The organism is Streptomyces sp. NPDC019937 (assembly GCF_040631655.1).
Taxonomy (GTDB): domain Bacteria; phylum Actinomycetota; class Actinomycetes; order Streptomycetales; family Streptomycetaceae; genus Streptomyces.
In genome coordinates this window covers 53,220-168,562 of the sequence record NZ_JBEYAL010000004.1, presented here as the reverse complement: position 1 = coordinate 168,562, position 115,343 = coordinate 53,220, and the positions used below count along the sequence as shown (strand labels likewise).

Annotated in this window: 14 protein-coding genes and 2 pseudogenes (1 of these 16 only partly in view); 4 read left to right on the top strand and 12 right to left on the bottom strand. The window is 73.4% G+C overall.

What is annotated here, in order from left to right; all coding sequences use genetic code 11:
- Positions 1–785: the 5' portion of a serine hydrolase domain-containing protein gene (locus ABZ562_RS05070; protein WP_361474526.1), read on the bottom strand. Its footprint begins 241 nt before the window's first position; the window shows 785 of its 1,026 coding nt (coding positions 1–785); it begins with the start codon at positions 783–785; its stop codon lies off the left edge, out of view.
- 17 nt (positions 786–802) lie between these two features.
- A complete protein-coding gene (locus ABZ562_RS05065) occupies positions 803–2,131 on the bottom strand; it encodes a multidrug effflux MFS transporter (RefSeq protein WP_361474196.1) in 1,329 nt (442 codons plus the stop codon).
- A 95-nt stretch (positions 2,132–2,226) separates the two neighbouring features.
- Here ABZ562_RS05065 and ABZ562_RS05060 point away from each other — a divergent pair, with 95 nt between their 5' ends.
- Entirely contained in the window at positions 2,227–3,249 is a 1,023-nt protein-coding gene (locus tag ABZ562_RS05060) for a Gfo/Idh/MocA family oxidoreductase (protein WP_361474193.1), read from the top strand.
- Between the two features lie 39 nt (positions 3,250–3,288).
- Here the strand turns inward: ABZ562_RS05060 and ABZ562_RS05055 are convergent, their stop codons facing one another.
- Positions 3,289–4,911 (bottom strand): alkaline phosphatase D family protein, encoded by a 1,623-nt coding sequence (locus ABZ562_RS05055; protein ID WP_361474190.1) that lies wholly within the window; start codon positions 4,909–4,911, stop codon positions 3,289–3,291.
- A 173-nt stretch (positions 4,912–5,084) separates the two neighbouring features.
- Between ABZ562_RS05055 and ABZ562_RS05050 the strand changes: the two genes are divergently transcribed.
- From ABZ562_RS05050 to ABZ562_RS05040, 3 genes are all read left to right on the top strand, one after another.
- Positions 5,085–5,861 (top strand): SDR family oxidoreductase, encoded by a 777-nt coding sequence (locus ABZ562_RS05050; RefSeq protein ID WP_361474187.1) that lies wholly within the window; start codon positions 5,085–5,087, stop codon positions 5,859–5,861.
- Between the two features lie 129 nt (positions 5,862–5,990).
- Positions 5,991–6,650: a hypothetical protein gene (locus ABZ562_RS05045; RefSeq protein WP_361474184.1), complete on the top strand. Its 660-nt coding sequence runs from the start codon at positions 5,991–5,993 to the stop codon at positions 6,648–6,650.
- Between the two features lie 100 nt (positions 6,651–6,750).
- Complete coding sequence (locus ABZ562_RS05040; RefSeq protein ID WP_361474181.1) at positions 6,751–7,626, top strand: glycosyltransferase family 2 protein; 876 nt, start codon at positions 6,751–6,753, stop codon at positions 7,624–7,626.
- Between the two features lie 13 nt (positions 7,627–7,639).
- Here ABZ562_RS05040 and ABZ562_RS05035 read toward each other — a convergent pair whose 3' ends face one another.
- The 9 genes and pseudogenes from ABZ562_RS05035 to ABZ562_RS04995 form a co-directional block, all read right to left on the bottom strand.
- On the bottom strand, positions 7,640–9,343 hold the full coding sequence (locus tag ABZ562_RS05035) for an ATP-binding cassette domain-containing protein (RefSeq protein ID WP_361474178.1): 1,704 nt from the start codon (positions 9,341–9,343) through the stop codon (positions 7,640–7,642).
- Positions 9,344–9,664: 321 nt separating this feature from the next.
- On the bottom strand, positions 9,665–10,951 hold the full coding sequence (locus ABZ562_RS05030) for an RICIN domain-containing protein (protein ID WP_361474175.1): 1,287 nt from the start codon (positions 10,949–10,951) through the stop codon (positions 9,665–9,667).
- Positions 10,952–10,984: 33 nt separating this feature from the next.
- The gene (locus tag ABZ562_RS05025; protein WP_361474172.1) at positions 10,985–14,809 is read right to left on the bottom strand and encodes a hypothetical protein; all 3,825 of its coding nucleotides are present in this window, start codon (positions 14,807–14,809) and stop codon (positions 10,985–10,987) included.
- A gap of 623 nt (positions 14,810–15,432) precedes the next feature.
- A pseudogene (locus tag ABZ562_RS05020) lies at positions 15,433–16,098 on the bottom strand (type VII secretion system-associated protein); the annotation flags it as partial.
- A gap of 379 nt (positions 16,099–16,477) precedes the next feature.
- A complete protein-coding gene (locus tag ABZ562_RS05015) occupies positions 16,478–17,227 on the bottom strand; it encodes a type VII secretion system-associated protein (RefSeq protein ID WP_361474169.1) in 750 nt (249 codons plus the stop codon).
- A gap of 101 nt (positions 17,228–17,328) precedes the next feature.
- Positions 17,329–113,007: a lonely Cys domain-containing protein gene (locus ABZ562_RS05010; RefSeq protein ID WP_361474166.1), complete on the bottom strand. Its 95,679-nt coding sequence runs from the start codon at positions 113,005–113,007 to the stop codon at positions 17,329–17,331.
- Positions 113,008–113,382, bottom strand: coding sequence for a hypothetical protein (locus tag ABZ562_RS05005; RefSeq protein ID WP_361474163.1), 375 nt, complete (start codon positions 113,380–113,382; stop codon positions 113,008–113,010).
- A 22-nt stretch (positions 113,383–113,404) separates the two neighbouring features.
- The gene (locus tag ABZ562_RS05000; protein WP_361474161.1) at positions 113,405–113,848 is read right to left on the bottom strand and encodes a YbaB/EbfC family nucleoid-associated protein; all 444 of its coding nucleotides are present in this window, start codon (positions 113,846–113,848) and stop codon (positions 113,405–113,407) included.
- A gap of 72 nt (positions 113,849–113,920) precedes the next feature.
- A pseudogene (locus tag ABZ562_RS04995) lies at positions 113,921–115,343 on the bottom strand (microtubule/TRAF3 and DISC1 binding protein); the annotation flags it as partial.

Here is a 115,343-nt window from a genome sequence, read left to right as displayed (position 1 = left end):
GAGGCGGGTGAGAGCACCGGCCCGCCGCCCGCCAGCAGGGCGCGGCACAGCGCGGACAGGTCGGCCGCCGTGGAGAAGAGCCCGGCGTGGCCCGCGACACCGCCGAGCGCGTACGCGTTCTCGTCGTGCACCACGCCCCGCAGCATGCCCCGGTCGAGCTTGCCCCAGGGGCGCCGCTGGTCCTCGGTCGCGGCGATGCGCGGCAGCCAGTCCGGGGGCGGACGGAAGCGGGTGGACGACATGGCCAGCGGGCCGGTGACGCGGTCGTGGACGAGGTCGGCCGGCGAGCCGCCGGTCACCCGCTCCAGCACGCGCTGCATCAGCAGCAGGTTGAGGTCGGAGTAGCGGCGGGCGGCACCGGGCGCGGTGCCGGGCGGCTCGGCGTACAGCCGCGCCCAGCGTTCCTCATCGCTGTGGTATTCGTACAGCGGCAACTCCGGGACCAGCCCGGAGCGGTGGGTGAGCAGATGGCGCACCGTGATGCCGTGGGCGGCGGCGGCCGTGCACTCGGGGGCGTAACGGGCGACCGGGGCGTCCAGCTCGATCTCGCCGCGCTCCAGCGAGCCCACCGCCACGATCGCGGTGAACAGCTTGGTCAGCGAGGCGAGGTCGAAGACCGTGTCGGCGCGCGCCGGGACCCACTGCCCGCGCGGCAGCTCGCGGTCGTGACGGGCGTACCGCACCGCCCAGCCGAAGGCGCCCTCCGCCAGGGTCCCGGCGCCGGTCCCGGCGGTCACGACGGCGCCCGCGCACCAGGGGCGCTCCCCCTCGGGGAGCGCCTCCACGGTGCGCAGAAGATGGCTCAGGCCACCGTCAGGCTCTGCTTGGCGCGTCGCTGCCACGGGCGGCAGAGTCCCATGAAGCAGCCCATGGCGGCCAGCGCGCACACCAGCTGGACGACGGCCATCGGCACCGCCGTGGTCTCGCCCGCGATCCCCACCAGCGGCGAGGCGGCGGCCCCGAGCAGGAAGGTGGAGGTGCCGAGCAGCGCGGACGCGGAACCGGCGGCGTGCGGGGTGCGCATCAGCGCCGAGGCGTTGGTGTTCGGCATGGCCAGGCCCATCGAGGACATCAGCACGAACAGGCAGGCCGCGACGGGCGCCAGGCCGACGTCGCCGAAGACCCCGGCGGACAGGACCAGCAGCGCGGTCGCCGCGAGGGCGATCAGCGTCAGCGCCACGGCCAGCACCTTGTCCATGCTGACGCGGCCGACGAGGACCCGGCCGTTGAGCTGGCCCATGCCGATGAGGCCGATCGAGTTGAGCCCGAAGAGGAGGCTGAAGGTCTGCGGCGAGGCGCCGTAGATCTCCTGGACGACGAAGGACGAACCGGAGACATACGCGAAGAGGGCCGCGAAGGCGAAGCTGCCCGCGAGCATGTAGCCGGTGAAGGCGCGGTCGGCGAGCAGCCCGCGCATCGTACGGAGGGTTTCGCCGAGCCCGCCGTCGTGGCGGCGCTCCGCGGGCAGGGTCTCGCGCAGGAAGCGCCAGACGACGAGGGTGAGCAGGGCGCCGATCACGGTGAGGACGACGAAGACGCCGCGCCAGTCGGTGAAGCGCAGGATCTGGCCGCCGATGACGGGCGCGGCGATGGGCGCGACGCCGGAGATCAGCATGAGTGTGGAGAAGAAGCGGGCCATCGCGATGCCGTCGTACAGGTCGCGGACGACGGCGCGGGCGATCACGATCCCGGCCGACCCGGCGAGCCCCTGGAGCAGCCGGAAGCCGATGAGCAGCCCGGCGGAGGGCGCGAAGGCGCAGATGGCGGTGGCGATGACGTAGATCACCATGCCGATGAGGAGGGGACGGCGGCGGCCCCACTTGTCGCTCATCGGGCCGACGACGAGCTGGCCGAGCGCCATGCCCATCAGACAGGCGGTCAGGGTGAGCTGGGCGGTGGCGGCGGAGCTGTGGAGCGCGTCGGTGACCTCCGGCAGGGCCGGGAGGTACATGTCCATCGAGAGGGCGGGGAGAGCGGTGAGTCCGCCGAGGACGAAGGTGACGAGGAGGCTCGTACGGCGCTGCGCGGTCAGCGGAGCGGTGACCTGGGGCGCGGCGGCGGAGGAGGGAGAAGAGGGTTCGGGTCTGTGGACCCGGTCGGGAGCGGCGGCCGTTTGGCCGGGCTGCTGCATTGTGGCCTTCCATGAGTCGTTGAATCGTTGTCTATGCTCTCAGCTGAATCGGTGTGCTCACGACCGATTAAGCCGAGGGATCGAGGGTGCAGCGGATGTCCGGAACCAAGGCCGAGCCCGTGCGGTGGGGCATCCTGGCGACCGGCGGGATCGCCGCGTCGTTCACGGCGGATCTGCTGGACCTGGAAGACGCGCAGGTCACGGCGGTGGGCTCGCGCAGTCCGGAGTCGGCGAAACGGTTCGCCGAGCGGTTCGGGATACCCCGCTCGTACGGCGGCTGGGCGGAGCTCGCGGCCGATGACGAGCTGGACGTGATATACGTCGCTACCCCGCACGCGGCCCACCGCGCCGCGGCAGGTCTGTGCCTGGAGGCGGGCCGGGCGGTGCTGTGCGAGAAGGCGTTCACCCTCAACGCGCGCGAGGCGGACGAGCTGATCGGCCTCGCCCGCTCCTGTGACCGCTTCCTGATGGAGGCGATGTGGACGTACTGCGATCCGGTCATCCGCCGCATGAGCGACCTCATCCACGACGGCGCGATCGGCGAGATCCGCGCGGTGCACGCGGACTTCGGCCTCCCCGGCCCCTTCGACCCCGGCCACCGGCTGCGCGACCCGGTCCAGGGCGGGGGCGCGCTGCTCGACCTCGGGGTGTACCCGGTGTCGTTCGCGCACCTGCTGCTGGGCGAGCCCGCCGAGGTACGGGCGCGCGCCGAGCTGTCGCCGGAGGGCGTGGACGTGAACACCGGGCTGCTGCTGGGCTGGGACAGCGGGGCGGTGGCGCTGCTGAGCTGTTCGATCACCGCGGACACGCCGATGACGGCCGCGGTCACGGGCTCGGCGGGCCGCATCGAGTTCCCCCGTGGCTTCTTCAGCCCCGAGCGCTTCGTCCTGCACCGGCCGGGCCGCGATCCGGAGGAGTTCACGGCGCCGGACGGCCTGCGCTCGTACCAGCGGGAGGCGGCGGAGGTGATGCGCTGCCTGCGGGCGGGCGAGCGCGAGTCCCCCCTCGTCCCGCTGGAGGGCAGCCTGGCGGTGATGCGCACCCTGGACGCGGCGCGGGCGGAGATCGGCGTCCGCTATCCGGGCGAGGATCACGGCCGGTCCCCCGCCGGCGGCTGAGCCCGCGGCGCCGGAGGGGGCGCCGCGGGCCCTCATCGGTCAGGCCTGCTGGAGTCCGGGGTTACCGGCTTCGCTGACGAACGACGCCGCCGTGGTGAGCGGCGCGCCCGGGGTGGTGACCGCGGAGACCGTCTTGTAGTCGGCCCGCGCCTGGGCGTTGTCCAGCGTGACCGTCACATAGCCGCGGCGGCCGTTGTAGAACTTCATGTGCGGGTTGGCCGCCATGTAGGTGGACCAGTTGGCCGGTTTGTCGGCGCCGTCCTTGCCGCTGGTGATCGACGTGCCGACGAACTCGACGCCCAGGGTCTTGGACGACGGGTTGTCGAAGTCCTTCTTGATGTCGAAGGCGTAGTGGACGTGGACGTCGCCGGTCAGGACGAGGAAGTTCTCGACGCCCGCCTGCTCGACCCCGGCCAGGACGCGGGAGCGGGAGGCGGGGTAGCCGTCCCAGGAGTCCATGGAGAGCTGGGAGCGGTCGGCGGTGGTGTTCTTCCGCTGCGAGAAGGTGACCTGCTGCGGGAGGACGTTCCAGGTGGCGGTGGAGCGCCGGAAGCCGTCCAGGAGCCAGCGCTCCTGGGTGGCGCCGGTGAGCGTGCGGGAGGGGTCCTCGGACTCGGGGCCGGGGTACTGCCAGCCGTCCCCGTAGGCCTGGTTGGAGCGGTACTGGCGGGTGTCGAGGATGTCGAACTGGGCGAGCCGGCCGTAGTGGAAGCGCCGGTAGAGCCGCATGTCGGGGCCGTCGGGCCGCTGCGGCATGCGCAGCGGCATGTTCTCCCAGTACGCCCGGTAGGCGGCGGCCCGGCGGATCAGGAACTCCGCGGGCGGGTCGCCGTTCTCGTCGATGTCGCCCGCGTAGTTGTTCTCGGTCTCGTGGTCGTCCCAGGTGACGTACCAGGGGAAGGCGGCGTGGGCGGCCTGGAGGTCCGGGTCGGACTTGTAGAGCGCGTACCGCAGCCGGTAGTCCCCGAGCGTCATGGTCTCGGTGTTGAAGTGCGCGGGGAGGGTGCGGTCGGTGTACTTGCGGGCGCCGCCGACCGCGCTGACGGCGTACTCGTACTGGTAGTCGCCGACGTGGAAGACGGCGTCCAGGTCCTCGCCCGCCAGGTGCTTGAAGGCCGTGAAGTAGCCGTCGTGGTACGCCTGGCAGGACACCAGGCCGAACCGGACGTCACGGACCTTGGCGCCGTGGGACGGGGTGGTGCGGGTGCGGCCGACGGGGCTGATCCACTTGCCCGCCCGGAAGCGGTACCAGTAGACGCGGTCGGGTTCGAGACCGCCCGCGTCCACGTGCACGGTGTAGTTGAACTCGGCGTGGGCGGTGGCGGTTCCGCGCCGGGCGACCCGCTTGAAGTGCTCGTCGCGGGCGATCTCCCACTGGACCCGGACGGCGCCCTCCTCGGGCAGGCCGTTGCCCGGCTCGTAGGCGCGGGGCGCGAGTCTGGTCCACAGCACGACGGCGTCGGGCAGTGGATCGCCCGATGCCACGCCGAGCGTGAAGGGGTTTTCGGTGAGCGCGTCCGTACGTACCTGCGCGGCCTGGGCGCTGGGCAGGTTGGTGGAGAAGGCCAGTGCGGCGGCTGCTCCGGTGACGGTGAGGAAGCGGCGGCGGCCCAGATGTGCTGCCGCGGCTCGTATCGCCTGCTGATGTGCGGCGTGTGCCATGTGCTCTCCCCTGGCTCGTGGCGTCAGAGGAATTGGAGTGTCGGGGGGAGGCCGCACGCTTGCCTATACACGACGCACACATGTCGGCTGGGTGAGGTCCGTTTCCGGATAGGACGTTTGCCGCCATATACCTGCGCTACGCAGGCATGTGACGTGGCGTACGCTGCCGCCCCATGAACGCGAGCGAGGGTGTGCCGGTGGTGTCGAAGGTCGCCGTGGTGACGGGCGCGGGCTCCGGGATCGGCCGGGCGGTGGCGCTCGAACTGAGCGAGTCGGGCTGGTCTGTGGTGCTCGCGGGGCGCCGCGAGGAGGCCCTGGCGGAGACGGCGCGGCGGGCGGGCGACGGCCCCTCGGTCCTCGCCGTGCCGACGGATGTGACCAGGCCGGAGCAGGTGGACGCGCTGTTCGCGGCCGTACGGGACCGCTTCGGCCGGCTCGATCTGCTGTTCAACAACGCGGGCAGTTCCGGCCCGCGCGGGGTGCCGGTGGAAGACCTCCGCCACGAGGACTGGCAGGCGGTCGTGGACATCAATCTGACGGGTGCCTTCCTGTGCGCGCAGGGCGCCTTCCGGCTGATGCGTGATCAGGATCCGCAGGGCGGACGGATCATCAATAATGGCTCGATTTCCGCCCACGCTCCCCGGCCGCACAGCGTCGCGTACACGGCGACCAAGCACGCGCTGACCGGGCTGACGAAGTCGCTGTCGCTGGACGGGCGGGCGTACTCCATCGCCTGCGGCCAGATCGACATCGGCAACGCGGAGACGGAGATGACCGGGCAGATGCGGGCCGGTGTACTCCAGGCGAACGGTGAGGTGGTGGCCGAGCCGGTGATGGACGTGGCGGACGTGGCACGTACAGTGCGGCACATGGCCTCGCTGCCCCTGGAGGCGAACGTGCAGTTCGCGACGGTGCTGGCGACGGCGATGCCGTACATCGGTCGCGGCTGACGGGCGGTGGGTCGTCACCGATCGTAGATAACCCCCGGCTCGATCGAATAATGTGACCGAGCGGAAATTCACCCCAAGAGATCAGCCCCGCCCGCAGATCCGACCGCCCCACGATCGAAGAAGACCGCATTGCGTTCTCTCCCGCTCACCCTGGTCGCCCGGCTGCTGCCCGTCGCCGTCCTCGCCGTCGCAGGCGTGGCCATGACCACCTCCGGCTCCGGCGACACGGACGACACCCGCCCCCAGGCGGCCGACGCCTCCCCGACCCCGTCCGCCGCCGCCCCGACCGGGGGCGGGGCGGGGCTCACCCCGGACGGGGGCGGGAGCGGCGACACCAGCGCGCCACCGCGCTACGCCAGGCCGCCGGCCGAGGCGTGCACCGCGCTTCCGGCCGCCAGGGTCAAGGAGCTGGTACCGGGCGCCAAGACCAGCGGCACCGAGATGAAGACCAGCGACCTCACCCGCCGTTCGGGCTGCTCCTGGCATGCCCTGGACGGCTTCGACTACCGCTGGCTGGACATCAGCTTCGACGTCACCGGGCGGGCGCCCGCGGGCTCCGGCGACCCGGTGTCCGGCCTCGGCGACAAGGCGACCGTCAATGACAAGCTCACCAGCGACGACGACCAGCAGGTGCGCGAGGCGGTGGTGACGGTCCGCAAGGACAACGCGACCATCGTGGCCACCTACAACGGCGGCGACTTCGAGAGCCACAAGGCCCCCTCGTCCAAGGAGATACGCGACGGCGCGATCAGCGCCGCGAAGAATGCGCTCTCCGCGCTCGACGAATGACCGCTTTTGCGCATGTCGATGAACATGCGCTGTGTTTCGACAGGCCGCCTGGGCGACTGGTTACGATCACCCCACCGTAACCAACCCCTGGAGTTCCGCCGTGTCCGAACCACGCCTGGGCGTCGCCATCCTGACCATGGGCAACCGGCCCAGAGAGGTGGCCGCCCTGCTGGAGTCGGTCGCGAAACAGGACGTACCGGCCACCCGTGTCGTCGTCGTCGGCAACGGCTCCCCGCTGCCCGAGATGCCGGAGCACGTGACCGCGGTCGAGCTGGAGGAGAACCTCGGCGTCTCCGGCGGCCGCAACGTCGCCTGGCGGCGGCTGCGCGCCTTCGGTGACGTGGATGTCGTCATCGACCTCGACGACGACGGCCTGCTCGTCGACGCCGATGTGTTCCGTACCGTGCGCGACCTGTACGCGGACGATCCGCGGCTGGGCATCGTCAGCTTCCGCATCGCCGACGAGACCGGCGAGACCCAGCGCCGCCACGTCCCCCGGCTCCGGGCGGGCGACCCGATGCGCGGCGGCGAGGTGACCACCTTCCTCGGCGGCGGACACGCCCTGTCCGTGCCGATGCTGGACCGGATCGGCGGCTGGCCGGACGAGTTCTTCTTCACCCACGAGGAGACCGACCTCGCCTGGCGGGCGCTCGACGCGGAATGGAAGGTGCTGTACGTCCCCGAACTGCTCCTCCAGCACCCCCGCACCTCCCCCGCCCGGCACGCGGTCTACCACCGGATGACCGCCCGCAACCGGGTCTGGCTCGCCCGCCGCCACCTCCCGCTGCCCCTGGTCCCCCTCTACCTCGGCACCTGGACCCTCCTCACCCTCGCCCGCACCCGCGCCCTCGACGGGCTGCGGGCCTGGGCGGGCGGCTTCCTGGAGGGCGTCCGCACCCCGTGCGGCACCCGGCGGCCCATGCGGTGGCGCACGGTGTGGCGGATGACCAGGCTGGGCCGCCCGCCGGTGATCTGAGGCGCCCCTCCCCTCAGCGTGTCTCCGGTGCCTCCGCTGCCTCCGGTGCCTCCGCTGCCTCCGGTGCCTCCAGCAGGTCGCGCACCTCCTCGGCGGACGTCTCCCGCAGCTCCTCGCCGACGAGCAGCCAGCGGGTGATGCCGACCGACGCGAGGAACGGCAGGTCGTGGCCGGCGATCAGCAGCGCGCCCCGGTAGGAGGCGAGCGCGCCGGTCAGCTGGCGCACGCTGGCCAGGTCGAGGTTGTTGGTGGGCTCGTCCAGCATCAGCAGCTGCGGGGCCGGGGCGGCGAGCATGGTGGCCGCGAGGGCGGCCCGGAAGCGCTCACCGCCGGAGAGGGTGCCCGCGGGCTGTTCGGCGCGCGCCCCCTTGAACAGGAACCGGGCGAGCTGGGAGCGGATGTGGTTGTCGCCGACGCCGGGCGCCAGGCGGGCCACGTTCGCCGCGACGCTCAGTTCGTCGTCCAGCACGTCCAGGCGCTGCGGCAGGAACCGCAGCGGCACGAAGGCCCTGGCCTCGCCGGACAGCGGGGGCAGCTCCCCGGCCAGGGTGCGCAACAGCGTCGTCTTCCCGGCACCGTTGCGGCCGACGAGGGCGATGCGTTCGGGGCCGTGCACCCGGAGGTCGACGCCGCGCAGCCGGCCGAAACGGGGGCGCAGCGCGCTGAGGCTGAGCACGGTGCGGCCCGCGGGGACGGCGGTGTGGGGCAGGTCCACCCGGATCTCGGCGTCCTCGCGGACCGCGTCCGCGGCCTCCTCGCGCCGCTCGCGCGCCTCCCGCAGCCGGTCCTCGTGCAGCCCGCGGAGCCGGTCCCCCGACTCCTGCGCGGACCGCTTGCGCTCCCCCGCGACGATGCGCGGGGCCCGCCGCTGGACGTCCATCTTCTTGCTGTGCCGCTCCCGGCGGGCCACCTTGACCCGGGTCTCCTCCAGTTCGCGCTTCTGGCGGCGTACGTCCGCCTCGGCGGCCCGCAGCGTCCGCCCGGCCGCCTCCTGCTGGACGGTCAGGGCCTCCTGGTACGCGGACCAGCCGCCCCCGTACCAGCTCACCGACCCGGACCGCAGCTCGGCGATGCGGTCGACCCGCTCCAGCAGGTCCCGGTCGTGGCTGACGACGATCAGCACACCGGAGCGCCAGGAGTCGACGGCCTCGTAGAGCCTGCGGCGCGCGAACAGGTCGAGGTTGTTGGTCGGCTCGTCGAGCAGCAGCACATCGGGGCGCTCCAGCAGCAGCGCGGCCAGCCGCAGCAGTACGGTCTCCCCGCCGGACATCTCGCCGACCGTGCGGTCCAGGCCGAGGCCGTCGAGCCCGAGCGAGCCGAGCGTCGCCAGCGCCCGTTCCTCGACGTCCCAGTCGTCGCCGACCGTCTCGAAGTGTTCCGTGCCGACGTCCCCGGATTCGATGGCGCGCAGCGCGGCCCGCCGCTCGGCGATGCCCAGCGCCTGGTCGACGCGGAGCGTCGTGTCGAGGGTGATGTTCTGCGGCAGATGGGCGAGGCTGCCGGCGACGGTCACCGAGCCGCGCGCGGGCCGCAGTTGACCGGCCAGCAGCCGCAGCAAGGTGGACTTGCCGGTGCCGTTCGTGCCGACGAGCCCGGTGCGGCCCCGGCCGACGGTGAGGGAGAGCCCGTCGAAGAGCGTGGTGCCGTCCGGCCACTGGAAGGAGAGGCCGGAGCAGGTCACGGCGGCGCCGGGCGTGGACGTGGTGGGATGGGCCATGGTGATCTCGCAGTCGTCAGCGCTGGGATGGGGGCTTCGTATGCGAGCACCACGCGGCGGCCGAGCCGGGAGGGGCGAGGGAGTGCGGGGCCTGTCGGGGTGAGGGACGGCTCATGCACCGAGGTCGCATCCACGCGTACGGCAACGCCGTACCGCGCGATGATCGCGAACCTCAGATGCGCAACGTCCACCTCTATCGGAGACAACAGGACACGGGAACCGTACCGCACCCGGCGGCCTGGGAGCATGTGTTTTTCACGCGACCGGGCCCCCTCCGCCGTGCGGCGGAGGGGGCCCGGCGACCCCTGCGGGTGGCCGTCCTCAGAACGTCCACTCGTGGTTGCGGTCGGACCTGCACGGCCCGATGGCCAGCTTGGCGGAGGGGTCAGTGGAGCCCCGGTCCGCCTTGATCGCCAGGCACTGCTGGTTGCTGGCGTAGTTGTGGATCCAGAACTTCTTGTCGCCCCGACTCTCCAGCCACCACAACTGGTTGTCGTTGGTGGTGCCGTCGCAGTGGAACTCCGTGACTTCCTGCCCGTGGTCGGCACCGCCGTAATACGGCAGGTCCATGCAGTAGCCGTCCTTGACGTTGCGGATCTGGAAGAGGTTGGCAGAGCCGGGGCCCTTGCCCTTGTACCGCACCTCGAAGTTCCAGACCTGGTTGTCCGCGCTCGTGCCGTCGCAGTCGTACTGCTGGATCTTACCGTCCACCTCGCCCTTGCCGTAGCCGGGAATGTCGGCGCACTTACCGGTGACCGCGTTCCTGAGCAGGACGTTCTTCTTGTTGGAGAAGTCGACCGGGGCCACGGCCCGCTTCGGCGAGACCTTCTTGCTCTTCTTGGGGGCAGGAGCGGACTTCTTCTCCTCCTTCTGCTTCTCCGCCGCGCTCGGGCTCGGCTTCGCCGGGCTCTTCGGGGCCTTGGACTTGTCCTCGGGCGTGGGCTTGGGCTTGTCGGGCGACTTGGGCGCGTAGGCCCCGGGGGCCTTGTCCTCGTCGTTCGCCGGCATGGTGTGGGCCGACGTCTTCCGGGCCAGCGCCGCCGGTTCGCTGTCGTCCTTGCTGTTGGTGCCGGCGACCAGGAACGGTATGGCGATCAGCAGCGCACCGCCGATCCCCGCCGCGGCCAGCAGCGCCTTGGTCGGACGGCCGGACGGCGGCTTGTCGCCGCCTTCCCCGCCATCGCTCTCGGACGTGCTGCCCGGGGGGTTGCCACCCGCGGCGGCCACCAGGGAGCCGACATCGGCGTCGCCGTGCTCGTCGCTCCGCTTGGCAGCGGACGAGGCCGGCTCGGACGACGTCTTGCCCGAGGAGGACTTCACCGTAGCCGCCACCGTCGCGGCGGAAACCGTTTCGGGCTCGGCGGCCTTCTTCGGTTCGTCGCCCTTCACGGGCTCGGCGGCCGTCTTGGAGCCGGCGGGCCCGGTGGTCTTCGTGCTCTCCTTGGTCCCGTTCGCCTCCTCGGCCTTGTTCACCTCCTTGGTTTCCTTCGCGTCCTTGCGCGCCGCCCGGGGGCGGAGCGCGGAATCCGGATCGGCCACCGTGCCGGGCATGCTGACGGCACGGCGCACCGTGGGGCCTGCGGGCCCCGAGCTGTCCTGATGGGGCATCAAGTCTCCGATTCTGTAGTGCTGGACCGGCGGTCAGGATGCCGCCGACCGGTCTGCGGCGCGCCCCAGCGGACCGTGGCACAACTCCGGCCAGCTGAACGGTCCCGGCGCCGCCCGTTGGGCGCCCAGTGCCTGCTCCAGCCGGCCGAGTGCGGCCCGGTCGTCGGCGTCGAGCCCGGCGCCGTGCGGGGGCTGTGCGTTCGGCGTGGTGAGAGGGACCTCGCGCAGCAGGATCAGTGGTGCTCCGTCCTCCTCGCGGACATCGAGCACCCGCAGCACCGTGCCCGGGGAGAACACCACCTCGTCCCGGGCCGGGCCCGCCCCCGGCCGGTCGGTCAGCTGGCGCACCCGGCGCCCGGTGACCGACCAGATCGCGTACCGCGCGCCGCGCGGGCGCGGTGCGCCGGCCGCGAGTGGCAGCGCGCACACCGGCGCCGGATCCCGCAGCAGGTCCCCGGGCACCGGGGCGTCGTCGAGGTCCTCCGCCTCGGCGCCGCGCAACGCCACACCGCGGTACGAGGGCAGTCGGCGCAGCCCCGAGGCGAGGCAGGCGGCGTACGGCAGCAGCGGCTTGTCGGCGTCGCGGAGCGCACGGGCCAGTTCGGCGTGGCCCAACGGGCCCTCCGTGGTGTGCAGATAAAGGTGCACCGCGATGAGGTCAGCGCGGGCCGCCTCCTGTTCCTGCCCGCGCAGCGCGGGCAGCCTGGTGAGCATACGGCCCACGGCGGTCCCGTGCCGGTCCCACACCGTGTCCGCGAGCGCCCGGAACATGCCGCGTTCGGCCTCGGTACTGACGTGGCCGGGCTGAAAGGGCACCGGTGCCAACGGCGCCGCCAACCGCCGCACCGGTGGCTCCGGTTCGGGCTCCGGCTCCGGTTCCGGTTCCGGTTCCGGTTCGGGCTCCGGTTCCGGCTGGATGGGTTCGGCGGGTTCGGGCTCGGTGGCCCGGGGTTCGGTGGGCGCGGCTTCGGTGGGCTCGGCCCGTTTCTCATCCGGATCGCCGGAGCCCGAGGACACGCTCATCATCGGCGGACGTGACGGAGCGGGCGGCGGCTCGGGTACGTCCCCGGCGGGTTCCGGCTCCGGCTCCGGCTCCGGCCCGGGAGCGGACGTGACGGACGGCGGCGCGCCGGGCGCCGGACGCCCGTCGGACGCCGCGTCCGTGCCCGGCCCCGGGCCCGCACCGGGCTCCGGGGGCGTACCCGAGGCGGTGTCAGCGCCGGAGCCCGCGTCCCCGCCGGGGGACGGGTCGGGGCCGGACTCCGACGGGGTGTCAGGCGTCGGGAACCAACCGGCCGCGGCCCAGGAGTCGGGGCCGAACCGCGGGCCCGGTTCCGGGTTCGCACCGGGAGACGCGGGCCGGCCGGTCGCGGGCCGTTCACCGGTTCCCGAGGCTTCGGGCCCGGGCCCCTTACGGGGCGCCGGGAACGTGCCGGACGCCGGAGCCGGATCCGTCGCGGACCCCGCACCGTCCGTCGGGCGCGTCCCGGCGGCGGGTGGCGCACCGGGGGCCGGCGGTACGCCGCCATGCGGCGGAGTCGTGCCGGGCGCGGACGCCGGAGCGGGCGCGTCCGGTCCGGGCCCCGGATCCAGGTCCGCGCGAGGCGGCGTCGGCGTTCCGGGGGCTGAGGGCGCGCCGGCGGCAGGCCGCGGGCCCGCCGGGTCCGGCCCGGACCCCGCACCGGGCGCCGGGGGTGTGCCGCCGGACGCCGGATTCACGCGAGGGGAGGAGGGCGTGCCCGGCCCCGGGCGGGTGTCCCACCGGTCGGGGGCCGGGGGCATGCCGCCGGGCGGCGGTGCCCCGGGCTCGGAGCGTGCCCCGGGCTCGGGGCGCGGGCCGGGCGCACTCGGGCCGGGGCGCGGCGCCCCAGGCGCGCGCGGCCCCGAGGGCCCGTCGGCCGGCGTGACCGGGCCGGCCTCCGGGCGCCCGCCGGGCGCCGGGGGCGGGCCGGTCACGGGGCGCGGACCAGGCCCCAGCCTCGGCCCCGGACTCAGGCCCGCACCAGGCGGCAGCGGCCCGCCCGGCACCGGGCGGTCGCCGGGCGCCGGAGGCACGCTGCCGGGCGGGCGGGGCCCGGGGGCCGACGAGCCGTCATCAGCCGCGCGCGGGACCGGAGGAGGAGGCGTACCGCCCGCCGGGCGGGGGCCGGGGCCGAAGTGCGGTCCACGTCGCGGGCCGGTGTCGGGCGCCGGGCGGCTGCCGGGCTGCAGGGGTGCGCCGGGGCTCGGGCGCCTACCGGGTACCGAGCCCGTGGCGGTGGCCTGGCCCGCGGCCGCGGCGGCCGAACCGGTTACGGGGGCCGCGGCGGCCGGGCCGGGGCCGGGAAGTGAGGGCGCGCCGGCGGCCGGGGTGGGGTGGGTGCCCGTCGTGGGGCGGGCGACCGGGGGCGGGGTGGTGCCGGGCGCCGGGCGGGGGGCTGGGGCGGGGCGGGGGGTGAAGCGGAGGGTCCGGACGCCGTGCCGCGCCGCGATCGCGCGCAGTTCGCGGCCGCCGTCCGCGGCCGTGCCGTGTACGTACAGCCGCGCCCGGCTGCGTACATCGGCCCCCAGCCGCTCGAAGAGCCTGGTGAGTTCGGGCCACAGCGACGGGTCCAGTTCCTCGCCGGGGCGGCCGACCTCGATGGCCGGGCCCTCGGCGTCGACCGCACGGGTCGAGGTGGACGGCGCCTGGCCGTCGCGTTCGGTGATCCACAGGCCCGCCCGGGTCACCATCGCCTGCCAGCGGTCGGAGAGCCGTACGATGCCGTGCTCGACGTTGCCGGGGCCCGGCAGCGGCGGGCTCCAGCGCAGCAGGCGCGGGGCCGGGGTGGCCTGGCCCTCGGGGGTCGGGGCGCACACCACGGCGTCCACGAAGGGCCGCCACCGCGGGTTGCCGTCGGCGCCGACGAGCATCGCCCGTGCGGTGCCACGGTCCGCGGGGCCGCTGGGCGCCAGGAGCGGCAGACCCGTGTAGACCACGATCTCGGTGTCGAGCATCTCGGCGGCCAGCTGCCCCGTGCGCAGGATGTCCCGGGGGCTCCCGGGGGCGAGGCGGACCCGGGACCACAGGGACGCGGGCAGGGACGACAGCACCTCGCCGATGTCGGACGCCGAGACGTCCCCGCCCTCGGGGACACCGACCAGAACGGTGGGCCCCCGGGGGTCGGCCGGCACCGAGTAGCACAGGTCGCCGCGCTGCGGCGCGGTGGCGTGGGGTGAACGGGCCAGCAGACCCGCCGGGATCTGCTCGACGACACATCCGCTGTCGGTCCGCGGGGGCACCTGCTCGACGCCGGGCTGCCACGCGGGGGCGGGCTGACGCGTGCCCAGGGCCACCGGCTGGACGCCCGGCGAGAAGCTCCACCAGCCCCTGCGCCGCGGCGGGTCGGGCTGGACGAACAGCGAACCGCCGGGGACGATCTGGACCTCGCCGTCCGGGGCGATCACCTCCAGCTCCCACCCGTCGGCGACCCTGCGGGCCACGGACGGCCGGTCCGGCCGGTCCTCCCCCGCGCCGGACATGACGAGCCGTACGGTGCCGGTGCCCGCCTCGCGCAGCGAGTCGAACACCTCGCCCAGGCGCTCCCAGAACTCTTCCGCCGACGCGCCGTCCCCGCCCGCCGCGCCGGTCACGACGGTGGCGATGCCCGCTTCGGCCCCCATCGTGTCGACGAGTTCGTCCACGGTCGTCTGACTGATCGTGGTGTCCCGGGCCGAGCGGAGCAGGATGAGCGCGCCGTACTCCTCGGCGAGCAGCAGCTCGTCCGGCTCGGCTTCGGTGGCCTCGCCGCCGAAGCCACCGGTCGGGGCGGGGGCGGCGGCGCGCTGTGCCTTGCCGCGACCGCCGAACCACCGCGACCGGCCACCGGAACGGGTCACGTCGTCTCTCCTTCGCACCTGGGTGTGTCACTCAAGCCGTTGTCACCTGGTGGCCGATGGGCTGAAGTGGCCCGCCATACCAGGGGGCTTGGAGTGTACGCAGTGAATATGGCAAACAGGTGATTCTGTCCAGCCACGGGCCGCAGAACTAGGCTTTCCACTCGTGGTCGGCCACGGCACGGCCGGTGCCGGTGCCGGTGCCGGGAGGACGGTGCCGACCGCCGCCGCCCTGCCGGCGAGGCTTGTTCTTCGACGCGGTCGGCGTCACCGTCCCGTCGGCGGACGACACCGCCACCATGCGCCGGCGGCGTCGTCCGCCTCGGTCACCCGCTCTCGCCCTCGCTCTCGCCCTCGCCGGAGTCAGGAAGGTCCACGTCGGTGACGCGCTTGCGGCGGGCCGCCGTCTTACGGGCCGCCGTCTTGCGGGGCGCCGCCGTACCGTTCGCCGCCGCGGTGTCCGTCGCCGCCTCGCCTGCCGTCGTCCCGTCCTCCGCCGGGCCGTCCTCCGCCGTGGCCGGTTCGCCGGCCCCCGGTGCGGTGCCCTCGCGGGGCACCACCGACGGCCACTCGACCCCGGACGGCTCGTCCCCGGGCTCCCCGTCGGGCGCCTCGGCCGCGGCGGCCATGATGTCCGCCAGTCCGTCCGTGGTCATCACCATGCTGACCGGGGCGGAACTGTTGATGCACAGGCTGTGCCCCTCCGGAAGCCGCTCCAGGAACGCGGGCACCCGCACCCGCTCGAACCCCAGGCGTCCGGCCGCGTGCAGATAGCGGGGCGAGGTGTAGATGGGCACGACCGCCGTGCCGTCCGGCGCCGACGCGCTCACCGGTTCGCCGTTCGCCGTGACCAGCACCGCGACCTCCGCCTTGGCCAGCGCGGCGGTGACGTCCTCCGCCGGGCCGTAGCCGGTGGTGGCGAGCTGGATGGCGGCGTCCACGTCGTCCTCGGGCTCGGGCCAGCCGAGCGCTTCCGGGGAGGGCTGGTAGTTCTCGTTGTCCTGCCACTCCACGATCTCGCCGTCGTCATCGGAGCGCCACTGGCCCACCACGGCCCAGTCCGGCGGCGGGCCTTCGCCCTGCCAGGCGGGGTCGGTCAGGTAGAGCCAGTGGTTCGGCGCCAGCTTGGCGGCCTTGACGAACTCATCCGGCGGTTCCGGCACTTCGGTCTCGTCGGACGCCCCGGGGGCGGGTGCCGGGGTCTCGGCGGTCGGCTCGAAGTCCGCGAAACCGGTTGACGGCTCGCCCGATTCGGATGGGGTGACCGCGGCGGAAGCGCCGTTGTCGCTCATGCTGTCCTCGCTTACTGGGCCGACTGGCTCACTGCTGGTAATGCTCGGCATGGTCGGTGATGCGGGCGCACCCGTGCGGGGTTGCCCGGTGTGCTCCCGCTCCGTCCCCCGAGGCGCCTCGCGCCCCTCCCCAGCCCGGCTCACCCGCAACTCGCTCACCGGCACGAGTCGGGCCACCGGGGCGGAGGAGCTGAGGAACACCAGTTCCCGATCCTCGGACAAGCGATCGAGGAGATCGGGTACCCGCATCATCACATGAGCGGGCGGCCCCTCGTCCACCACCTGAGGTGTTCTTGAGATTACGGCCGCCGCCGGATGGCCCCGATCGCGCGGGCCCGGGAGCGGAGGAGGACGGGCACGGACGCGTTCCCCCGCCCCGTCACCACCCCGTCGCCGCAGGCCCTCCGTCCGCGGCCGCCGCCTCGTACCGGTCCACCTCGGCCTTGCCCTCCCGCAGGGCGCTCGCCGTGACGAGCTGCCCCACCGGGGCCGAGGAGCTGAGGAACAGGATCTCCTTCCCCTCGGGCAGCCGGTCCAGCAGATCGGGTACGGACATCACCTCGTGCGCGGGCAGCTTGTCGTCCTCCAGCTCCGGCGAGGGGGAGAAGACGGGCACCGCGGGAGTCCCGTCGGGGGCCTCGGTGACCGCCAGTTCGCCCCCCTCGTCGACACACACGGCCACTTCGGCGTCCGCGAGCACCAGGGCGAACAGCTCCTGTGAGCCGTAGCCGGTGGCGACGAGCTGTACGGCGGCGTCCGCGGGGCTGACCGGGCGGGCCCAGCCGTGCGCGTCGGGTGAGGGCCGGTACTCGGTGTTCTCCTCCCACTCGACGATCTCGCCCCGCTCATCACTGCGCCAGCGCCCGAGGATCGCCCAGGACGGCGGAGGCTCGTCCTCGTCGCCGTCCCAGTGCCGGTCGATGATGGACAGCCAGTGGTCGGGGGCCGTCTTGGCGGCCTTGACGTAGTCCCCGGGCGGCTCCCGGAAGCCGGCTTCGCCCTTGAGTACCGCGTTCGGGCCGCCCTGCTTCCCGGCGGCGCTCGAACTCCCGCCACCGGATTCGCCCGTGGCCGGTGGCTCCGGAGTGGTGTCGTGCCCGTCGTCCGGAGTGCCGGAAGGACTCGTCATGAGGGGAACTCCATCGGTGTGCGTGGTGCGGAAATCTGGATCAGTTGTCGGTCGTCCGGGCGGAGAGGGCCCGGAGGGCTTGACTTCACGGCTCCGTCTGGTCACATCCCTCCCAGCCGGTTCCCGTCCTCCCAGAGTGCCGCCTCGAACTCCGCCATCGCCGCTTCCAGCTCCGGGAAGGCCGCGGACACGTCGCCGACCCCCGACCAGGCCCGCCGCAGCAGCGACAGGCTCTCGGACACGGCGCGCAGGCGGGCCACGGACTCCGGCAGGTGGGAGTTGTCGCTCGTGAGGAGGTCGTCGATCTCCCTTTGCAGGCTGTCGAGAGCGCGCGCCAGCGTGCGCCTGGCGCCGGGGGTGGACGCTGTGGCGGCCCGCTTGACGGCCGGGACCAACGAGTTCAGCGACGTCCAGCGCGCTTCGAGCCTGCCGGCCTCCTCGACCGCCTCCGCCCGGGGCCCGGTGCCGGCGGGTTCCTGCGACAGCGGCACCGTGGCGCCGAGTTCCAGCTCGATGCCGAACTCCGCCCGCGTGGAGAGTGAGTGGCGCGGTGGCTCCGGCCGCGCGGCGACATCGCCCGGGGCCTCGACCGTGGGAGCGCCGGCCGGCGCGGAGGAGGTCCGGCCGGTCGCCGGCGCGTCCTGCTGTCCGGCCGCTTTGTCCTGCTTCTTCCAGCGGGTCTGGACCCACTTGCCCCGTTTCCCGTCGCCGTCCCTCCGGTGCGCCGCGATGCGCAAGCGTTCCGACGTATCGGTCCCGACCACGTCGAGGGGCGCCGTATAGCTGTAGGCGAACCGCCCGGTGCGGTGGGAGTACGCCTGGGACACCGGGCGCTGCCGCCCCCCTCCGGGACCGGTGGTGAGGAAGACGGCCGGGGTCTTCACGGGGATCGCGTGGAACCTCGTCATGAGGTCCGTCAGGGCGAGGAACTCCCCCTCGGACACCGGTACGGGGCCGAGTCCGGGCAGGTGCAGCACCATGCCCCCGGCCTGGTCCGTATCGGTGACCAGCAGGATGGGCATGTCCGTCTGCTGCGCCCGCCACATGGGCTGGTACGGCCTGGTCGTTCCGCCGGACTCGGCGGCGACCTCGTCCACGCTCTCCCAGGTGATGCCGTTCGGTGCCGGCCTGCCACTCCAGTTGACGCCCCGCAGGGTCTCGCCGCCCGCGTCGGGCGCCGTGTTCTTCAGCAGGATGGAGTCGTCGAACGCGCCGTTCTCCTCCAGGTGGTACGCGGCCAGCACATCGGCGTCCGACACCCGCGCGCCGCGGGCGGCGGCCCTGGCCGTCACCCGCCACAGCTCCTGGACGTTCGGCGCCTCCCACGGGGTGCCGGGCGCCAGGTGGAGCACCTTGCGGCCCAGCTCCTCCGCCTTCGGCGGCGGCAGGGCGAGGCGCTGGGACGCGGCGACGCCCGCCCACAGGGCCCGCGCGACCTGCCGGGGACCCACCGGCGTGGAGTCGTCCAGTTTCAGCACGGCCCGTACGTGCGCGTCACCATCCTTCGCCATCCGGTCGAGGGAGTACACCAGGGCGGGGTCGGGGTCCGGGGTGAGCCGGGCGTCCGGCCGGTCGGCCAGCCGGGCGCGGGCGTCGTCGAGCACGGCCAGATAGTCGGCCCGGCTCGGGGCGAACCCGCCGGCCCGGCGGGCGAGGAACGTCCACAGGCCCAGGCGGAAGGGCGTCAGCCCGCTCAGCTCGGGGTCGTTCGCGCGCATCCGCTCCAGCGCGCCGATCCCCTGCAACGCCGTGAGGTACTTCGCCCGGTCGTCCTCGATGCCCTTGCCGAGCATCTTCCGCAGTGCCCGCACCAGCCGCAGCGTGGTCGCGCGGGTCTCCGGTGACACGGGCCCCGGGCCGGTGTGCAACTCCGCGTCCCGCGCCAGAGCGTCCAGTTCGTGGACCAACGGCTCCGGCCGGTGGGTCACCCTCCTGGCGACCTCGCCACCGGGGCTGTCGAACACCACCCTGCCATCGGCGTCCGCACCGGTCTGCCGGGTGTAGGTGCTCGCATCGTGCCGGCTCTCGTTGGCGACGTGCTGGCCGAGCGGCACGTCCTCCAGCGGGTCCTCGACGAAGGGGGCCGGCGCGGTCGAGGGGTGGGGGCGTGAGGGGTCCCCTTCGGACTCTCCCCAGCACACCACGACGTCCAGCACGTGGCCCGGGGGCAGTTCGGCCACCTCTTGCAGCCCGCCGAAGTAGCGACCCGCGTCGCGCGTGCTCAACCAGACCGTGCGGCCGCGCACGCTGAGCCCCACCCGGCCCGGTTTGCCGTGGGCGACGATCGTGTGGACCGCCGCGTTCGGGGGCAGCTCCTCCGACCCGGTCTCGGCGAAGCCATCGGCCAGCGGCACGAGGTGCTTGAGCCGGCGGGCGGAGCGGAACAACCGGTACCGCTGCTCGGCGGTGCGCCGCCCGGGCTCGTCGTCCCGGTGCGACTCCAGACCGAAGCGCTCGTGGTTCTCGTCCACCATCGGCATGGTGTCCACGTCGCTGTCGCGGAACCTGGTACCGTCCAGCGCCGTCCACACGCGGTCGGTGTACGGGACGTTCTCCCTCGGCGGATCGAACGGCGCCCAGGCACCCAGCGGCCGGTCGGGGCCGGGATCGGTCAGGGCGAGAACGTGCGCGTCCAGCCGGTCGTCGTACCGCAGGCGTCCGTCGCCGCTGGGCGCCCACACCCGCCGCCCCAGATGGGTGGCCACCGCGCGCTGCAACGCCATGTACCTGCGGCGGGCCGCGTACGGAATCGCCAGCACCACCGGTGTGTTCCTGGGCAGCTTCGCCAGCTCCGGGTCGCTTCCCAGTTCCTCCGCGAACTCCTCGTAGCTCAGCTCCCGCCCGTCACGCGTCCGCACACCGTCCGCGGTCGGCTCACCCCCCACCACGTACGCTTCGCCGCCCCAGGGCGCGGGATCGTCCGACACCCGCTCATCCGGCTGTCCCGCCCTGACCCGGTACGACACCATCCGGTCGACCCGCACCCGGTCGACGCGCTCACCGGTCAGGTTGCGCCCGCGCACCGCTCCGGAGGCGTCGCGCAGCAGGGTGGCCGGTGACAGCAGGGGGTCGGGCGCCGTGTGGTCCGTCGTGGGCGGGGCGGCGGTGTCCGACGGCTGCGCCGGGGCTGTGGCCGCGAAGGTGACCGTGGAGCCCGGGGGCGCGGTGGACTGCCCGGCCTGGGCACTCGCCGGCGGGCCGGCGAAGGTCCATGCGGCCGGGGCCTGGGTGGCGGGGTCCGGCAGGGCGATGATGCTGAGCGGGGCGGTCGGGGCCGGTGCGGCCAGTCTCATGGGCGCGCCGTAGCTGAAGGCGGGCCGTCCGGTGCGGTCGTAGAACCGCCGTGCCAGGCCTCCCGGGCTGCCGGGGCCGGTGGTCAGGAACAGGGCGGGGGTGGTCAGCGGGATGCCGTACCACCTCGGGTCGAGGGCCAGCAGCTCCAGGAGTTCCGCCTCGGGTACGAGGACGGGGGCGCGACCGGGCACGCGCACGCCCATCCTCCCCGCGTGATCCGCGTGGATCACGTACAGCAGTGGCGTGGGCTTCCCCTTGCCGGCCCAGGTGGGGTTCACCGGATGGGCGTTGGGCCCGTTCGGGCCCATGACGAGGTGGCGGACGTCCCCGCTGTTGACGCCCATGGGCGCCGCCAGCCCGGCGAGGTTGAGGCCTTGGACGTGCTGCCCCTGCTTCAGCAGCGTGGCCGGGCCGAAGGCCCCGGCCTCCACGAGGTCGTAGGCGGCCAGCAGATCGTGGTTGCGGACGTTCATGCCCCGGGCGATGCCCTTGGCCATGAGCGCCCACAGGAATTCCTGCCACGACGCGTCCCAGGTGTCCATGGGGGTCAGATGGAGCACTCTGCGGCCCAGTGCTTCGCGGTCCGTCGCGGATGTCTCGTCCAGCAGCATGGTGCCGGCAGCGGCCACCGCCCACAGGGCGGACGCGCGCTGCTTGGAGGTCACCGGTGCGTTGGGGGCGAGACCCCGGATGTGGCGCACCAGGCTGTCCCCTCGGGGCGCGAGTCTTTCGAGGGCGAGCCGGAGGACGGGCGCGGGCACCTCGGTGGTGAGCCGGGCGCCGGCATCGGCCGCGATCCGGCCCCGGGCGAAGTCGAGCAGCGCCAGATATCCGGCCTCGTCCGGAGCCCTGCCGCTGTGGTGCCTGGTGAGGAAGTCCAGCATGTCCAACCGGACCGGCGTGAGCTGGTTGATCTCCGGGTCGTTCGCGCGCATCCGCTCCAGCGCGCCGATCCCCCGCCACACCCTGAGGTACTGGGCCCGGTCGTCCTCGATGCCGTTGCCGAACACCTTCCGCAGCGCCCGCACCAACCGCAGTGTGGTCGCGCGGGTCTCCGGTGACACGGGCCCCGGGCCGGTGTGCAACTCCGCGTCCCGCGCCAGAGCGTCCAGTTCGTGGACCAACGGCTCGGGGCGGGCGGTGACCCGGCGGGTGACGGTACCGCCGGGTGCCTCGGACAGGACACGGTTCCGGGGGTTCAGGCCAGTGGGCCTGGTGGGCGCATCCGTGTCACGCCGGCTTTCGTTGGCGGCGTACTGGAAGAGCGGCACGTCCTCCAGCGGATCGTCGACGTGCGGAGCCGGCTGGAGCACGGAGACAGGCTGCTTCGGGTCGCCGTCCGTCCCGCTCCAGCAGACCTCCAGGCCTATACGGTGCCCCTTGGGCAGCCGGCGCACCTCCGGCAGCCCGCCGATGTAACGACCGGCGTCCTGCTTGCCCAGCCATACCGTCCGGCCATTGCGGAGGACCAGTTCGAGCCCGCCCGGCGTCCCGTGGCCCGCGTAGACGTAACACGCCGGGTCCGGAGTGATCTCTTCGGTACTGACCGTCCGTTCGACGCCACCGGCCGGTGCGACGTGCGCCATCCGCCGCATCCGGCGGTACGTCCGGAACAGGCGCTCACGTCGCCGCAGGTCTTCCGGCACGGAGATCCGGCCGAAGTGCACGTGATCATCGGAGAGCAGCGGCCGGGTGTACACATCGCTGACCCGGAACGTCGTCCCGTCCAGCGCCGTCCACTCACGATCCTCGTACGGCCCCCGTACGGCGGGCGCGTCGAACGGCACCCAGCCGCCGTGCGGCAGATCCGGGTCGCGGTCGACGATGACGGGGCGGTGCCCGCCCGCCGCCGCGTCGGGCTCCAGCCGGGCCGCACCGCTGGGTCCCCACACCTTCCGCCGCAGCCGGTCCTCCACCTCCTCCAGCATCTCCAGGTACTGGTCCCCCGCCTCCGACAGGACCAGCACCACCGGCACGTCCGCGGGCAGCGCCGCCAGCTCCGGATCGGCCGCCAGCACATCGGCCAGCCCCCGCTTGTCCAGCACCCGGCCGTCGGGAAGATACATCCGCCCGTTCTCGCCCTCGGCCCAGATGACATACGCCGAATCCGGCCACGGCGCGTCCTCCTCCGACACCACCACCGGGGAGGCGCCGGGCCGGGTCTCGATCAACCGCACCTTCCCGGGCAGCAGCCGGCTCACGGGCTTCCCCGTGAAGTTGCGACCCTGCGGCGTGCCGGACGGGCCCGTCAGCACCGTCCGCGACGACAGAAGGGGGTCGTTCGGACCGGTGAAGCTCCCCGACACGGGCGGAGGCGGAGGCGCCTTCACCGTGAGCGGTGGCGCGGAGGGCCCCTGCGGCGGCGGGAAGAGGGCCGTCTCCTCCGGCTGCGCCGAGTAGCCGCCGCCCGGGGCCCAGGCGCGCGGGGCGTGGTGGCGGGGGGTCAGGGGGAACCGGGACAACTCCAGATCCATCCCGACCGAGCCCGCCGCCGAGACCAGCAGGAACGGCAGGGCCATGGGCAGCGGAGGCTCGGGCCGGGCGTTGGCGGTGAAGTACGAGCTGATCGAGGATCGCAGATCGCTCCAGGTCAGCGGGGGCCCGCCCGCCCTGGTCAGCTCCAGGGCCCAGAACCCCCTGAGCAGCGCCCCGAACGCCGCCAGGTCGTTCTCCAGCATCGGCCCGTAGACCAGCCGGATCGCCCGCACCCACCGCAGCACATCCGGGGCGCGGCCCCGGTCGCCGGTCAGCTCCTCGGCCATCCGGCCCAGTTCGGCCGTACTCGGCTCGGGCCGGAAACCCACCCACCAGTCCCCCTCGGCGAGCTGGAACCGCGACGGCACATCCCCGGCAGCCGGAACCAGAACCGGCTCCCGCCCGCTCGCGGTCGTCCACACCCACCGGTCCAGACCGTCACCGCCTGCGAGTACCTGACCGGCGAGGGGACGCTCCAACGGGTCATGCGACGGCGGGCCCGCCAGGTCCGCCCCGGCCACCAGCACCGGCGACTGCGGAGGCAGCGCCGTCAGATCGCCGTCCACGGCGAACAGGAAGTCCACGATCCGTTCGTAGTCGAAGACCGCGCCACCACCATCGGACAACGCCAGGGAGGCAGCCCGGCCGTCCCCGCGCAGACCCACCAGATACGCCGCGTTGAACGGCAACGGCAGCGGCGCGCTCTCGGCCGTCACCGGCCCCGGCCGCACCCAGGTGAACTGCCCCGTACCGGACACCAGACCATAGGTGTTCTGCCGCCCGTCCCAGTCCCCGGCCGGACGCGAGGAGACACCCACCGGCTTGCCGTCCGGACCCCGGTGCTTGACCACCGATATCCGGTCCAGCTGGACACGGGTCCCGTCCAGCGCCACCAGCTCCGACGCCCAGTGCATGATCGGCGGCGTCCGCGCGGGGTCGTGCAGGACGCCGAGGGCGTTACGCGCCGCCTCGAAGATGGTCCGGGCCCGCTGCTGCCCGCCCGGGGGCACCTGGGGCAGCAGGTCGAACGCCTCCGCGACGGCGTCCCGCAGACGCCGCAGCGCGGGGTGGTCCCAGGGCAACGGGGTCCCCAGGGCGTAATCGCCCAGCGCGAGCGCGATGTCCGTGCTGTCCGACACGGTCATCAGCGTCCTGGTGGAGGCGCCGACCTGCAGTATGCCCGTCATCGCGGCCACCACGAGGAACCCCGCGACATCCCGCACCACCGGGTTGTTCACGATGCGCAGAACGGACTCGCGCAGGACGTCCTCGGGCAGTGGCGCCCGGAACCTCACCGCCCGCTCGTAGGCGGCCCGGCTGCGCGCCGACAGTTCCTCGACGGCCCGCGACATCTCCTCGGGGGTCATGTACTGGCCCGTGTAACCGAAGTGCCGCAGCTCCTCCAGGGCCACCGCGACCGCCAGCCGGCCGTCGTCGGTGTCCAGGGTCGGATAGTCGGCGTCGCTCATGCGGGTCGCGTCCCACTGGCTGACGGTGGTGCCCCGGGACGTGCGCCCGGTGAGGATGGCCGTCCACACCTCGCGAGGCGTCGGCACACCGCCGATGGCGGAGATGTCGAAGAACCTCGGGGTCACGCGCTCGCCCGGGGTGATGCGCCGCAGATAGCGCTCCATCACCATGAGAAGTTGCCGGGCGACATCATCCGACAGTTCGTCATGGCGCTTTTCGAGGAACGTCCGCGTGCGCGGCCGCAGCGCCCGCCGAACGCGGTCCGGAGCGTGCCGCGAGGCCGTCGGCAGGAAATTCTTGGGGATGAACGGGTCATCGCCCTCGCGCCTGGCCTTGTTGAAGACGGCGAAGAGCGGCCAGGCCGCGACGCTCTGGAAGCCCTGCCATCCGTAGCCCCAGACCTCGTCGATGTCCGGAATGGCCGCGAGGAACGGAACGAAGTGGTCTTCCACCACGCCGTGGCCGAGGACCCGGTTCACAAACGCGGTGGTGGCCGTCTGCCCGAAGACGCGCCCTGCGGCCGTCAGGCGGGCGACCGACGGATCGCTCAGCCACTCGAAGGCGAGGTCCTGGAGATCCCTGAGGCCGAGGACGGGGTATCCCACGGTGAGCTGGGTGTAGGAGGCCCAGTCGAAGCCCTCGGGAGCCGGGTTGACCAGCGCCTCCTTGCCCACGTCGGTGAGCGTCCAGCCGCCGAGGGGCAGCAGCACCTCGGAGAGCGGGACCGGGACCTGCCGGTCGTCCGCGATCCGCGCGGCGGCACGCGCCCGCCCCAGCTGGGCCATCGCCTGCTGCCGGGACTGCCGGCGCTCTCCCGGGAGGGCGGCCATCGGCTCGACGACGAACTCCCCGATGACGTACCTCTTCCGGACGGGTTGCTCCGCCCCCGGTGCCACCTGCGGCCGCCGGATGTGGAGCAGCCCGTCGGCCGTCTCCCAGAAGATGTGGGCCTCCGTGACGAGCTTGAGCCCGGGGCCGTGGGCCAGCACATGCGCCCCCCTGCGGGCCACCCCACTGACGAAGATGTCCCGGCGTTCCTCGGCCTCCAGGCCGACGGCACCGTAACGGTCCTCGATCGCCGCGTCGGGTGCCGCGTGCGCCGTGGAGGACGAGTGCGCGAACGGCGGCAGCGCGCGCTCCGCGACCCGCCCGGCGGGGTCGATCACCACCGCGCGGGCGTCGGACGGCGCGACCCGCGGCGGGCGAGCCGACACCCGACGGCCCTCACCGGCCAGCACGTCCACCCACACCACACCGTCGTCGCCGCCGAGGTGGTACGCCGCCCACGCATGGCCCAGCGCACCGCCCTGACGCCTCGCCAGCACGAACGCCACGGACCCCGGCCCGGTCGCGGCCACCGCGTCCGCCACCACATCCCACGAGCGCACCCCACGCCACCCGGGCCCGGCCGCGAGCGAGGACGCCGCCGACCTGACGCCCACCGCCGAGTCGTCCAGCGCCACCGCGGGGGCCACCCTCTGCGGATACAGCTCGTCCCGCAGCGTGTGCAGCAGCTCAAGGCACCGCTCCACCGTCGCCTCCTCGGACGGCGCCCGCTCCGCCACACCATCCACCAGCAGCCGTAACTTCTCGCGGCTCAGCACCGGCAGGGGCCCGCGGGCCGACACCGGGCCGGGCACCGTCGACGGCGACGTGGTGTCCGTACGGGAGTCCACGCCCCGCCCACCGGGCGTCTCGGTGGCCGGCGATGCCGGAGGAGCCGGAGAACCGGGCGGGAACGGAGGACCGGGAGGGGACGGAGGGGTCTCGGGACCGGGAGGGGTCTCGGGACCGGGAGGCGGCGGAGGGGACGGGCGGAGGAGGGGGCCCAGCGTGGGGTCGTCCTCCAGACCGTCGGCCAGCTTGCCGGTGTTCTTGTCCACCGGCAGCCCGCCGTAGAGACCGCCCGGCACCTTGATCCGTACGGTGCCGTGCGGCCCGTCGACGACCGCGGTCACATCGAAGCGGTAGGCCCGGTAGGGCCGCTTGCCTTCCGCGTTGCGTTCGTCGGTATCGCCCAGCGCGGCGCTTCGGCTCTCGCTGTCCTCCCAGTTCATGATGTCGATCGGCAGGCGTTCCAGCATTTTCTGATCGTCCAGCGGACCGCCGGCCTCGGGACCGGCCGCGATCCGCCAGCCGCTGTCACGGTGTGCCTCGTAGCTGGGTTCCTCGTCGGCCTGGTGGTACCGGCGCTGCTTGAGCAGTACGCCCTCCGGGGGGCCGAGGATCTCGGCGCCGTCCAGTTCCAGGCCCACGAGGGCGGACCGGCCGCCGAGCGGGACCCCGTAGGCGTGCCTCAGCAGCTGCTGGACGCGGGGGCGCATCACGTTGCCGCTGGTGCGGTGGTGGTAGCGCACGCCCGCGGTGGTGGTGCGGTCCAGGCCGGAGATCTGCGGCGGCTCGCCCACCTCGGGGGCGGGGGCGGTGCGGTGGCGTACGGCGGTCAGCTTGGCCCAGCGCCCGATCGACGCGGCGGCGGGCACCGTCCACGGGTGGAGGTTGCCGAGGAACGCGTCGGGCAGCGCGGGCGGGGCCGGTGAGGGGTCCGAGTGCCAGGTGACCTGCGTCTCGCGTGGTGCGGTGAGGTCGAGGGGCCACTGCTGCGGCCGGTCGGCCGGGGCGGTGAGGTGGCGGGGGACGAGCAGCCGCACGTCGCCGGCCACGAGCTGGTCCGGACCGTCGCCGGGGTCGTGCCAGGTGAAGAGGGACGGGCTGCCCTGGGGACCGTCGGCCCGGGAGACCAGGCGCGCCAGGGACAGCGCACCACGGGCGGGGGTGGTGAGGACTTCCGGCAGTTCGGTGGTCGTCCCCATCTCGACGCGGAAGGTGACGCCGTGTTCGAACTCCTCGGAGGGGTCCTGGGTGTTGGCCCGGTAGATTCCGACCTTCTTCTCGGCGTCCTCCTTCTTCGTGCCCCGGGAGGCGGAGTACTCGGCTTCGGCCTCGACGCCGCCGTGCCCCTTCTCGTTTCCGGCACGGGCGCGGACATCGACACCGGCGTCGAACTCCCAGCCGGAGTCGCTGCTCTCGGACTCCTCCTCAACCGCCTCGCCCCGCAGCGTGAGCTTGATCTCGTCGCGCGGACGCTGCTGATGGGGGCGGTCGAGCTCGGTGGCCGTGACGTTCACCCACAGGTAGCGGGTGGTCCCCCACGGACCGGGCACCGGGAACCAGCGCAGCACGCCCTCGTTGGTCAGGGCGTACCACTCGCTCTGCAAGGCCTCCGAGGCGAAGGCCGCCTTCAGGGACCGCTGGAGGAGGTTGGGGCGGGGTGCCGTGGCCTCGTCGCTCTCGGTGCGGATGATCCCCTTGGCGCGCAGCCGGTCGTTGATGGTCTTCAGGACGTCGACGCGCAGGAGCTCGGGGTGCGCCGTTCCGGAGAGCAGGCCGCTGTCGAGATAGGTCCGGGTCGTCTCGGTGGCCGTATCGGCAGCCGTCTCGCCGGTCGTCTCGGCGGCTGTATCCGTGGCCGTCTCGGTCGCGGGGGGAAGGATGTCGGACATCCGCCGCTCGGGGACGAGCAGATCGAGGGCCTCGGTGGCGCGCAGATACCGGGTCGTCTCGGTGAGCTCGTCACCGTGCCAGCGGACGTAGGTCAGTTCGAAGACCGGGTCGGTGCGCAGCGTGTGCACGGATCCGCCGTAGGTGGCCCGGGTGATGTCGATCCGGCCGGCGCTCTCGGACGTCCCCTTGCCCCGGTTCCTGGTGGCCGAGGCGCTGCCGATGACGGCCAGCCTGCCGCCGGGGCCGGAGGAGTGGTCACCGCTGCTCGCGTCGGAGCCGAACCGCAGCTGAGGGCCGACGGTGCCGGTCACGCCCAGGCCCCATTCACCCTCCTGCTCGGATTCGTACACGGCGTTGCCCTTGAGGTAGTGCTCGACCTCCGTGTCCGGGCGGGCCCCGAGGTCGTTCACGTTGTCCACGAGAATCCGCAGGCGCAGCGCCTGCTTGTACTTGCCGTCCTTCGCCAGTTCCTTCTCGTATCCGCCCTGGCCGACCTCCTCGCCGAAGTGGGAGGCGAGAGCCGTGGGGTGGGCCAGGTCGCGGATCTCCTGCGGCCACTCGGCGGGGTCGCCGAGCCAGGCGTCGATCAGCCTCTGCCGCGTGTCCTGGTTCCGTTCCCCGGCGTACAGCCGCTCGGCGTACATCCGGGCGCCGAGCCCGGCCAGCTCGGGCATGAGGTGGAAGACGGGGTAGACCCCCTGGGCTCCGCCGGAGAAGTCCAGCCGCCGGCCGGTCTCGGTCGGCGCCGTCCCCACGACGGTGTGACCGGCCGCCCGTGCCTGCTCCGGTGTGACCGGGGTGGCGGGGGCGTGCTCCTGGGGGACGACCACGCGGGCGACGAAGGGGTTGCGCCCGTTCATGAACCGGCGCCTGCTCAGCCAGCCCGGCTTCCACCGGCTCTTCTTCGCCTCGGGTGTGACCGTCCAGTACAGGGACATCTGGTAGCGGTGCTCGTCGACACGCTGAGCGGTCTCGGTCCGGCGGTAGCCGCCCGCGGCGCCGCCGTACTTGTCGCTCTTCTTCCTGGACCTGCTGATGACCCCTCGCACGGCACCGAACTGCATGCGTACGGGCGGAGTGGTGAAGTGGAGTTTGCCGAGCGAGAACTCGTACTCGGGGATGGCCAGACGGGCGCCGCCGCCGGCGGTGAAACTCACCCTCCAGCCCGTGCCGCGGACGCCGGCTGTCGTGGCCCCGGTGGCGGCCCGGGTGTTGACCTTCATGGCGAAGTCACCCTCCGGGCCGCCCTCGGTGACCGGATCGGCCAGCGGGCTGGGTCCGTCGATCCGGTGGCCCCACCTCGCCTTCGCGGAGACCTTGTAGCGGCGTCCGCCGACCTGGATGGTGCGGTGGATGCCGAGGAGCGCCGAGGCCGGGTCCCCTTCGAGGGCCGGCCGCCCGTAGAAGGCCGCCAGGTCCCGGTCGGCCTGGGCCCAGTCGCTCTTCTTCGCCGCCTTGGCACCGACGTCCAGGACGTGCAGCCGCTCGATGGCGTCCCGCAGGTCCGGCTGGAGGGTTTCCGCGCCCGGCAGGGCGATCGGCACGCCGAAGCCGAGGCCCCGGCGGGAGGCCAGTGCGAGCGGTTCCCGCGGGTGGGGGGTGAGCAGCCCCGCGACCCGCTCCACGGCCATCCGGAACCGGAACCGCGGCCCGGTCTCCGGCAGCCTCAGCCCCCTCCTCGGCGGAGAAAGGGAGACCACACGGTGCCGCGGGGCGTCCGGGCCGTCGGCCGCCGGCCGCAGGTCGGCGGTCCACCCCGCGCCGACGGTGCGCCGCACGAAGTGCTGGGCCTCACGCCGCGGGACGCTGAGTTCGCCTTCGGTGGTGACCTGCACCGGGGCGATCTTGTGCGTACTGGATTCCATGGTCACTTCGAGGCGCAGCCCGGCGCGGTAGCGGGACTGCTCGGCGAAGTCGTTGAGGACCGTGTGGCTCGTGCGCGAGGAGTCCAGGGAATAGCCGGTTCCGCGGCTCGCGCCGGATTTCACGCCGAAGGCCGGCAGGAGGCCCGACAGCTCGATGGACGGCTCGTCCTCGGAGTGGGAGGAGGCGTCCTCGTTCACCTCGGCCGAGGAGTCCCTGCCCGCGCCGACTCCGGCGGTGTTGTACCCGAAGCCGAACGCCGTGTCCGAACCCCCCTGGCTGTCGGCACTGGTGCTGTCGCCCGTGCCGATGTCGTCGCGGGTGGCGATCTTGCTGTCCCCGAGGTACTGGAGGCTGTCGATCTCCCGGCGGATCCGCAGATGCCCCCGGAACGTGCCGAACAGGGACCCGGAGACCTCGACTCCGTTGGAGGAGTCCCCGCCGGCCCACCAGAGGTAGCGGCTGCGGGCGGTCGGTTCGGTCAGGAAACCCTGGGCCCGGTCCATCGTGACCTGCCGCAGGATCTTCCTCACGGCCGGGGCGGGCAGCCCGGCGGCGCGCAGGTTCCGGTGCAGCCCGGCGATGGCGGGCGTGAGGTCGACCGCCTGGAGCAGTTCCCGGGCCTGGGAGGGGCGTGTGGCGCGGTGGTGCCGGGAGCGCTCGGCCTCGGGGGCGCCGTAGTCGGGGCGGAGCCCGTCCTCGCCCACGTAGGGGCTGGGAATGCCGACGTGGATCCGGTCGGCCACCGTGACCTGGTGGAAGACGGTCGGAGTGGCGTCCTCGCCGTCGACGAACACCTTCATCCGCAGACCGGCGCTGAAGGGGACGAGCTCGTTGATGAAGGGCTTGCGCCCGGACACGACGGTCCGCGACCAGCCGCTGTCCCTGGACTTGGAAGAGCCCACGTGGAGCTGGGGGGCGGGCACGGCGGCCGCGGACGCGATGATGTTCGTTCCCAGGCTGACGAGGCTGAGCAGGGTCGACTCCACTCCCTGGGCGGTCTCGTGCCCGCTCCGGCCGCCGGTCGTGGTGGAACCGAAGCCGACGGGGTATTCGTTGACGTCCCCCTTGATCCGGGGCAGGGGCTCCAGGTCGCGCAGCACGGGCCGCAGCCACACCAGCCGGCCGTCCACGACCACCGTGCGGCCGGCCGCGAGGATGTCGTCCCAGTCCTTCGGCTTGGAGGTGAGCAGCAGATCGCTGATCGCTGACCTGATGCCCGAACGCAGCGTGGTGTGCGGTCCGGGCCCCTGGAGGTCCAGGCGTGCACTGATCTGCTCCGCCCAGAAATCCGCCTCCTCCCGCCGGAAGTCGATGGTCTGCACCGACTTGGCGACGATGGCCTGGCCCATCGCCCCGTGGGCGAGGTACCACGGAGCGGGATCACGCGTCCCGGCAGCCGGTGCCGGGGCCGCCGTTCCGGTGGGCTCCGCGCCGGGGTCGCGGTCCGCGGTGGGCTCCTCCCCCTCGGGGGGCGTCACCACGATCGCCGGCACCCCGCCGGGCCGCGGCGACGTGCCCTGGGGGGCCGGGGCCGCGGGCGCGGGGGCGTGCGGCAGGGGGCGGTGCACGCCCTCCTCCTGATCCCAGAGCGCGCGGAAGGCCGCCCAGGTCTCGGCGTCCTCCCTGGGGTTGGCGGTGGTCCTCGCGGGGTTTCCGTACAGTCGCCGCAGCAGCGGGAACAGTGTCTTCTCGTGCTGCCGCACCCACGCCGCCCCGTTGTTGCGGGGCAGACCGGTGTACTCGTCCACGCCCCCGTTCGTCCCGAAGTAGACGTTGGTGAGCTGGGCGAAGTACTCGTACTCGTCCCGCGAGGAGTAGTTGGGCCCCCTGCCGTCGCTTCCGTACAGATCGCCGTCCGGCCACGCGGCCGCGCTCCCCCGCCGCTTCTTCGCGTGGTACGCGTCCCGGATGAGCTGTTGGTCTTCAGGGCTCAGATTCTGATGGATGGCATGCGCGTACTCGTGCCTGCCCGAGGAATAACCGTGCGCGTAGGTCGCGCCGAGCGGGCTGTCCTCGCCGAGGAGGTTCTCCTCCGTGACCGCCGTCCGGCCCCGCTCACCGTGGTGGACCCCGCGCGTCTCGTCGTACGGACGGCCGTCCCGCGCGTGCTTTCCCCGGAGGTCGTCGAACTCCTCCAGCGAGGTCATGGCCATGTCCTTGGGCACGACGACGACCCGTTCGCGGGCGAGCATCCTCGCCGCCACCGCGGGGTCCTGGAGCATCTGCGCCACCTGCGCCTCGGCCTCCAGACCCGCCGACACGTTCAGGTTCACGCCCGGCGGCACATGCACCGTCAGCTGGGCGACGACGCGGGCGAACTCGGGCGCGGGCAGAGCGCGGCGCAGGAAGTCCATCAGGGTCGCGTCCGACGCCAGCGCCTCACGGTCCGCCGCCGACAGCGGCGCCAGCGCCGCCCAGCGCCGCTCCGCCGGAATCCCCGGCAGACGCACCGCCAGGTCCGCCACCGCGGCGGACGGCCGCTCGGTCCGCCGCCGCGGCCCGGGGCCCGGCGCCGGCACGGTGGTGCCGGAGCCGGCCGACGGCCGCGGTGCTTCCGCCGGAGGGGGCGGCAGGAGAGGCAGCCGTCCGAACCGGCCGGGCCGCAGCGGCCGGGCCGGCGCCGCGGACAGGGAGCCGAGCAGGGACGGGCCCTCGCCCGTGCCCTCCGCGCGGCGGCCCGCGTCCAGCGCGGCGACGAGACCCGGCAGCCCGTTCCACGCGTCCGTATGGCGCCGCACCACGGCCGCCAGCCGCCGCTGGATATCGCCCAGCTGCCGCTCGATGGCATCGAGCTCGCCCCGGATCGCGTCATGGACGTTGGTCCTGCGGGTCAGCTCCTCGGCCGCCGCCTCACGAGCCTCCCGGGCCTGGATCGCGGCGCCCTTGGCACGTTCGAATTCCGCGTCGAGGGTCTGTTCCCGCTCCCGTGCCGCGTCGAGGCCGGTGCGGATCTCCTCGGCCTTCCTCCGCGCCTCGTTACCGGCCGTGAGGTGCTGCTGACGCTGCCGCCCGATGTCGGCCAAGTCCTGGTGCGCGGTGTAGGCGAGCTCCCTGGCCTCGGCCAGTTCCTCGTGATGGCGGGAGGCGGCGGCGGTGGCGGCGGTGTCGGCCGCCGGGGACGCGGCGATGAGCGCCTCCAGCCGTTCGACCTCGGCCTGCGCCGCCTGCCACCGCCCGGTCGCCTGCCGCTCCGGCGCCGCGGCGGCGTCGTAGCCGCGCTGCGCGTCACGCGCGGCCGCCTCCACCCGCTCCCGTTCCCGCTCCGCCTCCCGGATCCCGGACCGGACCCCGGTGAGCGCGGCCTGGACCGCCTTCCCGTGCCGGATGGCGTCGTCCTGGGCCCGCTCGGCCGCCTGGTGGGCGGTGGTGGCGGTGTCCAGTGCGGCCGAGGCCGTCTCCAGGGCCCGCCTGGCGCCGGGCTGCCGCCGCAGCAGCCGGGCCTCCAGGTGGCGCCCCGTGGCCTCGGACGCGACCGAACGCCCATGCGTGTCGATCGCCTCCCGCACCTGCCGCCAGACGTCGCCGGTGGCCGGTGTGACATCGGCGAGGGTGCCGTCCGCGGTGAACGGCCAGTTGCGCAGGCCCTCATCGGTGCGCACCACCAGTTCGACCGGCTTACCGGAGAGAGCGGCGGTCCGGGAGGCCGTGTACAGGGCGCGGGCGAGCCGCGTGCCGTCCGGGTCGTCGCCCAGCGCCAGCCAGAGCTGCGCCGCGTCGTCCTGCTCGTCGATCCCGTCGGCGAGCACCTCGGGCAGCTCGGTGAGGGGGTGCCGGGCCCAGTCGCGCAGGTCGTCGGCGTCCCTGTCGGCGAGCATGGCGGGCAGGTCGTAGATCCGCGGGCCGGAACGCGCGGGCGTGACACCGAACCCGAGCACATCGCGTTCCCACAGCCGCACGGTGGCGCTTCCGGTGACGTACCGGGTGCCCTCGGGGCCGTTCACCGTGATGACCGTGTCGACCAGGGCCTCGTAACTGCGCATGCCGCGCCGGTCTTCGGGCTCGGTCGTGTTGCCGATCCTGAGGCGGCCGAAGTCGAAGGCGGAGGCGTTGCCCCCCGAGGAGTGGGTGTGGGGCTGTTGCGCCGCCAGGGGCACTTGCAGGGCCAGCAGTTGGACGTTGCCGCTCACGAGGCTGTAGGTGCCGAGCTGGTTCAGGGCGAAGGAGCTGCCGGCCGACGACGTCGTCGAGGAGGCACGGCTCTGCTTGCGTACCCGGTCCACGGCGACGTCACCCGCGTCCGTGAGGGGCCGCGGGTTGTGCAGCGTGATGCCGAGGGACGGGGCGGCACCGGGCTGTGCCAGGGGCCAGCTGCCGGGCATCCGCGAGGTGAGGCCCGCCGCCGCGCGCGGCGCGTCGACCTTGATCTCGCCGGACTGGACCAGTTCGCCCAGACGGGTGGCCGCCGCGCTCGAGGAGGGGTTCGCGGGAAGCCCCCAGGACGCGGCCAGATCCGGTGCGACGGCCCGCAGCGCCTGCGTCAACCGGGGGAAGGCGTTGTAGTCGTAGACCGGGGTCGGCGCGGTCGGCAGCAGGTGGGCGCCGTGCGGGAACGGCTGTGTGCCGAGGGCCCGCGCCTGCTGCGGCGACAGGTGCAGCGGGTCCTGGGTGAGCAGGGCCGGCAGGTGGGGGGCGGCGTGCTGCCGCGGCGGCGCGGCCTCGGAGCCGGTGAACCGCAACGTGGTCGCGACCGGCACCGTGGCCGAGTTCACCGGCCTGCCGCGCAGCGTGCGCCGCACCCACTGGCGCAGTCTGTCGCCCAGGTCGCCGTCGAGGTCGGACAGGTTCAGCAGCGCCGCCTGGAGGACCCCGCCGGGGATGTTCGCCGGCAGCCCCCACACCAGCTGGGAACGGACCGACACGGTGTAGTCGTAGTCGATATCGTCGAACTCGGCGGCACTGTCCGAACGCAGCCAGTCGCGGTCCTCCCCGGTGGCGTCGGTCCGTGTCGTGCGGGAACGGGTGTTGGTCAGGGCGAGGGACGGGCCCTCGCGGTCCGTACGCCCGGTGACACCGGGGCGCGGGTAGCGGAAGATGGGGTTGACCGCGGCCTGGTGCGTCGTGCTGACCGTGGAGGAGTCCGCCTTCGCCTGCGGGACGTGGGTGTGGACCTGCTCCAGGCCGGGCCCCTCACCGGCCGGGCGGCCGAGTACCCCGCGCAGGGCCGGGGTCTGCATCGCGGGCTGCGCCGAGAAGGTCACCTCGACCAGTCGCGCTCCGCCGTAGGCGACGTGCAGGAAGTGGAGCCGCACGAAACCGTCCGGGCCGCGTCCTGGCAGGGCGCGGAGCGCCGAGGGTTCGGTGAGGTCGGCGATCCTGGCCGGCACCCAGGCCAGATGGGCGGCGTGACCGGGCTGGGTGACGCCCGGCGCCTCGTTCTCCACCAGGGCGATGGCCTCCTGGCGGAGCCGGTCCCTGCGTTCCCTGCGGTTGGTCCTGTCGTCCAGCTGGGTGACCGACAGGACGGTCGCGAAGCCGAGTTCGCGGGTCCTCACGAACCGGGCGGGCAGCGGCACGCTCGGCGCGGGCAGCGTCATGTTCGTGAGGCCGGACACGCCCTGGAACCACATCGCGTAGCGGGCCAGCATGCGGGGAGAGGCCAGGAACCCCACCCCGCGCGGCACGTCGACGGCGACCGTCACCGGCGCGTGGCGGCCCAGGCCGACCGCGTTCCCGAAGGCGTTGCGCACGCCCCGCTGGAACGTCAGCAGCAACGTCACGTCGTTGTCGATCCACTCGTAGTCGCCCACCTCGTTGGGGACCCTGGTGATCGCCGTGGTGGCGCTCAGCGCGCTGGTGTCGTCGGTGCGGCGGGAGTAGGTGTAGCGGCCGCTCGGGTTCCCCTGCAAGGCGAGCACTCGGGGCGGGGTCGCGGCCGTCTGAAGGGCGGTGAGCTGGAAGGTGCCCTGGCGCGCGCGGCCGACGCCGCGCCGCTGCCCCGACGTCTCCGACATGACGACGCCCTGCTCGGAGTACATCATTCGCACGGAGCCGCGGTGGCGGGGGTTCGACAGATAGCCCTCGACCTCCACCATCATGACCTCGTCCGCCGCCATGCCGGGCAGCGTCAGAGCCCCCAGGCGGTAGCGGCCTTCCAGGATCTGCGGTGCCCGGGAGATGAGCTGGGCCGGCCGGATCCCGTCATACCGGGCCTCGGCGGCGAGCGTGCCCTGGTCGTTCAGTGCCGCGCCCGCGACGGCCACCGACGTCCACTTGTACGTCGCCGCCGCTCCGGTGGCGGTCGCCGTGGCCGCCCAGGTCACCGGCGTGGCCGCCCAGGTGACGCCCGCCCCGATCCGGTTGGCTACACCGGTCGCGCTCGCGGGCAGCGCCCGCTTCAGCACGTCGCTGCCCCGCCTGGCGGTGGTGGCCAGGCCGGTCACCGTCTCCGAGGCGCGCCGCACGGCCCGGCCGACCGGTCCCGGTTCCGGGTGGCCCGGATAGGTTCCCGCCACGATCTGCCGAAGCGCCTCCATCACCGCGGCGGTGCCACGGAAGGAGTCCACGAGCGCGCCCGGCGGAATCCGGGTGATGCCGGGCAGCGGACGGCCCTGCGCGTCCACCATGGCCAGCCGCCGGTAGTCGTCGCTCGGCCCGCCGTCGGTGACGGGCTGCCGGATGACATGTCCCCGGGACGCGGTGAGCGCCGAATCGCCGCCCGGTGCGCGGGTGCGGTAGCGGGGGACGAGGAACCGGACGGCGCCGGGCACGGTGTGCGGGGTGACGGCGGGGAGCTGGATCAGCGCGGTGCCGCCGGCGTCGTCGGTGTTGTCGTCGGCGTCGTTGGCGTTGTCGCCGGCGTTGTCGCCGGCGGGGAGGTGGTCGGCGAAGCGGACGCGCGGCTGGTCGTCGGTGCCTTCGTAGAGGTCGAGGGCGAGCCTGGCGGGCACGCTGAAGATCTCGCTGCCGTCCTCCGTGGTCATGGCGAACTGTTCGAAGCCGACGGCCTCGCCGGTGGTGGCGGTGTCGGAGAGCTGCCCGGTGCCGGTGTAGTCGGGGCCGGTGTTGAGGGTCCAGTCGCCGTCGGCGAGCGGGATGTTGAATCCGCCGCCGCCCCCGAGGGAGCCGCCGAGCGCCGTGCCCCGCTGCCGCCCGCCACTGGATTCGTGGGCGCTGAATCCCATCTGGTGGACCTTGGGAAGCCTGCGGGTGTGCCGCGAGGGCCGTCGGGCGTCGCGGGTGAGGGAGAAGCGCAGCTGCACCCGGCGGGTGCCGGCGACGGTGCCGGGCAGCTCGAACCAGACGGGGTGACCGCCGTCGACGGCGTCCGGGACCGACGTGGCGAGACCGAACCGGGTGCGCATCTGGCCCAGCCGCCGCAGGTTCTCCAACTGCGCCAGGACGCGCGGCTCGTCCAGGATCCTTCCCCTCTGGTGCGTGGCGGGCGGCAGGAAGCCCTCCTGCCGCAGCCAGGCTTCGGCCCGCTGGAAGAGCGGGTCCGCGCCGTCGACCCTCAAGGGCGTCTCGGAGAAGCCGACGCTGTCCAGGTTCTCCAGGTGCTCGGGCAGGTCCCGCACTTCGTGCGGAAGAGGCTCGTGGCCCTCCATCGTCTCCCGCGTCGCGGACCGCAGCCGCAGGCCGTCGTCCCAGGGCCCGAACGAGCCCTTGACCTCACCGCCCCGGGCGCGGAACAGCGTCACCTCATACGTCACCCGGTTGGAGCCGGCCACATGGCTGCTGCCCGTGTAGACCCCGTGCATCAGCGTCGCGCTGCTGGCGGCGCTCTGTGCCTCGTTCTGCTGCCAGCTGACGCCCGCCTTGCCCACGAGGTTGCCGCCGAACGACGCCGCTCCCCGGGGGTGTTCCGGCGCGTGGTCGGTGGTGAACGTCGGCCCGCCGGCGCCCTCGATCCCGATTCCGCTGGTCAGCCTCGCCGACCGGTCCACGCTGGAGGAGTGCGAGAGCCACGTCTCCAGGAACACCTCGTCCTCGGGGCTCTTCACCGTCGGCCGGCCCGGCTCGATCCGCACGGTGAGGCCGAGCACACCGACCGCGTTGCCGTCCGCGTCCAGCAGCGTCGGTGAGAACACCCCACCGCTGCTCTGGAGCTGCGCGCCGCCCCGCAGCATCCGCTCGGACACGAAGTCCCTGAGCGCCCTGTCCGAGCCGGCTCCCAGATGGTTCAACGCGGCGAAGCGAGGATCCGCGCGGAGTTCGGCCAGCAGCCGGCCCGGCTCCCCGACGCTCTCCGCGCTCCACAGCGGGAGGTCGTCCACGTCACCGGGTTCCGGCAGGTCCGTGGCATCGGTGCCGTCGTCGAACACCACGTGCTCGGGGAACCACGCCGTGACCGTGCCGTGCGACTGTTCCGGCGACCAGGGGGCGGTGAGGCTGCCCTCCGGGGCGTCCACCCGGACCTGCCACTGCCCGGCGAAGTCCATCGGGTGCGCCAGTTCCGTGGACTTCTGCTTGCTCGTGACCAGGAAGGTCTCACCGACCGTGAGGGACTCGGCCAGCTGGTTGTGCGTGATGGACAGCGAGATCGTGCCGTCCCACCAGCGCACCGCCCCGGGACCGTCGGACGGGTAGATCGCGGTCCACGGCAACGAGCCGCTGCGCACCGTCCCCGAGCTCTCCGCGTCCGAGGACGACTGTGCGCCCTCGGCACGGCGCTCCACCTGCATATCGGGGACCGTCGGGGGATTGTCATCGGCATACCGGCCGTACTTCGCCGACCGGTCGGCGTCCGTGTAGGCCAGCCGTACGTCGACGCTCCGTTCGCGGTCTCCGTGGCGGACGGTGATCCGATGGCCCCGGCTGCTGCGCAGGGCCGGCCGGTTCAGCTCGATCTCCTCCGCGCTCAGCACATCGCCCAGCTGCGCGCGTACGGCCTCGCCCCCGGCGGTGTCCGGGTCGACCCCGAGGGCCCCCATGATCTGCCGGTACAGCCCCTCCAGAACGCGGTCGGGGGTCGGCTCGTGCAGGAGCAGCCCGACGTGCCCGTCGTGCCGCGAGCCATAGGCCCGGATGTACTCCGACAGCTCACCGGGGCGGCCCGGCGACAGCGCGGCCACCGGCCCGGACAGCGTCCGGGTGCCGCTCGGGCCCGCGGTCTCCTCGTCCGGGTCCAGGTGCGCCGGCGGCGCCCCCGGCGGCGGCGGCGCGGGGGCGTCCATCACGGCGCCGACCGGCTGTACGGGGGACGGAGGCGGCGGGACGACGGCGTGGGGCTGCGGCACGTGGATGCCCTCGGCCCGGTCCCACAGCGCCCGGAACGCCTCGTACGTCTCGTTCTCCGCCTGGGTGGCCTTGAGCGGGTTGGCCGTGGCCACGTCGGTGGCCGGGTCCCCGTCCGTCGCCGCGTCCGTGGTCTGCGGAGCAGGCCCGTACAGCCGCTCCATGAGCGGGAACAGCGTCGGCTCGTTCCTGCGGACCCAGTCCGCGCCGTTGTACCGCGGGTGCCGGGTGTACGGGTCCCTCCCCTTGTTCGTCCCCAAGTAGGCGTTGGTGAGCTGGGCGAAGAACTCCTCCTCGTTGAGGGACGAGTAGTTGGGCGCCGTACGGTTGCCTTCGGCGTCGTAGCCGTGCAACGGGCCGTCGGGCCATATGCCGAAACTCCCTGCTGCCCGGTTCTCGTCATACGCCCTCGTGATCAGCTCCCGGTCCGCCTCGCTCAGTCCGTGCCGGTGGATCGTGTGCGCGAACTCGTGCGTGGTCGTGGAGTACCCGTCGGCATAGGCCGGGGTGTCGCTCGGCACGCTGGTGTACTCGCCGAGGAGGTTCTCCTCCGTCACCGCCGGCGTCCGGCCGCCCGAGCCCCGGACCTGGTCCCACAGCCGGTCGCCCAGCCCGGTCCGCTTCCTTTCCCAATGGCGGAAGGCGTCCAGGGAGGTCATCGCCTCGCTCTTGGGCACGACCACCAGCCGCGATCCGCCCTTGAGGAGCGTCGCCGCCACGTCGGGGTCGCGCAGCATCCGCGCCGTCCACGCCAGCGCCTCGGTCCGGGACGACACCGGCTGGTCCACCCCGGCCGGCATCTGCAGCATCAGCCGCGCCGCCGTCTCGGCGAACTCCGTGGCGGGCAGCGCCTCGTCCCGCACCTTCTTGTGCAACACGTCGGCCAGGGCACGGTTGGACGCCAGCCGCTCGCGTTCGGCGGGTGACAGCCCGGCCAGTTCCCGCGCCCGGTCGGCGGGTGCCATCTCGGGCAGCCGGGACGCCAGGTCCCTGAGGGGATCGGAGGAGAGCGGTTCCGCCGCGCGCAACGCGTCGTCCAGCTGGGTGAGGGCCTGGCCCAGCCAGGCGATGTCGAGCTGCTCGGCGCCGAATTGGTCCACCCACGTTTCCTCGTGCGCCTTCAGGAGGCCGGGGTCCCGCTTCAGCTCGCCCACCACCTGGTGGAGCCGGGCGGCAAGCCCTCCCCCGGCCCCGGGCGAAGCCGCCTGCCGGTACGCCGCACCGCGCAGCAACTCCAGCTCATCGACCGGCAGCTCATGGGTGTCCGGCGTCTCCGACAGCCCCCAGAGCAGGTCGAACAGGTCCTCTCCGCGCCGCTCCTCGTCGGTGCGCAGCGCCAGCGAGTAGGCGGTGTCCGCCAGCGACTCGGTGAGGGCCGGGAGCGTGAAGCCGTCGATCTCGACGGTGGCGGTGGAGACGGGGGGCGCGGTGCCGACGCTGATCTCCACGCCCTGGACCGTCCCGGACAGCGTACGTCCGTCCGCGCTCGCGCTCAGGCTCTCCTGCAACGGTCCGGGGAACCACTGCGCGAGGGCCCGGTTGATGACGTCGGCGAGCTGTCCGGCGTTCGCGGGGAGGTGGAACTCCAGGATCTCGAAGGGGCGCGGATTGTCGAACTGCACGGTGCCCCGCGCCCCGCCGGCGAGGACCACGGGGTGGCCGATCTCCCGCATGAGGGCGCTGAACCGGCGGCCGACTCCCAGTTTCACGTCGTCGAGAGACGGTACGGCGGACGACGCCGCGGGGGCAGCGGCGGGACCGGGGCCGGTGGCGGGTCCGGAGGTGGCGGCCGGCGCGTACGAGGCCTCCGGCGCCTGCGGGGCGTACGGCGCTGCCGCGTGGACGGGGGTGGCCTGGGTGGCCGGCGCCGACGCGGCGGACGAAGGCGCCGCGGACGGTGCGGCGGTCAGGCGTGATCCGCGGACGTCGCTCGGTCGCACGAGGCGGAGGTCGGTCGCCGGGCGCGGCCGGCCGGAGGCGTCCGGTTCCAGGGCCACCGTGGTCTTCCCCGTCGCCGGGTCGGTGTAGAGGACCGGCTTGCCGTACGCGGCGAACGCCTGCCGGCCCGACAGCAGGGCGATCTGACCCGGCAGGCTGTTCACAACCGGCTCGCCGGGGCGGGGGCGGGCACCGTCGACGAGCAGGACGACCGGGGCCTCCAGCCGGATCCGGCCCAGCACCGGGTCGCGGTAGAACATCTCGCCGATCTCGTCGTGGGGCACCGGGCCGCCGATGGAGACCGTGCCGCCCTTCCGGTCGGCCCGGTACAGCCAGGGCCCCGGAAGACCCGGGTGGTGCCAGGGCGCCGGGACCGTGGAGTCCGCCCGGAGCGTCCCGTCGGGCTCGCGGCGCAGGAGGGTGAGCGTGGTCCGGTCGAAGTCGATGGAGCCGATCGGGGTGCCGGTGTGGTCGCGGCCGATGCCCTTGCGGTCCGGTCCGGTGATGAGCGTGTCCTTGGAGTGCGCGCCGCGGGCCTCCAGCGCGTACTCGCCGATCTCCCGGGGCACGCCGAGGTTGCGGCCGCCGTGGGCCACGGCCTTCCTCATCAGCTGGATCATCTCCGCGCGCCGCGCGGGATCCGAGGTCTCCAGGTGCAGGACGCGGGCGGCCAGGTCGTCCTGGGCCTGCTCGCCGCCGTTCCGCTGCACGACCAGCAGATGCCGCTGGACCTGATTCTCGGCCCACAGCATGCGTGACCGCTCAGCGTCGCCCACCCGGCCCGGGCCCGGCAGCTCCAGGGTGGTCGCGGTGACGGCGTCGTAGCCGGGGCTGGTGACCAGGGTCGTGGCGTGTTCGACCAGTGGCAGCCGGACGAAGGCGGAGAGCGCGAGCCCCGGGGTCTGGGCCAGCCGCTCGCCCATGCGCGTCAGCACGTGCCTGTAGGCGTCCCGGCCGGTGGGCTTGGGCGAACCGGCCGGCTGCTGTGCCATGTACGTCAGCACCACCTCGCTGAGCAGCCTCGTGGTGACCACCGGGACCCGGCCCAGCGAGGGATCGTCGCGCAGCATCACGTCCAGCGCGCCCGCGCCCCGCAGCAGGGGCGGGTACTGCGATGTCCCGTCGATCCGGGCGCCGAACGCCGTGCGCAGCATCCGGACCAGCCGCAGCGTCCGCTCCAGGGTCTCCGGCGGCACCGGGCCCGGCCCCTGGTGCAGGCCGGCGTCCCGCGCCCGCGCCTCCAGCTCGGCCCCCTTCGGCTCCGGCACGTGCAGCACCGGGGGGTACACCGCGCCCCGGGCGTCGGTGTCGATGCCCCAGTGATCGACGCCCCCCGTGGCCCTGAACCACGAGTACGCCAGGCGCCGGACGGCGTACACCTCACGGTCCTCGTCGGTGGCCACCCGCTGCGCCTCGGAGACCACCGCCAGCGGGTCGGGGACGAACGCCGGCGCGCCGTACGGGCCGGCCCCACCGATGCCCGGGGTCACCGCGTTGAAGCACACGATCCTCACGATGGGGTGGTCGAGCGGCAGCCGCTCCAGGCTCGGGCGCCGCTTCAGCGCACCGGATGTCCGCGGCCCGCTGGTCTCCACCTCGCTCCCGTCGTTCAGGGCCCAGATGCTCGTGCCCGGCACCCCGTGTTTGGCGTCGAAGTACGGAGCGGGCTTGCCGTCCGCCACCCACGGCAGCACCTGCGGCCGGCTGAAGGTGTTGGTCGCCCGGTCCCAGTAGACGAAGTGGGTCTCCGTAGGCAGCCGCCGGTACGGGTGAGTCCTCCTCCACAGGCTTTCGGGAGTTGCGTCGAAGGAGAGGGACGCGTGCCCGGTCGACAGGTGGTCCGGGCCGATGATGGGCATGGAGCGCACGCGCCGCTCCCACTCCTCGCCCTCGTCGTCGTGGGACGGCATGCCCGGCGGAGTGAGCAGCCAGTCGCCCACGAGGCCCTGGTTCTCGGAGATGTCGAGGCCGAGCACCTCCTGGTCGGGGTCGTCCGGCAACTGGTCGATGACCACAACGCCGCTGGGCGCCCACACCTCACGGCCGAGCAGATCGGCGCCGTCCCGCAGCTCCCTGACGCTGAGGGCGGACGCGAAGGAGACCGCCATCAGCACGGAGACGTCCCCGGGCAGGCCGCTCAGCACCTCGTCGAGGTCCAGCAGCTCCATCACGACGTCCTTCGGGACGTCCTCCACGAAGTCGTTCCGGCCCCGCACCTCGATGGTCAGCCCGTCCCCGCCGGACACCACCGCGTACACCCCGGTGCCCCATGGGGCGGGCTTCGGCTTCCCCACGGGGGCGTGGGTGTGGTCATCCTGCAAGGCGAACTCGTAGACGTGGGCCAGGTCGATGGTGTCGCTCACGGGGAGCCCGGACCAGTTCACGCCCCGCACACCGTCCGCCGTGACGAAGCGGAACTCGGGGGTGAGCGCGCCCCGCACCTTCAGATGGAAGGCGGAGAGCCGGGCCAGAGTGCGGGCGTTCTCCATGGCCGGGTCCGTCGCCACCCGCCACAGGTCACCGCGCTCCTCCCAGGTCACGGGCGCGTCCTTGTCCAGCATGAGCACATGCCGCGTGAGCGCGTCGATGTCCAGCGGCCCCCCGCGCAGCGCGGGAACCTTCGCCCGCAGCGCGTTCAGCCGCCGCAGCGCCTCCCGCGCCCACGGGGGCACCGGCTGCTGCCCGAACAGATCCCGCAGGATCTCGTCGTAGTGCGCCTCAGCGTCGTACGAGTCGATGGACATCGCGTCCGGATCGCCGTGCGGCGCCGGGGAGGAGGAAGCGGCGGGGGCGTAGGACGCCGGCTCGGAGCTGAGCCAGCCGTGCACCGGACGGCCGTCGGAGCCCCGGGCGGACAGCGCGACGCCCTGGGCGGGGCCGGCCGTCGCGCCGGTGGTGGAAGCCGGGGCCCCGGACGAGGCGGTCACCGGCTCCCAGGCGCGCACGGCCGCGTACTGCTGGGGCAGATCGAACCCGGACAGCTCCAGGATCTCCCCGAGCGATCCGGCCGCCGAGACCATGGCGAACGGCAGCGCCTGGTGCAACGGCGGCACCCCGGCGCCGAGCCCGGCGAGGTGCGCGCCGACCGTCTGCCGCAGGGTCCCCCACGTCAGCGGGGAACGATCGCCACGCGCGGCCCGCGCATCGTCCAGCGCCCGGAAGCCGTGCAGCAGCGCCTCGAACGCCGCCGTGTCGTCCTCCAGCACCGGCCCGTAGACCAGCCGGATCGCCCGCACCCACCGCAGCACATCCCCGGCACGGCTCCGGTCACCCGTCACCCACTCCGCCAGCCGGGCCAGCTCCGCGGACGACGGCTCCGGCCGGAAACCCGCCCACCAGTCATTCTCGGCGAGCTGGAACCGCGGCTCGGATTGCCAGCCGGGGACGATGACCGGTTCCTGCCCACCGCCCGTGGTCCACACCCACCGGCCCCAGCTGTTGGAGAGGAACTGACCCGCGATCGGGTGCTCCAGCGGATCGCGCGCCGGCGGTCCCGCCACATCCGCGCCCGCCACGACGACGGCCGTACCGGAATCCGCGGCGGTCAGATCGGGAGCGGCCGAGTGGAGGAAGTCCACGACCCGGGCGTACTCGAACATCTTGCCGGAACCGTCCCGCATCCCGAGTTCGGCCAGCACGCCGTTGCCGCCGATGGCCACGAGATACGCCGTGCCGAAGGGCAGCGGGAACGGGTCGCTGTCCACGACCACCACGCCCTCCGGTCCCTCGCCGAGCTGCGACGCGAGCGGGAGCGTGAACTGACGCACCTGCGGTAGCAGTCCGTAGGAGTCCTCCCGGCCGTCCCGGTCGCGGGCCGGACGCGAGGAGACGCCCACCGGCTTCCCCTGGGCATCCCGGCTCTTCACACTCAGCACCTGGTCCACCGGCACCCGGGTCCCGTCCGCCGCGACGATCTCCGGGGCCGGGATCACCACCGGCGGCGTCCTGGAGGGATCGGCGACGATGTCCAGCGCCTGCCACGCCTCCTCGATGATCTGCCGGACCCGCGGCCGCGCCCCCGGGGGCATGTGGTCGAGGAGACCGGCCGCCACGCGGACCGCCTCCCGCAACCGTCCCTGTACGTCGGCCGGCACCGGGGTTCCCAGGGCATAGGAGCCCAATTCCTCCGCGACTGCCTGGACGTCGAACCAGGTCCACAGGCTCTGGATCGAACCATCGGCCTGCGGCATACCCTGCTCCGCCAGCCGCAGGAAGGGTTCGAACGCCCGCACCACGGGATTGTTCCGGACGCTCGTGACGGCCCGGCGCAGCACGTCGTGTGGAAGCGGAGCCGAGAACTTCAGCGCCCGCTCGACCGCCCTTCGGCTCAGCTCCGCCAGTTCGGCGACGGTTCGCCGTATCTCCTCCCCGGTCATCGTGTCGTCGCTGAATCCGAAGTGCCGCAGCTCGGCCAGGAACAGTACGAGCGGCAGCCGGCCGTGGTCCGTGTCCAGCGCCGGGTAGTCGTCCATGCCGACGGTCTCGTACTGGCTGACGGTGTTCCCATAGGACGTGCGCCCGGTCAAGGTGGCGGTCAGATGCTCGCGGGGAGCGGGAACGGACCCGTCCGAGGCGTCGAGGAACCCGTCGGCGACCGCACCTCCGAACTGCTGCCGGAAGGCCTCCAGGAGCGACCCCAGCCGCTCGGCGAAGTTCTCGGTGATGTCGTCGTGGCGCTCGTCGAGGAATGTCCGGGTGCGGGGCCGCGTGGCCCGCAGCGCGCTGTCGAACGGATGCCGGCCCGCCACCGGCACCAGGTTCTTCACCAGCCGGGACGGCCACATCGAGGCGGACGGCCGCGCGGCGACATGGCTGAACGACAGCCATCCGTATCCCCAGACCTCGTCGATGTCCGGGATGACCGAGAGGAACGGAAGGAACGGCACGTAGTCCGACGACGTGCCGCCGCCCATGACGTCACGCAGGAAATCCGCGGCGGTCCGCTGCCCGAACCGCCTCCCCGCGAAGAACAGCTCCTCGTATTCGTCCTTCGACAGCCACTGCGCGGCGAAGTCCTGGAGCATCCGCAGATCGATGGGGAAGCCCACGGTGGGCTGCACGTAGTCGCGATGGGTGTGATCCGGCAGATGAGGGCTGACGCGGGTCCGCCGGCCGATATCGGTGACCTGCCACCCTTCGAGGCCCGCGAGAAGCTCGGCGAGCGGTATGACGGCGCCCCGCTCGTCGGTGATGTCCAGCCTGCCCCGGGCCAGTTCGAGCTGGGCCAGCCCATCCTGCGGGGACTGCCGCCGCTCTCCCGGGAGTGCGGCCATCGGGTCGAGGACGTACTCCACGATGTAGCGCCTCTTGCGGACGGGCTGCGGTGCCCCCGGCCCGACCTCGGGCTTCGACTCCGTGAGGCTGCCGGTGGCGGGGTCGAGCCAGAACGACATGGTGTCGGTGTAGATGCCGACGCCGGGGCCCTGGGCCAGCAGCACCTTGTCCCGTTCCTCCCTGAGGACGAGCAGCCCGGTGTGGTCATGGCCCATGAGGTCGGGTACGACGTTCATCTGCAGACCGGGCTCGGCGACCTCCCAGCCGTCGAGGCCCGCCACCACGTGGGTGAGCGGTATCGCGTCGACGGGGTAGCCCGTGGCCTCGTCGTACCGGGCCGACTGGAGCTGGGCCCACGCCTCCCCCGGTGACAGCCCCGGCGCTCCGGCGGGCAAGGTCGTCGGGTCGGCGACGATCCTCCCGAAGAACTGGTGCACGGGCGGCTGCGCCCCCGGCGGCACCTCGGGCGGCTCCGGGTGGATGCGCCCGGTGGCGGAGTCGAGCCAGAATCCCCCGGGTTCGGTGACGAGCCGGACGCCGGGGCCGGAAGCCAGCGTCTTGGACTCGCGGGCGTTCTGGATGAGGAGGATGTGACGGTCCTCGATCTCCAGGCCGAGGGCGCCGTATTCGTGCCGGGTGGGCTTGTCGACCAGCGCGTGGCCCGGGGAGGACGACTCCATGAACGCGGGCAGCGCCTTCTCCAGGACCCGCCCCCACCGGTCGATCACCACGGCCCACGCCTCGACCGCCGCCATGTCCAGCAGAGCCGACGACACCCGCCGGCCCGCACGGAGCGACGGGTCCACCGCCACCACACCGTCGCGCCCACCCAGGTTGTACGCGCCGCCCCACACATGCCCCAGCGCCTTGCCCTGATGCCGCGCCAGCACGAACGCCACCGCACCCGGCCCCGCATCCGCCACCGCACGCTTCATCACATCCCACGACCGCACCCGACGCCACCCCGGCCCGGCCACCAGACCCGACGCCGCCGAATCCGGACCCGGGATGGTCACCGAGTCGTCCACCGAACCCGCGATGCGTACCCCATCCGGATACAACGCGTTCCGGAGAGCGGCCACCAGCCGCAGACACCGCTGCATCGACATCGGACCCGCCGGAATCGTCCTCGCCAGACGGTCCGCCAGCCCCTCCAACCGGCGGCGGGTCAGCACCGGGCGCGGCACGACGGGGGTGGTCGGCCCGGCGGCGGCCGTACGGTCCGGCGCGACCGGCTGTCCTGCCGGGGGCGGCGGCGCGGGCGTCACCTCTCCGTTGGGGGAGGTACGCGGGGCGAAGGCGGGGTTGGGGATGTAGTTCCCCACGGGCCGTCCGTCGCGCATCGGCTGCACACCACGGATGAAGCGCGTGTGCACCCCGCCGGGGAAGGCGATCTCCTTCTGGTCGGGGAAGGGCGAGGCGAGGCCCAGGGTGGCGTTGACGTCGATTCCGCCGGGGACCTCGATGTCGTAGCGCCAGACGTAACGGCGGGTCAGCTGGGCCTCGCTGAGCGGATCGGCGTCGGCCGAGTCCCGCACGTAGCGCGGATTGGTGGTGGTGCTCACATAGGCGGTGCCCGCGGGGCTGTTGTAGACGTGGTCGATCAGGTGCACCGCGTCGGTGCCCTTCGGCGTGATCCCCCTCCGGAAGATCTCCTCGGGAGAACGCCAGTCGAACTTGTGGAGCAGGCCGTTGCCCGCGCGCCACATCGCGTCCGGCAGCGTGCGGCGGCTGAACAACCCGGGAAGGGCCGCGGTGGTGTCCGGGTCGACCGGCGGGGTGGGGCTCACCGGTCCCGTCGCGGACCATCCGACCGGGACGGGGCTGCCGGCCGGCGACAGGGTCTGGCGCATCCGGGACGAGGCGACGATCCCGCGTCCGGGCAGGTACCAGTCCCAGGCGGGCCCCTCGTCGTACAGCCGCCCCCGGTCGTCCGAGACCCGTCCGGCGCTCGGGCCGTCGGGGTTGTACATCCCCCGCAGGCCGAGCCCTGGTATCTCGGCCACGAAGAAGTGCAGCTCCGGGTCGGTCTGTCCCTGGCCCCACACCGTTGCGCGCGACCCCTGGGTGACGGCCGGGAACTCCTCCAGCCCCTCGCGGAACGTCTGGTCGAAGTCCCCGTCCGGGTCGTAGGACGTGTACGCGTTCCGCAGGTGCCGCCTGCGGTCGAGCGGCCCGCGGCCACCGCCGCCCGTGCTTCCCGGAGCCGAGGTGACGCGCCTGCCGGGGCCCCGCTGGACGGTGAAGCGGGCGGCCTGCCAGGTGCCCTTGGCGGCGGGGTCGGCCGTGTGGCCGATCACGGCGGGGGCCGGGGTGCCGAGGCCGGACCAGTCGACCGCTTCGCCGGTGTACCAGACGGCCCTGCCGAGCCGGGCCTTGAGCTTCTCCGGCAGGCGGGGGTTGTGCCGGCCGAGCTCGGAGATCGCCAGGACCAGGGGAACGTTCAGGTCGTGGCGGTACACCGTACGGTCGCGGGCCAGCAGCTCGACGAGTTCGTCCTCGGTCACCACCCGGCGCGGCGTCGTTGCGTTCGTCAGCGCGAGCCGGCCGTCTCCCGTGGGCTCGGCCGTGACGACCACGGGCACGGGGCCGCCCTCGGTGTGCCAGGGGGCCGTGCGGGTGACCGCCCCCGGCAGGCGGAGCCGGGAGGTGTCCAGTCCGCCGGGCAGGTCCAGGCCCGCCCAGTTGCGGAAGGAGGACCGCTCGTCCTGCCAGGGCAGGAAGCCTTCGCGTTCGAGCTGGAACGCGGCCACCGCGTCCACGTTGTGGACGTCCCGCCCCACGGCCGCCGCGGCGGCGAGCGTGAAGAACAGTTCCCCGCGCCGCCCCCGGTCCGGCTTCTCCAGGTGGAGCACCCGGGCGCCGAACGCGTCGAGGTCGGGCACTGCCGCGAACGCCTCCCGGGCCTTGACCATCGCCCAGAACAGCTTCGTGTACTCGGCCCGGCCCGGCGCAGCCGTATCGGGCAGGCCCAGGACCCGGCGCGCGGTGGCCCGCGGATCCTCCAGCGCGGCGAACTGCTCGGCGACCCTCGCCAGGTGCGCGGGCCTGCTGAACGTGCTGAGGGCCCGTCCGGGCTTCCTGTCCCACGCGCTCGCCGCCTTGGCGAGCACATCGCGGTAGACGTTCGGCGCCATGTCGTCGCCCTCGGCCGTGTCCGACTTCTTGCGGACGACCCGGTCGAACAGGTCCGTCGTGAACATCGGCGCGCCGGAGGACAGCTCGGTGTCGGCCCGCCACATCAGGTCCAGCGCGCCGATGCCCCGCAGCAGGGCCGCGTAGTCGCTCCTGCGCTTCACCCGCCCGCCGAAGACCCGCCGCAGCGCACGCTCCAGGCGCAGCGCGCGGTACCTCACCTCCTCGGAGGCGGGCCCGTCGCCGTCGTACAGGCGCGCGGCCTTGGCGATCGCGTCGAGCCGGGTGCCCTTCGGCTCGGGCCAGAAGTGCCTCCGCCGTCCCAGCCGGCCGCGGACGTCGGTGGCCAGTTCGTACCAGTACCGCGTCTCCCGGCCGTTGGTGCCCTGGGCCATGGAGGTGATGTGGTCGTCGGCGACCACGTGAAGGTCGGTCTCGTTGGACGCGTGCTGGCCGGGAGCCACGTTCTCCAGCGGGTCCGCGACAAACGGCTCGGGAGCCGCCGGCTGGGCGTCCGCGCGGTCGGGCGACCGGTCGGAAGCCGCACCGCCCCAGCACGACGCCAGGCCGATCGTCGCGTCTCGCGGAAGGTTCCGGACGCTCGGGCGCCGTGCGAGGCCACGCCCGAACCGCGGTCCGGTGACGAGCTCGTAGCTGCCGTCGTCCTGGGCCACGTCCAGGAAGCCGGGCCCGCCGTGCCCGGAGTAGGTGTAGTCCGGCGCCGGGCCCTCCACGGGCCGCGGTGTGCCCACCCACGACTGCGTGGTGGGGTTGTAGTGCCCGATGCTCGTCATCTCCGGCAGGTGACGGAGCATGCTCTCCCGGTCCCCCACCAGGTCCTTCGGCTGTAGCGACGACCGCCCGAGCTGCTGGTGGTCCCCGCCGACGATGGTGTGCGTCACCCAGTGGCGTTCCCACTCCGGCACATCCGGCTCCGGGTCGTGCCAGTCCTCCGGCCTGCTCGCGGTCCAGTCGCCGAACGGCCGGCCGGGCAGCTTCACCATCCCGATGGTGTAGCGGTTGCCGCCGATGGAGCTCATCCGCACGAAGCCGCTGAACGACCAGACGACCCTGCCGGTCCTGTACGCCACGTAGCGCGCCAGTTCCAGCCCCATGCCGCCCGAGAACGGGAACGCCAGGACGATGGGCGCGCCCTCGGGGAGGCCGGGCTCGTGGGCGAGCAGTTCGGCGAGTTCCCCGAAGCTCGCCCGGCGCTCGGTCTTGTCCGGCCACCGCACCATCACATGGTCGTGGCCTCCCTTGACTGCACCCACGAGACAGGGCTCGGGGTCGCCCTCCGCATGCCACGGCGCGGGCTCCGGCGTGCCGAAGGGCACGGCGGCGGACACCGTACGGATCTCGCTGGTGTCCACCTCGGCAGCGGGCTGGGGCGTCCAGTTCAGGCTCGGACGCCCCTTGCGGCCGTTGAGGGCGAAACGGGCGAGGACGGCGCTGCCGCCCGCGGACTTCAGGTGGTACGCGCCCAACCCGTCCAGACCGGTCGCCCATCCCGCGGCGAGCGCGTCGCGTACCAGGGCGAACAGTTCGGCGCGCGCGGCCGCCGGGTCCGCGCTCCCGGCCTCCGGTGTCAGATGCAGGATCCGGCGGGCGAGAGCGTCCACGTCCAGCGGGCGGCCGGCCAGGTCGCGGTCCTTCAGCCGCAGCGCGTCCAGCGTCTCCAGGGCCGCCACGTCATCGGCGTCCGGGACGAGGAACTCCACCGTCGCCTGCCGCTCCTCGGCCCCGGTGTCCCGGCCGGTCTCCCGCTCCCGGCTCGTCTCGTGCACCAGCAGAGCGCTCGCGGTCAGACGGCCCTCGGGCGGCAGGTCCGCCTGCAACTGGGCCAGCACCGGCCCCAGTTCGCTCCTGAACATCTCGGCGACCGTGTGCGCGCGCCGCTCGCCCAGCTCCCGGGACCCGTCGCCGTACCCGGTGATCACGCCCGTCGGCGGACGCAGCCCGCCGCGATGGTTCCGCACGGCCACCGTGGCCATCCGGACCATCAGGCGCCGGGCGGCCACCCTCCCGCTCGCGGACAGCTCGCTCGCGCCCTGCTCGAAGGCGATGGGCGTCCGCTGCGGCAGCACCGCGCTGGCCCCGACGACCGGCCCGGGAACGGGCGCGTTCCCGAAGGCGATCAGCGTCGCCGACGGCCACGCGGGACCGGTCCTGAACCCCGGCCGCCGCCCGGCCCCCGGCGCGGTGCCCACCGACGGGTTCGCCGAGCCGGGGACCGGCTCGTCCGGCACGTCGTCGGACAGCTCGCCCGGATCCGAGGCGGGGCTGCTGACCCGCCGTACCGACGGCCACTGCTCGGGGCGTACGGGGTCCTGGTCCCCGGTCGCGGGGTGCTGTGCCGCGGCGAACGGCGCCGCCTCGTCCGCCGCGTCCCCTTCGGCCGCGGGATCCGTGGGGGCGGCCCACACCGACCACGGCCCGCCGGCGGACGGCCCGTCGACGGAGAGTTCCGTGGCGGGACCACGGCCGGACGGGCCGGCGTCGGTGAGAGAGAGACCGGCCGGGGCCCCGAACGGCGCGGTGGACGCCGGAACGCCGGGCGTGGGCGCCGGGGCGACGGGCGTGGGCGCCGGCGGGGTGGGCTGGGGAGCCCCGATCACTCCCCGGACATCGTTCGGGCGCACGAAGGCGAGGTCGGTGACCGGGCGCGGCCGGCCGGCGGCGTCCGGCTCCAGGGCCACCGTGGTCTTCCCCGTCGCCGGATCGGTGTAGAGGGTCGGCTTGCCGTACGCGGCCCAGGTCCACCGGCCCGACAGCAGGGCGGTCTGACCCGGCAGGCTCGCCACCAGCGACTGACCGGGGGCGGGCCGGGCGCCTTCGACGAGCAGGATGACCGGGATCCGCAGGGAGAGATGGGCCAGCTCCGGGTCGCGGTAGTGCAGCTCGCCGACCTCGTCGTGCCGCACCGGGGCGCCGATGACGGCCTGGCCGCCCCGCTGGCCGGCCCGGAACAGCCAGAGCCGCTCCGGTGCCTGTGGGTTGTACCAGGGCGCCGGGGCCGTGGAGTCCGGCCGGAGCGTCCCGTCGGGCTCACGGCGCAGCAAGGTGACCTTGGACGGGTCGAAGTCGACGGGCCCGGCCGGGTTGCCGCTGTGGTCACGTCCGAACGCCACACCGCCGGCAGTGGTGGTCATGAGGGTGCCGCGTGCCAGTGCGCCGCGGGACTCCAGGTGGAACGCGGCCACTTCCCCGATCCGGTAGGGGTTCCGGCCGTGGGCCACCGCCTGGCGGAGCAGCTGCGTCATTTCCGTACGCCGGGCGGGATCGGGTGCGGGCAGGTGGAGGAGGACGGCCGCGGCCCGGTCCAGCTCCTGCTCACCACCGTGCTGCCTGATCCCGTCCAGGTAGTCCTGGACCCTGACCATGGCCCACAGCATTCGCGACCGCTCCGCGTCACCGACCTGATGTGGGTTCAGCCCCAGGATGTGGGCAGTGAGGGCGTCGAAACCGGGTCCCCCCATCGCGGCCGCGGCGGCGGTGACGGCCGGCAGCGGAACGAAACCGGTGAGCGCGAGCCCCGGGGTCTGGGCCAGCCGCTCGCCCGCCCTCGTGAGCATGGCCTCCACGACGGCCCTCCTGGAGGGCTGTGCGAGGCCCGGGTGCTGCGCCAGGAACCCTGCCGACAGACTCGCGGCCAACTCCACGGTGAACAGCGGAACACGGGCCAGCGCGGGATCGTTGCGCAACATCACGTCCAGCGCGCCGGCGCCCCGCCACAGCACCGGATACTCCGGGGCCCAGTCGATCCGCTGGCCGAACTCCCCACGCAGCAGCCGCACCAGGCGCAGCGTCCGCTCCAGGATCTCCGGCGGCACCGGACCCGGCCCCGAGTGCAGACCGGCGTCGCGGGCCCGGGCCTCCAGCTCGGCCCCCTTCGGCTCCGGCATCCGCACTTCCGGGGCGTAGGCGACGCCCCGGGCATTGGCCTCCGCGCCGAGGAACACTCCCATGGGCGTCTGCGCCCTGCTGAACACCCTGCCGACGAAGCCGTAGACCGGCCGGTCGTGGTCGGTGGCGATCTGCTGGGCTTCGGAGACCACCGCCAGCGGATCCGGGACGAACGGCGCCGGGCCGTGGGCGCCGATGAACCCGGCGCCCTCGGGCATGGCGCTGTAGCACACGATCCGCACGATGGGGGACTTGCCGGATCGCCGGTGCAAGCTCCGCCGCCGCTTCAGCGCACCGGACGTCCCCGGTCCGCTGGTCTCCACCCTTCCCCCGTTGTCCAGGGCCCAGGTGCTCAGGCCCGGCTCCCCGTGTTTGGCCTCGAAATACGGGGTGGGCTCCTTCGCCTCCACCCACGGAAACGGTTCCGGCAGGCTGATGTCCCCGGTCGCCGGATCGAAATGGACGAAGTGCGTCGCCTTCGGCACGTCCAGCAGCAGCTGAGACTTTGTCCGCGAGACGCCGCCGGGCCCGGAGAGGGCGACGGACATGTGCCCGGCCGACCGGTGGTCGGGACCGATGAAGGGCAGGGTGAACACCTGGCGCTCCCACGCCGCGCCCTGTTGGCCACCCCCCGGCGTCGGGTTCGGTTCGCTGAGCAGCCAGCCACCCGCGAAGCTCCGGTCCTCGGAGATGTCGTTGCCGATCGGGCCCGTCACCACGGGGTAACCGATCGAGGACCACACGTTCCGGCCCAGCAGATCGGCGCTGTCCTGCGTCAGCGCGGAGTTGCCGACGGCCCCGAGGGGAATGCCCATCAGCACCGGCACGCCGCCCGGCTCCGCGCTCAGCACCTCGTCCAGACCGAGGAGTTCGGCCACGACCGCCTTCGGGGCATCGCGGAAGAAGCCATTCGTGCCGCGCACCCGGACCTTCGCCGGCCCCCCGTCGGCGATCACCGCGTAGGGCGTGCCCCACGGCGCGGGAGTCGCGTTCCGCACGGGCTGGATCCAACCGTTCGGCTGCCGGGCGTACTCGGTGACCCTGGTCACGTCGAGTTGGGGAGCGAGGGGGGCACCGGTCCAGTTCAGGCCCCGCCCACCGTTGGCCGAGGTGATACGGAATTCGTCGTCGAGCGCGCCGTTCAGCTTCAGATAGAAGGCGGAGAGCCGGGCCAGGCTGGGGGCGTCCTCCACGGCCGGATCCACGGCCACCCGCCACAGGTCACCGCGCTCCTCCCAGGTCACGGGCGCGTCCTTGTCCAGCATGAGCACATGCCGCGTGAGCGCGTCGATGTCCAGCGGCCCCCCGCGCAGCGCGGGAACCTTCGCCCGCAGCGCGTTCAGCCGCCGCAGCGCCTCCCGTGCCCACGGGGGCACCGGCTGCTGCCCGAACAGATCCCGCAGGATGTCGTCGTAGTGCGCCTCCGTGGCGTCATACGGAACCGTGGCGGGTGCCGTGGGCGCCACCGACGTGTCGTCCTGCGGCGCGAAGGCGTCGGGCGCGCCGCCGGCGAAGGACGCTGGCTCGGAGCTGAGCCAGCCGCGCACCGGACGGCCGTCGGAGCCCCAGGCGGACAGCGCGACGCCCTGGGCGGGGCCGGCCGTCGCGCCGGTGGTGGAAGCCGGGACCCCGGACCAGCCGGTGACCGGCTCCCAGGCGCGCAGGGCCACGTACCGCTGGGTCAGATCGAACCCGGACAGCTCCAGGATCCTCCCGAGCGATCCGGCCGCCGAGACCATGGCGAACGGCAGCGCCTGGGGCAGCGGCGGCGTCCCGGTCCCGAGCCCGGCGAGGTGCGCGCCGACCGCCTGCCGCAGGGTCCCCCACGTCAGCGGGGAACGATCGCCACGCGCCGCCCGCTCCTCGTCCAGCGCCCGGAAGCCGTGCAGCAGCGCCTCGAACGCCGCGGTATCGTCCTCCAGCACCGGCCCGTAGACCAGCCGGATCGCCCGCACCCACCGCAGCACGTCCCCGGCACGCGTCCGGTCGCCCGTCACCCGCTCCGCCAGCCGGGCCCGTTCCGCCGACGAGGGCTCGGGACGGAACCCGGCCCACCAGTCGTCCTCGGCCAGCTGGAACCGCGGTCCGAGGCGGCCGTCGCCGGGCGCGATGCCCGGCCGTCGTCCGCTGCCCGTGGTCCACACCCAGCCGGCCCAGTTGGCCAGCAGCTGGCCGGCGACCGGCCGCTCCAGCGGATCGTGCGTCGGCGGTCCCGCCACGTCCGCGCCCGTCACCACGACGGCCGTCTCCGCGTCCAGGGCGACCAGATCGGGATCGGCGGCGTAGAGGAAGTCCACGACCCGGGCGTACTCGAACGCCTTGCCCGAACCGTCCTCCATCCCCAGTTCGGCCAGCGCGCCGTCGCCCCCGATGTCCACGAGATACGCCTTGCCGAAAGGCAGCCCCATCGGGTCGCTCTCCGGAACCACCGCCCCGCTCGGCCCCTGGTGCGACCGGGAAGAAAGCAGGAACGTGAACTGACGCACCTGCGGCAGCAGACCGTAGCTGTTCTCCCGGCCGCCGTCCCGGTCCGAGGCGGGACGGGAGGAGAAGGCCACCGGCTCCCCCTGCGGGTCCCGGTGCTTCACCCGCGACAGCTGGTCCAACGGCACCCGGGTGCCGTCCGCAGCGGTGACCTCCGGAGCCATGGACACCACCGGCGGCGTCCGGGAGGGATCGGCGAGGACACCCAGCGCCTGCCACGCGCCCTCGACGATCTGCCGGACCTGCGCCTGCTCCCCCGGGGGCACCTGGCCGAGGAGTCCGGCCGCCGTGCGGACCACGTCCCCCAGCGAGCGGTGTGCTTCGGCGGTCAGCGGGGTCCCCAGGGCGTAGAAGCCCAGCGCCTGAGCGGGCGCCTGGGCCTCGGTCACCGTCAGCAGCTTCCGCGGCGGGCCGCCTGCCTGCGGCACACCCGCCTGGGCCAGTCGCAGGAAGGGAAGGAACGCCTGCACCACGGGGTTGTCCCGGATGCTCGTGACGGCGAGGCGCAGCACCTCGGGCGAAAGCGGAGCCACGTGCCTCAGCGCCCGCTCATATGCCTCCCGGCTCAGCTCCACCAGTTCGGTGACGGCGCGGCGTCCCTCCTCCCTGGTCATGTTCTGGTGGCCGAACCCGTAGTGCCGCAGCTCCTTCAGGGTCAGCGCGACCGGGAGCCGGCCTTCGCCGGTGTCCAGGACGCGGTAGTCCTTCATGCCGACGCTCTGATACTGGCCGACGGTCTTCCCCTCGGAGGTGCGCCCGGTCAAGGCGGCGGTCAAGTGCTCGCGGGGCGCGGGGGCGTCGTCCTCCGGGGTATCGAAGACCCCGTCCTCGACCGGGAGTCCGAACGCCTTCTGGTAGTAGCCCAGAAGCGATGTCAGTGCCTGGTTGAAGACCTGGGTGATCTGGTCGTGGCGTCCGTCGAGGAATTCCCGCGTACCGGGCCGCAGGGCCCGCAGCACGCGGTCGAACGGATGCCGGCCCGCCACCGCCAGCAGGTTCTTGATCAGCGGCTCCGTCCCCGGTGGCCACATCCGGGACGCCGGCCTCGCGGCGACATGGGCGAACGCCTCTCCCCCGTGCCCCCAGATCTCGTCGACCTCCGGGATGACCGAGAGGAACGGAAGGAACGGGAGGTAGTCGGCCGGGACGCCGCCGTCCATGACGTACTGCAGATAACCCGCGGCGATCATCCGCCCGAAGTCTCTTCCCCCACTGATCACCGGGTTGGCCGGACCCATCGACAGCCGCAGTATCGCGAGGTCCTGGAGCCCCCTGAGACCGATGGTCGGGAAACCCACGGTGGGCTGCGTGTACGAGCGATGATCGTGATCCGGCAGGTGGGAAACGAGGAGGGTCCGCCGGCCGGCCCCGGTGACCTCCCAGCCCGCGAGGCCCGCCAGCAGGTCCGCGAGCGGTACGGCGGCCTCGTTCCCGTCCGTGCTGTCCAGCCTGTCCCGGACCAGGTCGAGCGCGGCCATCGCCTCCTCCGGCGAGTGCCTGTCCTCTTCCCCCAGTGCGGCCATCGGATCGAGGACGAACTCCACGATGTGGTACTGCTCCGAGACAGGCCGAGGCGCTCCCGGTGCCGCCAGGGGCTCCGTCTCCAGGAGACGACGGGTGGCGGGGTCGCGCCAGAACGTCATGGTGTCGGTGACGAGTTTGATGCCGGGGCCGGAGGCCAGGAGTCGCGAACCCGGCATTTCCCTCAGCACGAGACGCCCGGGATGGTCAGGAAGGCCGGGGGTGAGCCTCATCGGCCGGCCGGACTCGACGACCTCCCAGCCCTCGAGGCCCGCCAGCAGGTCCGTGAGCCGTATGAGGTCGTTGGACCCCGGTGTTCCCAGGCTCCGCCGGGCGGACTCGAGCAGCGCCAGCGCCTCCTGCGGGGACTGCCCCGGCATCCCGGCGGGTCCGGCCGTCGGATCGGCGACGATCCGCCCGAAGAAGTAGTCCTCCAGGGCGGGTGGCGGCGTCCCCGGTGGCACCTGGGGCCGCTCCATGTGGAATTGCCCGGTCTCGGGGTCGCGCCAGAATCCCTCGGGGTCGGTGACGAACCGGACGCCGGGGCCGGTGGCCACGGTCCTGGACCCTTCCTCTTTCTTGATCAGGACGATGTGACGGTCCTCGACCTCCAGGCCCACGGCGCCGTACTCGCGCTCGACGGGCCGGTCGATCAGCGCGTGGCCCAGGGAGGACGACTCGGTGAACCCGGGCAGCGCGTCCTTGAGGACCCGACCCGCCCGGTCGATCACCACCACCTGAGCCTCGACGGCCGCCAGGTCCGGCGGCGTCGCCGACACCCGGTGGCCCTCCCGGGCCGACGGGTCCACCGCCACCACGCCGCCGCGCCCGCCCAGGTGGTACGCGGCCCATACGTGCCCCAGCTCGCCGCCCTGGCGCCGCGCCAGCACGATCGCCAGCGCGCCCCGCCCGGCGTTCGCCACCGCGCGCGCCACCTCGTCCCAGCTTCGCACCGGCCGCCAGCCCGGCCCGGCCACCAGACCCGCCGCCGCGGCGTCCGGGCCCGCGAGGGTCACCGAGTCGTCCACCGTGCCCGCGATGCGCACCCCGCCCGGGTGCACCGCGTCCCGCAGCGCCTCCACCAGCCGCAGACACCGCTGTACCGGCGTCTCCCCGGCCGGAAGGTTGTCCGCCAGACGGTTCGCCACCCCTTCCAGCTGGCGGCGGGTCAGCACCGGGCGGGGCACGACGGGGGTGGTCAGCCTGGCGGCGGCCGTACGGGCCGGCGCCGGCCCGTCCTGCGGGGGCGTCACCTCGACCGACGGCACCGGCTCGGTCACCTCGACCTGCGGCACCGGCATCTCGGAGGCCCAGCCGTGCAGCGGACCGGGGGTGAAGGGCAGGTGGACCGGGCCGCCGATGGTGCGCAGGACGAGTTCCACGCGCCGCTGCGCGGCGTCGGCGGCGCGGGCCGCCCCCTCCAGGGCGAGCCGGATGTCGGCGGGGAGGGTGACCCCCCGGGTGTTCAGGGCCTCGTCGGATGCCACGCCGTCCAGCAGCGCCCGGCGTACGGCGAGCAGTGTCCGCCGGGTGTCGGCCGTGACCTCGCCCGCGTCCAGCCACACCTGCGGCCGCGTGTCCTGGGCGGCGAAGCCTTCGGCGAGCCGGAAGCCGATCGTCTCGGGGGCCTGCGCCCGCCAGTCGTCGATGCCCCGTTCGGCCAGGGCGGCCGGGACGTCGTAGACCCCCTGCGACGGGCGGGCCGGGGTGATGCCGAGCCCCAGGACGTCCTCCAGGGTGGGGCGCAGCACCACGTTGCCGGTGACCCAGCGGGTGCCCTTCGGGCCGCGGACCTCCAGAACGGTGTGGGCGGTGAGGGTGTAGCCGAGCACACCGCTGTCGTCGGGCTCGCCCTCGGCGTTCTCCGAGACCGCCGAGCCGTACTTGAGGACTTCGCGGCGCAGGCCGGTGCCCCCGGTGGCCTGGCCCAGGGCGGTGTTCTCCCCCGCTACGGGCACGGTCCCGGCGAGGGTGTCGGTGTTGCCGTCGGTCAGACCGCCCTTGACCGGCGCGGTCACCGACGGGCTGAGCTTCCGGCTCGCGCTGGTCGTGTGGGTGGCGGTGGTGGTGCGCAGCCTCTGGGACAGCACGTCGTGGCTGGAGGTCTCCATCTGCGGCCGGTACAGCGCGAGTCCGATCCGGGCGGATCCGCCGGAGGGCTGCTGGCCGGTGTACCGGGACGCCTGGGCGGGCGTCAGCTCGATCTTGCCCCGCCGGATGAGGTCACCGATCCGGCGCATGGTGTTCTCGGCGGAGGTGGAGGTCTTGGGCAGGCCCTCGCCGCGCAGCTCCGGGTCGACCTCGCGCAGCGCGTCGGCGAGTTCGTCCATCGCGTCGAAGTCGTAGACGGTGATCGGCTGCGTCGGCGTCCACCGGTCGGTGCCGGACAGCCGGTCCCGTTCCGGATCGCCCGCCGGGGCGGCGGTGGGCCGGGGGTCGGCCCGGTGGACGTTCGGCGTGATCAGGACCGGGGCCGGGGCGGGCAGCTCCGGGGTGCCGTCCTCGCGCCGCCGCGGGGCCTCGCTGCCGGGGAAGCGGAGCGTCACGGTGGCGGGCGTGCCGGGGGCCGGGGCCGGGACCGGGGCGGGCGCCGGGGGGTTCTGCGCACGGGCGGTCCCGTCGCGGCCGAGGGCCCGGTCCATCCAGCGGGTCAGCCCGGCGGTGTCGGCCGCCGACAGCGCGCCGTCGAGCAGGGCGTCCACCAACTGCGCCAACGAGACGACCCGGTTGGTCAGGAAGCCCAGCGCCGAGTCGTTGAGCCGGGTCGAGGTGACCTCCACCCGGAACTCGTACGGCACCTGGAACTGCGCGGCGGGCCGGAAGGTGCGCGGCCACTCCTGGTGGTTCCTGGTGACGACGCGGGACGGGCCGCGGGTGCCGGCCGAGGTGAAGGTGGCCGTGCCCCCGGCGCTGCCGGTCCGCTCCGTGCCCGGCGTGAGGGTGAAGCCGCCCGTGCCGCCGAGGGTGAGGGTGAACCCGGTGCTGCGGGAGGCGGTGAGGGTGATGGCGCTTGCCGACGCGGAGTTGATGTTCTCCAGGCCCGAGTAGGCCAGCAGCGCGCCGCGCAGCGCCGCCAGGTCGGTGCCCGGTGCCGGGCGGGCGTTGAGCGCCACCTCCACCAGGTGCAGACCGGTGCGCCCCCGGTAGGGGAAGTGGGAGCGCCGCCAGTGGTTGGCGCCCGCGGACGCCAGCGACCGCATGCCGGTCACGGCGCCGGCCTCCGCGATGCGCGCGTCGAGCCCGCGGACGTGGCGGCCGTCCCCCGGCATGAGCGAGCCGGGCGCCTTGTGCTCGACACCGGCGCGGATCGCCTCGGTGAAGTCGTCCAGCGGGCCGGCCGGCAGCGCCTCGGGCACGGTGGCGAAGCCCAGCGACCGGCCGCCGGCGCGGGCGAAGTAGCGCGGCAGCAGGCGGTCCATGGGCAGCTGCGCCGGCTCCAGACCGGCCAGCCGGGCCAGCTGCGGATCCTGCCGGACCAGGGTTTCGGTGGCCCAGAACACCACGCCGCCGGGAACGGTCACGGCGTACGCCACCGAGCTGTGCGGGCCGACGCCGACCGCGTTCGCGACCGCGTTGCGGTGGCCCTTGCGCAGCAGGACGAGGTACGTGGCGTCCACCCGGAAACCGTGGAACCGGTCCTTGGCGTGGGCCTCGGCGGTGACCCGGTCGGTGAACGCGGCGTCGGTGTCCGTCCGGCTCTGGGTCACCGCGGTGTTCCGGCCGCCGCTGCCGGACACGCTGCCGGGGTGTTCACCGGTGTGCGAGCCGGTCAGGCTGGTGGAGACCGCCTCGGAGCGGCCGGAGGTGGTGCCGCGCCAGGCGGAGTCGGTGCTGGTGAGGTCGTTCTCCGCGTAGGTGGCGGCGTCGGGGTTGTCGCCGGGGTGGCCCGTCCCCTCGTAGACGGCATGGTGCAGGTAGCCGCGGATCTCGCCCTGGATCTCGGTGCCCACCAGCGAGCCGGCGGTGTCGGCGTCGACGACGTAGACGCCGCGGAAGATCTGCGGCGAACGGGAGATCAGGCTGGTCGACGACGACGCGGCCCGCAGCACCTGCTGGACCGGGCTCTCGGCGTCCGTCATGGACTTGCCGACGGTCATGTCCTTGAGCCAGTGGGCCGGTTCGGCGAAGGCGGTGATGGCCGAGGGCAGCCTGTCGATGAGGTCGGAGCCCTGGGAGGCGGCCCACCGCAGGATCCGGGCGAGCGCGCCGGGTTCGGCGGCCGTGGTGGCCGCCGGGTCGATCCCCTTGAGCATCTGCCGGAACGCCGACATCAGCGCGCCGCTGCCCAACGCCAGGTTGACATGGGCCTGGCCGGGCAGCAGCACCACGTCCTGCGGGCGGACGCCGCCCGCGTCCGGGGCCATCCGCGCCTTGCGGAAGTCCTCGGCGTTCGCCCGGCGGATGGCGACCGGGCCCAGCGGGGCGGCCGGGGCGTCGAGGGTACGGCTCAGCGGCACGGCGACGGAGACGATGCCGTCCTCCGTGTCGAACGTCGCCAGCGGGGTGTCGCCGTTCTCCGAGAACACCCTCATGGTGAAGGTGCCGGGGATGTCGAAGACCCCGAGCCCGGACTGGGCGTAGGTGAGCAGGTCGAGGCCGTACCCGGCGGCGGACCCCGAGCTGTCGCCGGTGATCTGGCGGGTGGCGGAGACGCTGTACGGGATGCCGCCCGCCACCGTCCAGTGGTGCGGGGCCGGGCCGCTGATCTCGGCGGAGACGTTGCCGAACAGCGACTGGCTGGAGCTGCTGGACTCGCTGCCCGCGACGCCCATGCCGTTGGCGTTCATCAGCGACCAGCCCGGCAGGTTCTTGCGGTGGTGGGGGGACGTACCGTCCGTCGGCTCCACGGACAGGTCGATGGCGAGCCGCCAGACCCCGTACTCCAGGGGCAGCTCGACGTAGAGCGGGTGGCCGCCGTCCATGGTCGCGCCCAGCCCGCCGCGCCGGCCGATCTGGGAGCGGGCGATGCGGAGCTTGCGGGCGTTGGCGAGCCACGCCATCAGGATCGCGCTGTCGTTCAGCCAGTCCAGGCGCTGCGGCGTGGAGGGCGCCAGGAAGCCCATCTTGCGCAGCAGCGTCTCCAGCTTGTCGAAGAGCGGCCCGGTGCCGGTGACCTTCAGTGGGGTGACGTCGACCGGGAGGCCGCGCAGGGACGCCACCTCGGACGGCAGGTGGCGCTCCTGGCCGGGCTCCACCGGAACGCCGGTCACATCGGCCAGCGTCGGCACCCGCATGGACTGCCCCTGGGGGCTGGGCAGCTCGAAGGTCTCGGTCCGGCCGCCCTTGGGGAGCACGAGCGCGGCGTAGTACGTGATGTCGGCGTCCGTCAGCAGGTGCGGGTTCTCGCTGACCAGGCTGTACCAGTCGTACGCCGTGCCACCGGAGTTGAAGACGCGGGACCGCTGGTGCTTGTAGCCGCCGCCGAAGACGAAGTTCCCGTCCGGGCTTTCGGAGCCCTGGAAGGTGGTGGCGACGGTGAACTCGGCCCGCTCCGCGTTGGAGACCGTCAGCGCGGTCTTGGCGCCGACCAGGTGCAGCAGGTCGTTCTCCAGGATCAGCTTGTTGCTGCTCCTGGCCAGCGCGTCGAGGCTGAAGGAGTTGATCCGCGCCCAGACCTCCAGATAGCCCAGCGGCTCACCGCCGCGGTCCAGCAGGATCGGCGAGGGGTACGCCTCGGCCAGCATCAGCGTCAGCCCCGAGCGCCGGTTGTTCTCGTCCAGGAACGACCGCAGCGCGGCGGCGGACTCGTCCGACATGCGACGCAGATGCGGGCGCAGCTGCGGGGCGGCGAGGAACGCGTCGAGCAGTTCGGACGGGTCGTGGATGGTGTCCATCCGGTGCAGCGGCAGCTCGTCGGAGACGGTCCGCGGGTCCGCCGGGACGTCGTGCGGGGAGACCGGGCCGAACGGGCGCGGCGGCATGTGCTGGGTGAGGTAGTGCGGGAACCACGCGGTGAGCCGGGCGGGCGAGGTCTCGGCGTCGTCCCAGTCCTCCTCGGCGTGGGGTGTGGGCTCCGTGGGGCCCGGGGCGAGTACGGCCGTGAACTGCCAGCTCATCCCGTAGTCGTAGGCGTGCGAGGGCTCCGAGGAGAACGCCAGCGCGGACATCGCGGTGTAGTTCTCCGGGACCGTCATGGTGACGGCCTGCTGGTTGTGGGTCAGCGTCAGCTTCGGGGTGAAGGTCTGCGAGGCGACCGCCGGGTTCTTGGAGTCGTGGACCGCCCAGGTGCGGCCGTAGGAGAGCGGCAGGCTCCGGACGTTCCCGGTGCTGCTGGTGTCGCTGGTGTCGACCGCGGTCCGGTTGCGCTCCTCGATGTGCACCCGGCGGCCCTCGGGCGTGTCCTCGGTCATCGTGGGAGCGGGCCGGTGGCCGAACAGCTCCAGCCGCGCCGACACCTGGTACCTGCGGCCCCGGTAGGTCACCGTGCGGGACATTCCCTTGCCGCTCAGCACGTGCGGCAGGGCGTCCAGCACCTCGTCGCCGGAGTACTGGGCGGCGATGTCCCGCTCCAGGGCGGCGATGTCCGCCGGGTCCTGCGCCTCCAGCGCGCCGGGCGGCAGCTGGGTCGCGGCCTCGGCCCGTACGGTCCGGCTCAGGTGCGCGTGCAGCCAGGTGAGGGTTTCCTCCGGGAACGGCATGACGTGCACCGAGCCCTGGAGGCCGCGGTGGCCGCTGCCGAAGCGGGTGACGAGGGCGGAGGGCCCGGGGGTGGCGGGGGTGCCGTCGTCGGAGTCCTCGGAGGAGTCGGAATCCGAGTCGGAATCCGAGTCGGAATCCGGTTCAGGGGCCGGGTTCGGCTCGGGGTCGGAGTCCGAGTCCGAGTCCGAATCCGAGTCGGAATCCGGGTCCGAATCCGGGTCCGAATCCGGGTCAGCGGCCGGGATACCCGCCGGGACGGCGGTCGCGGGCGACAGTGTGTCCAGGCCGACCGAGTCGACACCCTCCACACCGGCCAGGTCCTGTCCGTCCCGTCCGCTGTCCGTCAGGGTCGGACGGGTCGAGCTGGGCACGGGCCGGACCGGGGGCGGGGCGTCCGTGAGGGTCGTGGGGTCGAACGGGTTCTTGAAGCGCCAGTCGTCCGCCGTCGGCTTCGCCACCTGCGGCGAGGGGAACAGGGACAGCACCGGGTACGGCTTTCCGCTGAGGTGGGCGATCCCCGTCGTGGCGTAGGTGGTCGTCACGGAGCGGCCCAGCCGCTTGCTCAACATGAACGGCAGGCGGGGGCCGCCCAGGCCGGGGATGTCCAGCACCACGACGTCGTCGAGACTCCGGTCCACCAGCATGGGGTGATGGGCCATCAGCGCCACGAACTCCATGAACGGCACCCGGAAGACCCGCGTCTGGCTGCCGAAGCGCAGGCGCAGGGCGTCCGGGTCCGACGGATCGTAGGACGCCCGCACCACGAAGGGCACCGGCCGTTTGTCCACATCGGTGATCTTGAGCTCGTCCTCATCGACCCACGGGGCGCGGACGAGGCCGTCGGACGTCAGGATCCTGGAGGTGTCCAGCCTGCTGATCTTCGCACCACCGGTGGACCAGTCGGCCCCGGCCCGCACCCTGCCCAGGAGCGGGTCCCTCATCCGGTCGTCCTCTGTGAAGGCTCCGGCCGTCTCCAGGTGGAACGCCGCCAGCGCGTCGGGATCGGCGGCGTCAATGCCCCACGTGAAGGCCCTGGTGACAAGCCGCCGCAGTTCCGCCCGGACGGCCTCGTCCACCGGGTCGGCCGTCTCCAGGTGGAGAGCCTTCCGGGCGAGGCCGTCGATGTCCATACCGGGCCGGTCCAGCAGTTCATGCTCCCTGACCGAGGCCCAGAACGTCCGCGAACGGTGGCTGGCCCTGATGCCGGCGACGGTGGTCTCCATCGTCGACGCGATGACACGGTCCCACTGATCCCTCGTGAGGCTGTTCTTCCGGAAACTCGCCATGTTCACGGCGGTCGACAGCGTCACGAAGTCGCTCAGGGGCGTGCCGGCGGCCGTGGCCGCCGCTTCCAGGAGCACCGCGCGGTAGTCCGCCCGGCGCGCCTCCGTCCGGCCCGCGGGGAGCTTCGCCGCGACGATCCGGTGGAAGAGGTCCATCGTGAACGGGCCCGCGGCATGGGAGCGGCCGTCGGCGTGCCACATCCGGTCCAGCACGGCGGCCCCGCGCAGCAGCTCGGCGTAGCCGGGGTTGTCCTCGATGCGTACGGCGTCGTCCACCTCGTTGCCCAGCGCCAGCTTCAGCGCCCGCACCAGCCGCAGCGTCCGGTGCCGCTGCGCCGCCGACACCCTGCCGTCCGGGCGGCTGAAACCGATCGCCCGCGCCCGGCGGTTCAGCTCGGCGGTCCTCGGCTCGGGGAAGAACTTCGCACGCCCGGACCGCCGCCCCTGGGGGTCGCCGTATATCAGGCGGTAGTAGACCCGGTTCGGCTCGCCGTCGTCGCTCGTCGCCGTCATCCGGATGGTGCAGCGCACCTTGCGCCGCAGACCGTTCGCGTAGCGCTGTCCGACGGGCACGTCCTCCAGCGGGTCGGCGACGTACGGCCCCGGGAAAGCCTCACCGCCGTGGATGTAGGAGGGCGCCCTCCGGTCCCGCGGCGATCCCGCCCAGCAGATCTCCAGGTCGGCCCAGTATTCCTTGGGGTAGACGGAGAGGCTGTTGCGCCGCGCGCGGGCATACCGCTGCGTCTCGTCACCGTTCAGTATGCGCTGGTCGCCGTCCCGCAGCGGCAGCGAGATACCGCCCGGATGCCCGTGGAGGCTCTGGTAGACCGCCGGGGCCGCCTCGTCCGGGTCCGCCGGGGTGAAGCGCGCGGATTCGGTGCCCGTGGCGGGGTTGTAGTGGGCGAACTCCGTCATCTGGTCGAGGTGGCGAAGCTGTCGCTCACGGCCGGTGATCAGGTCGCCGCGGTCGAAGGCGGACCGTCCGATCTGCTTCTTCGTCAGCTTGCTGACGATGGCCGAGGTCTCGACCTCGTGGTGCCAGTCGGGCACGTCGTCGGGGGAACCGGGGTCCAGGTCCGCGGGGTTGGGAACCCAGTCGCCCTCGGGGCGCCCCGCGTGGTGGACCACCCGGATCCTCGTCGGCTTCCCCGGCCGGACGGTGAGCTCCACATCGCCACTGTGCGCGTACACCGGATGGCCGGTACGGAACGCGAGCCGGCGCGCCAGGTAGAGGAGGCCGGAGCCCGCGTTCGGGACGGCCAGCACGATCGGCACGTCCTTCGGCAGCTTCGACAGCGCCGCGTCGTGCGCCATCAGCTCGGCGAACTCCTCGATGCCCAGGTCCCGGGTGGTCTTGTCCGGCCACGGCACCACGACCTTGTCCCGGTCCCCCGACGCGGCCACGACATAGGCGGGCTCGTTCCCCTCCCACGGCTGGTCGTCCGGCCCCAGGCGCGTGATGGTGCCCTTCTCGTCCTTCTCGGCCAGGTCGACCGTCGTGGTGTCCAGCTCGCGGGCGCCCGAGCCCGTCCAGTTCACCCCCGTGCTTGCGCCCAGGCCCAGGTGGTCGGTGAACCGGTAGCGGTCGTCCAGGACGCCCTGCCGCTGGGCGTGGAAAGCGGCCAGGGCGGCGAGACTGGTCGCCCGTCCCTCCTGGTCCGCCTCCAGCACCAGGCCGTACAGCTCGTCGCTGACGTTCTGGTCCACGGCCGTGCCCGCGGGCAGGTGGAGGATCTCCCGGGCCAGACCGTCCACATCCATCGGCCCGCGGCGCAGCCGCTTCTCCTGGCGGCGCAGCTGGTCCAGGATCTCCACCGCCTCCGCGTGGGGCTCCATGGAGATCTCGATCGAGGTCGGCCTCGGCCACTGCGAGACCAGCCTGTTGGCGGGGACCTCGGGAAGGCCGCTGCCGGTCACGTTGAAGTGCGCCGCCTCCAGGCGCGGCTGACCGGCCGGCCGGTTCCGCTGGAGCACGGCCAGCGCACGGCCCAGTTCCTGCAGCAATGCCACGTGCACGACCTGGGCCCGTCGCGCACCACGGTCCTCGGCCGCCGCCTGCCGGACCGACAGCTCGGCGTTGGACCGGAAGTCGTTGCCGTAGCCGGAGATGCGGACCGTCGGCAGGTCCACCTCGGCCCGCAGGTTCCGCAGCCCGGCCACGGCCAGGCGGCGGGCCAGGTCGCGCACGTGCGCCGCGTCGGCCTCCGACAGCGCGAGCGCCCCCTTCGCGAAGCGCACCTCGGTCTGTGGACTCAGCGCGGTACGGGAGGCGGGCTTCGAGACCGGTGCGTCGTCGTCGGAGCCGGAATCGGAGGACTCCTCGTCCGAGGAGTCGCTGTACTCGGATTCGGACGACGCGGAGTCGTCCGAGAACAGACGGCTCTCGGCATCGGAGGACTCGGACACATCGGAGGACTCGGAAGCCTCCGATGCCTCCGACTCCGAGGCCTCCGACTCCGAGGCCCCCGACTCCGACTCGGACGCGTCAGGGGCGTCCGGCATGTCATCGTCCGAGTCGGTGTCGGTGTCCGACGACGTCCCGGCGTCGGACATGTCGACGTCCGACCCGTTCCAGGCCGGCGGTGCCGAGGACGCCGAAGCCACCGGCCGGGGGCGGGGGGCGGGCGCGGTGGCCCCGGTCCAGCGGGTCCGCAGGCCCAGCTCCCGCCGCAGCGCGTCGGCCAGTTCCACGGCCGACCGGGCGTCCGGCCCGTGGTCGAGCAGATGCTCGGCGACCTCCCGTACGGCCTCGCGGAACGCGTCCCCGGCGTAGCGGGCGTCGGCCCGCGCCGCGTGCGCCGGGACGGGCAGCACCAGGAAGGCGGCGAGCTCCCAGGCCCCGGTGGCGTCCAGTGCCGCGCCGTCCGGGGTACCGGTGACGTCCGGGGTACCGGTGACGTCCTGCGGGGCCGCCTCCTCCCCCGGGGCCGTGCTCCCGCGCGTCGCGGTGGCCGCCTCGAACGCCTCGTACGCCGAGCGCCACAGCCGCCGCGACACCTCGGCCGCGACCACGTCGAGCCCGTCCGGCACCGGGCCGGACCGGTGCAGCAGCAGCCGCACCTGGTCCAGCGGGGACACGCCACCCGCCTGGAGCCGGTCGGCGTTCAGCTTGGCCTCGAACTGCTGGGTCGCGGTCAGTTCGCCACCGGCGGCGCGCAGTTCTGCCGCGGTGACGAACTCGGCCGGGTCCAGCCGCGGCGCGCCCCGGCGCAGATCGTCCTCCGTCACCTGGCCGGCGAGCCACCCCCGCACGTCCTCGCCCGGGGCCGGGGCCGGGATCGCGGCGGTGTCCCCGGGCGTGGCGGCGGCCAGCTCGGCCGGTGGCACGCCGAGGTCGTACAGCAGGGTTACGGCGTCCTCCAACCGCGCCAGGGCGTCCTCCAGCCGCTCCGCGGCGGCGGCGCGCTCCGGGGCGTCCGGGCCGGTGGCCTCGGCCGCCTCGGCGGCTTCCGTGGCCTCGGTGAGGAGTGCCAGCGCCTGGGTGTGCTCGTCCCGGGCGAGCGCGAGGATCCCGGCCTCCTGAACGCTGTCGTCGCGGCTGTCGTCGCGGCTGTCGTCCGGGAGCGGCGTGACGGTGGCGTCGTCGCCCTCGGGAGACGCGGCCGGGGTGCCGGCGGGCTCCACGGCGCCCGGCGTCCCGCTGCCGATTCCGTAGGTGGGCGACGGGCCGCCCCCGGGAGGCGGCGCCCAGGTGGGCCGCGGGGTGGCCGGAGTGAGGTCCCGCGACCTGATGAAGCCCCAGTCGAACGGCAGGGGCCGACGCCCCGACGCGTCCGGCGCCGCGTAGACCGTGAACGTCCGGGACCCCGGCCGGCGGTGGATCCCGGTCCGGCCGTACGTGGCCCAGACCCCGCGGCCCGAGTTCCGGGCGCCCTCCCCCGGGAGGCTCCCGAGGAGAGGCGCGCCGGCCGGGGGCCGGGCGCCGTCCGCCACCAGGAGGATGGCGGCGTTCCGGGGCGCGCGGTGCAGTACGCGGTCGCGGAAGACCAGTTCGCCGAACTCCTGCCGTGGCACCGGCGCGCCCAGGAAGCCGCCGTCGAAGACGTACAGGAACGGGGGCGGAAGGCCCGGCCGGTACCAGGGGGCGGGGACCGTGCCGATCTCGATGAGCGACCCGTCGGGCGCGTAATCCACCAAGGTGACGACACTGGCGTCGAAGTCGCCGTCCAGCACGGCGGAGCCATGGCTCAGGTCACGGCCGTTGGCCGCGCCCGCGGCGTTCTTCCCGAGCGTGAGGTCCGACAGAGCGCCCCGGCTCTCCAGGTCGTCGGCGGCTATCTCGGGAAGGAAGTGGCGGCCCGCGGCAATCGCCCTGCGCACCAGCGCGACCGCGTCGTCGAACCGCGCGGGGTCGGGGCGGTCGAGGTGCAGGATGCCGGCGGCGAACCCCCCGCGGTCGTCGACGGTGTCCAGCAGTTCCAGCAGCTTGACCTCGGTCCACACCAGCCTGGACAGTTCCGCCTCGCCCACCGGCTGCCCGTCCTGGGTCCCCAGGACGTTCCGGGCCATGGCCTCGGCGGCGGGCGTACCCGCCGCGGGCAGCCGGTTCAGCGCGGTGATCAGGTGGGGCAGCGTGACGAAACTGCCGAGCGGACGGCCCGGCATGGCCTGCCACGCGGCGTCGGCCAGGGCCAGCACCTCCTGGACGTGCTCGGGGCCACCGGGGCGCACATCGGGGCGGCCCGGCCGGAACTCGCGCACCACCCGGTACAGCAGGTCCAGGGTGAACTCGCGGTTTCCGTCGCGGTCGAGGACCCGGTCGCGCTCGCGCATGCGCTCCAGCGCGCCGATGCCACTGAGCAGGTCCGGGTACTCCCTCCGCTCGTCCACGTCCGGGTCGTGGAAGGCCTCGCGCAGCGCGCGCACCAGCCGCAGCGCCCGGTGGCGCGTCTCCGGGGACACGGGGCCGGTGCGGAGCCCGGCCATCCGGGCCCGTTCGTCGAGCGCGGCGCCTCGCGGCTCCGGACGGAACTTCACCAGCCAGCCGCCCTCGCCGCGGACGTTGGTCCACACGGAGACGGCCCGGGTGCCGTCCGCCAGCGTCACCATGCCGATGCGATGGCGGGGCCCGTACACCGTCGCCTCGAGATCGTTGGACAGGTCCTGTGCCGCGGCGACCACGGCGAGCGGATCGGGGACGAACGGCAGCGGACCGTCGAACTGTCCGTCCGCGACGACGCCGCCGATGCCCGGCCGCGCCGCGGAGAAGCAGACCAGCAGCGCCCGGGGGCGGTGCGGCGACACCTGCGCCAGGGAGGACCAGCGGACCAGGGCGCGGGCGTGCTCACGGCCGCTCAACTGCCGGAACCCGTCCCTCGTGGCCCAGGAGACGCTGCCCGCGAAGCCGTGCTGGCCGGTGAAGACCGTCCCGTCGGGCGGCCAGGGCACGTTCCGCAGCGCGATGTATTCACCGAGCTGGTCGTTGTGGGTGACGAGCGCGGTCACCGTCGGCAGCCGCGAGGTATCCAGGAGCCGGGCCCGGCCGCCGTCGGGGTCCCCGCCGAGGTCGACCGAGACGAAGCCCGTCACCAAGCCCTCGGCGTCGGGAATGGGGAAGATGTCCGCGTCCCCCACCCAGTCGTCCGTCTCGGAGCCCGGAGGCACCGGCCCGGGCCGGGAGATGAAGAAGTCGCCCCGGGGCCGCCCCTCGTCGTCCAGCAGGCCGAGCACCCGGTGACCGGGCCGGCCCGGAAGGTCCACCACCGCCGGGACGCCGCTGGTGGACACCACGGGGCGGTGGTGCCGGGCGGCGAACCTCCGGGGCCAGGCGGCGGTACGGCCGAAGCCGGGGATCACCAGGGTCGCCGGGACGTCCCCCGGGAGGGCGGTCAGGACCGGGTCGAGGGCCATCAGCTCGTTGAACACCTCGAACGGCACATGGCGCTGGAATCCCGCGCGGCCCCGGACCAGGAACTGGTGCTCACCGGACGTGGCGAGGAGGTAGGGGTCGGGGCGGCCCGGCCCGGAGGCCCAGAGCGCCGGCCGGACGTCGTCGACGGTGTTGCCCTGGTCCCGGCGGACCATCACGGCGGTGGTGCTCAGGTCGAGGTCGGCCGGGATCCGGCTCCCGGTCCAGTTGATGCCCCGCGGGCGGCCCTGGGCATCGATGACGCGGAAGCGGTTGTCGAAAGCGCCCCGGTCCATGAGGTACAGCGCGCTCAGGCCCGCCAGGCTCGTCACGCGCTGGGCTTCGGCCGACGACGCCAGCCGGAACAGCTGGGCGCGCCGCTCACCGGTCACCCGCTCCTCGGGGGTGAGCAGCAGGACGCGGCGGGCGAGCCGGTCCATGTCCAGCGGGCCGCGGCGCAGTTCGGGGTCGGCCGACCGCAGCCTGCTCAGCTCGGTCCGGGCGGCCAGTTCTTCGGGCGTGAGCTGGGCCGTGCGCACGGGCGGTTGGGGCCGGCCGTGGCTGCGCTGCCTGCCGGACCGTCCCCGGGAACCCCACCGTGACCTGGGTCCGTGGGTCTCGGGCCGGTTGCGGTCCGTCCGGCCGCGTCCGGGCCTGTGGGTGCCGCCGGATGCGGGGGGACGCCCGCTGTAGGTGGCGCCGGGGCCCGTCTCCGGCCGGCCGGTGGAGGGGCCTGGCTCCGTGGACGGGCCGGCGGGGGCAGGGCCGGCGGGGGTCGTGGCGGGGGCGAACCGGGGGGCGGCGTCGCTGCCCTCGTAGTGCTCGGTGCCTCCCACGGGGCGTCCGGTCGCGCCGACCTCGTTGCTGTAGAACAGCTCGATCTCCCAGGCGGCGCTCGCGGGCCCGATCCCGCGCCGCATGCCGCGCAGGGTCGTCCGCCCGTCGGCCCGCCGGTTGAACCAGGCGATGTCGACGCGGGTGTCGAAGGCATGGGCCAGCAGGTGGGGGAAGGCGTCGCCGATGTCGGAGTTCCAGCGGTTGTCCCAGTCCAGGACCGCGTCGCGCAGCCCGGCCAGCTCCCGGTCGTCCAGGGGGGTGTGGCGGACGACCAGGTCGCGCAGCTCGCCGAGCAGTTGCGCCGCGATGGGGAACCGGTGCTGGTCCGGCACGGGGACGCCCAGCTCGGTCAGCCGGGTCACCAGCTCGGTCTCGTCCATCCGGTCCACGGCCGCGGCCCATCCGCCGGTCACCGAGTGGCGGTACTGCAGGGCGATCTCGACGGGCAGCCGTTCCCGGTTCGCGGTCAGGTGGTCGGCGACGAACCGCCGCATGGCGGCGAGGACATGGCGGTCCGAGCTGCCGGGTACGCCGCCGCGCGCCAGGTCGGCGCGGACCCGCGCGGGGTCCGACAGCCAGGCGTGGGCGTCCCGGTCGGCGGTGGACCGGGCGTCGGCGGCCAGGCCGGGCAGGCTGTCGCGGACGAGCAGCGGGTCGCTCGCCAGGAAGGCGTGCAGCAGGCAGGAGCCGTCCCTGGCCACCGGCAGCCGCCGCCCGCGGGCCCAGCCCGTGGTGCCGTCCACCGGGGACATCATGATCGGCGTCCGGGGCGGTGGCTGGGGAGTCCGCCCCTCGGACGATGTCCCGGGGGGCGTCCCGTCCGTCAGCCGCGCCGGAGCCGCAGCCGCGGGCAGCGTGGACGGTTCCCCCGTGTGCTGCCGCTTGGCGGTCGCCACCACGGCGAACGGCCGGGACTTCCGCTTGGCCCCGGCCCGCGGACGGGGCCGGGGGCCGCCGGCGCTCCGGCCGGCCGAGACGAAGTCGGCGGCGGTACGCGGCCGGCCGTCCGGGCCGGGGCCCAGGGCGATCGTGGTCCGGCCGTCGGCGTCGGTGAAGAAGTCCACCGTGCCGTACGCGGTGTACGCCTCCGTGCCCGTGCTCCGCGAAACCGCGTCCAGCAGCCGCTCCACGGCCGGCCCCGCCGTGGCGGGGGCGCTGCGCGGCAGCAGGATGACGACCTCGCCGCCCGCCGGGCGCTGGGGGTCGATGGAGAGCAGGTGGGCGAAGTCCTCCACGGGGATGCGGCCGGACAGCAACCCCTCGCCCAGCGGGCCATGGGCCCGGATCACCCAGGGCTCCGGGCCCTCCGGCCGGTCCCAGGGCGCCGCTTCGGTGATGTCGAAGGTGGGCCTCCCGTCGGGCCCGAAAGCGACGAGGGTGACCTCGCTCAGGTCGACGCCGAGGGCGCCGAGGCGCTGGTCCCCGTCGCGGCCCACCGCCGAGCCGTCGGGGCGCCGGATGACCCGCTCCGGGGCCAGCATGCCCCCGACCGCCAGGCGGAACGCGCCCAGCCGCACGCTCTGGTCCAGGTCGACACCGACGCGCGCCGCGCGCTCCAGCAGCCGCACCAGTTCCCGGCGCCGGCCCTGCTCGGGGGCGGCCAGGTGCAGGACGCGGGCGGCGAAGGCGTCCACGTCGTAACCGAAGTCCCGGACGGCGGTCGCCCCGCGCTCCGCCAGACCGAACCCGGCCAGCACCGCGAGGCTGGGCGCGGCGGCCGTCTCCGGGGCCAGGGCGATGCGCAGCAGGTCGTCCCGGTGCGCCCCGGTCACGGGCGTGTCGTCGTCCAGCAGCAGCACATGGCGGGCGAGGGCGTCCATGTCCAGCGGGCCGTCCGCGAGTTCGGGGACGCCCGCCCGCAGCGTGTCCAGCCGGTCCAGGGCGTCCCGCAGGTCACCGGGGCGGACCAGGGACCGCTGCCGGCCGTCGGTGCCGGCCGGCGGGGTGTCCAGGCCGAACGGCAGGCCGTCGTTGACGGGCAGCGGCCGTCCCCGGCCTGCGGGCGGGGGCTTCGGCGCGCCCTTGCCGCCGGGCGGCCCGGCCGGGGGCAGGACGGCCACCGGCGGGACCGGGGCGGGCCGGGTGGGCGGGGTCGGGGCCGGCCGGGTGGTGCGGAAGTTCCAGGGGCCACGCGGGTTGCGGGGGCCGCGGGGCGTCGCCGCGAGGAAGCTGCCGCCGCGCTCGTACAGGACGATGGCGTTGTCCTCGTCGGCGGACGCGGTGCCGAAGGTGTCGATCGTGCCGTTCTCGTGCACGTAGGTGACGTGCAGGTCCAGGTGCTCGGCCACCAGCCGGGCCGCGAGCAGGGCCGTCTCCCGGTTCCAGCGGCGGGAGGTCCGCAGATGCGCGCGGACCAGGCCCTGCCGCACCCAGTCGGGCAGCGGCGGGAAGGACTCGGGCAGCCGGCCGCCGCCGCGTTCGAACTCCCGGCGCAGCTCGGGGGTGAGCGGGCGGAACCCGGCCTCGTACAGCTCGTCCTCGGTGAACGTGGCCCGGGGATCGAGCCGGACGTTCCGCGGCAGCGGCACGGTGTCCATGAGTTCGGTCAGCTCGTCGACCACCTCGTATCCGCGGCCGCCCCCGGGATCCGCGCCCAGCGCGACGGCGACCGCGTTGTAGAACTGGTTTCCGTCGCCGACCCGCGGCTGGACCAGGTCGTAGGCGTAGCCGTCGGGGTCGGTCAGCGTACGGACGTCGGTGGCCGCGTCGTACTTCGGCTGGTCCGCGTAGACCTCGTCCGCCAGGCCCTCCCAGGTCCACGGGCGGGTGGCGTGGGCGGTCAGCAGTGAGTCGTCCACCGGGGGCTCGGGCTTCGGCGGCGGGGGCGGGCCCTCGGCCACGGCGGCCGCCTCCACGGCACGGAAGTGCCGGTCCGCCAGGTACAGCACGACGCGCTCGGCGTCGGCGCGCAGCGGGCGGTCGGGGTTGGGCGAGTAGTCCTGGTACGTGCCGTCGTCGCGGACGACGCGCACGCCCACCCCGTACATCCGGGCCGCGAGCACGGGGAGCACGTCGGCGACGCCGTGGTTCCAGCCGGTGTCGTGCGTGGCGTCGGCGGCGCGCCGGAGCTGGGCGGCGGCGAGCGCGCGGCGCTGCGCGGGGGTCAGCGGCCGGTAGCGGCGGTCGGGGGTGGGCCGGTCGCCCGCCGAGTGCGGGATCACGCCGAGGGCGTCGAACTCGCGGCGCTGCGGGGTGTCGGTGCCCAGGTCCAGGGCGGCGGCGTCCAGTTCGGCGGAGGTGAAGGTGTCCGTCTCGTCCGGGGAGAAGTACGTCAGCAGCGGCGAGTCCTCCGGCAGCCCCTCCACCGCGTCCGCGAAGGCGTCGCGCAGGCCGGCGGCGTCCAGTGCGGTGCCGTCGGACCCGACGCGGGCCGCGGGCAGCGCGCGCTGGAACGCGCGGTAGAACGAGTTGTCCGCGGGGACGTCCAGCAGCCGGTGGGTGGTCCCCTCGGGGGACTTCAGCGCGAGCGCGCCGTCGCCGAGCGCGGTCACCTCGGTGTAGCGGGGCGGTGTGCCGGGTGTCGCGGGCTCCTCCCGGAACGTCTCCTCCCGGGTGTCCCCCCGGCGCTCCGTGTCCGTGCCGGACAGCTCCTCGGGCGTCTCCTCGGCGATCGACTCCAGCACCGGCGTCCGCGGCGCCCTCGGGCTGCGGGGGGTCCGCGGCCTCCCGGCCGGATCCGTCGTCGGCTCCTCGGCGATGGAATCCAGCCCGGGCGCCTTCGCCGCCTTCGGCCGGGCGGAGTGCCTGACCGGGTTCTCCGTCCGCCCGGTCTTCCCCGGCTCCCAGTCCGTCACCTGCGGCTCGGGCAGTCCGGCGCGGGTGGGGACCGCGCCCTCCTCGCCGCTGGGCGGGTCCTCGGGCAGCCGGTGCCAACGGGTGAGCCGGTCGGTCTGGGCGCGCAGGTGGTGGAGGGCGTCCGCCGCGTCCTCGGCCTTGCGCTCCTGGCTTCGCGCCTCCGCGACGCGCGCCTCCACGGCGCGCTCGGCCGCCCGGAACGCCTGGGCCGCCGCGTGGGCCGCGTCCCGCGCGCCGGCCAGGCTCTCCTCCGCCGCGGCCGTACGGCGGTCGAAGTCCTGCCGCGCCGCCGCCGCCATCCGGTCGCGTTCCCGGCGGCGGATGTCGGCGACCAGGGCGTCCGCCTCGGCCAGCGCCTTCCCCGCGCTCGCGAGCCGGGCCTCGGCGGCGGCGCGCCGCGCGGGCGTGTCGGTGTCCGTCAAGGTGTGCAGCACGGCGGTCTGGTACGTCAGCAGCGCCTGTGCGGCCAGTTCCGTCGCGGACCGCAGGGCGTCGGCCACCGGGGCCGGGAAGTCTCCGGGGGCCTGCTCGAGCGCCGCGTCGGCCGCCGCCATCGCCGCCGCGAAGTCCCGCCGCGCCGCCGCGAACTCCGCTCCCGCGGCGGCCTCGGCCTCCCGGCGCTGCCGCCGGGCCACCGAGCGGGCCACCATGGCGGCTGCGGCGGCCTCCCGCAGATCGGGGAGGTCCCGGCGCAGCTCCCAGTACTTCGCGTCCTCATCCGCCCACGTCTTCGCCGCGTCCTTGACCTTGGTCCACGCCGTGGCGACCGACTCGGGGAAGTTGTCGTCGCTGATCAGCCCGAGCTGGCGGGCGACGTCCTCGCGCACCCAGGCCAGCACGTGGGTCCGCGACTCGACGGTCTGCGGGCCCGGCTTGACGCCGCCGAGCGAGCCCATCAGGTGCTTGCGGACCCAGTTGCTCGACGGCTGGTCCTTCAGCTGCCGCTGGACCTCGGCCACGCTCAGCCAGGCGGTGGGGACGGCGAACGCGAACACCCGGCCCGTGTTGGGCTTGACGTTCACCTGGCGGGCCTGGTCTCCCGCGATCACCCGCCCGTCGCTGTCGGAGGTGTCGGCGCCGGTGCCGGAGGCGCCCGGGTTCGCCGCGCCGACGGTGTCCGACTTCAGGGCGGGCGCGGCACCGAAGACGGTGTTGTGGTCGCCGCCCTGGGAGGCGGTCGCGTTGTCGCTCTGGGTGGCCCGGACGGAGGACTCCATCCGGGCACCGTCGGCCACCGCCAGCAGCTGCGCGCCGGCGAAGTCCGGCCGGGAGAACACCCGCAGCGCTCCCTCGGAGCGGTCCGCGAGGCCGTTCTCGACCAGGCCGGCGGTCTCGTAGCCGTCGTTGCCCGAGGCGTGTTCGAAGAACGCGGAGAGCGCGCCGGAGCCGTGGGAGTCCTCCAGCACCTGCGCGGAGCCGGTGCCCTCGGCGGTCAGCGGGGTGATCCGGGCGGTGCGCAGGGCCCGCTCCAGCGCGTCCCCGGTCAGCGGGCCCGAGGTGGTGGCGAGCCGGTTGTCGTACGCCTTGCCCAGCGCGATGGTGCTCGCCGCCAGGACGTTCTCGGCGCCGATGATGTTGCGGACGTGGAAGCCGTTCTTGGGCGGGATGAACGGCCCCTGCGTCCCGTCGGGCAGGGTGATGGCACGCCAGGAGTCGAAGACCCCGGTGATGTCGCTGTCCTTCCTCAGCGGGGATTCGTCCCCGCTGAGGACGTTCACCGCGGCCGGTTCGTCGGCGATCTCCGGCAGGGCCAGCGGATCGGGCCCGTCCGCCGGGGCGCCCGGGGCGGTGTCCGGCCGCATCAGGCTGAGCGGGACGATCTCCCGCTGGATGCCGACGTCCCCGCTGTGCTCGATCCGCCGGGTCTCCGGGTGCCGGGGCTCGTCCCCCTTCTGCCGGCCCATCTCCATGGTGATGCGCAGCCGGTAACGGGTGGCGTACTCGGCGTGCGGCTCGCTGGTGTACGTGCTCCACAGCCGGCCCCGGACGCGGGCGTCGGTCGCGGAGACGTTCTGCCGGTTGGAGCCGGTCTCGGCCATCGACGGGCCCGCCACCGGCACATGGGCGTCGCTGGTGTGGATGCCCTCGTTGACCTGGGTTCCGGCGTCACTGCCCCGCCCGGAGGGGAAGGCGTCGCTGTGGCTCTCCGTCGCCCAGCGGTGATCCTCCAGTTCGGTGCGCGGCCACAGCTGGACGAACCGCTGCTCGCCCACGGGTTCGAGCTGGACGCGGATGCGTACGTTCCGCCCGCCGATCCGGACCCGCTTCCAGCCGGGGCCGCCGATGCGGGCGGTCACGGAGGAGCCCGTGCCCGTCATCTCCCGGCGCAGCGCGCGGGTGACCCGGGCCGAGGTCAGGCGGTGGATGGCCTCCCGGCTCTGGTCGTCGATGGCCAGGTCGTTCAGTCGCCGCTCGAACTCCTCCACCACCTTGGAGGTGTCCAGGGAGTTGACCGGATACGTGGCGAACGGGGCCTTGCGGAACCACCGGGGCTGGAGCCAGCCGCGGCGGGTGTACGACGGGCCCCCGCCGAGGTCGTCGCCCTGGATCAGGCCGAGCCGGTGGGCGATCCGCTCGGGCAGGTGGCCCAGCCAGCCGCCCTTGATGACCTGCCGCTCCCCCGCCCAGTCGCGCAGTGTGCGCACCACCGTGCCCAGCGGCGAGAGCACACCGGAGGAGCGCGTCTCGGCGGCCACCTCGTGCTCGGCGTCGCCGGTGGTGAGCACCTGGTGGCCCTGGTCGACCCGGTTGATGTCCGAGGTGACCGTGCGGGTGATGGTCCCGCTGGAGCCCCGGCTGCGCCACCACGGCCGCCAGACCAGGCCGTAGCTGCCGGTCACGCCCGGGCCCTGCTGGTGGGAGTGGCCGTAGACGGCGGTGAAACCGGCCGACTGGGTGAAGGACTTGCTCTGCACCCCCGACGCCTTGTTGCTGCCGCCGACCGTCAGCTCGGTCTCCATCGGCTGCGGCCGGGTCAGCGCGCGCAGGTTGGTGACCCGCATCCGGTGCACGACGGTGGCCAGCCAGTCGAGGTAGGGCCCCTTGCCGAACAGGCCCGTGGTGTGCGATCCGGTGGCGCTCGCGTTCTGGTCGACGTTGGCCGTCAGGAACTGCGGCTGCTGCGGTCGTACGGCGGCGTCGTGCGCGGGGGCGCCGACCCGGGTCAGCTGCCACTTGTTGTGGGACGCCTTGGCCAGGACCCGGTCCACGATGCCCGGGGAGGTCGTGTCGGCCACCACCGACAGGGTCTGGTGGGGCAGCCCGTCCAGCGGCCCGGGGTCCCGGCCGTCCTCGGCCGAGGCGTCGATCAGCCGCCTGGCCTCGTCGCGGGTCATCGGGGTGCGGGTGACCGGGTTCGGGTCCAGGTACGGGTTGTCGGCGCCCGGCGCGTGCGGGTCGGTCTTCGGGGAGTGCTCGGACGGGACGCTCAGCAGCACCTTGCCCCGGACGGCCGGGACCTCGGCGTTGCCGCCGATGATGTCGCCCCGGCCCTTGGGGCCGCGGACGAAGGCGGAGGTGCCGAGGATGCCGAAGCTGACCAGGCCGCGCAGCAGGCTCCGGGGCCGCCAGTAGCCGCCGGTGCTCACGCTGAGGGACAGGTCGTAGGAGTAGAGGTTGCCCGGCTTGGTGCTGACCGCCAACTGGTCGAACGTGGCGGTCCCGCCGTAGCCGGACTCGTCGCGGGCCTGCCAGCCCGCCTGATAGCCGAACTGCCCGGTCAGGGCATGGGTGGGGAACCCGATGTTGTCGACGGCGGTGTCCCGCAGCGACGCCATCGCCTCGAAGCCCAGCTCGGCCCCCTGGGCCCCGTACCGGCTCTCGTCCAGGGCCGTGGCGCCGGGCGCGCTGTGGCGCAGGATGGTGTCCGTGGGGGACACATAGGTGCGGTTGGTCAGCTCCGCGTCGATCCAGATGTGGTAGTAACCGCGGGTGAACCGGCCGGGGTTGACCAGGCCGATCCGGATGCCGGTCCGGCTCATCGCCTCCAGGTTGCCGGCCATGCTGTGGTGCGAGAGCGCGTTGATCACGGTCAGCGTGTTGTGCAGGACCATCTGGTAGTGCGCGTGGTCGCGCCACCTCGGGTCGTCCGGGCTTTCGAGGTCCTCCAGCCGGGCGACCATCGTGGGGTACTTGCGGGCGACGGCGGTCAGCACCTGCCGGCTGAACGAGTCGAGCCTGTTGCGCTCGGCGAAGGTGACCTGAGGGCTCTCCGAGACAGCGGTGCCGCTGTCGGTGCTGGTGCCGGTGCCGGTGCCGCTGTCTTCGGCGACGGGCTGGAGGGCGGTCTCGGCGGAGGTGTCCTCGCCCTCGATGCCCGCCGCGAACCTGCGGCTGTACCGGCCGTTGGCGTAGAGGAACTGCACCGGCCGGGCCATGCCGAGGGTCGGCGGGCGGTCCTCGGTGAGGTAGGCGGGGGCGTACGGCTCCGTGGCGCCGAAGGTGTTCTCGTCCTCCATCCCGGCCAGGCGGCGCGCCTCGGTGCGCGTCATCCGGTCCAGGCTCCAGGTGGTGAACGGCGTCGCGTGCGCGTCCCCGGTCTTGCGGATCCAGACGGTCTTCTCGACCCGGTACAGGTCGGTGGTGACGTTCTTGGCCCGGCCGACCGAGCGGACCGCGCCCGAGCCGCCGGTCATCGCCGAGCGGCCCCGGGTGTGCCCGAGGCGCAGGCTGGGGCCGATCTGGATGCGGGGCTTGATCCGGTTCATCCAGTCGGAGATGACGTTCTGGAGGCCGAACGTCGGCAGGTTGAACGTCGGCCCGACGACCAGGGAGAAGTCCTTGGCGATCGCCTTGGTCTGCTTGCGGGTGTTCTGCACCGTCAGGAAGACCGAGTCCCGCAGCTCCGCCTTGTCGGTCTCCGAGGCCAGCACGGCCCGCCCCGGAACCACCCGCTCGATGACGAAGGCGCCCAGCGGGGTGCGCTTCTTGTCGTCGGCGAACAGCGGCTTGCCCGGCACCGAGGACCGGGACAGCCGCCCGGCCAGCTGGTGGAAGTTCCGGGAGGACAGGAACCGGTCCAGCTCCCGGTAGGCCGAGGAGTCCGGTTCGGCGCCGATCCGCTCCACCGCCCAGTCGCGGATCCGCGCGACCGGGCCGAAGTCCTCGGTGATGACGAGCCGGTAGTCGGACTCGGGCCCCAGCCGCAGCGTCGTGGGGGTCCGGCGGAGCGTGGACTTCGTGGTCACGCCCTCGGGGAGCCGTGCCTTGAGCCCGTGGTGCACGCCGAAGGCGAACTCCACGTCCGGCGCCGCCTCGAAGGCCGGCCGGGCCCGCCAGCGGGTGCCGAGGACGCCCCGCTTGGCCGGGCGCGGCTGCTCGGCGTCGGTGATGCGCACCTCGATGTACGCGTCGTCCAGGTACGGATGCGAGGGGTCCCACTGGCGGGTCTCGCCCACGCTCAGGATCTGGTCCTGGGTGGAGTAGGTGACCTCGCGGATGCGGCCCAGCCGGATGCCGACCCGGCCGAACGCGGAGACGATGGTCGACTGCGGCCCCAGCGGCGCCGTCGGGGCCAGCTGGCGGGTCTGGCCGACCGTCTTGGAACCGCCGATGCTGGCCTGGGCGCGGTAGGCGTTGTCCACCTTGGTCGGTGCGGCGCCGTCGGTGAACTTGGTCCACTCACCGTAGTTGCGCACCCTGATGTGCAGCTTGCGCAGCCGCCCCGACTCGGTGCGGTACACGAACTCGCGGCCGTCACCGGCGAAGGTCTGCGGGCGTTCCCTCATCGCGCGCTGCATCCGGCGGAAGACGGACTCGTCGATACCGCCGCCGCGGACCCGGTGGCGCATCGACGGCTCCTCGCCAGAGGCCGTCTCCGGGCCGTGCCCGGCCATCTCGGTGTCGATGTGCTCCGTGATCCGCTCCCAGTCGCGGATGTAGACGTCGCTCTGCCCGAAGGCGATGGGCATGGCGGTGTCGTCGGACTCGTCGCCGGGGAACGCCAGGAAACCGTCGACATAGCCCGGCATGTGGCTGTCGTCGGTGAACCTGCTGGGCCGGTGCACCTGGGGCGGCGGCAGCATCTCGGTGTCGATGCGCGGCCGGCGGCGCTCCTCCAGCTCGTCGTCGATCTGCACCCCGGCCGGCTTCGGCCGGGGGTTCTGGCCGGGCGGCGGGGTGGGCCCGAGGGGGGAGGGCGGCGGGGGCGGAGGCGGCGGCGTGGGCGGAGGCACCTCGGCGACGACGGCGGTGAGGCCGGGCGCCGGGTCCTCGAGGCCCGGCACCGGCCCGCCGAGGCCGGGCAGCGGGCCGTGGAGGCGGGACACCGGGGCGCCGGGGGCCAGGGTCGCGGTGGTACGGCGGCCGTCGCCGCGGGAGGAGGCGGGGGTGTCCGCGTCGACCGGCGGGGGCGGCACCAGCGCCGGCATGCTCACCGAGTCCAGTGCGCGGGGGCTGGACACCCGCAGGGCGGCGGCGGTGGGGTTCGCCCCGGTGACGGGCGAGGGGTGCAGGGAGAACGCCGGGTGCGCGGCCCCGTCGGCCGTGTGCACCCCGACGGGGAACTCCGAGGAGTACACCGTCCGGCCGATGCGCTGGGCCAGGTCCTGCGCCAGGCCGGGGGCGAGACGGTCCAGCTCGGAGACGGCCAGGAAGACGGGGACGGCCGGGTCGAGGTTCAGCAGGTCCGGGTCGTTCGCCACCAGTTCGAGGAACTCCCCGGCCGGCACCCGCCGGGTCACTCCGGCGTACGACACGAAGAGGTGGCTCGGGTCGTTGCGGTCCAGTTCGGCGCGGACCGCGTACGGAGCGGGCAGGTCCCGTCCCTCCGCGGTCTTCCCGTGCCACGGCGCATCCACCGTGCCGCCGGGGAGGTGGACCTTCGACAGGTCGAGGGGGACGCCCGTCTGCGGCGTGGCCAGCAGATGGCGCCCGGCCGCCGGACCGCCGGCCGTGACCGGGGGCATGGCCGTGGCGTCGGACAGGGCCTGCTCGATCTCCAGGTGGTAGGCGGCCACCTGGGCCGGGTCGGCCCCGTCGCGGCCGACCGCGTACGCCGCGGTCGTCACGTCCAGCGCCCGCTGCCGCCGCGCGTCGTCCACCTCGGACGGGTCCAGGTGCAGCACGCTCGCGGTGTACGCGTCCAGTGCGGCGGCGTCGAGGGTGTCCAGCGCCTCGTACGCCTTGACCCCGGCCCAGAACACCTGGGAGCGCTCGTCCTCGCCCACCTCGTCCGTACCGGACAGCGCGAGGACATCGGCGATCGCCCGCGACACGTCCGGGCGGTCCAGCCGGGCGGCGACCCGGTCCACGGCCGGGGGCAGCGTCACGAAGTCCGGCAGCGGCGTACCGGGTCCGGCGGCGAGGGCCTGGGCGAGCACCGCGCGGTAGTCGTCCCGGCGCGGCTCGGCCTGTCCCGGGGGCAGCTTCGCGGCGACGACCCGCTGGAAGAAGTCCAGGGTGAACGGGCCCGCCTGCCGGAAACGCGGATCGTCCCGCCACATCGCCTCCAGCGCGGCGGCCCCGCGCAGCAGCTCCGCGTAGGCGGGGTCCTCCTCGACGCGGACGTCGTCGTCGATCTCGTTCCCGAGCGTCAGCTTCAGCGCCCGCACCAGCTCCAGCGTCCGCTGCCGTGCCTCCTCGGACACCGGGTCCGGTCCGCGGTGCAGCCCGATGGCGCGCGCCCGGCGGTCCAGTTCGGCGGTCTCCGGCTCCGGGAAGAACTCCGCGTACGAGCCCCAGCGCCCCTGGGGGTCGGTCACCAGGGCGCGGACGTACTCGCCGTTCAGGTGCAGCACGCCGGAGCGGACGGTGGCGGCGCTCACCTTGTTCCGCATCTCGTTCGCGTAGTGCTGGCCCTGCGGGACCTCCCGGAGCGGGTTGGGCACGAAGGCGCCGGGGTTGTTCCGCCCGAAGGTGGTACGGCGCGGGACGGCGCTGTCCTTCGGGGAAGCCGACCGGCACGACAGCAGGGCGAGCCAGTCCTCCTTCTTGTTCTCCAGGAGGGCGGTGAAGCTCTTGCGCTTCTTCAGCCACTTGGCGCCGCCGGCGCCCCATGCCTGGTGCTTGGTCCCGTCGTCCAGGGCGAAGGACGTGAAGCCCGCCCCGCCGTGGGCGCCGAAGAACGCCTTCAGCTTCCCCCGGGCGGCCGGTTCCAGGGGGAACGTCCTGGAGTAGGTGCCGGTGGCGAAGTTGAAGTGCACGTACTTCGTCACCTGGTCGAGGTGGCGGTACGTGTCCTCCCGCTGGGCCATCTCCTCGGGCCGGAACGAGGCGCGGCCGATCTGCCAGTCCGTCAGCTCGCTGCCCACCGGAGAGGACAGCACGTGGTCGTGCCAGTCCTCGTAGTGGCCGCCGTCCTCCTCGTCGGAGTCGGGCAGCATGCCGGGCGGGACGGGGAACCACGCGCCCACCGGGCGCCCGGGAGCCTTGAAGACCGCGAGGGTCAGACGGCCGTCCGGCGTGGTCGTCAGCCGTACGTCGCCGCTGTGCGCCCATACGGTACGCCCCGTCCGCTCCGCCAGCAGCCGCGCCACGTACTGGTCTTTGTCACCGGCGAACGGCATGGCCAGCACGATCGGGGCGTCCGCGGGAAGCTTCGCCAGCTCCGGGTCCTTCAGGACCTCCGCCACGAACCGCTCGGCGCGCACGATCCAGGGGCCGCCGCCCAGTGCCGGGATCGTCACCCGGTCGTCCACCGAGGTGGCGGCCAGCAGGTAGGGCCTGGAGCCGCCCAGCCACCTCGGGGCCGTCGCGTCGAGAATCCGCGGGGTGGTGCCCGGCCGCTCCTCCAGGAGGCTGATGGTGCTCGCGTGCAGCTCCGCGTCGGGCAGGCCCGTCCAGTTCAGGCCCGGCACCCGGGTACCGCCGAGGGTGAAGCGGTGGTCCGCGTAGCGTTCCGCCTCCTTCTCGTCCCGGTACGCGGCCACCTGCGCCAGGCTGCCCGCCCGGCCGTCCCGCATCGCCGCGTCGGTCACCGCGTACAGATCCATGCGCAGAGCGCTGGTGACCGGTGTGGCGTCGGTCAGGCCCAGGACGCGCCTGGCCAGGACGTCCGGGGCGAACGGTCCGTCCCGCAGACCGGGCTCGGCCTGCCGCAGCTCGTCCAGCCGCAGCACTGTCGCCGAGTGCCGGTGGGCGTTGATCCCGATCGTCACCGGGTCGGAGGCCGGGGTCGACGGACTCTTGCTCCCGGTCATCACGAGGATGGCGAAGTCGCCCTCGGACAGGCCCTCACCGGCCGCGCCGAGCGCGGTCAGCGCCCGGCCGAGGTGGCGCCGGAACACCGCGGCCACCGCGTCGGCCCGCGCGCGGGCGAGCTGCTGGTCCGGTCCGCTGCCGGTGATGCGGATCGCGAGCCTGGGCAGCTTCGCCCGCTTGTCCCGCGCCCTGGCCCCGGCCACCCGGTCCGCCAGCCGTTCGATGGCCGCCTCCTGGTCCGCGGACACCTCGGCGGACCGTCCGTCGAACGCCACCGGGGTCGAGCGCGGCAGCACGGACGGCCCGGCCGGGGCGGCGGGAGCGGACGTGCCGGCCGGCGTCACGGGGGCCGGTGCGGCGGGCGGATCGCCGACGGGCGCGGTGTGCACCTGGTCCGTGTCGATCCGGGCGGCCAGCTCCGCGATCTGATCCGCCGACAGGCGCGGGGCCGGCAGCGACGCGGCCGGGGCCGCCGGCGGCCGCCCGGACTCGGCGGCCCGCGCCGTCGCCACCGCGGACCGGGGCCCCGGGGGCAGCGCGGGCATCGGCGCCCAGGGCGACAGCACGGCCTGCCCGGCCTCGCGGCGCAGCGGATCCGAGGCCGGGCGCGGGGCGTCGACCGGCGCGTTCGGGGCGACGGGCCGCGTCACGCGGAAGTCCGCCACCGTCGGGGCCGGGGCGCCCGGGGCCTGGGTCAGGGCCGGTATGGGGCGCTGGGACCCGAACGGCGTGAACCGGTCCAGGGGCAGGGCCGTCGTATGGACCGGATGGCCGATCCGCTGGGCGAGTCGCTCGGCCAGGCCGGGAAGGTGCTGGTCGAGCTCCGAGATCTCCAGGACGACGGGGGTGTCCAGCGGCCTGACCAGCAGGTGGCGGTCGTTGGCCAGCAGCTCGACGAACACCGCCTCCGGCACGCTCAGGGACCGCCCGCCCAGGGACAGCGTGAGGCTGCCCGGGTTGTTCCGGTCCACCGAGGCCCGCACCGCGTAGGGAGCCGGCTTGTCGTTGCCCCGCGCGTCCTTCCCCGCCCACGGCGCGTCCACGAGGCCGCCGGGCGTCCAGATCTTCGACAGGTCCGGGCCCGGGGTCTTCGGCGCCTCCACGAAGTCGCGCCCGGAGACCGGTGTCGGCAGGCCCCCCGCGCCGTCGGGGGAGGACACGGCGGTGGAGTCCAGCAGAGCGCCCTGGCTCTCCAGGTAGCCCGCCCGCACCACGGCGGGGTCGGCCCCGTCACGCCCGCGCGCGTACAGCATGGTCATCAGCCACCGGGCGGTCCGGCGCAGGTTGTCGTCGGGCGCGGCGCCAAAGGTCTGCCTGACGAGCGCGTCGAGGTCCGCCCCGGGCGCGGCCAGGGCCTCGTGCGTCTTGACCCGGGCCCAGAACACGCGGGAGAGCTCGGCGGGTCCCACCGTCTGCGGGCCGGTCAGGGCCAGGGTCGCCGCGGTCTCCGCCGCCGGGGCCACCGTGGTCCACCAGAGGACCGCCTCGTCCAGCGCCCCCGTCAGCTTAGGGGCGAAGGTCACCAGGGCGGTGCCGTCGGGCGCGTCCGCCGCGGCGGCGAGCACCGCGCGGTAGTCGTCGTGGCGTGCCTCGGTCCGCCCCTCGGGGAGCCTGGCGGCGACGACCCGCTGGAGGAGGTCCAGCGTGAACGGGCCCGCGTCGTCGAACCGCAGGTCCTCTCCCCACATCCGGTCCAGTGCGGCGGCCCCGCGCAGCAACTCCGCGTAGGCGCCGTCCTGCTCGACCAGCACACGGTCGTCGACGTCGTTCCCCAGGGTCAGCCTCAGCGCCCGCACCAGGCGCAGGGTCTTCTGCCTGGCCTCCTCGGACACCTCCCCCGGGCCCGTGTGATACCCGGCCACGCGGGCCCGGCGATCCAGCTCGGCGGTCTCGGGCTCGGGGTAGAACGTCGCGATCGAACCGAGCCGCCCCTGCGCGTCGGTGTAGACCGCCATGACGAGTTCGCCGTCCACGAACCTGGCCCCGACCGTGCCGAAGGCGGCGCTGACCTTGTGCCGGGTTTCGTTCGCCACGTGCTGTGCGACGGAGACGTCGGCGAGCGGATCGGGGACGAAGGCCACCGACAGGGCGTGCGACACCCCGGGGAAGACGGTGTCCGCGTACGCGATGCCGGGAACGGCACGGTCCAGGGGAGAGCCGTTCCAGCACGTCTCCATGTGGATCCAGTCGTCCTCATGGAGGTTCTGCACGCTCTTGCGGCGCGCGAGGTACCGCGGCCCCTCGACGCCGTAGGCGTAGTGGGTCGTGCCGTCGTCGAGTTCGAACGCCATCCGGCCCGCATCGCCGTGCCCGTCCCAGGTGTACGTCCTGCCCCGGTGCGGCAGCGGGATCTTCCCCGACACGGTCTTCTCGGTGGCGAGGTTCACGTGGACGTAGTGCGTCATCGTGCCGAAATGGCGCTGCTGGTCCTCCACGCCCCACCGGGCGACCTCGGCGCTCGACAGGCCGGAGCGGCCGGCCTGCCGCTTCAACCGCGCGTCCATGATCGTCCGGGTCAGCACCTTGCGGTACCAGTCCGGGACGCCGGGCCCGCGGTCGGGCGCCAGACCGGGCGGGGTGGGGATCCAGTCGCCCAGGTGACGGCCGGCCTCGTGCAAGACACCGATGAAGTCCAGGAACGGACCCTCGTAGGTGGCCGCGTGGCCGGAGTGCGCCCACACCGTCCTCCCGGTCCGCTCGGCCAGCAGCCGCGGCAGATCGAGGCCCCGGTCGCCGGCGAACGGGACGGCCAGCACGATCGGGTGGTCCGGCGGCAGGCCCTCCCGCTCCAGATCACGCGCGACCAGCTCGATGAACTCGTCGATGGTCAGGTCGCGGGTCTTCCCGTCCGGCCACGGCACGACGACCTTCTCGTGCGTGCCCGCGGCCGACACGACGTAGGGCGACGGCCCGCCGGCCCACTCGGAGTCCTTGATCCCGACCGTCCTGACGCTGCCGTCCGCAAGCCGCTCGACGGTCTCGTAGGTGTCGGTGTTCAGCTCGAGGACCTTGGCGGAACCCCAGTTGAGGCCCGGGACGCGCGTACCGCCCATCGAGAAGAAGCGGTCCCGGTTCGGGGCGATCAGACCCTGCTGGAAGACGTGGTACGCGCCCAGGGACGCCAGGCTGTCCGCCCAGCCGTCCGCCGCGGCTTCCGTGTACAGCCCGTACAGCCGCTCGCGGACGTCCGCGTCCACCGGGGCGTCCGGGGGGAGGTGGAGGATGCCGCGGGTGACGGCGTCGTCGTCCAGCGGGCCGTTCACCAGGCCCGGGGCGGCTATGCGGAGTTTACGCACCGCCGTGGCCGGATCGCCGAGTTCTATCGTCACCTGACGGCGCAGCGCCGCCACGTCCGCGTCCGGCATGGCACCGGTCTGTCCCACGTCCGTGCCGCGGCCGCGCCAGACGACGTGGAAGTCGTCCGCGGTGATCCGGCTGTCCACGGGGACGTGTCCCTGGAGGAGTTCCAGCGCGCGGTCCAGCTCATCCATGAACCGCTCGTACGCGGCGGCCGCGCGCCGCAGTGCCTCGGCGTCCGCCTCCTGCGCCGTGCCCTCGCCGTAGCCGAGAAGGGTCACGGTGGGCTTGGCGATGTTCCAGCCGTGGTGGTCCAGCCCGGTCCGGGCCACCTGGTCGGCCAGGTTGCTCAGCGTCGTCCCGGCCTCGTCGGACAGCGTGCCGGACCCGGGCGCGAAGCGCACCCGCACCGGCGACACCGACAGGGACGGGGCACTCGGGAGCGTGGCCTGGGGCGTGACCGGGGCGATGTGCACCGGCTGCGGGGCCGCCGATTGCAGTCCGGGCATCGGCCCGCCGGGCGCCGACCTGACCAGCGTCCCGGGCCGCGGCTTCGCGACCGTCACGGCGTCGGGGCCGGCGACCGACTCGGTGTCGGACCCGGGGTCGGAATCGACGTCGGTGTCGGAGCCGGAGTCGCTGTCGGAAACCGGGTCGAAGACGGAGTCGACGTCGGAATCGCTGCCGGAATCGGTGTCGGAATCGGTGTCGGAATCGGAATCGGAATCGAAGAGGCCCGGCGCGGTGTCCGGCTCGGGAGCCGTGAACGGCCCCATCGGCTCGGTCAGTTCGATCGTCGTCCGCCGCAGCACCTCCGGGTCCGCGTCACCGGACGCCACGCCCGCGCCACGGCTGCGGGCGGTGAACCGGAAGTGCGCCGCGGTGAGCTGGTCGGGCTCCGGCACCCCCCGCTGAAGCCCGGCCAGCACCTCGTCCAAGGAGTCCTCGAACCACGCGAGAACCGTCTCGGCCCGCTCCTGCCCCATCTCCCGCGCCTGCGCCGCCGGACCCTCGCCGAAGCCGGTGACCACACCCGACGGCAACGGCCGCCCCGCCCGCCAGTCCGCCAGCGCCGAAGACGCCACCTCACGCGCCAGATCCTCGATATCCGCCACATCGTCCTCGGACACCATGGTCGACCCCGCATCGAACCGCACCGTGAACACACGCCCCGCCGGAGCCGGCACCGCCTCCGAGGCCGCCAGGAGAGGCGGGGGCGGCACCGGCGGGCGAGTGTCCTCCGGGTTCTGCGGGTCGACCGGCTTGGTGGAGGTCCATTCCACGGCCGCCGAGGACGCACCGGCCTGAGCCGGCGGGTTCAGGGTCAGCACCGGGCGTTGCGCGCCCTGGGGCACCGTCTGGGTCGGGACAGCCGAGGTGGTCCAGATCTCCCGGCCGAAGTGCTGGGCCATGTCCCGCGCCAGCCCGGGGAAGTGGCGGTCGAACTCGGCGATGTCCAGCAGGAGCGGAACCGCCAGGTCCCTGCCGAGCAGGGAGCGGTCGCGGTCCAGCAGCTCGGTGAACTGCCGGGGGGTCAGACTCCTGGTGACGGTTCCGAAGGACACGAGCAGGCGGCCCGGAGCCTTCGGGTCCACCGCTGCCCGCACCACATAGGGCTCCGGCCTGGCCGTGTTCGTTTTCCCGGCCTTCCCCGCCCACGGCGCGGGCCGCGCCCCGGACGGCGTCCGGACCTCCGACAGATCCGGGAAGGCGTCCTTCGGTCCGGGCCGGTAGTCGCGTCCGGACACCTCGTTCGGGGTGCCGGGCGCGTGCAGGGCCGTCGGATCGGCCACAGCGCCGAGGGTGTCGAGGTGGTACGCGTACAGCACGGCGGGATCGGACCCGTCGAGCCCCATCGCGTACGCCGTGGTCATCAGCTCCCGGGTGAAGTCGCGCCCCGCGTCGTCCACCTGGCCGGCGGAGGGCAGGTCGTACAGCTGGGCGGTCATCTCGTCGAGGTTCACGGACGTGTCCAGCGCCTCGTACGTCTTGACCCGCGCCCAGAACATCCGGGACCACTCGGCCTCGTAGGGCTTGGTGGAGCCGTCCATGCGCAGGGCCTTGGTGGCCACCTGGGACAGGTCCACCGTGGCTTTCCACCGGGCCGCCCGGACCACCGACGACGGCAGTGTCACGAAGTCGCTCAGCTTCGTGCCGTCGGGGGCGGCGGCCGCCGCCTTCAGCACGTCCCGGTAGTCGGCCTGACGCGCCTGTGTCCGCCCCGCGGGAAGCCGCGCCTCGACGATCCGCCGGAAGAGGTCCAGCGTGACCGGACCCGTACCGCGGAGCTGCGGTTCCTTCATCCGCATCCGGTCCAGCGCGGCGGCACCGCGCAGCAACTCCGCGTACTCCGGGTCCTGCCCCACCCGCACGCCGTCGTCGACGTCGTTCCCCAGCATCAGCTTCAGCGCCCGCACGAGGCGCAGCGTGTGCTCCCGCGCCCAGGGCGGGGGCTGGGGGCCGCTGTAGTACCCGGCCTCGCGCACCCGGCGGTCCAGCTCGGCGGCGTCGGGCTCGGGGTAGAACTGCTGGAACCATTGCCGCCGCCCCTGGCGATCGGTGGCCAGGATCCGGAAGGGCAGGTCCTGGTGCAGCCCCACCCCGTCCAGGCGGATGAGGGCGTTCGTCTTGTGCCGGGTCTCGTTCGCGACGTGCTGCCCCATGGGGACGTCCGCGAGCGGGTCGGGGACGAAGGAGCCGGGGAAGGAGCGGCCCAAGGCCCCGAAGCCGGACGGCACGGCGCGGTCCGCGGGCGAACCGGCCCAGCAGATAATCAGCTCGTTCCAGTCGTCCTCGCCGAGCGCCTGAATGCTCTTGCGGTGCGCGAGGTACCGTGCCCCCTCGGCGCCGTAAGCACGGTACGTGGTGCCGTCCTCCAGCGGGAACACCAGGTAACCCGGGGTACCGTGCATCACCCAGTGATGCCGCTTCGCGTCCGGCTTGCCCGGACGTACCAGGCGAAGCGGCTTCGAGTAGCGGCCGGTGGCCGGATTCCAGTGAGCGACCGCCTTGATCGAGTCGAGTGCGTCGTGGAGCCTTTCCCGACGCTCACGGACGACCTCGTCGGGGCGCAGCACCTCACGGCCCGTCCGCTGCCCCGTGATGCGGCTCATGAGGGTCCGGGTGATCACCTTGCGCCACCAGGCCGGGGTGTTCCGGTCCCGGTCCGGTGCCATTCCGGGTGGGCTGGGGATCCAGTCGCCCTGGATCGCGTCGGCCTTGAGCAGGACCCCGATGTGGGGGGCGTCCGCCGTGGCGAGACCGCTGTGCGACCACACCATCCGGCCCGTCCGGTCGGCCAGCAGCCGTGGCAGGTCGAGTCCCCTGTCACCGGCGTGCGGAACGGCCAGCACAATCGGCGCGTCGAGGGGCAGCCCGGACAGCTCCGGATCGTGCGCGACCAGTTCCACGAACTCGTCGATGGTCAGGTCCCGGGTCGTATCGTCCGGCAGCGCCACCCGCACCATGTCGTGCCGGCCCGAGGCCACCACGACGAACGGCGTCGGGCCGCCCTTCCACGGGGCGTCCTTCTTGCCGATCACCTCGAGAACGCCGTTGCCGGCCCTCCGCAGGATCTCGATCGTGTCCGTGTCGTCCAGGTCGAGGACCTTGTCCTTGGCCCAGTTGACGCCCGGCACCCGTGTGCCACCCACCGTGAGGTAGCGGTCCCGGTTCCCGTCGAGCACACCCTGCTGGTCCATGTGGTACGCGCCCAGGGCGCCCAGGCCGGTCCCCCAGCCGTCCCGGCTCGCGTCGATGACCAGGTCGTACAGCTCCTGGCGTACGGCATCGTCCACCGCGGCGTTCGCGGGCAGGTGCAGGAGGCGACGGGCCATGACGTCGACGTCCAGCGGGCCGAGCTGGAGGGCCTCGTCGGTCATCCGCGCGGCGTTCAGCGTCGTCAGCGGGTCGGTGAACTCCAGCGTCACCTGCCGACGCGCGTCCGGGGCGGGGGGCGTGGCGGACGGTTCGAGGTCCTGGCCGCGGTGGCGCCCGACGATGTCGAAGTCGTCGGCCCGCAGACGGGGCGTGCCCTCGGGGACGTTGGCCTGGAGGGCGGCGAGCGCGGTGTCCAGAGCGGCGCGGAACCTGTCGCGCACGGCGTCGTCGCGCTGCTCGCTCTCCTCCAGCGCCTGCCCCGCCGCGTCCGGGCCCGTCCCCTCGCCGTACCCGGTGAGGGTCACGGCGGGGATCGGCCGGTTCCGGCGCCAGTTGTTCCACGCGAACCCGGCCAGGGCGCCTGCCGTGGCCTCGATGGCGGCGTCGGCCTGCCCGGACAGCGCCGTGGAGCCCGCGGCGAACGACAGCCGCACGGTCTTCGGCGGCGCGAAGGAGGCGGCGGCGCCCGGACCGGCTACCGGGGCGGTGTGCACGGACGGCGAGAACCCTCCGGGCAGCCCCGGCATCGGTACCCCGGAGGACGACAAGGTCTTCGGCGGCGCCGACTCGGCCTCGGTGTCGGAACCCGAGTCGGAAACCGAGTCGAAGACGGAGTCGGTGTCGGGCTCGGTGTCGGGCTCGGTGTCGGTGTCGGGCTCGCCGCGGGTCCCACGGTAGCCACGCGGGATCGGGGGGCGCACCGGGAGGGGGGCGGGTTCCGGGTTCTGCGGGTCGACGGGGTTCGTGGGGTCCGGCTCTCCGACCACCCACACCCGCCGGCCGAGGCGCTGGGCCACGACCTCGGCCAAGTGGGGGGCGTGGGCGGTCAGTCCCGGGATGTTCAGCAGGACCGGAACGTCCAGTCGCTCTTCGATCAGGTCTTCGTCGCGCGCCAGCAGCTCGGCGAACTCCCGGGAGGACAGACTCCTGGTGAGGCGGGCGCCGGTGAAGGAATCGAAGGTGATGAGCACCCGGCCCGGGGCGTTCGGGTCCACCTTGGCGTGCAGCGTGTACGGATCCGGCTCGGGGTTTTTCTTCCTCGCCCACGGGGCGTCCTCCGGCCCCGAGGGGGTCTGGACCTTCGACAGATCCGGGGCCGTGCCGTTCAGGGTCCCCAGGTAGTCCCGTCCGGACACCATGCCCGGCTCGTCGGGCATGGGCAGGATGGTGTCGTCCGACAGGGCACCGTCGCCGTCGAGGAGGAACGCGACCATCACATCCGCGTCGGCTCCGTCGAGCCCGCGGGCGAACGCCGTCGTGACGTGGTTCCGGGCGACGTCGCGCTGCGCGTCGGTCACCTGGGCGCCCGGGGGCAGGTCGTGCAGGCGCGCCGTGATCCCGTCGAGGCGGGACCCGTCCCACGCCTCCAGCGCCTTGACCCGGGCCCAGAACATGCGGGACCACTCGGGCGTGCCCACGTCGCCGGGCCCGTCCAGCTTCAGCGCGTCGACGGCCTCGTCGGGGATGTCCGTGGTGTCGATCCAGTCGGCCGCGTCCTCCAGTGACGAGGGCAGCGTCACGAAGTCGGCGAGCCTGGTCCCGAGGGAGGCGGTGGCCGCCCGCTTCAGCACGTTCCGGAAGTCGTCCTGGCGCGCCTGTGTGCCCGCGGGCAGCGTCGCCGCGACGATCCGCTCGAAGAGGTCCAGCGTGAACGGGCCCGCGTCGGAGAACCGCACGTCGAGCCGCCACATCCAGTCCAGCGCGGCGGCCCCGCGCAGCAGCTCCGCGTACTCCGCGTTCTCCTCGATCCGGATGTCGTCGTCGATCTCCTGGCCCAGCGTCAGCCGCAGCGCCCGCACCAGCCGCAGCGTCGCCGCCCTGGCCTCCTCCGACACCGGCCCCGGACCCGTGTGATACCCGATCGCCCGCGCCCGCCGGTCCAGCTCCTCGGCGTCCGGCTCCGGGAAGAACTGCGCGAACGACCCCCGCCGCCCCCGGGGGTCGGTGTGCAGGGACCGGATCGGTTTGCCCTGGTGGTACGACGTGGCGTCGGTGAAGACGGTGCAGTTGACCTTCTTCCGGGTCTCGTTCGCGACATGCTGCCCGATGGCGACATCGGCGAGCGGATCGGGAACGAACGAGCCGGGGAAGGAATCCGAGAGGCCGCGGTCGTACTCTTCGTCCACGCCACGGTGCTTGGGTGAACCGGCGTGGCACAGCACCAGCTCGATCCAGTCGTCCTTGCCGAGCTCCGCCACGCTCCTGCGGCGCGCGATGTACCGCGCCCCCTCCTCGCCCCAGGCCCGGTGCGTGGTGCCGTCCTCCATCGGGAACAAGATGACGCCGGGCCCACCGTGCGCGTCGAAGTAGTACCTCCGCACCCCTGGCCCGCCCGGGCGCGGCAGCGGGAGCGGCCCGCTGACGTACTTCCGCGTGGCGACGTTGAAGTGGAGGTAGTGCGTCATCGTGGCGAGCAGACGCTGGGCCACTTCCATCTTGATCGCGTCGCCCCCGGAGTGCGCGGCGCGTCCGATGCGCCGCCCGTCCGGGCCGACGAGGGTCCGGTTGAGCACCTTGCGCCACCAGCTGGGGGTCTCCGCGGGTCTGGCGGGCGCTTTTCCGGGCAGGCTGGGGATCCAGTCGCCCTCGATGTGGCCCTGCCGTTGGACCACGGCGATGCGGCGTGTCCCCGGCACGGTCTCGTGGGTCGTGACGCGTCCGCTGTGCGACCACACCGTCCGGCCCGTCCGGTCCGCCAGCTTCTGCGGCAGATCCAGCCCACGGTCACCACCGTGGGGAATGGCCAGCACGACCGGGGTGTCGGCGAGCGCTCCGGTCCGCTCCAGGTCGGTCGCGACCAGCTCGACGAACTCGTCGACCGTCAGATCGCGCGCCTTGCCGTCCGGCCACTCCGCCGTCACGTGGTCGTGGCCGCCCTGGGCCACCACCACGTACGGGGGCAGGCCCGGTACCCACGGGGCATGGTCCGCTCCGGCGTGGTCGAACCCGCCGCCGGGGCGCTCCCGCAGGAGGTCGACCCTGCTGGTGTCCAGCGCGACGACCTCTTCCGGGCCCCAGTTGAGACCCGGGACGCGCCGGCCGCCCACCGTGAAGTGGCGGCCCCGCCGGCGGGAGATCAGCCCCTTCACGAAGCCGTGGTACGCGCCCAGCGAACCCAGGCTGTCCGCCCAGCCGTCCGTGTACGCGTCGAAGATCAGCGCGGCGGCCCGCCTGCGTTCGTTGTGGTTCACCAGGGCGTTCTCGCCGCGGTGGAGGATGCCGCGGACCAGATCGTCCGTGTCGAGCCCCGCGTCCCGCAGCTCGGGGTCGGCGTCGGCCAGGTCGTTCAGCAGCTCCAGCGGCCGTATCACCTCGGCCGTCACCTGACGGCGCAGCGCCTCCGCCTCCGCGCCCGTGGCGAGCCCGGCATTCCGACCGCGGGTGCCCCGTTGGATGGTGAAGTCATCGGCCGTGAGCCGCTTGTCGGGGGGGACGTTCGTCTGGCGGCGGCTCAGTTCGGCGTCCAGGCTCGCCCGGAACGCGACGGACGCGTTGTTCGCGCGTGTCCCGCCCTCGGCCTCCGCCTCCGCGTCGGTGTTGCCCTCTCCGTACCCGGTGAAGAGCACGTAGGGCAGATGGGGGTCCTTGCTCTGCAGAGCGTCCCGGGCCACCTGGTGGGCCAGCTTCTCCAGCGCCTCCTCGGTGTCCTCGGGCAGTTCGGTGCCGTTCGGCTCGAAGGGCAGCCGGGTCGCCCGGATCGCGGGGGGGCCGGAGCCGGCGGCCGGGCTCGTCACCGGCGCGGTGTGCACCGGCAGTGAGGTCTGGCCGCCCAGTCCCGGCATCGGCTGCCCGGACGATGCCCGGGTGCTCTGCTCGTGCTCGGGCCGTGGCCGTACCCGGGGCCGCGCCTTGGCGTCCGGCACATCGGCGGGGGCGGCGGACGACTCGGTGTCGGAGTCGGGCTCGGTGTCGGAGCCGGAGTCGGTGTCGGAGCCGGAGTCGGAGACGGGGGCCGAGTCGAAGACGGAGTCGACGTCGGAGCCGGAGTCGACGTCGGAGCCGGAGTCGGTGTCGGAGTCGGTGTCGGTGTCGGTGTCGCTCCCGGAGGGGAACAGATCCGGTTCGGCGAACGCCGCCGGCGCCGTCAGCTCCTCCACCGGCGTGGTGAGTTCGATCGTCGTCCACCGCGACGCGTCCGGGTCCGCGTCAGCGGCCGCCATGCCCTGGCCACGGCTGCGGGCGGTGAACCCGAAGTGCGCCGCAGTGAGCCGGCCGGCCTCCGGCACACCCCGCTGCAGCCCGGCCAGCGCCTCGTCGAGGGAGTCGGTGAACCATTCGAGGACCGTCTCGGCCCGCTCCTGCCCCATCTCCCGCGCCCGCGCGGCCGGACCCTCGCCGAAGCCGGTGACGACACCGGACCGTAGCGGCCGCCCGGCCCGCCAGTCCGCCAGCGCCGACTGCGCCACCTCGCGCGCGAGGTCCTCGATGTCCGCCACATCGTCCTCGGACACCATCGTCGACCCCGGATCGAACCGCACCGTCAGCGCCCGGTCCGCCCGGACCGGCGCCTCCCCGGCGGCGGACCTGCTGGCGGGCGGCGGGACCGGCAGCGGCGAGACCTCCGGGTTCTGCGGGTCGACGGGATCCGTGGCACGCCATTCCAGGGCGGGCCCGCCGGTGCCCTGCCCGGCGGGGGCGCTCAGGGCCAGCAGCGGGCGCGTGGCGTTCTTGAGCATCGTCTGACGCGAGACGGCCGAGGTCGACCAGACCCGTCGGCCGAGACTCTGGGCCAGGTGCCGCGCCAAGCCGGAGACGTGGCGGTCGAGTTCGGCGATGTCCAGCAGGACCGGAGTCGTCAGAGGCAGGCCGCGCAGCTCTTCGTCCCGGTTCAGCAGTTCGGCGAACTGTCCGGGCGTCAGGCTCCTGGTGGTGGACCTGAAGGTGACGAGGACCCGGCCGCCGGCGTTGGGGTCCGCCTTGGCCCGCACCACGTAGGGAAGCTGTTTGCCCGTGCCGTCCGCGTTCTTCCCCGCCCACGGAGCGTCCTTCAGCGCCCCGGAGACCCAGAACTTCGACAGGTACGGGAAGTCGCCCTTGGCCCCGGGCAGGAAGTCGCGCCCGGACACCTCGCCCGGGACCTGGGGAGCCCGCAGGGCGGTGTTGTCCGCCAGGGCGCCCTTGTTGTCGAGGTACAACGCGGCCAGCACGTCCGGGTCGGCTCCGTCGAGCCCGTCGGCGTACGCCGTCATGACCAGCTTGCGGGTGAAATCGCGGTGCGGGGGCTTCACCTGGGCGGTGGAGGGCAGTGCCAGGAGCTGAGCGGCCAGCCGGTCGATGCCGGACTCGCTCCACGCCTCCAGCATCTTCACCCGCGCCCAGAACATCCGGGACCGCTCCAGGTCGCCCACCTCGTCGGGGCCGGCCAGGAGCAGGGTCTCGACGGCCGCGTCGACGATGTCCTCGGTACTGAACCAGCGGGCGGCGCGGTCCAACGACGCGGACAGCGTCACGAAGTCGTCGAGCGTCGTCCCCGGGGGGGTGTCCGCGGCGGCGAGCAGCACATCCCGGTAGTGCTCCTGACGCGCCTCCTCGCCGTCGGGAAGCGTCGCCGCGACCACCCGCTGGAAGAAGTCCAGCGTGAACCGGCCCGCGCCCCGGAACCGGCGGTCGGCCTGCCACATCCGGTCCAGCGCGGCGGCTCCGGCCAGCAGCTCCGCGTACTCCTCGTTCTCCTCGATCCGGACGTCGTCGTCGATTTCCTTGCCCAGCGTCAGCCGCAGCGCCCGCACCAGCCGCAGCGTCGCCGTCCTGGCCTCCTCCGACACCGGCCCCGGACCCGTGTGATACCCGATCGCCCGCGCCCGGCGGTCCAGCTCCTCGGTGTCCGGCTCCGGGAAGTACTGCTCGTACGACCCCCGCCGCCCCTGGACATCGGTGTACAGGACCCGGATCTGGTCGCCCTGGCGGGGCGATGTCCCATCCAGGCGGACGGTGGCGTTCACCTTCTTCCGGGTCTGGTTCGCCACGTGCTGCCCCATGGCGACGTCCTGGAGCGGGTCGGGAACGAAGGAGCCGGGGAAGGAGGTTTCCCCCACTCCGCGCTCGAACGTCGCGCTCATGCCGCGGTGCCGGGGCGAACCGGCCCAGCAGACCACCAGATCGATCCAGTCGTCCTTGCCGAGCTCCGCCACGCTCTTGCGGTGCGCGAGGTACCTCGCCCCCTCTTCTTCCCAGGCCACGTAATAGGTGCCGTCGTCCAGCGGGAACGCGATGTAGCCGGGCCCGCCGTGCGCGTCGAAGAAATACCTGCGCGCCCCCGGCCCGCCCCGGGCCGGCAGCGGGAGCTTCCCGGAGACGAAGTTCCGCACGACGCTGTTGTAGTGGGCGTAGTGCGTCATCGAGTCGAGATGACGCTGCCCCTCTTCGAGGCCCTTCCTGACGACCTCTTCGGGCCTGATCGCGGTACGGCCGAAGTCCTGACCGGTCTTCGCGCCGACGAGGGTCCGGGTGACCGCCTTGGACCACCAGGACGGGGTGTCCCCGGCGCGGTCGGGCGCCAGACCGGGCCGGCTCGCGATCCAGTCCCCGGCGATGTCGCCCTTCACGCGCACCGCGCCGACGGCGAAGGTGCCCGGCCCGAGAGGACCGACAGCGACGTTGGCGCTGTGCGCCCACACCGTCCGGCCCGTCCGCTCCGCCAGCAGCCGCGGCAGCTCCAGCCCCCGGTCCCCGGCGCGGGGCACGGCCAGCACGAGGGGGCTGTCCGGGTCCAGGCGGGCCCGTTCCAGGTCGCGCGCGACCAGTTCGACGAACTCGTCGATGGTCAGGTCCCGGGTCGTACCGTCCGGCCAGGGCACCGTCACATGGTCGTGACCGCCCCCCGCCTCCACGACGTAGGGCCGCGACGCCCCCTGCCACGGGGCGTCCTGCTCACCGGTCACCTCGACGCTGCCGTCGGAACGCCGCCGCATCACCGCCACCTTGCTGGTGCGCAGCGCGCGGACCGTCTCCGGGCCCCAGTTGAGGCCAGGGAAGCGCCGGCCACCCACCGTGAAGTGGCGCTTGCGCTTGCTGGAGAGCACTCCCTGCTGGGCGACGTGGTACGCGCCCAGCGCGCCCAGGCTGTCCGCCCAGCCGTCCAGGTACGCGGAGGTCACCAGGTCGTAGAGCCGATCGCGGACATCGGCGTCGACCGTGGCGCCGGCGGGCAGGTGGAGGAGGAGACGGGCCATGGCGTCCACGTCCAGCGGGCCGTGCCGCAACGCGGGGTCGGACGTGCGCAGGTCGTTCAACAGCTCCAGCGGCGGGACGACCTCGACCGTCACCCTGCGGCGCAGCGCCGCCACGTCCGTGCCCGCCGGGGTGGGCTGCCCGACGTAGCGGCCATGGCCGCGCCATTCGACGCGGAAGTCCGAGGCCTTCAGCGCGGTCGCCTGCGAGGGGGCCTTGGACTGGATGTGCTGCAGGGCGAGGTCCAGGTCCTCGGTGAACTCGTCGAGCGCGGCCGTGGCCCGCGCGTCGGCCTCCGCGTCCGCCTGGGCGTCCGTGCCCTCGCCGTACCCGGTGAGGATCACGGGGGACGGCGGGAGCCCGCGGTCACGGTTGGCCAGGGCGTCCTGTGCCACCTGGTAGGCCAGCCGTCCCAGCGTCCTCTGGGCGTCCTTGGACAGCTCGTCGGACCGCGGCGCGAAGGACACCGTCGTCATCGGCGGCGCGGTGGCGGCGGGCGCGGCGACCGGGTTCGTGACCGGCGCGGTGTGCACCGGCAGGGTGACCTGGCCGCCCACTCCGGGCATGGCCTGCCCGGACGACGCCCGCGCCACCGGCTGGTCGTCGGGCAGCGGCCGGTCGTCGGGCGGCGTCCGCGATTCCGGCGCGGCCGGCGGCATTTCGTCGAGGCCGAAGAACGACGCGGTCTCGGAGTCGAGGCCGAAGGCCGGGTCGAAGACGGACTCGGTGTCGCTGCCGCTCTCGCTGTCCGTGAGGACAACGGGGTCGGAGCCGGGTACCGGCGGCGTGGTGTCCGGCCGTGGGAGGGCGGCGTCCGGGGCGCCGGCCGCCAGGGGCGCCGGCGACGCGGGGCCCGCCGGGGACGGCACCCCCTCGACCGGACGCTTGGCGGTGAAGCTCTTGGCCGTCGGCGCGTCCGCGAAGTGCGGCGAGGTCCGCAGCCTGAGGGCCGGGGGCCGCTGCGGTCCGGGCTGGGACAGCGCGAGGGGGTACGCGGTCGAGTAGGTGACCCTGCCGAGTCGCTTCGCGATGCGCGTCGCCACGTCGGGGGCCAGCCGGTCCAGCTCCGGGATGGCCAGCAGGAGCGGGGCTTTGAGGTCGGTGTTGAGCAACCGACGGTCGTTGGCCAGGAGTTCGATGAAGTCCTCGACCGGAACGCGCCGCTTCAGGCCGTCGTAGTACAGCCAGATGTAGTGGGCCGGGTCCGTGGGGTCCAGCGCGGCGCGCACCACGTAGGGCGTCTCGTCCTCGGCTTGCCACGCCGGTGCGGAGAGCCCGTCCGGCGTCATGACCCGGGTCAGGTCGATGAACGGCGCCTTCTGCTTGGGCGAGTAGTCCCGGCCCGCCACCCTCCCGCCGTCCCGGAGGCGCGTCTCGGTGTCGGCGGAGAACGCGCCTTCGGTCTCCAGGTCGTACGCCGCCAGCGCCACGGGGTCGGACGCGTCACGGCCCACGGCGTACGCGATGGTGGCCAGGGACTCCAGGCTGCCGCGCCACTCGTCGTCCACCTCGGCCGGGTCCAGGTGCAGCGCACGGGCCGTGAGCGCGTCCAGGTCCGGTCCGGGCCCGGGCAGCACCTCGTGCGCCTTGACCCGCGCCCAGAACATCCGCGAGACCTCGGCCTCCCCCACCCGGTCCGGTCCGGACAGCCCCAGGGCCGGCACGGCCGCCTGCGCCACCTCCTCCCGGGTCGCCCCGGCGGCGGCCCGGTCCACCGAGACGGGCAGGGTCACGAAGTCGCCCAGGCGCGTGCCCGGGGCGGCCCCCGCCGCCGCGGTGAGCACCGCGCGGTAGGACGCCTCGTCCGGGTCCGGTCCGCCCTCGGGGCGCGCCGCGACGATCCGTTCGAGCAGGTCCAGGGTGAAGAGCTTGGGACCGGCTGCCCGCGGGTCGGCCTTCCACATGCGGTCCAGCGCCGCCGCGCCGCGCAGCAGCTCCGCGTACTCCTCGTTCTCCTCGATCCGGACTTCGTCGTCGACCTCGTTGCCGAGCGTGAGCTTCAGCGCCCGCACCAGGCGCAGCGTCCGCTCCAGCGCCGCCGGGGACGGCTCTCCCGGCCCGTCGTGGAATCCGGCCGCCCGCGCCCGGAGCGCCAGTTCCCCAGCGTCGGGCTCCGGGAAGAAGTCCATCTCCGACGAGGTGTTGCCCTGGGGGTCGCTGTACAGCAGCCGGACCAGTTCGGCATCGTGCCACGCCAGCGCGGCGTGACGGGTGGAGGCGCTCACCTTGACGTGGAGTTCGTTCGAGAAGAGCTGTCCGAGGGGAACGTCCGCGAGCGGGTCGGGCACGAAGGCGTTGGGGGCGGCCTCCGTGTGCCACATCAGGGCCGGCAGTCCGCGGTCCACGGCGCTACCCGCCCAGCAGGCGGGCAGGATCAGCCAGTCGTCCTTGTCCAGATTCGAGAAGCTCTTGCGCCTCTTGAGCCAGCGCGGCCCCTCCAGGCCCTCGGCGCGGTGCGTCTTGCCGCCTTCCAGCTCGAAGACCACGTAGCCGGGGCCTCCGTGCAGGACAAAGGTCCGGATCCGCGCCCCCGGCTTGATCTGCCGCTGGGTACGGATCTTCTGGGAGTAGGTCTTCGTGGCGGGGTTGAAGTGGACGAACTTGTTGATCCGGTGGGCACGGCGGAGGGCCGGCTCGTAGTCGGCCAGCTCATGGGGCGCGAGGGAGGTCCGGCCGATCTGCCGGCCCGTGCGGCTGCTGATCGCGGGCGAGGACACCACCTTCCGGTACCAGTCCGGGAGGTTCTCGCCGGGCTCGGGCGCCATGTCCTCGTCGCTGACGGCCCAGTCGCCCCTCGGGCGCCCCTCCCGGTGGGTCAGGGCGATGACGGGCCGCCCGTCGTCGCCCGGCCTGGCCGTCACCTCACCGCTGTGGGCCCCCACGAGGCGGTCGAGGCGCGCGGCGAGCTTGCGCGGCAGCTCCACGTCGCGGTCGCCGGCGTGCGGGACGACGAGCACGACCGGCGTGTCCTCCGGAAGCCTCGCCAGCTCCGGGTCGTACGTCATCAGCTCGACGAACTCGTCGATGTCCAGGTCCCGGGTGGTGCCGTCCGGCCACGGCACGGTGACCTTGTCGTGGGCACCGGCGGCGGCGATGACGTAGGCGTCGTCCGGCCACGGGGCGTCCACCCATTCCTCGGTCGGTGCCCCGGTCTTGGGGACCCTGGTCACCCTGATCCGGGCGGTGGACAGCTCCTTGTCGGACAGCCCCAGCCAGTCGACGCCGGTGACCTTCGGATTCTGTCCCTGGGGGGCGGGGGCCACGAAGCGGCGGCCCGAGCGGAACACGCCCTGCCGGGCGGCGTGGAACGCGCTCAGCGCCGTCACGCTGGTCGCCCGGTTGGCTCGGTGGGCCTCGACGGCCAGGCCGTACATCTGGGCGCGCGCCGCGTCGTCCACCGGGGTGTTCGGCGGCAGGTGCAGAATCCTGCGGGCCAGCGCGTCCGCGTCGTACGGGCCGTACCGCAGCGCGGGGTCCTGGCGACGCAGCGTGTCCAGCAGCGCCGCGGGCGAGATGGCCTCGATCGTGGTCTGCCGCCGCAGCTCCTCCCGGCTCGCCGTGCCCGGCGCGGGGTGACTTCCTACGTCGCGGCCGCGGGCCCGGTCGGTGAAGTCGAAGTGCTCCACGGTGAGGCGGTTCGCCGCCGGTACGCCCGCCTGGAGCTGGTCCAGGGTCTGGGTGAGCTGGTGGATGAACTCGTCGAGCACCGACTCCGCGCGCTCCTCGGCCATCTCCGCCGCCTGGTCGGCCGGGCCCTCGCCGTAGCCGGTGATCACACCCGCGGGCATCGGCAGCCGCGCGCGCTGGTTCCGGATGCCCGCCGCGACGACCTCGTACGCCAGCTCCGCGATCTCGTCCTTGTCGTCCTCGGACAGGCCGGTGGCCCCCGGTGCGAACCGGAGGGTGGTCAGCGGCGCCGGCTCGGGCCCCGGCCCGGAGGCCGGGCCGGTCACCGGCGCGGTGTGCACGGGTAGCGAGAACTCCTGGCCCATGCCGGGCATCTGCGCACCGGAGGAGGACAGGCTGACGGGGTCGCGCGACGCCAGCGGGTCGCGGCCGGGCGCGTCGGTGTCCGGCGCGCTGTCGTAGCCGGAATCGGTGTCCGACCCGCCCTCTCCGGGAACGGGGGACGAGCCCTGCGAGATCAGCTGCCTGGGGGCCTGTCCGCCGGTCAGCGCCGGAGGCCTGGTGCGCTCCCAGTCGTTCTCCGGCTTCGACTGCGCCGGGTCCCCCTTCAGTACGAGCACGTTCCGGTTCGTCTTGGTGTCCTTGACCACCGCCACGTCGTGGGCGGGCCTCAGCACCGTCCTGGCCGTCCCCTCCCGGGCGGCCAGGGCATCCGCCATCCCGGCGCCCCCGGGACCGTCGTCCGGTCCGATCAAAATGATCGGTCTGGTGAGGTTGGTGGTCCGCAGGGTCTGCGCGACGAACGCGGTGATCTCCTCGTACGGCACCTTGCGGGTGGCACCGCCGGGCCAGGGAACCTCGACGTGGTCCCGATCGCCGTCGACCATCAGTGCGAACGCCGGGGGCGCGATGGCGCGGGACTCACCGCCCGTCGTCGTACCGTCGGACGCTATCCGGTAGGTGTCCGTGGCCAGCGGGCCGCTCAGCGGCCTGCCGGTCAGGTTGAGCCCCGTCAGCGTGCCGGCGGGCGAGTTGAGCGCGGTGGCCGGGGAAAGCAGCCCGTTACGCTTGAGGTGGTACGCGGCCAGGGCGACCGGGTCGTACACGTCCACGCCGTTCAACGCGGCCCCCGCCATCACCCACAGGGCCATCCGGCGCAGCGCGCCCGGGTCGGACGGGGTACCCACCACGTGCAGGATCCTGGCCGCCCAGGCGTCCGGGTCCGGCTGGGTCCGCAGCGCCTGCATGGCCTTCGCGAGCGCCCAGAACACCAGCGGCCGACGCGCGTCACCCGGAGCGGGAAGCGCTTGCAGCCCCATGGCGCCGAGGCTCTGCGCGTTGAGACGCCCCATGATGCCGCTGGCCTGGTCGAGGATGTTGAGCGGCACGAAGTCGTGCAGGGTCACCGGACCGGACGCGCTCTGAAGACGGTTGTTCGCCTGGTCCAGCACTTCCCGGACAGCGTTCCGGAGCTCGGCGGCGTCGGCGAAGGGAACCGGCCTCGGCTTGGGTGTCCCCAGCTGTTCGAGCCGGGCCCGCACCACGGCATCCAGCAGATCCAGGCTGAACGGCCCCGCCTCGGCCAGCTGCGGATCGACGTTGCGCATGCTGTCCAGTGCCCAGATCCCGCGCAGCAGGTTCTGGTACTCCCCCGACGGATCGTCCCGGCCGTCCTCGACCTCGTGGCCGAAGACCTCGCGCAGCGCCCGCACCAGCAGCAGGGTGTTGTCCCGGACCTCCTCCGGCACCGGATCGGAGGCGTCCATGCCGAAGACCCCGCGCGCCAGCCGATCCAGCACCTCCGGCTCCGGCTCCGCCCGCAGCTCCTCCCACTCCCCCAGCTCACCCCGCGACGTGGCCACGATGCCATGCACGAAATTGCCCGTGCCGCTGTCGCCCGCGAGCACGTGCACCCGGTTGGGGGCGATCAACGGGTGGTCCTCACCGAGCGCGTTGGCCGCCTTCTGCGCCTGGGAGATGGTCGTCAACGGGTTGGACACGAAAATTCCGCCGACACCGTCGTGCAGGGTGGCGGGAGGCCCGGGGAAGGCCGCGTTCCCCCAGCACGACTCCATCACGATCGGCGTCCCCTTGGCCAGCGCCCGCACACTCGGGCGGCGCTTCAGGTAGCCACCGACCTGCTCACCGGAGGTGACCTTCGGCACGCCGTGTCCGTCATCACCCGTGGCGTCCACCATGAAGAACCAGCCCCGGAGGCCGTGCAGCACGAAGTGGTAGGCGTCCCGGCCCTTCCACGGAGCGTCCTGCGGAGCACTGAGCGGCATCCCGAAGCCACCGCCCCCGGTGACCGGGTCGAAGTGAGCGAACTGCGCGTTATGGAGGTCCCTGAGAAGGGGCTCCCGTTCGATCACGTCGGCGTCGGTGAACACGGCGCGCCCGTAGGACCGGTTGGTCCCGGGCGCGGCGAGGGTGAGGCTCTTGACGTCCAAGTCCATCAGCTTCGAACCGTCGGCCAGGAGGATGAACCCGTTCCCCTCCTTGGCCCACGCGCCGTCCGGCCCCAGATCGTCGGGGCCGACCGTGATCCACCTGCCCAGCGGCTCTCCATGCGTCTGCCGCCGGTCCTCCGGCGGCAGACGGAACCGCTTGGTGGCCGGGTCGAAGAACATCTGGGGCGTACCGCTGTGCGCCATCAGCTGCCGGCCGACCACAGCGGAGATGCCCCGCGGCATGTCCAGGCCGCCCTCACCCGCGTGCGGCACCACCAGCGTCACCAGGGCCCGAGGGCCCCGCTTGGCCAGCTCCTCGTCCATGGCGATGAGTTCGGCGACCTCATCCCCCGGAACCCGGCGCGTCGAACCGCCCGGCCACGGCACCACGATGTGGTCCCGCCCGCCCTCCGCCTCCACGAGGTACGGACGGTTGCTGCCGGCCTGGTCCGGCCCTTTGACGGCCGGCGGCGGAGGCTGATTGGGCTTGAAGCTACGGCCCACCACCGAACCGTCATCCGGCGAGTACACCAGGGTCCGCTCGGAGAGCACATCGCCCCGCCGGACGAGGTGGAACGCGGCCAGCGCCGCCAGGTTCCGGTCCCGCCCCCCGGCCATCGCCTCGCCGACCAGCGCGTACAGCTCATCACGCACCGCCGCGTCCACGGGGGCGGACGGATCCAGGTGCAGGATCTTCCGCGCCAGCGGCACGGGATCGAACGGCCCGTCCTTCAGTCCCGGATCCGCCTGACGCAACTCCTCCAGTCGGTGCACCGCCGCCGACCCCGGCGGCAGCTCGAACTCGACCACCACCCGCCCGGGGGCGCCCTGCCCGGACGTCTCCCCCGGCTTCCGGCCGGACGGGGCGACGGTGAACGTACCCTCCGCACCCGGCCGCTGAAGCCCGGTGCGATACGCCTCCACCACCTCCGTCACACGCTGCCCCGGAATACCCGACGTCGACACCCGGCCGTCGCCGTCATAACCGGTCACCACCAGCCGCGGCCCCGGGAGGCCCGCGAGGACATTGCGGGCGCCCGCCTCCACCACACGCCCGACCAGCTCCCGGATCCGCCTGCGCTGGTTGTCGTTGGGCTTGACGGCATCCCCGGTGAAGTTGGTCGCGGCCGACACCGGCAGCACCGAGGCGACAGGCCCCCAGCTTCCTTGCGCGCCTCCCTGCGCCGACAACGAGAGTGACGCCATCGCGCCGGTGGGAGCGGCGGTGCTGGACTCCCCGGATGGCGGCGCGGTCTGCTTCGCCTTCGCCCCCGACGGCTTCTTTTTCTTCCCGGCGGTGCTGACGAACCTGTCGAAGCGCGGCGCGGCCCACACCCCGGTCCCGGTCACGGTGCGCATCGCGGGGGGCGTGACGAACTCGACCGTCGTCCGCGGCGTCTCGGGGCTCGCGCCGCCGGGTGTGGCGGCCGGACCGGCGTTCCCGCCCTGGCCCCGGCTGACGACGGTGAAATGACCGGCGGTGAGACGGTCCTCGGGCGATACGTCCGCCTGGAATCCGGCCAGCACCTCGTCCAGGCGCCCCAGGAACCAGGTGCGCGCCGCCTCCGCGCGCGCCTGACCCATCTCCAGAGCCCGGGGCGCCGGGCCCTCGCCGTAGCCGGTGATCACACCGTCGCGCAGCGGCCGCCCCGCGTTCCAGTTGTCCAGGGCGTCCAGCGCCACCTCGTGCGCCAGGACATCGAGGTCCGCCATGGCGTCCTCGGACAGTGCCGTGGACCCCGGCGCGAAGTCCAGCCTGGCCGGCGGCAACGTCGCGGCGGGCGCGGGACGGGCCGCGGCACGCGGCGCCTGGGCCGGCGCGGCGTGCGCACCCTGGTGCTGCTGGGCCCTGCTCCACGAGCCGAGCATCCTCGTCAACGTTTCGTTGGTCACCGCCGGGTCGAGACCCCGTTGCGTGGCATACGCCGCGACCGTCTGCTCCAGCTCGCTCCAGGTCACGGGGCCGGCGCCCTGGCGTGCCCGCTCCCACGCCGCGAAGCCCTGGATCAGCCCTTGGAACTCCGCCGCCCGCTGCGGAGCGGTGTCGACGTCGGGGCCGTGGGTCTCCCGCAGAGCCCGCACCCACCGCAGCATCCGGGTGGTCCTCTGCGGCAGGTTCGCAGGCAGCCCCGCCCGATCGGCCCAGGCGTTCAGGTTCGCCCACTGCGGCTCGGGGCGGAATTCCCGGATGCGGTGCTTGGGGCGGTCCGGATCGTCGAACTTGATCAGGCGAGGCGGCATGCCCCGCTCCGCCGTCTCCACCGTGGTCTGCGCCTCCATCGCATACACGGTCCGCCCGGTCTGGTTCGCGAGTTCCTGCGCGGCGAGGGTGCGCGCCAGCCGGTCCTTGCCCGGCCCGACCATCGCCATCTCGCACCACAGCAGCCACACCGGCGCGTCCGGCGGCATCGACAGGAGCACCGGGTCCCGGGCGAGCAGCCTGCCGATCTCCTCAGGCGAGACGGTGTGGTTCTGTCCCGTGCTCACCATCGGAACCACCGCACGGCCCCTGTCCCCGTGCCCGACCGCGACGAACGCACCGGTCAGCGACCGGGGCAGCGTCCGCAATTCGCTTTCCCGGGGGGCAGCGACGCCCACGAGTCCCTCGTCGTAATCCGTGTAGTGCGCCATGACCGACACGGTGCGAAGGGCGTCCTCCAGGGCCGCCATGTCCTTCGCGTTCAGGAAGACCCGTCCGGTCAGCGCTTGTCCGTCGACCGTGGTCAGCGCGTACGACTGGATGTCGTCGTCCTGGAACACCGTCCCGTTGGTCGCCGTGATCTGACCCCGGGGGCCCGGGATCACCATGCCCGGATCGTGGGGGAACCACGTGCCCACCGCCACCTGCCGCGGGTTGTCATTCGCCAGCGCGAGCACCCGGCGGCTGGTGCCGTCGCCCAAGGGCTGCAACCGGAAGTCGCCGTCGGTGGACCAGACCCGAGCCTGCGACCGGTCCGCCACCAGCCGCTCGAACTCCATCGTCCCCACGCCGATGGCGCCGGGCACCAGCAGCAGCACCGGTGCGCCCTGGGGCCGGGCCGGATCGTGCGCCACGAGCTCCGCGAACTCCTCGTGGTCCACCTCGACCGTCGCCCCCTGGCCGTCACGCACCACGAGCGAGCCGTTGTCCGCCGTATCCGCGAATACCAGATGAGCCGCCTGGCCGCTCCAGGGCGCGGGCTTCACCTCCCACCCACCGGTCTCGGTCCTCATGGCGAGGTCGTCGAGGTGCAGCTCCGGAATGGGGCGCCCCATCCAGTTCCGCCCCAGGGGCCGGCCGTCAGGGGCGGTCATCGCCGTCGGGGCTGCGAGAGCCCCCCTCTTCTCGAGCTGATACGCCGCCACCGCCGCCAGGCTTCCGGCCCGGTTGTGCCGTTCCGCGCTCGCCATCACCGACAAGAACTGGAAGGCGGTCTCGGGGGTGAACGAGACCGAACCGGGCATGTGCAGCACCCGCCGCGCGATCCCTTCCAGATCGATCGGTCCGGTCCCGAACCGGGCGTCCCGCGCACGCGCCGCGTCCACCAGCGCCAGCGAATTCATCATCTGCGGGAACATCTGGTGCGCGGCCACGTCCGGCCCGAACGTGGCCTCCAGCACACTCCGCAGCTGCTGCTGGTGGTTCGGCTGGTTCGCCGGCGGCGGAGCCAGGGCGCTCGTCGCCGGCGCACCCGCGACCGCGGCGGGGACCGGATCAGGTTCGGGCACGGGGGCGAGGTCGTGGGGCTGCGGCTGGTGGGTGCCCTCGGCACGGTCCCAGAACGCCCGGTACCCCTCGTAGACCCAGTTCTCCTTCCGCGGGCCGGCGAGCTGGTTCGCCGGCCGCGCGTGCACGGCCTCCGGGTCGGGCCCGTACAGCCGCTCCAGCAGCGGCAGCAACGCCTGCTCGTGCTGCCGCACCCAGGCAGGCCCGTTGTTCCGCCGCTGCTTGGTGAACCCGTCCCTGCCGCCGTTGGTGCCCAGGTAGGCGTTGGTGACCTGGGCGAAGTACTCGAATTCGTCGAGGGACGAGTAGTTGGGCTGCTTGCGCTTGCCGGAGGGGTCGTGCAACGGGCCGTCCGGCCAGACCGCGGCGTCCCCCTGGGCCAGCTTGGCGTGGTACGCGTTCCGGATGCGCTGCTGGTCGGCGGGCGACAGCCCGTACTTGTGGAGGGTGTGCGCGAACTCGTGGGTCGTCGTGGAGTAGCCCTCCGGGTAGGAGCGCCGTTCCGCGGGCGCGGACGTCACCTCACCGAGCAGGTTCTCCTCCGTCACGCCCGCGGTGAGCATCCCGGCGCCACGTACCTCCTCCCACGGGCGCCCGTCGGATGTCGTGGTCCCCGCCAGGTGACGGAACGGGTCCAGCGAGGTCATCGCCTCGCCCTTCGGCACCACGACCACGCGCGCGCCGTCCTTCAGCAGCTTCACCGCCACCTCGGAGTCGCGCAGCATGCGCGCGATCTGATCCAGCACCTCGCGCCGCGCCGACACCGGCTGGTCCACCCCGGCCGGGATCTGCACCATCAACTGGGCGGCGGCTGCTGCGAACTCCGCGGCGGACAGGCTCTCGTGCAACGTGTCCACCAGCGCGCGGTCGGACGCCAGCCGCTCGCGGTCGGCGGACGACAGCAGCGACAGCTCCCGGGCCCGGTCGGCGGGTGCCATGTCCGGCAGCCGCGCCGCCAGCTCCGCGACCGGGTCCGCGGCCACCGGGGCGGTACGCGTGGCGTCGGCGGTGGCGGGAACGTCGCGGCCCGCGGCGTCGGATGCGGCCGCCGAGGTGTCGGTGGTGGACCGCTCCGGGGTGGGCGCCGGGTCGGCCGGGAGGTCGCTGGACGTGGTCGCGGTCGGCCTCGGCGGGAGCGGGGCGGCCGGGGTGCTCGGCTCGGTGGGCGTCGTGGTGCCACCGGGGGTGGTGGCGAGGGGCGTCTGGCCGAGGTCCTTCCGGAGCGTGTTGGCCAGCGCGAGGCCCGACGGCGCGTCCACTCCGTTCCTCAGCAGGTGGCCGGCGAGCTGCCGTACCGCGTCGCGGTACGTGGCCTCGGCGTGGCGGGAGTCCGCCAGGACGGGAGCCGAGGCCAGCGGCAGGACCAGGGCGACGGCCCTGTCCCAGGCCCGGTCGACATCGGCCTCGGCCGGCTGCGGTGCGGTGGTGGGCTGCGGTGTCGCCGCCGGGCGCGGATCGCCGTTCGACGCCGCGTCCTTGAAGTCCGCGTACGCCCCGTCCCACAGGCGCAGCGACGCGTTGGCCGCCACGGTGTCGACCGCCGCCGGCCAGGGGGTGGGCTGTGCCATCAGCAGGCGTACCTGGTCGACGGGGTCCAGCGCGCTGACGGGGATCCGCGCGCCGGGGAACGCCGCCGCCACTTCGTGCTCGGGGCCCGGTGTGACGCCCGCCGCGCGCAGCACGGCCGGGGTGACGGTGGCGTCCGGGCCGTGCAGCTGGAGCAGGTCCTCCGCCAGGCCGTCCGGCAGGTCCTGTGCCGTGAGCTGATGCGCGATCCACTCACGCTGGGCGTCGGTGCGCTGGGGCTGCGGCGGGGCGTGGCCGGGCTCGTCCGGGTGCGCGGCGTGCGGGGGGATGCCGAGGTCGCGCAACCGGGCGGCGGCGTCGACCAGCTGGCCGTGCGCCTGCTGGGCGCGGGCCTGGGCCTCCGGGAGCGCCACGGTGGTGTCCGCGCCGGTGCCGGGCCCGGTCTCCGTGTCGCCGCCGAGCTGGTCGACGGTGCGGATGGCGTCGGCGTACCGGGTGAGCGCGTCCGTGTAGGTGCCGCGCGCCCGGACGATGTCGTCCTGGTGCTGGGCGCCCGGGATGCCGCTTCCGGGAAGGCGCGGGGCGTCGCCGGGGTGCGGTGCGTTCTCGTCGGTGCCCGGGGCGGTGTCGGCGCGCGGCCCGTCCTGTGTGCCCTGGGCGTCCTGCTGCCCCGGGCCCTGCTGGGGGTGGGGCTGCCCGGCGGGGGCCTGGTGCGGCAGGGAGTTCGGAGCCGGGTTCTTGGCCGGCATCCCGTTCTGGGGTCCGGTGGAATGGTGCGGGGCGTCCGCGAGGTTCTCCGGGGACTCCTCGGTGGCGTCGAGGTTGCCGTCGTCGGCGAGTTCGCCGTCCGGCCGCGAGACGGTCGGGACGCTGGACGGCGGGCCGTTCAGGGCGGCGGAGTTGTTGTTGAGCGCGGCGGGGTTGTTGAGCGCGCCGGGGCTGTTCGGGCTGGTGAGGGGGCTCGGGCTGGTCAGCGCGTCCGGCGTCTTCAGCGCGTCCGGCGTCTTCAGCGCGTCCGGACCGGCGAGCGGGGCCATGGGGTCCGGCATGTCCAGCACGGACGCGATGTTCTGGAACTCCGGGGAGGTGTTGAGGGAGTTCGGATCCTTGAGGAGGTCCGGGCTCTTCAGATAGCCGGCCGCGGCGCTCGGAGCGGTCAGGCTGCTGGGCGGCGTGAGCGCGGAGGGCCGCGGCGCGAACGAGTCCGGCGTGTCGCCGTCGGTGCTGCCGTCGTACGACGTGACCGACGAGGTGTCCGAGAAGCCCGTGGGCTCGAAGAGGGAGGGCTCGTACGACGACTTGGATGACGTGATGGACGAGGTGTCCGAGGCATCGTAGTCGACCGGATTGTTCCGGGGAACCGGTGTGCCGTCTGCTCCGGTGGCGGGGTTGTAGGGAGCGGGCGGAACGGAGGAGCCGGTGGTCGCGGGAGGGGGGACGGGAGGTGCGGGGGTGACGTTCTTCTGGCCGAAGTCCGAGGTGACCGTGCCGTTGCCCTCGCTGAGGCGCTTGTCCAGGATGTCGAGGGTGTTCTGCTGGTACTTGGTGAAGATGTTCCCGTCGGGGAAGGTCTTGTTGTGCAGGGACAGGGAGCCCTGCGCCACGGGCCCCATCATGAACAATTCGGATACCGCGCTGAGGCCGGAGCCGACGAGGGACGTCCAGTCCCACTTGCCCAGCACGATCGCCGTGGCGATCGTCTCACCGAAACCCTCGCTCACGAAGTGCGAGGGGATGTCGAACAGCGCGTTGTTCACGTTTTTCTTGGTGAACGGATTATTGAACTGGATCTCGAACTTACCGAAGATGTCCTTGGCGAAATTATTTTTGAAGGTTTTCGACAGGGCGTTCTTGAGATAGTGCGAGATCGTGCCGAAATGACTGATGAAGAATGCGGCCATGCCGCCGACCGCCGCGTTGATTCCGACGTCTTTCCAGTCGATCCCGTCGGCCCTCTGAACGGGGGGATTGATGGCCATCGCCAAGAGCTGACTGGCGAGGCTCTGGATGGCCTCCTCGATCGCCTCGGACAGCGACGGGAAGAACTGGAGGTACCGCAGGAGGCGATCGATCGTCATCAGGATCGCCAGCCTGGACCTCATCCGGGCCAGGATCATCTCCGAAGCCGACGCCCCACCGGTGAGCCAGGACACCGCCGCCAGGATCGCCAGCTCGATCATCAGGGTGATGACTTCCATGATGATGTCGAAGTGGGCTTGCTGGATCTTGAGGGAGGACTTTCCCTGGTTCGCGGCGTACTGATCCATCTGCGCGGCGAACTGCTGCATGGCGTCGCCGCCATTTCTGTTCACCAACTGGGACAGCGCCCGCTCGTAGGCCTCCGCCACGTTCGGCGGGAGGCCCCTCTTCGCCTCGTCGATGGAATCCAGCATCTGCTGACGCAGGTCGAGAATGGCCGTACCGAGATCCGTGTAAAGGTCACGACTTTCCCACGCCAAGCCGGCCCTCGCCTTCAACGGCTTTTCGCCGATGAGGACGAACAGCATCTTGCTGACGTCGTCCGGATACTCGATATCGAACATCTAGCGTTTCCCGTGGCCACCATCGGTGTAGTTCCCGGCGTTCGCCTTGGCCGCGCCGATCTCGTCCTGGACCGCGTTGCTGGTCCGGTCGATGCTGTGCAGGCTCTCCAAGGTGGCCGTCTGCAGCCCCGTCAGGAAATCGGTCAGACTGCCGAGGAACTTCTTGCAGCCCTCGTTCTGCTGCAGGTACTGCGGGTTGGTCTGGCGGTAGAAATCGTCCTGGTCGTGCTCATCGCCGTTCCAGCCGGTGACCGCCTGCTCCGTCCCCTCGAACCTCGTCAGCACCTCTTTCGGCGCACCCGCGAGTGCCTTCATCCCCTCGACGGCCCGCTTCACATCAGCGGGACGCGCCTCATAGGTGTTGTAACCACTCATGACCGATCACCTTCCCCAACGCTCATTGGCTGTCTTCGTCGATCTCGTCGCGCAGCCGGGCCCTGCTCGAACGGCGGGAACGGCCTTGATCGCCGTCGAGGGCCGATCCGAAAATCCGGTTCCAGTCGAGGTCGATGCCCCGGCGGGCCGAGCCCTCGGGGCCCGGCTGGGTGAAGGGCTCGAAGGTGTCCATCACCCGGCGGGCCATCTGGGCACGCCCTTGCTGCACGGCCTCCAGGATCGAGGAGGCGAGCTGGGGGCCCGTCATGTTCTGGTGTTTGTTGTCGAGGAACTTCAGCCCCGTCAACTCGCCCTGGGCACCGACAGTCGCCTCCACCACACGGTCGCTCGAGCGCACCGTCGCGGACGCCTGGCGGAGATCCGCCTCCGCCCGCGCGACAGCCGCCTGGGTGGCCTGGAGCTCGGCCATGGCCTGGGCGATGCGCTCCTGCAGCGGTTCGGTCAACGAATACTCCTGCGTAAGGTCAGATGTCGATCATTGTGCAACATCGGGACGACAAAAGGAATTTGAGATTGGTCAGCGTCCGATCACCGCTGGTGAACCTCCCTCGTCGGTGCCCCAGACGTCGTCCTCCTCCGGCTCCCAGACCTCACGCTCACGGTCGCTGCTCTCGGTCTCCGTCTGTCCGGGTCCGCCCGCACCGCCGCCCATCCCCGGCAGGAACGGGTTGCCGCCACTGGTACTGACGGCCTGCCGGTCCTCGTACACACCGCCCTTGCCGCGCGAGCCGGGAGCGCCACGGCGGTTGCTGACCACGTCACCGCTGTCGATCACGTTGCGGGTGCGTTCGGAGGGGCCGCCCTCGCCGCCCTTGCCACCGCCCATGCCGCCCATACCACCCATGCCGCCCATGGGCATGCCGCCCATGCCACCCATACCACCCGTACCGGCTATGCCGGGGGGCACCGGGCCGTTGTTCAGCGGAGTGCCACGGCCCGTACCGGGGGACCCGTCGGCGGACTGGCCGGGGTTGCCCAACGACGGCTCCTGATAGGCATTGTCGTCGTACAGCTCCTCCTCGTAGGAGGGACCGCCGTAGTCGTAGGAGGGCGGGTTCAGCGCGCCCGAGTACCCACCGCCCAGGTGGGAGCTGCCTCCGGGGCCGCCGCTCTGGTAGTCGGGAAGCGCGTTGTCGGGGTCGTTCAGATAGCCCGTGGTCGTCGTGCCGTCCGGGCTGGTGATCGAGGTGGCACCGGTGTCCGGGTCCACCCGCGAGGTGCTGCCGTCGGGGTACTCGGTGACCACCTGGCCCTGTGGGTCCAGGTGGGTGGTGCTGCCGTCGGGGTTGGTGAGCAAGTCGCCGGCGTTGAGCGGCCCGGAGTAGTGGCTGCCGTCCGGCCTGGTGATGGTCGCCGTCTGGCTGTTCGGGTCGATCTCGGCCTTGCTGCCGTCCGGGAAGTCCGTCACGACGCGGCCCTGGGAATCCAGGTGCGACTGGCTGCCGTTGGGGTTGGTCAGCGAGTCGTCGCCGTTGACCGGTCCGGAGATGTGCGGCGAGAGCTGATTCAGGTCGCCGTTGTTCAGCTGGCTCGGATCGCCATTGTTGAGCTGGCTCAGGTCGCCATTGTTGAGCTGGCCCAGATCTCGGTTGCCGAGCTGATTCAAGTCGCCATTGTTCAGTGAACCATTGAGCTTGAACTGCTGCTTCTGGAACTCCTCCTGCTTCTGCTGCTGTTGCTGCTGAAGCTGTTCCTGCCGCTTCTGCTGCTCCTCCTGGAGCTTTTCCTGCTTCTGTTCCTGCTCCTGGCGGATCTGGTCCTGCTTCTGCTGCTGTTCTTCCTGCTTCTGCTCCGCCTGCTTCTGCTGCTCCTCCTGCTTCTTCTCCTGCTCCTGGCGGATCTGCTCCTGCTTCTGCTGCTGCTCTTCCTGCTTCTGCTCCGCCTGCTTCTGCTGCTCCTCCTGCTTCTTCTCCTGCTCCTGGCGGATCTGCTCCTGCTTC

Excerpts from the sequence above, each read along its gene's own strand:
- ABZ562_RS05035 (WP_361474178.1), bottom strand. The coding sequence starts at position 9,343 with ATGGCCCATCCCACCACGTCCACGCCCGGCGCCGCCGTGACCTGCTCC.
- ABZ562_RS05010 (WP_361474166.1), bottom strand. The coding sequence starts at position 113,007 with ATGTTCGATATCGAGTATCCGGACGACGTCAGCAAGATGCTGTTCGTC.
- ABZ562_RS05055 (WP_361474190.1), bottom strand. The coding sequence starts at position 4,911 with ATGGCACACGCCGCACATCAGCAGGCGATACGAGCCGCGGCAGCACAT.
- ABZ562_RS05030 (WP_361474175.1), bottom strand. The coding sequence starts at position 10,951 with ATGCCCCATCAGGACAGCTCGGGGCCCGCAGGCCCCACGGTGCGCCGT.
- ABZ562_RS05015 (WP_361474169.1), bottom strand. The coding sequence starts at position 17,227 with ATGACGAGTCCTTCCGGCACTCCGGACGACGGGCACGACACCACTCCG.
- ABZ562_RS05005 (WP_361474163.1), bottom strand. The coding sequence starts at position 113,382 with ATGAGTGGTTACAACACCTATGAGGCGCGTCCCGCTGATGTGAAGCGG.
- ABZ562_RS05050 (WP_361474187.1), top strand. The coding sequence starts at position 5,085 with ATGAACGCGAGCGAGGGTGTGCCGGTGGTGTCGAAGGTCGCCGTGGTG.
- ABZ562_RS05060 (WP_361474193.1), top strand. The coding sequence starts at position 2,227 with ATGTCCGGAACCAAGGCCGAGCCCGTGCGGTGGGGCATCCTGGCGACC.
- ABZ562_RS05065 (WP_361474196.1), bottom strand. The coding sequence starts at position 2,131 with ATGCAGCAGCCCGGCCAAACGGCCGCCGCTCCCGACCGGGTCCACAGA.